Genomic DNA, 111934 nt, shown 5'->3' on the forward strand with positions numbered 1-111934 from the left:
TCGCCAACCACACCGATCATGGTGATGAAGAAGGCGGCGAAGGCGAAGAATTCCTCGCGCTGGTCGACGCAATGCGTCCCGATTTCACCGATGTCCTGCCCGCTGATGGCACCGGCGCGAAGATGATCGAAGGCTCGGACGGTGAGCTTCTCAATATCGCGCGCGCCATGACCGATGTTGGCGGTTACTACGCGCTCAGCCCCGACGGCGCCTACGCAGCCGCAGGTCTCCTCTCCGCCGCTCATCAGGTGCGCCAGAGCCAGCTTGGTCCTGACCATGAGGACACGGTGCAGGCCGCCCTCCTCCTCGCCCCGGTCTATGAGCGGATCGATCGCCTCGGCGATGCGGAGCGCCTCTATGAGCAGGTGTTCCGGGCGCGGGAGCGGGCCAAGGGCTCCAACAATCCTGAGCTCAGCCTCTACATCCGCCTCCTCGTTGGGGTGTACGAGAAGCAGGGCCGCCTGACCGAGGCCGAGGCGCTCAACCGGCATATGCGCGACATCTTCCGCGATGCGTTCGGCAAGCGCCGCTATGCTGCGAACCGCTCACGCGACCTGACCTACGCGATCAACCGTCCGGTTTCTGCCGCGTTCCCTCTTGAGGCTGACTATATCCCGCCGGATCTCGTCAGCGCCGCTGACTATGGCGTGCCGCTTTCCAAGCCCGCCCATGTCGAAGAGATGCAGCTCCGTCTTGCAGGGATCGATGAGACTACGATGCCCGAGGCGCTGGGCCAGCTCCTTGACGCCTGCTCGGCGGACGGAGAGCGTCTGACCCTGCGTTCGGCCTACCGCAGCCACAAGACGCAAGTGCTCCTGCACAGGATCAACAAGGACAAGGGCACCGTCGCCAATCCCGGCACCTCCGAGCACCAGCTTGGCCTCGCTGCGGATATCGACGTCAACCGCCGCTTCATGCGCGCGACGGACCGTGCCTATGCCTGCTTCGAGACCAAGGCATGGCAGTACGGCTTCATCCTCAGCTTCCCGCAGGGTAACACCTACCTTCCGGGTAAGGACAGTTTCGAGCCCTGGCACTGGCGTTTCGTCGGGCCGCGCACGGCGCTTCTCTACCGTGAGATCGGTCCCTGGGGCCGTCCGCAGGAGTTCCTCGCTGAGCTCCCCTGCTATGAAGAGCGCGCCCTCTCCGGCCTATTTGTTGACCGCCAGCGCGGCGATGTCTGCCTTGCGGACCTCGACGAGGAAGGACGCGATACCTGATGGTTAGCCAGCAACAGCGCAGGACGCTCACCGTCCGTCTGCTCGGTCGCCAGACCGATGCGCGCTGGCGGCAGGCGCTGATCGCTGAGGGCTGCATCATCCCCACGTCCGGCACGCGATGTGCTGCGCTCATCGACCTTCAGGGCGCTGACGACATCGACAGCCACTTGCGCTTCGCAGTCCGCGAGATGGGTACCGAGCCAGTAATCGCTGTTCTGGGCATGGACGACGCCCTGCCGCGCGCTGTCCATCCGAGCGTCGTCGTCGTTCGTGCCAACGGCGCAGACCCGCGCCCCGTCCTGCGCGCGATCAGCAACTGTGTTTCTTCAAGGCTCCGTGCGCTGACGGCCTCCATCCGGCTCCGCGCGCTGACGGGCATCGGCAGGCCCTATCCCGCCCCGCGTCTTGAGGGCGCAGACGCTCCGGTCCTGCTCCTGACCGAGCCGGGCCCTGACGTGCTGAGCCTCCTGTCCAAGGTGAGCTCGCGCGACCTCGTGGCGCCGCTTTCGTCGAGCCATACGCTTCGGCTTCTCGAAAGCTTCCAAGCGGGCGCGCTGATCATTCATCTCGGCAAAGGCCGGGAGCACCGCCTCCCCGTCCTCAAGCTGATCCGCAGGCAGAGTGACCTCCAGGATCTGCCCGTCGCCGTGATCAGCGAGAGCTGGGACGCTGAAACCGCCGCCGCATGGCTCGGCGCAGGCGCGGACCTTATCGCCAAGCCCGACGAGCTTGAAGGCGTCCTCCGCTGCCTCGGTGCATCGGCCAACCGCTTCGTGACCGAGCGCTCGATCAGGCTCGCGCTTCTCTCCTCCTCCATGGGCGACGACGGCGTCCCCTGCCCGATCTTCGGAGAGGCGCTCTTCGAGCGGATCGCAGCCGAACACAGCTCCGCTGGCGACCCGATGGTGTTCGGCGCGATTGAGCTGAGGTCGGACGAAGTTGCTACGGAGCAGGATTACAGCGAGGCAGGCGTCTACCTCGCCATGGCCCTCTCACCGCTAGACGTGATCTCGCGGCCAAGGGAAAACCTGTTCCTCATCGCCATGCCGCATGCGGACAAGTTCTACGCTGGCCGCACCATGCGCACCCTCCAGACCCTGATCGAGGACCTCAAGTTCGGGCAGGATCCCAACCCCGTCCTGGTCAGAGCGAGGACCGCCTTTACCGATAAGCCCGGCAGCGTTGCTGAGATTCTCGAGAAGCTCTCGGACGAAGTCGACCGCCGCCACGCAGGCTCGCTCCTCCACGCCTAGGCAGCAGCTTCGGCTATCTCCACGAGAACATTCAGCACACGGCGACACCCTTTGAGGCGCGCTTTCTCATCCGGCCAATTTTGCTTGAAGACCAGCTTTTGATCAGGCCGCAGCTTCATGTCGTAAGGCGTATCGGAGAGATACTGGACGAGGCCCATCGGGTTCGGGAACTTGTCGCGGAAAGTGATGACAGCACCCTTCGGTCCGGCGTCGATCTTTGCGACTTCTGCGCGGCGACAGAGTGTCTTGATACCAACGATGTCGAGGAGGTGCTCGACCTCCCGTGGCATAGGCCCGAACCGGTCGATGAGCTCAGCCGCGAAGGCTTCGATCTCCTGACCTTCCTTGGCATCTGAAAGCCGTCTGTAGAGGGACATTCTGACGTCGAGGTCCATGACGTAGGTCTCGGGGATAAGAACAGCCGTGCCGATATTGATCGACGGCGACCAGGTCTCGGATGCAGCCTCGCCGTCCTTCATCTCCGCCACGGCTTCTTCGAGCATGTGCTGGTACATCTCGACGCCGACTTCCTTGACGGTGCCCGATTGCTCTTCACCCAGAAGGTTGCCCGCCCCGCGAATGTCAAGGTCGTGGCTCGCGAGCGTGAAGCCTGCGCCGAGGGTATCGAGGGACTGGAGCACCTTGAGGCGCTTCTGCGCACCGTCGGTCATTTTCTTCCGTGCGCTCGTCGTCAGGTACGCATAGGCCCGCTGCTTCGAGCGGCCGACACGGCCCCTGATCTGGTAGAGCTGCGCCAGGCCGAACATGTCCGCACGGTGAACAATCAGGGTATTGGCCGTCGGCACGTCGATACCGCTCTCCACGATGGTAGTGGCAAGCAGCACGTCGAACTTACCCTCGTAGAAGGCCGTCATGATGTCTTCGAGCTCGCCAGCCGCCATCTGTCCGTGGGCGGTGCGATACTTGACCTCTGGCACCTGGGTGTCGAGCCAGTCTTCGATGTCCTTGAGGTCCGAGACGCGAGGGCAGACATAGAAACTCTGTCCACCCCGGTAATGCTCACGCAGCAGCGTCTCGCGTGCAACAACGCTATCGAACGGACCGATCGTTGTACGAACGGCCAGCCTGTCGACAGGCGGCGTCGCGATGATCGACAGGTCGCGAATGCCTGACATGGAGAGCTGCAGCGTCCGCGGGATAGGCGTCGCCGTCAGGGTCAGGACGTGAGTATCGCCGCGATACTCCTTCAGGCGCTCCTTATGCTTCACGCCGAAATGCTGCTCCTCGTCGATGATGAGGAGGCCGAGGTCACGGAAGCCCACCTGCTTCGACAGGAGCGCATGGGTGCCGATCACGACGTCTACGGACCCATCTTTCAGCCCCGCCCGCGTCTGGCTTGCTTCTTTCTGGCTGACGAACCGCGAGAGCTGACGCACGTTTAGCGGAAATCCAGCAAAGCGCTCCTTGAACCCCTTCGCATGCTGACGAGCGAGGAGCGTCGTGGGACAGATCAGCGCCACCTGCCGCCCGTTCATCGCCGCTACAAAGGCTGCTCGCATGGCGACTTCGGTCTTGCCAAACCCCACATCACCGCAGACGAGCCGGTCCATCGGGCGGCCTGAGCCAAGATCCGTCAGCACGTCATCGATGGCGTTCATCTGGTCATCGGTTTCAGCGTAAGGGAAGCGCGCCGCGAACTCATCATAGGCACCATCAGGAGGGGTCAAGACCTCGGCCTTCTTCGCAGCCCGCTTCGCCGCAATGGCGATGAGCTGCTCGGCCATCATCTTGATCCGCTCACGCATTTTCGCCTTGCGGAGGGACCAGTTTTGACCGCCCAGCTTATCCAGCGGATGGTTGGGATCATCCGAACCAAAGCGGGAGAGCAGTTCGATATTTTCAACCGGCAGATACATTTTGCCAGCATGGTATTCGAGCTCGAGGCAGTCGTGCGGCGCTCCGCCGACTTCCAGCGTCTGAAGCCCCTGGTACCGCCCGACGCCGTGGCTGACATGGACGATCAGGTCACCGATCGACAGTGAGGAAGCTTCGGTCAGGAAATTGTCCGCACGCTTCGTCCGCGACTTCCTGACAAGACGGTCGCCGAGAATGTCCTGCTCGGCGAGGATCGAGATATCGTCGGTCTCGAAACCATTCTCCAGCCCTAGGATGACGACAGGGATCGTGCTCGACCCCGTCTCGACGTCGCTCCAGCTCTTGAGACTTGCGAGGCCCGAAACGTCGTGGTCACCGATGACGGTCTTCAGGCGATCGGCAGAACCCTCCGTCCACCCCGCAATGATGACCTTCTTGTTCTCGCGCTGCGCAGCGATGTGGTCAGCAAAGGCGTTGAAAACGTTGAGCCCCCCTGCCCGCTCGGCAGCAAAGCTGCGGGCCTTCTTGGCGCCGAAGTCAAAGGCGCGCTTGCCGGGCTCCGGCGAGAAGGGAGACAGCGGGCGGAGCGCCACGTTTTGCAGCGTCTCCTTCCACTCGTCCCGCCCAAGATAGAGTGCCTCGGGCTTGAGCGGTCGATACGGCACGCTATCGAGCTGCGCCTTCTCAGAGGAGCGCATATCCTCCGCACGCGCACCGTAATAGTCCTCGATCTGGCTGAACCGTTCATCGACCGCCTCCGTGCCCAGATGGTCGAAGAAGGTGAGGCCCTCGCCCGTATAATCAAAGAGCGTCCCCAGCCCCTCGTAGAAGAGCGGTAGCCAGTGCTCCATCCCTTGCTGACGGCGGCCCTCGCTCACGGCCTCGTAGACCGGGTCGTCTCCGGGCGTGCCGAAGCGTTCGAGATAGCCCTTGCGGAACCGCCTGATGGTATCGTCTCCGAGAAGCACCTCGGACGCTGCGGTCAGGTTGATTTCCCGCCGCTGGTGTGTGGTCATCTGGCTTGCTGCGTCGAACGCGCGGATCGATTCGAGCGTATCACCGAAGAAATCGAGGCGCAGTGGCTCATCCGTCCCCGGAGGGAAGAGGTCGAGGAGGCCGCCCCGCACGGCGAATTCGCCCGGCTCACGTACGGTGGAGGCCCGGCCGTAGCCGTTGGCTACGAGATAGGCGATGAGTTCATCCATCTCGAGCGTCGCGCCCGGCTTCGCAGTGAAGCTCGCGGTACGGATGGTCTCGCGGCTGAGGGTCCGCTGGGTCGCCGCCGCGACGGTGGTGACGACGACCAGGGGTGTCCCCTCCTCCCGCGCAGCGAGGGTCGCCAGCGCCGACAACCTCTCTGCAACGACATCGGGTCCGGGCGACATGCGGTCATAGGGAAGGCAGTCCCAGGCGGGGAACCTGATCACAGGAATGCCCGGAGCAAAGAACTGGAGCGCTGAGACCATCGCAGCCGAGCGCCCTGCGTCGCGGGTGATGACGGTGGTCACCTCGCCTGAAGCCTTGGCGGCTTCTGAGATGAGCAGCGCATCCGCCCCCTCCGGCGCGCCGTAGCACGTGATGTGCCCTGCCGGCCGGTAGGCCTCGGTCTTGCCGATGATCGGGTTGGCTGAGGTCAGCGCCACGGGCTCTCTCCACGCGAAAATAGCGCGGACCGCCTGATGGCGCCGCGCATGAGAGAGCGGGAGTTAGGGGTGTGGGCGGGGAAGATCAACGTGCCCTTCGGGCGCAGTTCTCTGCTGCTCGCTGACGCTCGCGATGGATCCTGGAACGAGTCCAGGATGACGATAGCTGAGAGTTGGTCTCTCCAACCGTCATCCTGGACTTGATCCAGGATCCATCGAAGAAGAAAGCGCGCGAAGCGCTCAAAGCCGCCGCAGCTCGCCCTCGCCGATCTTCAGCGGGCTCGTCCGCATCACGATCAGCTTAAGCTCCATCTCGCGGCCCTTGGAGACGTTCGTTCCGCGCACCACAGCCAGCTCTCGGACTGGCCGCCCCTGCATCCGCCGGTCGAAGGCTTCCCGCTCGCGCTCCTCAACAAAAGCAGCGCGGCAGCCGCGGCCGTTGATCAGGAACTCCGCCGCACCCTGACCATCGGTGAGGAGGGTCTCGGTGCCAAGGTAGAAGACATTCGAAGGCTCGCGATAGCCTGCGGTGGCGAACTCGAGCTGCGCGTCGGTGCAGCCCTCCAGCTGCGTTGCTACGCGCCACATCCGATTCGATGGCCACAGCTCATCAATCGAAGGCGCCGCCAAGCCTGCCAGCACCGCGAGGGTCAGGGTCGCCGGCACAGCCGTGTAGGCCGCTCCATTCACCGACGGCTTGCGCAGCACCGCCACGCCAATGATCAGCGTCAGGATCAGGCAACCCATCAGCGCCAGCACCTCAGGCGTCAGCGGGTTCGCGCCGAGATCATCGAGGGCGAAGTAGAGCCCCGGCACTAGCGCCACCGTGACCAGCGCAAAGATCGCAAGGCTGAAAAAGTGCAGCCCCTTGGCCCACCCCTTCTCCCTCAGCGTCTTCACGTCATGGAGGCCCGCTGCGCAGAGCAGCGCAAACGCCGGATAGACCGGCATGACATAGTGCGGAAGCTTCGTGCCCACGATCTCGTAGATGATGAAGAACGGCAGGGCCCAGGCGAGGAGGAACACCATCGCGGGTTCCTTGCGCCGCAGCCAAGCCGCCGCTGCGCCGAGCCCGAGAAGCGCTGTCCCCGGCCAGAAAAGCGCGGGCAGAAGGGTCGTGTGGTAGCCCATCCAGCCGCCATGATCGTCATCGCCCTCGGCCACCTTGCCGAGGAAGGCGTGGCCAACGCTCTCGCGCAGGAACTCGCCGTTCGTCTGGATGCTGATCGCTGTGACCCATGTGAATCCGACAACGGCGAAGACCACGAGCCCCGGGAGCGGCCTCAGCCGCTTCAGCGCCCGCCAGTCCCGCGTGATCCCCACATAGAACACCAGCGTCGCCACCGTCATGATAGCGATGATCGGTCCCTTGATGAGGACGGCCAGCCCGCTCGCGAACCAGAAGAGCAGCGGCCAGGTCCTGAATTCCTTCGGCGGCGAGCCCTTCGGCTGGACGAGCAGCTGGAACAGCGCGAGCTGTGACAGCGCGCCCGCAGCCATCAGCATGCTGTCAGTCTTCGCTAGCCGTGCATCAACAGCAACGAGGATCGAGAACGCGAGAATGCCCCCGGCTATCGCCCCATAGGCGCCGCCAAAGATCCTTGCGCCGATCAATGCTGTGACCAACGCGGTAATCACCACGCCCAGATAGCTCGGTATGCGGTAGGCCCCGATCGGCGCGTCGTCCTGCCCGAAGGCTTGCGCAGCGACCACCTGCATCCAGTAGATGCCCGCAGGCTTCACGTAGCGGGGGTCTTTCTGGAACCGGATATCGACATAGTCGCCGGTCTCCATCATCTGCGTCGCGGCCTGGGAGTAGCGGGCCTCGTCGCGGTCCGTGACCGGCAGGGTCCACTGCCCGGGGAAGAGGACGAGAACGACCACCCAGAGCATCAGGAACGCCCGGCCGATGCCAAGCTTTCCCGCCGGCTGGTACGCCGTGCCGAGGGGCGTCATCGCGTGCCCTCAGGGCGGAGGAGGAGGAACGGCGCAGGCACGTGGGTCCTGCGCATCAGCCAGAGAACGCCCATCAGGTCGAAAAAGCCTGCGGCAGCTCTGCCGATGTTCGAATACTTCGAGACACCCGACGCACGCGGACGGTTCGTGACCGGAACGTAGCGGGCTTCGAAGCCGAAATGCTTCGTCCACGCCGGAAAATAGCGGTGCAGCGCGTCGAAGAACGGCATGGCGAGGAACAGGTCGCGGGGCATCATCTTCAACCCGCACGCCGTATCCGGGCAGTCGTCCTTGAGGAGGGACTTGCGCAGGTTGTTGGCCGCTCGCGAAGCCCATTTGCGGCTGCCGCCATCGGTCCGGTTCTGGCGGACGCCGCCGACAAGGCCGACCTCTCCTACCGAACCGAGGTCGATCTCTTTGGACATGCGGACAAGGTCGTCAGGATTGTCCTGCCCGTCGCCGTCCATCGTGCCGATCCAGATCGTGTCTGCTGCAAGGACACCCGTCCTCAGCGCAGCGCTCTTCCCGGCCCGGTTCGGGTGGGTGATGACCGTGAGCCTGTCCGAACTGACGCTGTTCGCAGCCTCTGAGGTGCCATCGTCAGAGCCATCGTCCACGACGATGATCTTCGCGCCGATCGCTTCGCTCTTCTCGAGCACTTCAGAGATCACCGCGCCGATATTCTCGGCCTCGTTGAAGCAAGGGATGATGATGGACAGGGTGGTGGAGGACATGCCGCGCAGCCTACGAAACTCAAGGCTCGCGGCCTAGGCGCTTCGGGGCTCCAGGGCAATCTTTGGGTTGGGTGGCGTACCGTGCTGAACGTCTTTCGGTCCGTTGATCGATCGAGGACGCCCCTCCAAAAGGGAAAGAGCGTGCCGGAGCTACTCCCCACCCTTTCCTGCCGCACCGCATCACGGCAAGCTCCTCGAAGAAACAGGGGTATTCTAATGATCCGTCAGGAACTTGCGCGGTCGATGGACCATGATCCGCACTTCAAATGGCGCGGCACGGACGTCACGCGGCTCGAGAACCTGTCGGATATCGTCTTCGCCATCGCCTTCGGCATGATCGTGATGAGCGGCGATGCCCCGCGGACCTTTGAGGACCTCAACCAGTTCCTGATCGGCCTCGTGCCCGTCATCTTCGCGTTCGTTGTCATGATGTATATCTGGAACGCGCACTTTCTGTTCTTCAGGCGCTATTCGCTGGCCGACGCGACCGTAGTGTTCGCCAACGGTGTCCTGCTGCTGTTCGTCCTCGTGATCGCCTACCCGCTCAGGTTCATCTTTGATTCGCTCTACGGCTATCTGCTGCTGTTGGCAGGATACCCTGACTATGTGATCGACCTCAGGATCGATTTCCGCCGCGCAGGAATCATCATGGGCTACTTCACGGCAGGTTTCCTGATCACCGAACTGATCTTCACCTTCCTGTACGCCTACGCGCTGAAGAAAGCGGACCAGATCGGCCTGAGCGCCGATGAAAGAACGCTCACGCGCCGCACAGTCTGGATCTTCGCCACCGGCGCTGGATGGGCGGCCCTCGCCTGCACCCTTGCCGTACTGACCCCGCTCGGAGGGTTCGCCGGGTTCTTCCTGAACGGCACGGCGATCACCTCGCCGCTCATCAGGCGCAGGATGCGCGCGAAGGGCGAGTAGCCCTAGCGCTGGGGCATCGTCTCCGCGACGTCGAAGGCCTGGAGCATCTCGAGTACCGGGCCCTGGTAGTTCGTGGGCGCTTCTTCCCGACCGATGATCCAGCCGTAGAGCTCCTGATCCGGCACTTCGAGGAGCAGCCGGAATTCCTCGACCTGCGCATCGGTCATGGTCGCAAGGTTGGCCTTGGCGAACCGGCCAATGACGATGTCCGCTTCCTTGAAGCCGCGATAGTTGGCCCGGTAGAGGAGCCGCTTGCGTTCAGGCGATAGATTTTCTGACATGGGCATCTCCATAACCGATTTGACGACAGGCGCGGGAAGGACGAATGAACAGATCGGCCGCCCCTGACAAGTTGCCGGGTTGCCTCAGGGCGGCAACATCATCATATCGCATCGCCGAACCTAGGAGATCGTGCCCGTGACCTACGTCGTCACCGACGCCTGTATTGCCTGCAAGTACACAGACTGCGTGGAAGTCTGCCCAGTTGACTGCTTTTACGAGGGCGAGAACTTCTTGGTGATCAAGCCGGAAGAATGCATCGACTGCGGCGTCTGCGAGCCGGAATGCCCGGTGGATGCGATCGTCGCCGATACCGAGGACCCTGACGGCAAATGGGTCGAGATCAACTCGAAATATGCCGAAAGCTGGCCCAACATCACCGTGGCAAAGCCTGCCTTGCCCGAGGCTGACAAGATGGCGTCGGTCGAGAACAAGCTCGAGACGCATTTCAGCCCGAACCCCGGCACGGGCGATTGATCTAAATTAAGACGAATCCCACCCTGATACGGCGCGCTGGCAATCCTTGGTGGATTGTGCTATGACAGTTCGATGGCGATCGGGTGTGTGGCGAGTGACTGCCTGCCGCGTTTGTGCGGCAGGGTTTACGGTTTCTCTGGTCCCTCGGCTAGGGAGGGCCAGACGCGAAAACCACACGCAGGCTGAGAGGACCACGTGTCCTTAGGCCCGGTCAACAGGTGATCGCACGGAACGCTAACGAGGTTTTCGACAGTAAGCTCTCCCGCTCCCCCGGGCCGCGCTCCTTGTCGTTTCTCTCGCTCTGACGTGAGACCGTGCTTAAAAGAGAAGGCAAACGTGGCTAGTTCAAACACTTCGAACGCACTGAAGGCGATCAAGGTCGCCCCGGCTCAGACCAAGAACAAGAAAACCGACTCCGAGGAGAAGCCGAAGATTGCTCCGGCTCCGCTGCGCCCCGCCCTCAAGGTGGCGAAACGTGCGGAAGCCAACCGTGACAAGAACCAGAAGTTCAAAGTCAAAACCAACATCATCTATCCCGCTCACGGCGTCGGTTACATCACCGAGATCGAGAAGCAGGAAATCGCCGGCATGGAGATCGAGCTCTTCGTGATCGAGTTCGAGCACGAGAAGATGAAGCTCCGCGTGCCGGTCGCGAAAGCTGCCTCTGCAGGCATGCGCAATCTCGCGACCGCCAAGAAGATCGACGAGATGATGACCCTCATTCAGGGCAAGCCGCGTATCAAGCGGACCATGTGGTCCCGCCGTGCCCAGGAGTATGAGGCGAAGATCAACTCGGGTGACCTCCAGGCCGTTTGCGAAGTCGTTCGCGACCTCTTCCGCCCTGCCGACCAGCCTGAGCAGAGCTACTCCGAACGCCAACTCTTCGAGCAAGCCCGTGAGCGCTTCGGTCGCGAAGTCGCTGCTGTCCGGAAGAAGTCCCTGGACGATGCGATCAAAGAGATCATGACCAACCTCGAAAAGCGCGCGAAAGCAGAAGCGTAGGCGATCTAGGTCATACCATTGCTGAAGGGCGCCCTCGTGGCGCCCTTTTCTTTTGCACGACCGATGGGAACTTACGCCCGAGATCCCCGGTTCTTTTGTCGCAGAGATCCGCAGGACGCGGCTCAAGTTTCAAGGACGACTGGCCGGTCATGCTGGATGCGCAAATCTCAGACGAGCAGAGACTTCGGGAGCTCGAGGCGGAGGTACAGCGCCTTTCGAAAGATCTCGAAGCGAAGACGCGCGAGGCTATGGTCGCCAATCAGCGCGTTACGCTGCTTGAAGCAGCACTGGAAATGGTTCCCGTGGGTGTGGTTCTGGCCGACAAGACGGGACACATCTTCTACGGAAACAAGATGGTCGAGCAGATGGTAAAGCACCCTGTGCTGCACTCGCCAGACGTCGACGCCTATCGCGAGTGGAAAGCCTATCACCCCGATGGCAGCCGGGTTGAAGGACACGAATACCCTCTCGGCCGCGCGCTCTTGGGCGAAGAGGAGCCGGAGCTCCTCGTCGATTATGAACGCGGCGACGGATCACGCTTCTGGATGAAGATCATCGGTCACCAGACCAGGGATAGCCTTGGCGAACTTTCCGGCGCCGCTGTCGCCTGTATCGACGTGGACGATGAGACGAAGCTGTTCGAGCAGCACCAGCTCCTCATCAAGGAACTGAACCACCGGGTGAAGAACGCTTTCGCGGTCATGAAGTCGATCGTCAGCCAGTCCCTCCGTGGGCAGAATATCCCAGAAGGCCTGCGTTCGACGATCGACAAGAGGCTCCACGCCTATGCGCAGGCCCATTCCCAGCTCGTCGGTACGGCTTGGCAGTCCGCCTCGATCCAACAAATCGCTGGAGACGTTCTCGACCCGATCGGAGACAACCGGATCTCGATGTCCGGCCCCGAAGTTCAGCTGCCTTCGGAGCAGGCACTGTCGCTCTCGATGGCGCTTTACGAGCTTGCGACGAACGCCACGAAGTACGGCGCCCTCAGCACACCTCACGGCCATGTCAGCTTAACTTGGGCTAAGACGGTGGACCCAACAGGCCAACATCGTGTTCAAATGTCATGGCGGGAGCAAAACGGCCCCGCCGCGAACGAGCCGACCCGGAAGGGCTTTGGTTCCTTCATCATAGACCGTGCCATAGCCGCGCAGACGGAAGGCTCGGTAACGCTGGATTATAATGACACGGGCTTCGCATGGACGTTGGACATGCCAGCCGATCAGGGTGCCGATTAATGATGGTTGCTGCGCAACAGAACCTGGAAGATGCACTGGCGAAGATTTTCATCGTCGAGGATGAGGTGACCATCGCATTCGAGATGTCCGACACGCTCGAGGACCTCGGCTTCGAAGTCGTCGGCCCGAGCGTGCATCTGTCAGATGCCAAGAAGCGCGCCGCCACGCTGGATATCGACGTCGCCTTCCTCGACGTGAACCTCGGCTCCGGGAAGACCTCGAAGCCCGTGGTCGATATCCTCCGTGAACGCAATATCCCCTACGTCTTCATCACCGCCTACGACACCGATCAGATCAACTTCATTCGCGAAGGCGATATCGTCCTCAAGAAGCCAGTGAACGAGGCCAAGCTCCTCAAAGCTGTCCGCCGGATGCTTGACGAGAGCTAGGCGCGACGAGCGTTTGCATCCGCGGCCAACTGGCGGCAGACCCTTCCGATGGAACTGCTGCCGCTTCTTCCTCCGATCCTCGCATTGGCGCTCGCGTTCTGGACGCGCCACGTCCTGCTGTCGCTTCTGACGGGCCTTGCGGTCGCGGAGCTGCTGATCCTGTCTGGACACGTGCCGATGACGTTTCCGGCCACGGTGGACAGGATCGTCAATGTCGTGACGTCGCCTGGCGATGCGCAGATCCTTCTCTTCTGCCTTCTCGTCGGCGGTCTTCTCGCCCTGATGCGCGAGTCAGGCGGCATCTCGGCCACGGTCAGCCGGCTGATCCAGTCAGGCGCCGTCGCCAGCCCCCGCAAGGCATCCTTCGCGACGGCAGGCACGGGCATACTCCTCTTCATCGAGACGAATATCAGCCTTCTCGCGTCGGGCATCCTTGGAAGGCCACTCTTCGACAGGCTGGGCATGAGCCGTGAGCGGCTGGCGTGGGTGATCGACTCCACCTGCGCACCGATCAGTGTGCTGATCCTCATGAATGGCTGGGGAGCCTACGCCCTCGGGCTCGTCGATCCTTACGTCGAAGGTTCAGCCGTCAGCGTCGTTGCGGGCTCGATCCCGCTCAACTTCTACGCCCTCATCACCGTCGGGATTGTCCTCGTCACCGCATGGTCGGGCAAGCTATTCGGCCCAATGAAGCACGCCAGCAGCAGGGCCGAGGGCGCGGAGAATACGATCCCGCCGACCCGCATGAGATACATGCTGGTGCCCGCGACGATCCTGATCTTCGGCACGCTCGCCTTCATGCTCTGGACAGGCGAAGGCTCGATCCTCGCAGGCGATGGCGCCCGATCCGTATTGCTCGCGACGACCCTCGCGTTGACCGTGCTCATCGCCATGCTCGTCATCGGCAAGCGCTTCTCTGCTGACGAAGTCACCGACACCACGTTCAAAGGCATCGGAGAGCTCCTCCCCGCCACCGCCGTGATCCTCCTCGCGCTCGCGCTTGGCGACAGCCTGAGGGCGCTCGGCACAGGCGACCTCATCGCAAGCCTCGCGACGTCCTTCCCGGCCCCCTTCGCCTTCCCGGCGCTGATCTTCCTGGCAGCAGCAGGCACCAGCTTCGCCGTCGGCACGAGTTGGGGCACCTATGGCATCCTCATCCCCGTCGCGATGCCGCTGGCCATCGGCGCGGGCATTCCGCCGAGCCTCATGCTGGCCGCCGTCCTTGGCGGAGGAGTCTTCGGCGACCACGCCTCCCCGATCTCCGATACGACGCTGATCGCGAGCCTCGCGGCGGGCTGTGACCATATCGAGCACGTGAAGACCCAGCTCCCCTACGCCTTGACTGGCGCCGGTCTCGCCACCCTCGGCTATCTGGTCGCAGGCCTCCTCACGGTCTGACCGCCGAACCAACAGGCACCGCAGGGCGTTCTCCTTTCGACAGATTGAAAGGACCCACGCCATGGATCTCGGCATCAAGGGACGCACCGCTCTCATCACCGGAGGCGCAGGCACGATGGGCCGCGCCGTCGCGGAACTCCTCATCGCGGAGGGCTGCCAGGTCATCCTCACAGACATCGACGAGGACGACGTTCAGAAAACAGCTCAGGAACTGGGCAACGGAACCGTCGGCTTCGCGGCTGACCTCTCGACCAAGGAAGGCTCAGACGCCTTCGCGAAGAAGATCGACCAAAGCCCCGACATCCTCGTCCACGCAGCAGGCATCACCGGCGCGAAAGGCGATCCGCTGGAGATCGATGAGGAGGATTACATGCACGCCCTCCAGATCGACTTCCTGTCAGGCGTCCGCCTCGCCAAGGACTTCGTTCCTGGCATGGCCGAGCGGGGCTGGGGCCGCGTCGTGTACGTCACTTCTGAAAATGTCGCCCAGTCGTACCCTGACGAAGTCGTCTACAACTCCGCCAAGTCCGCGCTCCTCAGCTTCGCCAAGGGCCTCTCCATGCCCTACGCGAAGAAGGGCGTCCTCGTGAACGCCGTCGCCCCGGCCTTCATCGAAACCAACATGACCGACGGCATGATGGAGCAGCGCATGGAGAAGCACGACGACATCGACTCCATGGAAGAGGCGGTCGAAACCTTCCTCGAAGAGGAGCGCCCCTACCTCACCCTCGGCCGCCGTGGACGCCCTGAGGAGGTTGCAGCGGCGATCGCCTTCCTTTGCTCGGAGCGCGCAAGCTTCGTGGTCGGATCGAATTACCGCGTTGATGGTGGGGCAGTCGCCTCGCTCGACATCTAGCCGTCAGGCTGAAGGCAGGGCAGCGATATGGCAGACGACGGATGGTGGCGCGGGGCGGTGATCTATCAGATCTACCCCCGCAGCTTTCAGGATACGGACGGTGACGGCATTGGTGACCTGCGCGGGATTTGCCGCAGGCTCGATGCCGTGGCCGATCTCGGCGTCGATGCTATCTGGCTGTCACCCTTCTACCCTTCGCCGATGGAGGACTTCGGCTACGACGTCACCGACCATATGACGGTCGATCCTTCCTACGGCAGCGATAAGGACTTTGACGAGCTTGTCCGCCGGGCTCACGCTTTGGGCCTCAAGGTCATCATCGACGCGGTCCTGAACCACACTTCGGACCAGCACGAATGGTTCGAGGAAAGTCGTCAGTCAAAGGACAATCCGAAGGCCGACTGGTACATCTGGGCCGACCCCAAGCCGGACGGGACACCGCCCAACAACTGGATCAGCCGCTATGGCGAAAGCCAGTGGACGTGGGAGCCGCGGCGCAGGCAATTCTACCGCCACCAATATTTGAAGAGCCAGCCGGCCCTCAACCTCGCCAACGACGAGGTGCTCGAAGCAAGGCTGCGTTTCATGCGCCACTGGCTGGATCGAGGCGTCGACGGGATCCGATTCGATGCCGTCTGCCAATATTTTGCCGACCCTCAGCTCAAGGACAATCCGCCCGCCGATCCGGGCGATGACGAGGTCAGCCCTGTTGGCGGTTTCTCGAACTTCGCATGGCAGAAGCATGAGAACGACTGCAACGACGCCCGCATCGAAGGCTTTCTCGAAAAGCTGATCGAGGAGATTCGCTGCGCAGGGTGTACCTTCACCTACGCCGAGCTTGATATCCGCTACAAAGCCTATGACAGCCTCAGGCGGTACACAGAGGACGGACTCCTCAGCGCCGCCTACACGCCTGACGTGATGGAGGCCGAGCTCAAACCCACCGCCATCGCGGAGGTCCTGCGAAAGGCGGAAGAGGCGCGGTGCACGGAGAACCATGTTTGGTGCGCCAGCAACCATGACAGCGCCCGCCTCGTCACCCGCTGGGCGGACAGGGAGGAGCACCGCGAGGCCATCGCCAAGCTCGCCGCAGCGCTCGTCATGACCATGCCCGGCCCCGTCAGCTTCTTCCAAGGCGAAGAACTGGGCCTGCCCGATGCGGGCTACACCCCCGAGGAGTACAAGGACCCTCAGGGGATCCGCTTCGCGCCAGAAGGCCGAAGCCGCGACAACATCCGCCACCCCTACCCTTGGTCAGACGGCGAAGGCGCAGGCTTCACCGAAGGGCCGTCATGGCTTCCGCTGAAGGAGAGCGTCACCACCCTCCACCGTGAAGGTCAGGAGGCGGATGAAGACAGTGTCCTCGCCACGTGGAAGAGGATGATCAGCCTGCGGCAATCAAAGAACGCTCTCAAGCGGGGCTCCTGCGAGATCATCCGAGCCGACGACGACGAAGGCCTCCTCATCTACCGCCGGGCCGATGAGGACATGACGATCGAAGTCGCCCTCCAGACGAAAGAGGACGCGAGCCGCCTCCCCGATACTGAGGGAAAAACCCTCGCCGAACGCGAAGGTCCCTTCGGCTACCGGATCACGAAGCTCGGTTGACTACATCCCGCCCATGCCGATCAGCGTGCCGCCGTCGATGGTGATGTGCTGGCCGTTCATCCATCCGCCTGCATCCGATGCGAGGAACACGGCCGCACCCGCGATATCGTCGGGCAGGCCAAACCTCCGCATGGGGATCTGTTTCGTGACCATCGCCTCGACCTTGGGATCCTTCCACAAGGCCTCGGCAAAATAGGTCTTCACGATGCCGGGGCAGATGCAGTTGATCCGCACATTCGAAGGGCCGAACTCCACGGCAAGGTTGCGCGCGACCTGCAGGTCCGCCGCCTTGGAGACGCCATAGAACCCGATCCCCTTGTTCCCGACAAAGGCTGAGATCGAGGAGATGATGACAATCGCGCCGCCGCCCTTCTCCTCCATACCGGGGAGAACGAGATGGCTCAGCTTGTGGTTCGCCTTGATGTTGCAGTTGAAGATCTTGTCGATCTCTTCGTCGGTAATGTCCTTGGTCGGACCATAGGCCGGGTTAACCGCGGCGTTGCAGATCAGGATATCCGCCTTGCCGAACCGGTCCTCATGGGCAGAGACCAGCTTCGCAAGTTCCTCCGTATGGGAAATATTGCAGGCAACGGCAAAGGCTGCGTCCCGGCCTTCTGCGTCGTTGATCTCTTTCGCCACCTCTTCGCAGGCATCGAGCTTGCGTGAGGACACTGTGACGTTGGCACCGTGCTGAGCTAGGCGTTTGGCGATGGCTTCGCCAATGCCGCGGCTGGCGCCAGTGACGATCGCAGACTTGCCTGAAAGGTCGAAAAGGGTGCCGGTATGGTCGGCCATGGGCGTGCTCCTCCTTACGTTTGGGAGCACGCTAGAACCAGTTGGCGCCGAACGCTACGCGGCGCGCCAGACGCTGCTACTCGGCAGCAGCGCCTTCGAGTTCAGCAGCAGGCTTTTTCTCTTCAGCCTTGGCTTCGACGTTGCCGCCATCATTGCCCGAAGCTTCGGCATTATCGCCGTCCTCGGAGTTCTTGCGGCGGCGGCGGCGACGACGCGGACGGCTGTCCTCGTCGCTTCCATCGCTGCTCTGCTCGTTCGAGCCGCTCTCGTCAGAGCTGTCGGCCTTGGCATGATCGTCGGAGGAGTTCTGGGCGTCCTTCTGCTGATCGTTCGCTTGCGCGTCAGCGTTCTGGTCGTCCTTCTTCTCTTCCTTTTTCTCAGCAGGCTGCATCGACTTCATCAGTCGGTAGTAGTGCTCGGCATGCTGCATGAGGCTTTCGCCGCGAATCCTGTCGCCGGACGAGAAAGCATCGCGCGCGAGCGCCTGGTATTTGTCGTAGATCTGGGCAGCCGTGCCGCGGATCTTCACTTCCGGTCCCTGGCTATCCATGGATCGGTTGGGGTTGTTATTTCCCCCTTGGCGGCGGCGGTTGGAGTTCCGCCCGCGTTTCGAGTATTGCGCCATGAGCGTTAGGTCTTTGTCCTATTGCTGTTTTTCGGCTTATCCCCCCTCGGGACAAGGGCCGCAGGCTTCCTAGCCTTTCCTATGCCGCCGCAGCGGCAGGTGAGAATGACGATGGGGTTTCCTGATCCCGATAAGCCCGCGTGGAGCCTAGAATAGAACCAAATTCTTGCGAAAACCCGGAGGACCTTGGTCCATCACCGTAAAACACACTTAGCGTCAGTTGGTTTCTCTTCCAACCCCTGTTTTTCAGCGGTCGTTTCGGCGCAGGCGAATGAGCGTGAAGGCATCCGTGCCGCTGGTCCAAGGGGCAAGCCGCAAGGCCTTCTCGTCAGCGAACGGCGCGAGCGTTTCCCGCGCATCGTCCGCCAGCCCATCGAGCGGCCCCGCCATCCCAAACGCCTCGTTCCGCGCAAGGAAGGCCTCGGCGCGCTGGTCATTCTCTTCGCGGAGGAAAGAACAGGTCACGAAGAGCAGCGTCCCGCCCGGTTTCACATACCGCGCCGCCTGATCCAGCACTTCATCCTGCTCGCCCATGCGGGTCTGAAGGTGCTCCTCGCTCAGCCGCCATTTCGTATCGGGATGCCGCCGCCAGGTGCCCGACCCTGAACACGGAGCATCGACGAAGACGAGGTCCATCTTCCCTTCGAGCGCGGCCAGCCTGTCAGGCTCCGAAGGCGCGACGACCTGAACGTTCCGTGCACCCGCACGGCGCAGGCGCTCATGGATCGGCGCGAGCCTCCGCGCATCGACGTCGTAGGCATGGACCTGGCCCGAATTGTTCATCGCCGCCGAGAGCGCGAGGGTCTTCCCCCCTCCCCCCGCGCAGAAGTCGAGCACCTGCGCGCCCTTGAGGTCCCCCGCGGCGAGCACAGTCAGCTGGCTGCCCTCGTCCTGCACCTCGACCCAGCCCTTGCCGAAGGCAGGGATCACGGTGACCCCTGGCCCTTTCTCAGCTGCAGGCGCAGGTGGAATGCGAATGCCGACGGGCGAATGGGGCGCAGCCCCGGCACGCAGGGTCTTCAGTGCACCGAGGGCCTTCTCGCGGGCGGCCTTCAGCGTGTTGGCGCGAAGGTCGACAGGCGCGCGAGTGGCCATGCTCTCGGAAATCACCGCCGCATCCTCGATGCCTTCAAGAAACGCAGGCAGGTCCAGCGCATCCGACGCTTGCGCGCCAAGCTCCTCCTCCGTCAACGGACCATCGCCATGCTCGCCGGAGAAAGCCTCAGCAATCCGCGCCTCATCCCATCTCCAAACGTCCCTCAGCGTCAGGAACGTCGCAATCCTTGTGCTCTCCTCACCGCGAAAGCTCCGCCAGCGCCGCAGCACGTCGAGGCAAAGCCCACGCACGAACGCCCGGTCCTTAGATCCGGCATAGCGCGCACCCCGCTCCCAGTCCTTCATCAGGACCGAGATCGGCATGGGGCGCTCCGCAAAGCGCTTCAGAATGTCTATCGATGCCGCAACGCGGCCGGGGTCACGCAAGGTCAGCCATTCCCGATAAAGCCCGGATAGAGGGACATCCCGCCATCCACGATCAAGGTGGTGCCTGTGACGTAATCGCTCTCGTCCGACAAGAGCCACGCAGCAGCTGCAGCCACGTCTTCGGTCTCTCCGAGCCTACCAAACGGGATGATCTTCAGGAGCTCTTCGAGCTTCTCCTCGTCCGACCAGACATCTTCGTTGATCGGCGTCTTGATCGCTCCGGGCGCAATGCCGTTGGCCCGGATGCCTTTGGAGGCGACCTCCTGGGCGATGCTCTTCATGAGCATTTCCACGCCGCCCTTCGCCGAAGCGTAGTTTACGTGGCAGGCCCAGGGGATGAACTCATGCACCGAGCTGACGAAGACGAGCTTTCCGACCGTCTCAGTCTCATCGCGCTCACGTCGCTGGAAATGCCTGACCGCCGCGCGCGCCACGAGGAAAGCGCCGTCGAGGTCGACGGACATGACCTTACGCCACTGATCGAGGGACATCTCAGCGAGGCTGGCATCGGCCTGAAGCCCCGCGTTGATAACGACGCTGTCGAGACCGCCGAAAGCCTCACCGATCTGGGCGAAGGCGACCTCGACGTCGTTTTCCTCGGAGACGTCAGCCGGTACGGTGATCGCCTCACCGCCCGCCTCACGAATGGTCTCAGCCACTTGTTCGGCCCGCTCATCGCCAGAGTGAAAGCCTACCGCGACACGCGCGTTCTCCCGGCCCAGACGCTCGCAGATACCGCGGCCTATGCCGGAGCTGCCGCCGGTGACGAAGATGCGCTGTCCTTGAAGCGATGGGCTCATGGGTACTTCCCTGCTTGGCAAAGGGAACGAACGGCCTGAGTGCAGCGAAGGTTCACGGGTGGAGGGGCCCAGGCACCTCGCGCCACTCGCCCGGCGCCAGACCCTCCACCGAAATATCCGCAATCGACCAGCGGACAAGCCGCAAGGTCGGCAGGCCCACATGTGCCGTCATCCGCCTGACCTGTCGGTTGCGTCCTTCGGTGATCGAAAGCCGCAGCCAGCTCGTCGGCTTGTTCTTGCGAAAGCGGATGGGCGGCGTCCTCGGCCAGAGATCAGGGTGCTCGATGGCATCACATCGAGCAGGATGGGTGCGCCCATCCTTGAGGTCGACGCCCTGCTCCAGAGCCTTCACCTGCTCAGGCGCAGCCTCGCCTTCGACTTGCACGAGGTAGGTCTTGGGAAGTTTGGACTTAGGCGAAGCAATCCGCGCCTGCTGCTTCCCATCATCAGTAAGCAGAAGAAGCCCCTCAGAATCCCGGTCAAGCCGCCCCGCAGCATAGACCCCCCGCACATCGATCAGCCCGGCAAGCCCCGGCCACTTCCCCTCGTCCGTAAACTGGGAAAGCACGTTCATCGGTTTGTTGAACGCGATTAGCATTTCTCTCCTCTCCCTTCAGGGAGAGGGGCCGGGGGTGAGGGAAGGCCTGCTCGCGAGAGGCTCTCAATCTCAGCCCGGACTAACTCCAAAACATGATCCTTACTGAGGGCCGTCTGTGCGTCGATCCGAAGGAAGCGCCAGCCAAGGCCTTCGATCACTTTTTGCCGCTCCGCATCGCGCTGCTGAACTTCACTGAGCCTATGAATGCCGCCATCAACTTCGATGGCCAGTCGCAGTTTCCTGATCGCGAAATCTACGAGGAACCGCCCGACGGGATGCTGCCTGCGCACGGTCCATCCTTCATTTCTCAGCAGGCGGAGCGCCTGCCAGGCAGTCTGCTCAGGACCGTTGGATCGCTGACGCAGAGCTCGCGCACGCGCTGTTACGGAGGTGTTCATCCGCTCGCCTTGGGCGAACGTTGTGGGAACATCAACCGCTGGGCGCAGTGAAGAGGCCCCTCACCCCCGGCCCCTCTCCCCTAGGGAGAGGGGAGCCTAGCGAGGCGACGGATAGTTCGGCGCTTCCCGCGTAATACTCACGTCGTGCACGTGGCTTTCCCTCAGCCCCGCCCCGGTGATCCGCACGAACTTCGCCTTCTGGTTCATCTCGGTGAGGTTCTTCGCGCCGACATAGCCCATCGACGCGCGGATGCCGCCAACCATCTGGTGCAGGATCGCACCGATCGGGCCTTTGTAGGGCACGCGGCCTTCGATACCTTCGGGCACGAGCTTCATCGAGTCGCCGACATCGCTTTGGAAGTAGCGGTCAGCCGACCCTCGTGCCATCGCCGTGATCGAGCCCATCCCGCGATAGCTTTTATAGCTGCGCCCCTGGAACAGGAACACTTCGCCCGGCGCTTCTTCCGTACCCGCCAGAAGCGAGCCGACCATGCAGACGTTCGCACCAGCGGCCAGTGCCTTAGCCATGTCGCCGGAATATTTGATCCCGCCATCGGCAATGATCGAGACACCCGAACCTTGCGCAGCGCGCGCCGCATCATCAACGGCTGTCAGCTGCGGAACGCCAACGCCAGCCACGATCCGCGTCGTGCAAATCGAGCCCGGACCAATGCCGACCTTCACAGCATCCGCACCCGCATCGATCAGTGCACGTGTCGCGTCATATGTCGCGACGTTGCCAGCCACGATCTGGGCATTCGGCCATTCGCGCTTCACCCGGCGAACCTGTTCTGCAACCTTCGACGAGTGGCCGTGCGCCGTATCGATGACCAGCACATCGACGCCAGCTTCGATCAACGCCGCGGCGCGTTCATAGCCATTGTCACCGACGGTAGACGCGGCAGCGACGCGCAGGCGGCCTTCCGCATCCTTCACGGCATCGGGGTGACGCTCAGCGTTCTCCATGTCCTTGACGGTGACGAGGCCAACGCAGCGATTGTCCTCATCGACCACGATCAGCCGCTCGATCCGCCGCTCATGGATGAGATCGCGCATCTCCTCCATGTCCGCACCGGCTCTAACCGTGGCGAGGTTCTCCGACGTCATCAGTTCGGAGACCTTCTGCGAGGGATCCTTGGCGAACCGCATGTCGCGGTTGGTCAGCACACCGACCAGCTTGCCGACGCCCGCTTCATTAGGGTTCTGGACCACCGGGAAGCCGGAGATCTTGCGCTCCGCCATGATCGCCCTTGCCTGCCCGAGGGTGTCCTCAGGGGTCAGGGTCAGCGGGTTCACGACCATGCCGCTTTCGTAGCGCTTCACCTGCCGGACCTGCTCGGCCTGCTCTTCGACGGTGAGGTTCCTGTGCAGGACCCCGATGCCGCCGAGCTTCGCCATGGCAATCGCCATCGGCGCCTCGGTCACGGTATCCATCGCCGCCGAAAGGATCGGGATGTTCAGGCTGATCGAAGAGGTGAGCTGGGACCGGACGTCCACTTCAGCGGGGAGAACCTCGGAAGGACCCGGCTCGAGAAGCACGTCATCGAAGGTAAAAGCGTCGCGTATTTCCATGGGGGCGCATAGCAGCGAGTCGCTGGCTTGCAAATGCTAACAGCGCGCGCCGGCCATTCTTCAAGGAACTGTCACGCTAGAGGGATGAGAAATACTAAGGTCGCAGCTGTGTGACTTGCTTCAGAATAGCTCCACTGACGTTAAGAAAATATCGGTAAACGGGCCAGTAACGCGACAATCGTCTCCGCCGAACGCGAGTTTGGAAGCAATGAACTTCCGGACAAGGAGACATCAGAGATGAAACTTTTCACGCGAAGCCTATCCGCGCTCACAGCCTCGGCGGCAGTTCTTGCGCTTGCATCCGCCCACGCCATCCCGGTGCAGGTGACCATCACCAATAACCAGTCCGAAGGAGGCTTTGCCTTCACCCCTGTCTATTTCGGCTTCACCGACGGCAGCTTCGACATCTTCGATGAGGGTGAAGCAGCTTCGAGCGGCACGGAGCTCGTTGCCGAAGTGGGCGTCTTCAGTGATCCCACCGACAGCGTAGGCCCAGACACCGTCATGGAAGAGCGTCTCGCCGCCGACCCTGACTCCCGCGGCGGTGTCGCAGCCGCGCCCGAAGGCTTCGCAGGTGCGCCCGTGGTCGAGCCCGGCGAGACGGCGACCTTCATCGTTGACCTCGATCCGACCGACCACCGCTATGCGCAATTCATCTCGATGCTCCTGCCGTCGAATGACACCTTCTTCGGCAATGATGATCCGCTCGCGCTCTTCGATGACCTTGGGAACTTCACGAACCCTGCCGACATCGAGATCAGGGCCGCAGACCTCTACGATGCAGGCACAGAGCTCAACGACTTCACCGATGGCCCGGCCTTCGTCGCAGGCCAGATGGGCGGCGCCGGTACGGCAACGAACGGCGTGATCACGGGAGGCGTCTCCCTTGCGAGCCTCAACCTGACCGGCGACATCGGCCTCGCTTCAGGTGACGTGGTCCAGCTCGCCCTCGCCGAAGCCTTCTTCCGCGACAACGTCCTCCTCGCCACGGTCAGCTTCGCCGCCGTAGACGGAGAAATCCCGATCCCGGCAGCAGCCTTCCTCTTCGCCCCCATCGTCGGAGGCTTCGCCTACAGCCGCCGCCACAAGGCCAGGGCCTAAAAGCCACCTCCGCCGCGCAGACCCACCTGCGCGGCGGGGTTCCAATCAGGGGCATTGGTATGCAACGGTGCCTTCACACCAGGGGAAGATTTGGAAACCGTATGAGAAGTCTAGCGCAATTTGTTGGGGCGCTGACTCTCCTCTCGCTCGCCGGGTGCGGCGGCGGTGGGGGCAGTTCCTCATCCGACGAGCCGACTCCCCAACCACCTGCTCCTCCCCTCATCATCACTTTCGTCACTGCATCTCAGGTGAGTGTCCCTGAAGGGCCGGGACCTAGGTTCACCGTGGAGGTCGACGTTCAGAATGGTACTCTCGATGAATTGACAGTTTCTGGAGGTGCCGACCAAGCGCTTTTCGTTCTCGATTCAACAAATGGTCGAGTAGAGTTCAATACCGCGATCAACTTCGAACAGCCAATCGATGCCAACCGGGACAATGTCTACGAGCTCGAGATCGAAGCTCGTTCGGGCGTCCTGCGAAATACACGTCTCTTCGAAGTTTCGATCACCGACGTGGATGAAACAGGCGGGCTGAGCGGTGCTGTTGCGCTAAACGGTTTCGTCGCGGGTCAGAGGCTCGGCAATACTCTCAGAGTCCTTGGCGACGTCGATGGCGACGGCGGGAACGAAATCCTCATCGGCGCGGAGCGTCCACTGGTGAACGACGGCGATTCGGGCGCGATCGTGGTCATGACCGGTGTCGGCATCGCAGGGCTGGACGGTGATGAAGGCCAGCTGAATGTCTCCAATCCCGGCGTCTTCATGATCACCGGAGAAGGGTCGCCTGACTATGTCGGCTTCTCTTTCTCCGACTTCGGTGATGTGGACGGAGACGGTGTCCCTGAGCTTTACGTTGGCTCGACACCCTTTCAGGATGGCATTCCGAACCGCGCAATGCTTCTCTCGGGCGTGGAACTCGCTGAAGCCCTTGTCTCCGGAGGCCGCGAATCCTTCTCATCACTTCTCGGCCGGCGCGCCGGTATCCTCCTCCAAGACAGTGCCGCTCCAGAGAACGGCATCGGCACACGTGCGGAGCGCATCGGGGACTTCACAGGTGATGGTCTGGACGACTTTTTCTTCTGCTCCGAGTACGATAGCGGCGCGAATGGCGATCGCGAACGCATATTGCTCGTCAGCGGCACAGTGCTGCAAACAGCACTCAATTCGGGCGCCGACGTCCTGATCAACGGAACGGCCTCCGAGCCAGGAATCGTCCGGATCATCAGCAACAACCGGGATGTTTCGGGAACGTGCCTGAGATCGGCATTCGGCGACTTCGACGGTGACGGTCTCGTGGATGTTCTGGTTTCAGACGATGAATTCTCGCCCTCTGACGTCCGCTCGCGAGCAGGTGCAGCCTATCTGATTGACGGTCGCGACCTCTCAGCGGCGGCCGTCGATGGCGATCAGCTTACGGTCGAGACCCTACCGACCGCGGTCCGGTTCGAAGGAGCTTTCAATTCCGACGCAGCGGGAAGAAGTGTTTCCGGCGGCTATGACATTAATGGTGACAATCTCCCGGAACTGGCAATCGCCGCTCCCGGTGCGGCACTGCCCGGCCGACCGGATGTCGGCATCGTCGCCCTCTATCGCGGACAGGCTCCGCTCAGCGCAATCTATGGCTCGTCGTCTTCCGTAAACGATGTAGCGGCGAATAATCTCGGTACTCAGATTGTCGGGAAGAGCAATTCGGTCGATCTTGCGTCACCGTTCCCGGCGGGCAGCTTCTTGCAAGGAAGCACACAGACACTCTCGTTCCTTCTTCCACGGGAGTATGTTGGCGGCTTCTTCGATGGTCAGACTCTAGAGAACGGAACAGTCCGCCTCCTGCCCGAAACGCTTTTTGGAATAGGTGAAACGGTGGACTTCGCTTCATCGTCACTCGAACCGCAGGGCGTTGCTCTCGTCGGTTACGAGAACTTTCGCAAGTTCGCTCGGCCTGCCTTTCCTGGCGATATAAACGGGGACGGCGTTGACGATCTCATCGTCAGCACACCGATGGTCGATATCAACGGCGTTGTTCAGGCCGGAACCGTTTTTTTCGTCTCAGGTTCAGATCTTCAAGACGCGACGCCTGTTGATGGTGAGATATCCCTCGCGACGTTTCTACCCGGATACTCGGGTGCGACCTCTACCCCCTAAACCCCAACCCGACCACGTACATCTCCGCTGAGTCAGACCGGCTCGCGTCGGGCTTGGCGTGGTGGACCTTGGTGAAGTTCTTCTTGAGGCGGTCGAGGAGCTGTTTCTCGCTGCCGCCTTGCAGGACCTTCGCGACGAAGGCACCGCCGGGGGCGAGGACTTCTTCGGCGAAGCCTAGAGCCTCTTCGGCCAGCGCGATGATGCGCATGTGGTCAGTCGCGCGGTGTCCCGTCGTGGGTGCGGCCATGTCCGAGAGCACGACATCTGCCTGCCCGTCGAGGAGCTCCTTCAGAGCCTCCGGTGCACCATCATCGAGGAAGTCCATCTGGAGGAGTTCAGCGCCCTGAACATCCTCCATCTCGAGATAGTCGATGCCGACGACCTTGCCCGTCCCCTCGGTCCGCTGCACCGCCACCTGACACCAGCCGCCGGGAGCCGCGCCGAGATCGACGATCCGACCCTTTGGCTTGAGGAGCGCGAACTTGTCGTCCAACTCGATCAGCTTGTAGGCCGCGCGGCTTTTGTAGCCTTCCTTCTTCGCGCGGGCGACGAAGGGGTCGTTGAGCTGGCGCTCCAGCCAGAGTTTCGAGCCGAGCTTCCGGCCGCGCGCAGTCTTCACCCGGACCGTCAGCTCGCGATCCGCGACGGTCTTGGAATCCTTCTTCATGCGGCGAACTTCCTGTTCCCCGCCGAGCGCGTTCGGCTTGCCGCCGCCTTTTCCGGATTTCTTGGCCATAGAGGGGCAGCTAGCCCGCGTGGGCGCCTGAGGAAACCCTGTGTCGTTCCTTCGCGCGTTCAGCGCGGGTTTCCGCGATGAGATCCGTCACGATCCCTTCCCTCAGGCCCCGGTCAGCCACCCGCACCCGGCCAAAGCCCGTGGCGTCCATAATCCCCTGCATGACGGAGCAACCCGGCATAATGAGGTCGGCACGCCCTTCCCCGATCGAAGGCTGCTTCTTCCGACCCTCAAGCCCCATCGCCTGCAGCTCATCCGCAAGCCGCTCGACATCGTCGGAGGTCAGCCAGGTGCCATCCACCTCCCGCCGCCGGTAGCGCTTCAGGCCCTTGTGCAGCGAAGCAAGGCTTGTTGCGGTGCCCGAGGTCCCGATCACATGGCTCTCGCCATTCGCCGCCTCGAGAAAGCCATCGGGCATCGCCTCGCGGACATTCCGCGCCACCCGCTCCCGGATCAGGCGGTAGTGCTCCCCTGCAAAGCTTCCCTCGGCGAGCCCTTCGGAGAGCCGCACCACGCCAAACGGGAGAGAGGCCACGGCCTCCATTTCCACCTTGCGCCGGTCATTCCCATCGATCCTGAGGTAGCAAAGCTCCGTCGAGCCGCCGCCGATATCAAAGAGCAGCGCCCGCGAGGCATGGACATCGATCAGACTTGCACAGCCCGAAAGCGCCAGCCGCGCCTCCTCCTCCGGACCGATCACGTCGAGCTTCAGCCCCGTCTCGACCCGCACCCGCTCCACGAACGCAGCGCCATTGGCAGCCATCCGGCAAGCCTCGGTCGTCACGCAGCGGACAGCGGCCACATCCCAGCGAGCCACCATCTCCGCACACTCGCGCAGGGCCGAAATCGCCCTCTCCTGAGCAGAATCAGCGATCCGCCCGGTGGTCACGAGGCCCTCTCCGAGGCGAACGATTCGCGAAAAGGTCGCCACGACGGCGAATCCGTTCCGTCTTGGTACCGCAATCATCAGTCGGCAGTTGTTGGTGCCCAGGTCGAGCGCAGCCACCGCCCGACGCTTACGCTGCGGGGCGTTTTCCTGAGGCTGTGAACGCGGCCAACTCATCTGCTCGCAAATGTCCGATCAAAAGGCTTGCGGAGTGGCAGATTATCGCGGCATAGCTCCGGCATGAAGCTCGATCAGATCGACCGTAACATTCTCCACCATCTGCAGCACAATGCGCGCATTACGAACGCAGAGCTAGCGGAAAAGGTTGGCCTCTCGCCCACGCCATGCCTCCGGCGCCTCCGCAGGCTTGAGACGGAAGGCATTGTCAAAGGCTACAGAACCGAGGTGAACCGCGAGGCCGTTGGCCTCCCCGTGACGGTGATCATCCTCGTGAAGCTCGAGAAGGAGGACGAAGAACACCTCCGCATCTTCGAGGAAACGGTTCAGGCCAAGCCAGAGATCATGGAATGTCTGCTCGTGACGGGCAAGTTCGACTATTATCTCAAAGCCGTCCTGCCGACGCTGGGCAGCTACGAAGCGTTCCTGTCGGACAGCCTCCTCCGAACCGACAACATCGCCAGCATCGAATCGAGCTTCATGCTGCGCGAAGTGTCGAAGCGGCCTGCGCTGCCTACGGTCTAGGCCCGCCCGGCTTTTCTTCGTCGTCGAGATCGAGGTTGCCGGGAATAGGTGATGTCTTCTTCGCCGGTGTCATCCGGCGAGAACCTCTGAGAAGGCGTCGTCCGCGCTCCCGCTGCGAAAAGCTTTCCCAACCATCCTTAGCTATACGAGCCTCAGCCGCTGGGGAAAGTATGAGTTCCCGTTCAGGAAGCGACTTGTAGAAGTCTATAATCGCCGCAGAGTTTCCGCTCTGCGCTTCTGCTACGACGTTCGCTGGAAGCCCCGTCATGAATAGGTTGAGTTCCGCGGCGCGGCGTCGCCGGAGTCCCATCCGCACTTTTCCTCCCGCTTTTTCCCACCAAGTCAACGCTTCGCCAGCACCGATGTAGTTACCTCTATTTAACCGCTTCAACGCGGTGCTCCGTCTCAGTCCGTCGGTTCCGATGTTTAGGGTTAGCGAAACTAACGCACCAAGTTGGCGCGTGGTCAGTGGTACTTCGACCAATTCAAGGACGGCAGCTCTTATCGGAAGCAAGTCGTCTATGAGCAACTGCTCGGCTTCGAACTCACTGATTTCATTGCCCTCGAAAGCTCTCTCGCCAGTGTGGCCGTAGCCGATTGTCCAAACTCCGACCACATCTTTATACGCTTCAAGCTCGAGGCCTTCGAAAGATTTGATAAGATCGAGGGCTTCGATCTCGGCGGCCGATGTAAATCTGGCCCCCAGAAATAACATGGCTTCGGCTTGACGACGTCTTAACTGTGCTCCTGAGAACTTCTCCTCTCCGGCAACACCAATCGAGCTTTCTCGCCTGAAAAAGGCGAAAACTTCATTGCTATCTGAAGTGTTGAACTTCTCAGAAGGAACAGGAATGGTTCGCCACCTATCAATCCCAATTGAATGAATAAACGAAAGCAGGGCAGCCTCTTCATCCAAATTGAGATTCCGCCCGAATCTGTTCGTTTCGCCCGCAATTGAGCGCAAATCTTCCTTGAGAAGTGCGACAGCTTCATCCTTCGAGACGGACATATCTCTGTGAAGGTCTAGCACCGAACCATACCCCACGACCCAGCCCTCGCGGCCACCACCTAAAGGTCCGTACACAGGGGTTTTCAGATAAGGCTCGAAGGCGGTCACATAGGCAATCGCTAGCTCGAGAATCTCCTCGCTCGGCCCCTCAACCAACGAGTCCTCAGGTGTATCGATAAGAGTAATCGACTTCGTCGCTGCACCATCGACGCTTGCGACCGCCACGGGAGCGAACGACGGTTTCGGACGCCTCACGAGATTTTCGTCAGCATTCAGATAGAGATCATCAACACCGAACGTGAAGACGTTGCTGACGAGTTGCGTTTCTTTGGTGACGCTCCACACCCGGTCACCCACATAATTGAAGACCTGAGTAATGGTGAGGTTCGGCAAGGCCATGAACTCAAGGAGCGCCGCTGTGTAGATGCTGTTCCCGCCCGGCGGCCCATCAGGAACGGTCCTCCCTGGCTCTGTCGCAAACCCGATGAACATGCCAGGCAGGCCTCCCACCGGGGCAAGCCCGCCTCTCTGGATTTTGCCTTTGGTGACCTCAGCAAACGGATCGTTTCGACAAGCGTCGATGATCAGGACACTCTTTCCAGCCCCCGACGCCCTGATCTTATCAATGACCTCCTGCAGATCCCAGAGGTCCGTATCCGCATCGTCCTCGGACGCAAGCTCTGCATCAATGGGGACGAGATAGTTCTTACCGTCAATCGCGAGCCCGTGCCCCGAGAAATAGAAGAGTGCGATGTCGCCCTCCTCGATCTCATCACGGAACTCTTTCATAGCTGCGCGGAGGTCTGTCCATGATGGGTCCGAGATCACACCGTCGCCAACGAGCTCAAAGCCGATATCTTCGAGCATTTCCGCCATCGCCGCCGCATCTTGGGCAGGCGCGCGAAGATTGTCGGCGAACTCGTAGTCTGACGCACCAATGACAAGGGCGCGCTTCGAAGCTGCCATGCCCGCCGCTTCGCTAAAGCAGGGTAAGGCAGCCGCGAGGGCTAGGCCAACAAGTCTCTGCACGGCTATACTGTCTCTCAGCTCAATATCCCTGTTGATGTTAGTTCCGAGAGAAGGCCGAGGGCAACCGATGAACAGCTTCGAAATCAGTCGCAGACTATTTCTTGCGGGCGCTACGTCTACTTTTGCTTTTCAAGGCCGCTCGTTCGCCGTCGAAGGCGACGAGAAGCTTTCGCCAGACGAGGTTCTTGCCGAACTTCTTGATGCGGCCGACCCGTACTCGAATGAGGTCGATACAAAGGGCGTCACCAAGCGCGATGCTATGAAGACGGTGAAGGCAACGTCGCGCGCCATGGTCGACTGGTACGCGGGACGTGGCGCCGACATGAGCTACCCGACCGCCGCAGCATACGACCGAGCTCCAGACACCGCGCACCTCAATGGCCTCCCAATGCCCAGCGGAAAGCCCTTCAAGCTGACGCATGGTGCTCTTCAGATCCTGGCCGACGGCAATCACTTCGCTCTTTCAGATGAGATGCCAAGAACGCTATTTGGCCTACGCGGTTGCATACCCGCTGCGGGACAGAGCCTTGGGTTCGCGAAGAGCCATCTCCTCAGACCTGCCAAGATCAATCACACCGACCTTCGCTGTACTCTTGGCATTTGGGATCGTGAACGTGAGAAGGTCGCTGTCTTTCTTGGCTCAACTGTTCCGCATGCGGCGAATATGTGGCTTCAGGTGAACCGCGTAAGCGGAGCAAATATGCTTCTCAGTGGGCTCTACCACTACCAAGTCGGCCTGCATGGCGGAAGCGGAAAGTCCCCTCAGCGCGGTGCTTTCAAGCTGCGTGGTTCCCGCTTCGAAAACGCAGACGGCAGCGTGAGCGGCACTGAAAGAGTCGTTGTTCTCAGGACCGTTGACAACATGACGTATGATCCGACGTCCTCTGACGAAATCTGGCACGAATGCACGCCGTGGGACAATATCCACTCCGCGATTTACGACCATGACCTTCCCCGTGGGAAAACCGACGGCACGACCAAATACAACTCGGCGGGCTGTCAGATCGTGAAAGGAGACTACCTGAAGGATTCAGCTGGCGTCTTCACCAACAAACCACGTGGCCCTTGGGCAGACTTTCGGAAAGCTGCTGGCCTGAGTGACCCGCCGACCGAATCCGAGAACGGGCGTGATTTTCAGTATATGCTCCTCTCGGGAGCCGAAGCGGCCCTTGCCACGGAACGTGCTCGGACCATGCGTCGGAAGTATCGCCGGATCCGCTTTGGCAGCAGTGGTGACGCTGTTGCAGAACTTCAAACCAAGCTTGGGATCACACCTGATGGCAAGATGGGCCCGGGGAGCACGATCGCTCTCATATTAGAGCAGATCGCTCGGTCTGAACGAGAGACGGGCATTGCAACCGTATAGCGCCTAACTCGTCCTGTTAGCCTGCCAGGCCAGAAGGTCTTCGAGCACACTCGTATCCCTCTCCACCGACCCGAGCGCCGCGGCGGCCTCAGCATTCACCGCATCGAGCTTCGCGCGGGCGCCGTCGATGCCGAGGAGGCTGACGAAGGTGGCTTTGCCTTGCTCCTCATCCCGGCCCGCGGGCTTGCCGATGTCTTCAGCGCTCTGTGTGACGTCGAGAAGGTCGTCGGCGATCTGGAACGCGAGCCCCAGCGACCGCGCATAGCTGCGCAGCGCTTCCGTCTCCTGATCCAACGCGCCGCCGATCAGACAGCCCATGGTCACCGCGCACTCGATCAGCGCGCCTGTCTTCTTCGCCTGAAGGGAGATGATGTGCTCCTCGGTCTGCCCTTCGGGGTAGAGGTCCATCATCTGGCCGCCGACCATGCCGACCATCCCAGAGGCCAAGGACAACTCCCGCACGAGCCCGCCCGCAAGAGGACTCTCATAGCGGGAAAGCACGGTGAACGCCTCGGTCAAAAGTGCGTCACCAACGAGAACCGCAATCGCCTCGTCATACTGTTTGTGGACGGAGGGTTTTCCGCGTCTTGTGTCTGCGTCATCCATGGCGGGCAAATCGTCATGGACGAGGCTGTAGGCATGGATCATTTCGAGGGCGACAGCAGCGTCCATCGCACCTTCCCCGGCCCCGAAAATCTCGGCAGTTTCAAGCAAAAGGAAGGGCCGCATCCGCTTCCCACCCCCGGTCAGGGCGTACGCCATGCCCTCTTGCAGGCGCGCAATCGCAGGCTCAGGGCTTTGTGGAACTAACGCGTTTGTCAGGGCCTGTTCGACCTCCTCGGCACGCTTCCTCAACCTCTGGGCGATATCAGTACGAATTTGATGCATTGCGGTGACCTTAACTATCGTCTGCCGAGGGAACGAAGGAGGTTTGAGCCGCGTTCTGGCCAGAGTTCCATGACTTTTGTCCGATACCTCCTGCTTGCCTTGGTGGCGGCCCTTTTCCTCCCTGCCTACGCAGCGGCGCAGGGGCTTGAGGTCAAGGTCACGCTTCAGGGTCTAAGCAAGGAGCAGACGAAAGAGCTGCGCCCCGTCTCCTCCCTCGCCCGCAAGCCGCAAAAGTACACCGCTCTTGCCCCCGTCCGCCGCGCCGCAAACAGCGACGCCCAGGCCCTCCTCCAAGCCCTTCAGAGCAAGGGCTTCTACGCCGCCACAGTGCAGCCTGAAGTCGATCGTGACGGGACCACGGTGAATGTCCGCTTCGACATCGAGCCGGGCCAGCTCTTCCAGGTTACCCGGTACGTCATCGACTACCGCGATGAGCAGGCAGAAGGCCGCCCGCAAACCCTCGGCGATGCAGGGATCGCGACCTCCGGCTCTCCGACGGGCGCGAACCTCCATAAGATCGAGGCGAAGCTCCTCGAGCACCTCTGGAACAGTGGCTACCTCTCCGCGGAGATCAGGAAGCGCGAGGTTCGCTCGGACTTCTCCCAAGGCACCGCCACCGCCTACTTCGCCGTCCGCTCAGGCCCCAAGGCGCGCTATGGCGAGGTCAGGGTTGTCGGCGCTGACCGCACCGAACCTGACTATGTCCGCCAGTACCGCCCCTTCGAGGACGGCGAGATCGCGAAACGCGAGGACCTTGATGAGTACCGTGAGCGACTCGTCGAGACCTCTCTCTTCAACGAAGTCGAAGTCACGCCCCAACTCCCCGAAGAAGCCGGCACCACCGACGTCCTCGTCCGGGTCTCCGAGCGTAAGCACAGGACCCTCGGCGGCGGCGTCAGCTTTGCTACGGACATTGGCCCCTCGGTCAACGCCTATTGGGAGAACCGCAACTTCCTGAAGCGCGGCGAGACCCTGCGTGCGTCGATCCTCAGCTCAGCTCCGCTCCAGGAAGGCACCGCCAGTTTCCGCAAGGACAGGCCCCGCCTTCCCGGCTTCTACCTCTTCTCGGCCGTCCTTAGGAACGAGGACACCGAGGCCTTCAATGCTCAGACCGTGCAGATCGGCGGCAGCCTCGCCAAGCAATGGTTCAAGCGGAACCTGACCACACAAGGGGGCATCGCGCTTCAGTACTCGGACATCGCAGAAGACCAGTGCATCCTTCAGTCCGGCGTCATCTTCGACCCTGACGAAGAGACGAGCTGCGAAGACCTGATGGGCACCTTCCGCTCACGGACGGAGACGTTTCAGGCCGTGTCGTTCCCGATGTCTGTGGTCTGGAACAACCAGAAGGAGCCCCTCGACCCCCAAGGCGGCTTCATCGCCCGGGCGCTCGTCACGCCCTACGTGGGCACGGAGGACTTCCAGCGGATCGAGCTTGCCTACGTGGACCGCATCTTCTGGGGCGCGCGCGATGGCGGCACGCTTGCGGGCCGGGTCAGGCTCGGCTCACTTCAGGGCGCTGACCGGGCAGCCATTCCGGCTACGGAGCGTTTCTACGCAGGCGGCGGTGGCTCGCTGAGAGGTTATGGCTTCCAGGAAGCAAGCCCGATCGATCCTTTCACCGGCGACAATCTCGGCGGCGCCTCCATCGCAGAATTCAATGTCGAACTGCGCCAGCACGTCAGCGAGGCGCTTGAGCTTGCGATCTTCAGCGATTTTGGTGGCGCGTTCGAAGACAACCTGCCGAGCTTCGACAACATGCTCTACGCAGCAGGCCTCGGCATCCGCTACCATACGCCCATCGGGCCGATCCGGGTGGATGCAGCCTTCCCCCTCGACCGCCGCGAAGTCTTCATCCCCGACACGATCCGCGACGAGAACCTCGACCCTGATCTTGAGTTCGAGGACTCGCGGTTTGAGATTTACATCGGACTGGGGCAGCCCTTCTGATGCACCGTTTCCTCGCCATATTTTTCGGCACATTGTCCGTGCTCCTCGGACTTGTCGTCCTCACCGTCACGGTGCTTTGGACGACGCCCCTTGGCATTCGTCTCGCTGACGGCATCGCCCGCCCGATCGTCAAAAACGTCGTGGAGCAGCAGCTCGGCTCGGACGTCGAGTTCGCCCAGCTCGAAGGGAGCTTCCCCGGCCGCATCATCATCCGAGACCTTCAGCTGACGGATGAAGATGGCGTCTGGGCCAAGGCCGACCGCTTCGTCCTCGAGTGGAACCCGCTCGATCTCTTCGGCCGGGAGATCCATGTCCGCGAGATCGTCCTCGCTGACGCCGCCTTCTACCGTATGCCTCCCATGCCGGAGCGGGAGCCCAAGGAAGAAGAGGATGGTGACGATGAACCCTCTGATCCCCCAAGCCTCCCGGATATCCGAGTCGACAGCTTCGTCGTGCATGACTTCGTCGTCGGCGAAGCTCTCCTTGGCCAACCCTATACGCTGAGCCTTATCAGCTCAGGCCGCTACACAGATCCCAAGGCCAGGCTCAGCCTCTTCGCGGAAACTAACGAAGGCACTGACACCATCCGCGTCACGGCTGCCTTTGACGGCGAGACGGTCGATCTTGATGCATCGGTCGAGAGCGACCAATCGGGCCTCATCAGCGAGCTAATCAAGGCCGAAGCCCCGACCGGCGTCGCCATCCGCGCCAGTGGCCCGCTCGAAGACCTCACCGCAGACATCGCCGCCCGGGCCGGGGTCTATGGCGACCTCTTCGGCTCGGTCTCAGGCTCCGTCGATGAGCAGGACAGGCTGGCAGCAACCCTCACCTACGAACCCGGTAGCTTCCTGCCTCAAGAAGTCCTCAACGCCCTGGGCCCGCAGGTCCGCCTTGACGGAGAGTTTCAGTACACGGGCGAGAGAGCATCTGCCTCTATCGGCAGCCTCTCAGGCGCGTTCGGTGACATAGAAGGCGACCTCGCAGTCAATCTCGGCGATGACCTCGCGGGTTCCGCTGCACTCACCGGCACGATCTCTCCTGTCGCCCTCACATCCTTCGGCGTCGAAGACGCCGACGCAGTGACAGGTGCCTTCCGCCTCAACGCGGAAGCCGCCACCAGTGACGAGCAGACGGAGTTCAACCTGGACCTCGCATCGGGTTCGCTAAGCCTGACCGTCGAGGACGGACGCACAGGACCCGAGCTCCCGTTCGAAGGCAGCATCAATCTCTCCGCAAGCGGACTGTCACTGGGCATCCCGCAAGTCGATCCGCTCATCGAAAGCGGCATCCGCGCAGGCGCTAACATCCGCCTGACAGGCCAGCAGGTCCTCAATGTCGGCGATCTCACTGCAATCCTCGGCACCCAGCAAGGCAAGCGCGTCACTGCCGAAGGCCGCGCCAGTTATGGCCTCGAGAGCGGACAGGTCTCCGCTGACCTCAACCTCCGCGCAGGCGCTAAGGCCCTCGCAATCCTCGCAGGCACAGGCAGCTATCAGGGCCCTCTCTCCGCAATCGTCCGTGCACGAGGCACCACCGAAGCCCTCCAGCTTGCCGTGGGAGCAGACCTCCCCGCAGGCGAGATCGACACCAACAGCTTCGCAGCAGGCAGGCTGGACGTAGACCTTCGCGGCCTGCCCGCATCCCCCGGGGGCACAGTCCGGCTCTCCTCCACCGACCAAAGCTATCGCGGCGAGGCAGCCTTCTCCACCGCCGGAAAGCAACTGACCGTCAGCACGCTGACCCTCTTCGCGGAAGGCTTGAGCGTCGAAGGATCAGCGCAGGCCAACATCGAAACGCTTGCGGCAACCGCTGACCTGACCGTCGATGCCGGGCGCAGCACCACCCTCATCTCTGGCCAGACGATCGGCGGGGCCCTCGATGCCAATGTCCAGATTGGCCCGGATCTCGACCCCGTCTTCATCACCGCAGAAGGCCGTGGCCTGAGGTTCGAGGACAATGAAGTGGGCAGCCTCAACCTCCGCGCCGATGGTCCCAAGAGCGCCATCGCCTTCGACCTCGCCGCAGTAGACGTCACCGCCGCAACCCTCTTCCTCTCCGAGCTCGACACGAGCGGAGAACTGGACCTGCAAAGCAACGCGGCCCGCATCGACACTTTCCTCGCCCGCCTCCCCGGCGAAGAGGTCGCTGCAGCCGAGCTTGTCGAGCCGACGCGGGTCAGTTGGGGCGAGACGATCAGCGTTGCTCCGACCACGATCAATTACCGTGGCGCGGGTCAGATCTCCCTGTCGGCAGACATAGCTCAGCAACGCTGGCGCGCGAGCATTGATGCCACGGAGGTGCCGATCCCCGGGGCCAATGCCCTCGCCACCCTCGATCTCGACCTCGACACCAGCGATCCGCAGCCCGCGACCTACACGCTGAACGCCCGTGCACTGACGGAAGAGGATGTCAGCTACGCCCTCACCGCTGACGGCCGCTGGGACGGAAGACGCCTCCTCACCGACGCCCGGATCCTGCGCAATGATAGCGAAGAGCTGGGCTCGATCGACGCCGCCGTACCGATGCTCCTCGTCAGGCAACCCGCGATTGGCTTTGAGTTCCCGACCGATGGCCTCGACGTCAGGCTCCAATATGCAGACCGCCTCGCCCCGATCTTCGCCTTCCTCCCAATCGACACCCCGCCCGTCACCGGCGAAATCGAAGCGGACATGCGCATCACAGGTGCCCCCAATGCTCCGAAGACGGATGGCCGGATCAACCTGAACAATGGCCGTTTCGAGGAGCAGGAAGTCGGCATCACCCTCACCAACCTCAATGGCGAGGTCGCCTTCAACGTCGCGTCCGATGGCACGCGCGCCACGGTGGACATCACCGGCGCCGGCGCTTCGGGCCGTGAGCAGTCCGTCAAGCTTGCAGGTCTCGTCAGTACACGTGGCACCGACAGCGAAGTCGATCTCAAGCTCACCCTCGACCGCGCACAACTCGCGGACAACCCAGAGCTGGAACTCCGCGCGACAACGGATCTCTCCCTGACAGGCAGCCTCACGGACATGCTCCTCAAGGGCGATCTGACCCTCGATGAACTCGACCTACAGATGCCGGAGATCGAAGGCGGCGAGAACGTGCCGACCTTCGAGCCCGTCAACATCGTCCGTGTCGACGGCGAGATGGAGGATCGGGCTGGCGAGGTGGAGACCGAAGAAGCGCCGCCCGTCACGATCCGCCTCGACCTCGGTGTCCGCGCGAACAACGGCATCTTCGTCCGTGGACGTGGTGTTGAGTCCGAGTGGAGCGCTGACCTCGACATCGACGGCACCGCCGATGCGCCCATCATCGGCGGCGGCATCGCCCTTGAAGAAGGCACGCTCGAGCTCGCAGGCCGTCGCTTCGACCTGACCCAGGGCGAGATCGACTTCCAACGCCAGGAAGAAATCGACCCACTCCTCAACATCGAAGCCCAGACCGAGGCCGGCCAGGGCGCCGACGAGGTCACGGCTATTGTCGCGGTGTCAGGCCGTGCCAGCGATCCCCAGATCGCCTTCCGCTCGAACCCGGCCCTGCCGGAGGAAGACGTCCTCGCCATCATCCTCTTCGGCCGCCCCGCCAGCCAGCTTGGCGCCGGCGAAGCCCTCCAGCTCGCGCAGGCAGTCGCAACCCTGTCCGGCACCCTCGGCGGAGGCGCGGGCATCGGCGGCTCACTCCGATCAGGGCTTGGCCTCGACCAGCTAAGCTTCGACCCATCGGGCCGTGCACTGACGGTCGGCAAGTATGTATCAGAAGATATCTATATCTCTGCCCGCCAGAGCCTCCTCGAAGCGGGAACGATCATCAGCGTGGTCTACGAGCTCAGCCGTTTCGTGAACCTCGAGACCACGCTGGAACCAGATGGCGCAAGCAGCGTCGGCGCCAACTACAAGCGCGACTACTGAGCCGCTTTCTTCTTCATCCGCATGCCGCCAAAACCTGCAAGACCAGCCGCCATGAAAAAAGCGGCCGCAGGAAGCGGGACAGCTTCCGCCGTCACGAAGCCATCCAGAAAGCCCGTAGCCTGACCTTGACCCGCGAGGCATGGGAAGTTGTTGAACGTGAGGCACATGCCAAGCTGCGATAAGCCTTGCTGGTTGATGTCGATCGAGCCGCCAGCGCTCGTCATGGCGGAAACCAGCTCAATGTCGAGGACTGATGCACCATCGGATACGTCGTCCATGAAGACGAACGACATGAACATCGAATTGCCCGTCGAGGAGGAGTTCACGCTGTCGAACTCGAGGTACGTGGAGCCGTCATAGTCAAGGATCGTCACGTCGATATTCGAGTAGGTACCCGTATCGGCGTCGAAATCGTAGGTACCAACGATCTCCCGCTCATCCTGCAGGTACGTGTCCTCGAAGGTCCAGGTGAGTGGTGCCGCGTGGGCGGCGCCCATGAGCATGGTGGCAGCACCAAGCGCTGCTTGTGCGAAGTATTTCATTGGCTGCCCTCCCAGCTTTATGGAAGGAACTATTAACTATGTTTTTAGTGATCCCTAGCTGTCTGCGTTCACGTTCGCGTCAGCAGATTTCCCGCTGCGCATGAGCCGGAACAAGCCAATCAGCATTCCGATGATCAGCACACCGACCACCCAGAGAAACAGGAACGGCGGCACAAAAAAGACCGAGAGATAGGCAAAGTTCAGCACGTCTCCGAAGTGATCACCGTTGGCGCATTCGAGAAACCCGCCGGGCACCGTCTCGCAGGCGCCAAGGTCTGAAAGCACATAACCGACCATGAAGATCGCGCCGTAGATCAGCACCGGCAAAGCGGCGATGAGAACGGTCTTGATGATGAAACCGAGAGCACGCATCCGCTGATCTTCGACGGAACTCTCCGCGCTCCGCAACCCGCGTCAGCAGTTGCGCGCTTCTACAGGCGCCGAGTATCGAGCCGCTTGCCCGGCTATGCCTCTGCCTCTTCAGGCTTCTTCCCGGTGATCAGCTTCCAAATGCCGACAACGAACGCGATCAGGAACGAGAGGCAGACCCAAATCCCTATCAGGCCCGGGACGAAGAACACCGAGAACCCGAACAGGACCAGCGGCGTGGCATAGCCGTCATCGAGTTCGCAAGTGTATCCGTGGCCCGCATTGCCGCTGCACCCCCCGAAATCGTACATCAGCTGCCCAATAACGTACCAGGCGCCGTAAAGAACAATCGGCGCGGCAGCGATCAGGAGGGTGCGGAAAAGGTAACCGAGAAAACGCATCCGGAGATCATCTCACCCCGAGGTCAGATAGCAACGCTCCTCTGCAGCTTCCATTAGCTCTCGAGTTCGGCATCCCAGTAGAGATAGTCCTGCCAGCTCTCGTGCAGGTAGTTTGGCGGGAACGCACGGCCCTTCTCATTCAGCTCGAACATGTTCGGCTGGCGCGGCGCCTGGGCCGGCCACATGCGCGCGTCCTTCGGCATCTTGCCGCCCTTCCTGAGGTTACAGGGGGAGCAGGCCGCGACGATATTCTGCCACGTCGTCTTGCCCCCGCGGGAGCGCGGGATGACGTGGTCGAAGGTCAGGTCCTCGCGGTCCGCCTTGCCGCAATACTGGCAGGCAAAGCTGTCGCGCAGGAAGACGTTGAAGCGCGTGAACGCAGGCTTCCGCGAATGGTTCACATAGCTCTTGAGGGAAACCACGGATGGCAACCGCATCGACGTTGAGACCGAGTGCACCTCGGTGTCATATTCCGCCACCACGTCGACCCGGTTCAGGAAGACCGCCTTCAATGTGTCCTGCCAGGACCAGAGGGAGAGTGGGAAGTAGCTCAGCGGCCTGAAATCGGCATTGAGGACGAGAGCTGGACACCCATCAGGGGCTTGGCGGACGACGTTCACGGCTTTCTATCTCCTGCGCCTCCGAAGACCCAGGCACCCTATTCGCTCCCGGCCTTCTATTCGGCCGGTAACAAAGGGGATCATATGACAGTCAGCATTGCTGAAGGCGCCTGAACTCCAGATGAAATCGATATGGTCGTTACACCATAATCCCTTAGCCGATTCTATGTGACAAGACGATCACAGCAGGAAATTCGGTCAAAAGGATGGCGGCGGGCACTGACCTCCTAGCCTGACCGGTGAATGCTCACGATCATGACCTGCTCTCCCAAGCATCGATCAGGCACGTCTGAGACATCAATCGTCCAGAAGCGCGCCTCTCGGATGATCTCCTCCGCATACTTGCTGTTTGGGATCTGATCCAGGATCTTAACGCTTGAAACCCGTCCCGTTCGCTCGAGCTCAAAGCCTATCGCAACCGAACCATTATGACCGGGTAGGTAAAAGCCCTCGCCGATCACACCGCTGCGAATGAAGTCGACCCGACTGCAGCCCAGATCTTTGCTTAGCAAAGGACTGAAATTCCTCGTGGACTTATTCGGCATAGTGGCGCCGTCAGCGGATGCGGTCCAATAGGTGTATAGGAATGATCGCCACAAGTGCGCTGTCAGTTTCTCCGGAGGAATCTTCGACAGGCTTTCCGCCGATGGAAAATCTGCGGCGATATCCATGAACCGTCCTGCACTGCGCGCCAGCAAGTCGAGATACTCGTCGTCGAGCATCCTTCGAGACTGACCGTTGGCGAGAGCTATGCCCCTCAGCGTCTCGACCCCAAGCGCCAGAGATGCCGGAGTATTGCCTCGCGCAGCCAGTTCATCGCTGAGCGCACCGGCCAGTCTAGCCATGCGGGCGAACCGCTCCTGCTCTTTCAAGGTCCAAGCGAGCCGTGATCTCTGCTTTATGATCGAGGTAAAAAGACGCTCGCCCTTAGGAATCGTGTCGACTGCGTCGATGGCCTTGAGCGCGAGCCTCTTCTTCTCCGGTGCATTCGCAGACCGCACCTCCGCCAGCATAAACTCGAGAGTCAGCACGGCGAGGTTGCCATTCCCGAAGCCTTCCCGACCAAGCGATAGCGCCTCCTCTAGAGGAGCGACAGCGGCTTCGGGATTGCTGGAAACGGCTAGCTCGGCATAGTTCTGCGCTAGGATAGCCAGCGTCTCCCCTGGAGGCAGCACTTTACGCGCGCCGAGCCAAGCGTCGCGAGCGTAACGCTCCGCCTCACCAAGATCCCCGACAGCTGCCGCGGCCTGATAGCCCCGATAACTATCCTTCCAGTCCGCATGCGCTGCAGAAAAGGACAAAGCCATCAGCGCAGCTAACATCCGTACACTTATCTTCATCATCACCCTACTGATCATCGGAACGTGGCAAACCGGAAGACCTGTACACGGTCCCGGCGGCAGTCTTCGGGCAGGTCTTTCACATCCGCCTTCCAACGCCCGACCTGACGGACCACGGCTTTGTCAAACCTATTGCTGGGCACAGAGCCTAGAACCTCGACATCCATAGTGCTGCCGTCGGACGAGAGCTGATAGCCGAGCACGACCGCGCCGTGATAGCCGATCGAATTGCGCGGGAATTCGAAGGCATCCCATGTCCAGGTCACGCCCTCTCTGCATCGGCCCATAGCCAGAGTCGGGACAGTCGGGGGATGTCGCAGACTGATCGTGTTGTCGCCAGTGAATCGCCCGAGCATGGCGAGCCGCGTCTCCATCACCGCCTGCCATGCCATCGCCTTCCCGAAATTCGGGTCAAAGGCGACAAGCGAACGCTGGGTGCCGATCTGATGGAGAATCGAATTGAAGCGATCGACGCTTCGCTTGGCCTGTTGAACGGGGAGGCCACGATTGCTCCGGCCATTTCGGGTCCCATAGCTCATGATGCCGAACGCCCTGAGGGTCTCAACATCGATGGCGAGATCAGCAGGCACGTCATTCCTGAAGCCCAGCTCATCGCTGAGCTTGCCTCCCACTTCGATCATGCCGTCGAAGTTTTTCTGCTCCTGAAACGTCAGGGCCAGCCGCACCCGTTGGGTGACCATGATGTTGACCGTGCGGTCCTGCAGCGGGATCGCGCCGATCAGCGAGCGGGCCAGCTCAGCCCTCTCCTGGTCCTTCGGTTTGATCGCCGAGACCAGCTCAGCGAGCATGAAATGCAGCGCTTCGAGCGAGTAGTTCCCGGTGCCAAAGCCCTTCTTCGCGAGATCATAAGCCATCCGCAGCGGAGGCTCGGCCTCCTCCAGCGAATTGGGGATCGCAAGCTCCGCATAGTTTTGGCTGAGAAGCGCGAGGACTTCCCCCTCAGGGAGCTTCCCCTTGGCGTCCTGCCAAGCATCACGCGCATGCCGCTGCGCCTCGGCAAGATCGCCGACAGCCAAGGAAGCCTGATAACCTCGGTAGCTATCCTTCCAGTCGGCATAGGCCGGAGTTGTCAGTAGGAGGAAGATCACTGCTAGGCTGATAGCGTTGGCCGGTGTGAGCCACCGACTTGATTGCCAAAGATACGTGAACCTTGCGGTTTCTATCTGTGTACTGTTGGTCATTGCTAGAAGACCGGCGTAGCAAACTGGAGCGGAACGATTAGGTCCCTGAGGCACTGTTCTGAAGCCGCCGGATCTACTTCAGCCACCCAGTTATCGAGATCTCGGAGCACTGAGGGTGAAAACTGCTCTCTCGGAATCTCTGTAATCACGCGAGGCTGAACAACCAGTCCTCTTCGATTCAGATGAAAGCCAACAAGCACCGCACCGTTTGATCCGTACGCTTCCCTCGGGAAATTGACCGGACGTTTTTGCCACCGATAGGCGTTGGCGCAGGATGGATCCCACGCTGTTAAGCGGTGGTACTCTGATCGTCCTTCCCTGGCTGATCGTGCCGCTTCGAAGCTGTACTGAAACGCATTAATGAGCGATCGCCATGCCATCGCCTGAGACGCTACCGTATCGACCTCTTCAATGGTTTCCACTGGCTCGAACATGCCGATGATAGCGTTGAATCGCCTCCAGCTAAGCTCCATTCGATCAACATACGTGACGAAACGCCTGTCATTCAGCGCTCGACTGGCACGGTACTGCCGAAGGCGCGCGATAACAGGCTTATCCCCCAGTATTCCGACCGCCCTGAGAACTTCAGCAGACAACAGGATATCAGGAGGAACACCCTCGAGCGAGAACAGGACATCAGAGACCCGTGAGCCAAGATCGGCAAGGTCAGCATTCCGCTCTTCAATGTTCAGGTTCTGGCCGAGCCGGAAAGCTTGAGCAATGAGAGGTGATGCAACAGCGCCCTCGATAGATACCTCGAGATACGCATCGACGGCGGCGCGGGTCTTCGCGCGGTCCCTTCGGTCGAGCGCTGCCTCGACTTCACTCTTCATGAACCTTAGGGCAGCCAGCTCATGGCCGTGAAGCCCAAAACCCGCCTCTGCGAGTGCCAAAGCGTCGTCGAGTGGTGCCAACGATGCCTCTGGTTCAGCGATCACTGCCAAGCCCGCATAGTTTTGCGCTAGCAGAGCTCTGTTTTCCGAGGGCGGTAGCGCCTCTTTCGCTTCCAGCCACGCCTTCCGAGCAAACGCGAGCGCTGCCGCTTCATCGCCGCTCTCTATGGCGTCCGCATAGCCCCGGTAGCTATCCTTCCAGTCGGCATGGGCCGCAGCTGAAAGGAAAACGGCGAAGATCGCCGCAATCATCTGATATTTCATGGTTCCTGCCCCGTTGCCTCTCAGCCTAGTGCTGTGGCCCGGGAGGTCAACTTTCGCGGGCAGGAAGGCTAGAGCGGCGCGCGTCCCCGCTCGAAGGCGATCTTGCCCCACAAGATATGCGCTGCCGTTCCGCGATGGGGTGCGTAGGCCTCTTCCGCCCAGCTATCGAAAGTCTTGAGGTCGGCGCGGCCAAAGCTGCCGCCCGCCATCTGGTGCGCGGCGAGGAGCGCCACGTCTCCCTTCGGCCAGAGATCCCGCCTCCCCTCGCAGAAGAGGAGATAGACCGCCGCTGTCCACCGCCCGACACCGAGCAGCGCTTCAAGCTTTGCAGACGCCTCATCCTCGGGGAGCGTTCCGAGGTCGGAGAAATCGAAGGTACCGCTCGTCACCTGTTCGGCCAGCGCCCGGATATAGCGGATCTTCGGCCGCGACAGGCCAAGAGCTCTCGGACCCTCCTCGCCTAACACCAGAAACCCTTCAGGGCTCAGATCATCCGTCGCTTCGTTGACCCGCGCGAGGATGGCATTCGCGCTCGCTACCGACAGCTGTTGCTCGACGATGATCCGCGCAAGGCCGGGAAACCCAGAAGGCCGCGCCCGCCATCGCGGTGGGCCTGTCTCTTCGAGGATAGAAGCCATCGTGTCGCAACGCTCCGCCAGCGCCTCACAGGCGGCCAGCGTTTTCTTGTCCCGACCGCGCAGGCTCAAAAGGCGTAGCGCTCGAAGAGGGTCTTCGCGTCCGCGCCCTCTTCGAACTCGCGGAGGAACTGGCAGGCAAAGCTCTGTCCGGTATCAACGATTTCGCGCAAGGGGTTGAGAAAGCCCGTTTCATCCGTACCCGCTGCATCAAGCTCCGCACGGCGCTTGAGGCCAGCCCGGCTGAGCTCCAGCGCTCTTGCCGCGACGTCCTTGATCCGGATGTTCCCGACCTCGCCGGACATGCCGTTCTTCGCAGCTTCAGGGCGAAGCGCCACGCGCTCCTCAGCCGTCCAGTCCTTCACGAGTTCCCACGCTGCATCGAGGCTCTCCTGATCATAGAGCAGCCCAACCCAGAACGCAGGCAGCGCGCAGATGCGGCCCCAGCTGCCTGAATCTGCGCCGCGCATTTCGAGGAACGTCTTCAGACGCACCTCGGGAAACGCCGTGGAGAGATGATCTTTCCAGTCCTCAATATTCGGAAGCTGACCGGGCGCAGCGGGGCACTCACCCTTCAGGAAGTCACGGAAGGAGCAGCCCGTCGCATCGAAATATTCGCCGTCACGCCAGACGAAATACATTGGCACGTCGAGCATATACTCCCTGTACCGCTCAAATCCGAAATCATCATCGAAGACGAAGTTCAGCATACCCGTGCGGTCAGGGTCGGTATCGGTCCAGATATGCGCCCGCCACGAGCGAAAACCGTTGGGCTTTCCTTCCGTCAGCGGAGAATTGGCGAAGAGCGCCGTCGCAATTGGCTGCAGGGCCAGCGAAGTCCTGAACTTCTTGACCATGTCAGCTTCGCTCGAAAAATCGAGGTTCACCTGGACCGTCGCTGTCCTGTGCATCATGTCGAGGCCGAGGTCACCGCGCGTCGGCATGTACTTCCGCATAATCGTGTAGCGGGGCTTCGGCACCTTCGGCATGTCGTCGCGCGTCCAGAACGGCGCAGCGCCAAGGCCGATGAACCCGACATCGAGGGGCCCGGCCACGGCCTCAACCTCGCGAAGGTGCTTGGTCACCTCCGAACAGGTTTCCTGCACGGTCCTGAGCGGCGCGCCGGACAGCTCGAACTGTCCGCCCGGCTCAAGGGTAATCGAGGCACCCTCCTTCTTGAGCGCGACGAGGTTGCCCTCCTCCTCCAATCGCTCCCATCCGAACTTGGCTGAGAGACCTTCCAGCACGGCCTGGATCGACCGGTCGCCAGAGAAAGGCAGCGGCTTCGTCGTGTCGCGGAGGAAGCCGAACTTCTCGTGCTCGGTGCCGATGCGCCACTGGTCCTTCGGCTTGCAGCCTGAGGCGAGATAGTCGCTCAGCTCCGCGACATCCTCGATCGGGCGAAGGTCCTTGCGGGTGCTGGCGTCGAGCTGGGTCACGAGGGTCTGGCTCCGGTCATTCGTCTACGCTTTGCCAAGAGGCGGAGGTGGTTCCTCAAAGCCCTCTGGCAAGCTTCGCCGGCCAAGCGAAGGGAGAATGTCTCTGGCCCGCTTGAGTTCCCTTCGCAAGGCCAGCGGTCAGGCGAGATCCCCGAACCGCGCCTGCCAGAGGGTCAGCGCCACGATAGCCGCCGTCTCGGCCCGCAGGATCCGGGGGCCAAGCGAGATGGCCACGGCACGCTCATCGGCTCTCAGACTTTCGCGCTCTTCAGGCGTGAAGCCGCCCTCAGGGCCGATCAGGATGGCCCCCGGCACCTCGGTCACGTCAGGGATCAGAGATGCCCCGAGCGGCGCCCGGCCTTCATCACCGCCCCACGGCTCGCCTTGCTGATCGCCAGCCTCGTCGCAGAAGAGAAAGCTGCCCACGCCTTCAAGCACGTCCGCCAGAGCTCTCGGCTGTTCGATCTGAGGGATCGTCAGCCGCTCGCACTGCTCCGCAGCCTCCGTCGCTATCAGCTCCAGCCGGTCGATGCGCAGCTGATCACGGTTGGTCCGCGCCGTGACGACCGGCACCAGCTTCCGCACGCCAAGCTCGGTCGCTTTCTGAGCGAGCAGCTCCGTCTGGGTCCGCTTGATCGGCGCGAAGAGCAAGACGGGCCCAGAGGGCTCCTCGCCCTCGCGACGGCGCTCAACGGGCTCAGCCTCGCCGGCCCGCTTCTCCATCGACGCTACGCGATAGACCCACTCGCCATCGCGCGCATTGAACAGGCGCACCTCATCCCCGGCCTTCAACCTGAGGACAGAACCCAGATAACGCGCCTGCTCCTTGTCGAAGGAATAGCTCCCCCGGCCAAGCCGCGCTTCGGTGTGCACCCTCGGCGCGGGCCTCACGGGCGAGCCTCAGAGAGCAACATGACCCCAGCCATCATCAGAACGGGATATCGTCGTCCAAGTCGTAGTCATTGCCGCCGCGCTGGGGCTGGCCAGCACCGCCGCCTTGTCCGCCGCCAAAGTCATTGCCGCCGCCGGAAATCTGCTGGCCGTAGCCGCCACCCATCGAGTCGCCACCGCCAGAGCGGCCGTCGAGCATGGTCAGCTCGGACTTGTAAGGACGCAGCACGACCTCGGTCGAATAGCGGTCCTGACCGTTCTGGTCCTGCCACTTCCGGGTCTCTAGCTGGCCCTCGATGTAAACCTTGGAGCCCTTTTTCAGGTACTGCTGGGCGACCCGGGCCAGCGGCTCCGAGAAGATCGCCACGGAGTGCCATTCGGTCCGCTCCCGGCGCTCACCGGTCTGCTTGTCTTTCCAGTTCTCCGACGTGGCGATGCGCAGGTTCGTCACCTGACCGCCGTTCTGGAACTGCCGGGTCTCGGGATCTGCCCCCAGATTGCCGACGAGAATCACCTTGTTGACGCTACCCGCCATACCAAACCTCCATACCTTGAGCCGACGCTAGGGAGCGCCGCCCCACAGCGCCAAGCGCTGGTTATCCAGAGACGGCGTTCGCACAATGTTCCAAAGGCGTCAAAGCCTTGCAGCAGCGCCCGGGCGTTAAAGGCGCATTCGTGCCACACTTGCGCCTCAATGCCTGCTCACAACCCACGGCAGGCGTCCCATTGCTTTCAGACATGGTTAACGGATGCTAGGCGAAGCCTGTGAACGCAGGTTCGGGCGCAACGACAAAGGGCTTCCAGATGAAACGTCTTCTTCTCCTCGCAGGTGTCGCTACGGCGGCTCTTTCCGGTGCAGCCAACGCAGGCGGCTACCTCCAGCTCCACGGCGGGGTGTTCTCGCAGAACTCCGACAGCGTCGAGTTCGTCGGCGACATGATCATTTCCGGCGACGCAGAAGCCGACACCGGCTTCGCAGCAGGCGGCCTGCTTGGCTTCTACCTCATGCCGTTCATCGCCGCCGAAGGCGAGTTCACCGTCCGCACAGCTGGTGTCGAAGGGGACTTCTCGGTGGACAATGTCGGCCAGAGCTTCGAAGACGATCTCACCACCTACGCTTACATGGGCAACCTCGTGTTCCGCCCCGAAGTGCCGCTCTTCCCGCTCAAGCCCTACATCGGCGCTGGCGCTGGCTTCGTGCAGCCAAACTACGACAATGCCGCTGACCCGGACGGCGAGTTCGCATGGCAGCTCAAGGCAGGCTTCAACTTCGACATGCTCCCGACCCCGGGCATGCTCGGCCTCGAGCTCAACTACATCACGACCGGCGATTTCGACATCCCCACCGACCTCGCGGGTGCCACGGCTGCCTCTGCCGAGTTCGGCGGCGTGACGGGTCTTCTGACCTTCAAAGTCGGCTTTTAGCGCAAGCCAATTCTCCCAAGAAAAAGGGCGCTCAAGCGCCCTTTTTTAATGCGCACTCCGAGAATGGTGCTACGCAACAAGCGCAGGCCAATTTTACCGGAGTCCCCCATGTACCGCGCCCTCGCCGCAGCACTGCTCGCTGCCACGCCTCTCGCCGCCCAGGCTGAGGAGAACCCCTGGTACGTCGAGATCGGGGTTGGGCTGAGCGTTCGGGACTACACGACTTCCGGCGTCCGGCCTGGCGACCGGGTGGGCGCTTTTCTCAGGGACAACACGCACACCGACAGCGGCTCGTCCTCTTTGCTCGGTCGCCGGTGGACCGACTACTTTAGCACGGAGTTCGAACTCGCTTCATTCGGCGCCGCGAACGCTGATACGCTCTCGATCCACGGTTTGTTCAACACCGACATCGCGGGGCCGGTCTATGCTTTCGCTGGCGGTGGCGCCACGGGCGTCTTCGATTTCGATGACGTCGAAGTCTTTGCAAGGCCGATCGTCAAGGCAGGCATAGGATACCGCTTGGCGGGCAAGGGCTCGGTCACGCTGACCTACCGTCGCGTGGCACTTGCCGAAGAGCAGCGTTTCTACCGCACGCCCATCGTGGAAAACGGTCAATACGTCCTGGACCCCAACGGCTTCCCGGAGATGGAGACCGTCGACTTCACATCGCAGGTCACGCTCTCGTCGTTCATCGCAGGCTATCGCTACAACTTCTGACGCCAGCTCCTCCATCGAGGCAGCGACACTCAGGGCCCTGCCACGCCACGTTTCGTCTGGCGGACTATTTCCGCCAAGTGACCACTGTCGAGACTGCGTAGTTCCAGACAGCACCAACCATCACACCTGCGATCGCGGCAACCCACCAGCCATAGTCGTTCTCGAAGACCACGTTGGCGATCCCGACGTTCGACGCGGCGCCAAGCGAACAGACCACGTAGAAGCTCACCAAGCCACGCAGCCATCCCCAGCCTTTCAGCCGCTTGTCACGGAAAGTCAGCACGTTGTTGAGGGAGTAGTTGAACGCGATCGCGACAATCGTCGCTACCGACTGCGCAACGACGAAGCGCTGGTCAGTGGCCATGAACAGGCCGACGACCATCAAGTGAACAATCAGGCCTAGGCCGCCGACGGCTGCGAACATGACGAAACGGGCCGGGATGAAGCGACCGATCGTCTTCTCGATGAGAAGGTTCGCATACCCCAGAAGAACGGCGGTATCGAGTTTGCTCTCACCCGCTTCGCGCGTCCGGAAAGTGTACGGAACTTCTTCAACGCGGACGCTTTTCGGTCCGGACGCGAGAAGGTCGAGAAGGATCTTGAACCCCTCACCGGACGTATTCCGGACACTGTCCATCATCATATCCCGTGAGATGACGAAGAAGCCGCTCATCGGGTCGCTGACTTCGGTCGGTAGGATGAGCGTCGAGAGTTTGGTTGCGAAGCGGCTCATGGCCGACCGGGTCTCATCCCATTCGCCAACGCTTCCGCCCTCGATGTAACGGCTGCCGACGACGACATCGGCACCGTCCTGCGCGCGGCGAAGCATCTTGGGCAAGATCCGTTCGTCATGCTGAAGGTCAGCGTCCATCACCGCGATATGCGGCGCGGCGCTCGCCATCATGCCTTCGATGACGGCCGAGCTAAGACCACGTCTCCCAATCCGTTGGACAATTCGGACCTGCGGATTGCGTTTCGCGATCTCCCTGACCCTTGCGGCCGTGCCGTCTGGGGAGTCGTCATCGACGAAGATCACTTCGTAACGGGTCGAGCCCATCGCCTCTGCGAGGACTTCAACGCAGCGATCAACATTCGCGACCTCGTTGAAGCACGGGAGGACTACGGACAGTTCGAGCGGCTTGAGCGATGCGTCTTGCTGCACGGTGTTCACTTCAGCGGTTTTTTCGGTTGCAGAAATCGTCAATTCCCCGCTTTGGACGTCTTGGTGAGGCAAGCCGATAGGAAGCCAACATGCTGCGCCTTCGCCTCCACCTGGTAGCCGTTTTCGGCGGCCCATGCTTCAGCCTCTTTGAACGAACGTGCACAATCGATGCCAGCGCCGCGACGAGCGCGCGCCAGCTGAGCCATGCCGAGCCGCCTTGGCTCTACGAAGAGGACACGATCGGCGCTTGGTAGCGTAGCATCTGGTCCGTACCCCTCCTGGTGCGAGTAGGTACGACCGGAGCCTTCGCCCTCATAACCCTCGATCATGAAGTAGCGGTGGCTGCTCGGAAGCTCGAGGTTGAACGGATAGTAGGTCCAGCCAAGCTCTTCCTCACCGACAGCGATCAGTGCGTCAGGATCATCTTCCAGCAGCCTCTGAACCTCGGAAGTTGGGCTGTTCAGCAACCAGGTCGGATCAGCCAGGAACGACAGGATGAACAGCAGGCGTCCCGCAGCCATGATCCCGGCGCCTATGAGGCCAACCCTGGCCCATACGCCGGTGAGACCAAGCCCCAGTAGGACGAACACTGCGGGGACCAGCCATAGGTTGTAGGTCCCTGCGAGCGCATTAAAGCTGACCGTCACGGTGAGCATGTGAGCCAGCACGATCGCGCCCATCCCCGAAATCACCGCCAGAGCCAAGCCGAGCGTACCCGCAGCAACACTGTCGGTAGGCCATGAAAGCCTGAGGTTCTCCCGCACCAAATCAAATGCCGATCGAAGAAATGCGGCTCCCAACCCCGTCAGGCCAAGCAGACAGAGTACGACCGCAGGCAAGCTCATGATGGTGCCGCCGCCGATCAGAACGAAGACGAGCAGGTCAACAACCTGAACAATCGTGCCGACAATCAGCTCAAAGAACCCCGGCGCAACGCCCTCGGTTTTACTGACGCCGAACGAGGCAAGCACAAAGAGCAGCACTGGCAGGATCAAAAGCCAGCCGACGGCTAGCTTAACAGCCGTCGCAGTGACCTTTTGGCGGGTCAGCAGAAGCATGGCAGCAAGGCCAACAGTCAGGGCACCGAACAGCACCATTCCGAAGAAGTGCGCGTAGGTCGCGGCCAGGCATGACGCGATCATCCAGACGCAGTCGCGCCCTCGCTCCTCCCCCCTGAAGATCCGCATGGCGAAGTAGATCGCTGCAGCAGAAGCCAGAAGGAAGAGCGGATAGGGCCTGATGATAGTCATGCTCGCGGGCATGGCTGCGCCGGTCATCATCAGGAATGTCACGAGAAGTGCCGGCCTGGTGCCGTAGGTTTCGTCCGCTGCCCTGAAAACAAACCCAGCCGCCGCAGCGCTAAACCCGATGCCAAGAAAACGAAGGCCGGTCTCCCCGAAACCGAGCGCCGCGAAGAGCTGCATCACCAGATAGCTCAGAGGCGGCTGGCGATCGGGAGCAGCCTCGAACGGATTCTCCATCGTACCAAGAAGCCAGGCGAAGAGATCCGGCGGCGAAAGCGTGATCCCGAGCAGCTGGGTCACTTCGTCAATGAAGGTGTTCTGAATGAGCGCGAGACGGAGCGGCATCACCAGGCCAATCAGGACTACCCCGAGAGCCCACAACCTCTTGTCCGCAAAAAGCTTTTGCGTCATCAAACTGTCCCGCTCCCTGACCCTCGCGAGGGCAGGCTCCGTCTGCTCGTGTTAGTGCCCGCCACAGCACGATGTCACGCGCTTTCTCTTTGCAGCGCAGCATCTTGCCCGGACTCTATCGAAAAAGGGTATGCAAAGTGTGGCGTTCCGAGGGCGCGGTGGCCTGTTCCGGGCTTCGTGCACACCTGCGCCCGTTCGCCCCTTGTTCTAGGGGACGCGCGGGCATAGAGGCCTACCTTCCCGGCAGAAGACGGTAAGGCGGCCCCATGTCCCAGAAGCACATCACGGTCACAGGTGCGCGCGAGCACAATCTCAAGGACATCACGGCGCAGATCCCGCGCGATGCCCTGACCGTGGTCACGGGCCTCTCGGGCTCAGGCAAGTCGTCCCTCGCCTTCGACACGATCTACGCCGAGGGCCAGCGCCGCTATGTCGAGAGCCTCTCGGCCTATGCGCGTCAGTTCCTCGAGCTGATGCAGAAGCCTGACGTCGACCAGATCGAGGGCCTCTCCCCCGCCATCTCGATTGAGCAGAAGACGACCTCCAAGAACCCCCGCTCCACCGTCGCGACCGTCACCGAGATCTACGACTATATGCGCCTCCTCTGGGCGCGCATTGGGGTCCCCTATTCTCCTGCCACCGGAGAGCCGATCACCTCACAGACCGTTTCCGAGATGGTGGACCGCCTGATGCTCGAAGGCGAAGGCACCCGCTTCTACCTGCTCGCTCCAATGATCCGTGGGCGGAAGGGCGAGTACCGCAAGGAACTCGCCGACCTGATGAAGCGCGGCTTCCAGCGCGTGCGCATCGACGGCGAGTTCTACGACATCTCCGACGCCCCCACCCTCGACAAGAAGTTCAAGCACGACATCGACGTCGTCGTGGACCGGGTCGTCATCAAGGAAGGCATTGAAAGCCGCCTCGCAGAGAGCTTCGAAACCTGCCTCGAACTCGCGAACGACCTGGCCGTTGCCGAAAGCGCTCCGAAGAGCGGCGAAGAGAAGCGCGTCATCACCTTCTCCGCCAAGTTCGCCTGCCCCGTTTCAGGCTTCACCATCGAAGAGATCGAGCCGCGGCTCTTCTCCTTCAACTCGCCCCAGGGCGCGTGTCCGACATGCGACGGGCTCGGAACATCCGTCTACTTCGACCCTGACCTCGTCGTCCCCGACCATGACGTGAACCTCAGGAAGGGCGCCATCGCCGCCTGGTCCAAGACCCAGAGCCCCTACTACACCCAGACGCTCGAAGCCCTCGGCAAGAAGTACAAATTCAACGTCGAGACCGTCTGGCGCGACCTGACGAAGAAGCAGCAGGACATCATCCTCTACGGCACCAAGAAGGAGAAGGTGACGTTCGTCTACGATGACGGCCTGCGCCGCTACGAGACGACCAAGACCTTCGAAGGCGTCATCCCCAACCTCGAACGCCGGTGGCGCGAGACGGACAGCTCATGGGTCCGCGAGGAGATGGAAAAGTTTCAGTCGATCCACCCCTGCGGCGCCTGTGAAGGTGCACGCCTCAAGCCCGAAGCCCTTGCGGTGAAGGTCGGCGCGCAGGACATCTCCGCTGTCGCGGGCCTCTCGATCCGCGAGGCGGACCTCTGGTTCGGCACCCTCGATACGCAGCTTACGGACAAAGAGAAACAGATCGCCGTCCGTATTCTGAAGGAAATCCGCGACCGGCTTCACTTCCTCAACAATGTGGGCCTCGGCTACCTCACCCTCTCCCGCTCCTCCGGCACCCTGTCCGGCGGCGAGAGCCAGCGCATCCGCCTTGCGAGCCAGATCGGCTCAGGCCTCACCGGCGTCCTCTACGTCCTCGACGAGCCCTCCATCGGCCTGCACCAACGGGACAATGACCGCCTCCTGACCTCCCTCGAAGGCCTCCGCGACCTTGGCAACACCGTCATCGTGGTGGAGCATGACGAAGACGCGATCCGCACCGCCGACTATGTCCTCGACATCGGCCCCGGCGCTGGCGTGCACGGAGGAACCGTCGTCGCCGCAGGCACCCCGGCCCAGATCGAAAAGAACAAGAAGTCCGTCACCGGCGACTATCTCGCAGGCCGCCGTGAGGTCCCGATCCCTGACGAGCGCCGCATCTTCGACCCCGAGCGCATTGTCACCGTCGAGGGCGCCAGCTCTAACAACCTCCAGAACGTCACGGCAGAGTTCCCGATCGGCCTGATGACCTGTGTCACCGGTGTTTCCGGCGGCGGCAAGTCGACCCTGACGATCGAGACCCTCTACAAGGCGGCCAGCCGTAAGCTGATGAATTCGAAGCAGGTGCCTGGCAAGCATGACCGCATCATCGGCCTCGAACATCTCGACAAGGTCATCGACATCGACCAGTCGCCGATTGGCCGTACACCCCGTTCCAACCCCGCGACCTACACCGGCGCCTTCGGCCCGATCCGCGAGTGGTTCTCCGGCCTGCCAGAGTCCAAGGCCCGCGGCTACAAGCCCGGCCGCTTCTCCTTCAACGTCAAGGGCGGCCGCTGCGAAGCGTGCCAGGGCGACGGCGTCATCAAGATCGAGATGCACTTCCTCCCCGACGTCTACGTCACCTGCGACGTCTGTCATGGGAAACGCTACAACCGCGAAACCCTGGAAGTGAAGTACAAGGACAAATCGATCGCCGACGTCCTCGACATGACCGTCGAAGAAGCGTTCGAGTTCTTCAAACCGGTGCCGAGCATCCGCAACAAGATGGAGACCCTGAACCGCGTCGGCCTCGGCTACATCAAGGTCGGCCAGCAGGCGACCACCCTCTCCGGCGGCGAGGCCCAGCGGGTGAAGCTTGCGAAAGAGCTCTCGAAAGTCGCCACCGGCCGCACCCTCTACATCCTCGACGAGCCCACAACCGGCCTCCACTTCGAGGACGTCCGTAAGCTGATGGAAGTGATCCAGGAACTCGCCGACAACGGCAACACCGTCGTCATTATCGAGCACAATCTCGACGTCATAAAACAGGCCGACTGGATCATCGACCTAGGCCCCGAAGGCGGTGACGGCGGCGGTCAGATCGTGGCCGTTGGCACCCCCGAAGATGTGGCCGAGACCAAAGGCAGCTACACCGGCGAATTCCTCTCCGAACTACTCGCCCGGCACGACGAGCGAGCCGCTGCGAAAGAAGCAAAGAAAAAATCGCGTGCACGGAAGAAGAAGGCGGCTTAGAGGCAGCTACTCCGTCATTTTTGGTCTCGACTTTCTTCGGGAAGATCCACGTTTATGCGAACTGCCGCACTGATCGGACCTGAACGGCGATAGATCATGCGGTTAATAATCGAGGTGTCATCCGAGGAGTATTGTCTACCCACACGGCATGTCAGGAGAAAATCGGCCATCCAAGTTTCTAGTCTCCAATACTGAACGTCGGCCTTGTCGCGTAAATCGGCAGCAGTCGGCGGCTTCGCGCAATCAGACACTACCTCGGCATGAACTACTCGGGCACCGACCGCTGGATCATCGACGGTACTATATTCCGTTCTCGGATGTTGCGATTCACTGGGCATTTCGTCGGGGTGGTAGAGAAGGTAGTAGGCGCTCTCGCCAAACTCTGTGTTGAAGCTCAGTATGCGCTCGAGCTGCTCGTCGCTTTTTGTGATGGCCTCGAACTTGCAAGATTCGGTGAATTCAAACTTTCGGTTGAATTTTCCGATGGTGCTTCCGGTAGCCGGCTGCACCAAACCCGACAGACCCATGCTAAACCGAACCAAATCGTCTTCCTCAACGTCATGATTCTTCGGGTAGAGCCGTTTGGACTGCAGCAGGCCAATCTTTTGGCAAAGCGGCGTGCCCGCGATCGAGACGTGAACAAGAAACGCAATATCGGCAATCTCCCACCGATCCCAGTGTCGCAACCCGCCGACGTTATGAGTTTCCAGCATCACAATCGCACCGGACTCTAAACGTCTTGGTGCGGAGAACTCAGCAATCTGGTTTATGAAGGCATCATCTAAGGACGTCTCTCGAACGTTTGGCTGATTTACCATCCGTCCGGTTACATCGTTGTTGACCGCAGAACCGATATGCCGAATCCAATCAATGACGTCCTTTGGAATCGCAGGCCAAGTCATAAATTTCCGATCCATCTTTCTGTGTCGAACACAAAATCTGCCTGGCGGAGAGCTATTAAGGAAGTGATTTTAGCAGCTTAGAAGCTTTATTTCGCGAAGACGCCTAGAGGGTTCCCGAATTGCGGATCGACTCATCTTTCTTTTCGCGCTCCGCGCTTCTTGTCCCCGTCCCCACCAATCGCGCTGCCCTACCCCCTCCCAGCAGGACGGAGGGCCTCCCGGTACCGTCGGCTTGAGGCCTGCTGCTCTTCGGAACTCCGTAGGCGGAGGGGTGCTGCTCCTTCGCCCTGATGGTCCGTATGGGGCGTGAGCTAGGGATTGGCCGTTCCATGCGTGTGAGAGCCGGAGACGCCCTGCGGCGCGGGTGTAGGAACCTTCGCACCGCGGCACAGAACAAAAAGACCCTAACGCTGCGGTGGTAGGGAGGTTCAGCGAAACCCCCGGGGAGTCTTTCGCCCCACGAACCAGGGCGGCCCGTTCCCATGAGCCACGGTCGCGAGCTTCGCGCCGGAAATGGTCCCTGCCCGCAGGGATGAAGCCAGCGTCAGCTCGCCTGCGCTTCAGCTTCGAGGCGGAGCTTCTTCAGCCGCTCGGTCTTGAGCTGCCGTTCGGAGCGCTCGGCTTCGACATCCAAGAGCGCGACCTGCTCGGAGCCGACCCGAGGCGCGCCCTTGGCGAGCGCCACAGGTTTGGAGAATTTCGCGGTATCGGTCTGGTTTTCCTGATCGGACATGATCGATCCCTTCAGTTTCGGCTGGAAAGCGAGGGAGCAGCCGGCTCACATAGGACGTTCACGGATCGGACCATGACGAGCTACAGCCATGCTCACAAGGATAGGGGCGAGACGCGCCGCATCGTTCTGAGCACGGATAGAAAATGCCCGGCCCGCCCAGTGGCAGGCCAGGCAGACAGCGCTTAGGCCATCGAGATCGTGCTGACGGCAGACTTGCCGGAGCGGCGGTCGACTTCGGTTTCGAAGTTCACCTTGTCGCCTTCGTTGAGGGGGCCAAGGCCCGAACGCTCAAGAGCGGTTGCGTGGACAAACACGTCGGTCGATCCGTCTTCAGGCTGGATGAAGCCGAAGCCTTTTTGGGTGTTGAAGAATTTTACAGTACCAGTCGTCATAGTCGTAGTCTTTCAGTCAAATACAACAAATCCTCCGTGCACCACACCGTGTGGAAACACAGGGACTCTCTCGATCATTGGGGTGCGAAGGTCTAAACGTAAGCGGATCAAATATCCGCGGGGCCCAGGTCGTCCGGCCAAAATGTCGGTGAGAGCCACATGGGCCATCACCGACACGAAGTCAAGGAAAACTCAAGAGTTGCAAGCGCAGTAACTTGTCTCGAGAGTTTCTCGGTAGTCAGGGATGGGCTCAGCTCGCTCTCAATTCTCAGGCTATCCAGCGCCTCGATCGTCGACGATAGCGCCCGCTACTGTCTAGCGGGCGTAAGGCTATCGAACACTCGGACGCCTTCCCAATTGTCCTGATACGTCTCGATGAACTCCATGTGCGGCTCGGTTACCTGATAGGCATCTTGCGCCGCCGTATCCTCGAAGACGATCGTCAGCGCCACGTCGAAATCGAGGTCGTTCACGTCTCGCTGATAGTCCTTATGCCGAGGGCCCGCCGCAAAAAAGACAATCCCGTCATGGGGCGCAAGGAACTCATAGCAGCCATCGACCAGCGCCTGCACCGATGCCGGGTCGTCGTTCTTCAGCTCAAAGAACACCGCATGGGTCAGGCGCGGCTCCGCCATCTCATCCTGTGCCTGACTGCAAGCCGCCAGCGTCAGCGCAGCCAGCAAAAGGAATGCTCTCGTCATCTCAAAGTCTCCAACGCTCAGCCATCCACCGACGCTAACTGTGGTTCCGGCGAACGTCACGCAGCGCCTGCAGCGGCGAGAGCTGCTTATTCCTCTACTTTGCAGTTGTATTGCTCCGAAGGATGCGAAAGACTGACCGCGGCCAACCTTGGAGTCGCCGCCATGCAGAAGCTCGCCATCATTGCCGCAACGCTTCTCAGCGCCTGCGCATCAATGCCAGCAGCGACGAACGCTGTTCCGGCTGAAGGCACCACAAATCCCTTCGCCCGCTTCATCGGCGAGTGGACGTTGAAGGACGACCGGTTCCAGCAGGTCTGGGACGGCGAGACGGTCGAGACCTTCACCGTCAAAAATCACTATACGGATTGCCAGCCGGTCAACACGGCGAAGAGTATCCTCTGCGTCGTCGATGCGGGCGCCTTGGAGGGCCACATCTTTTGGGCCTATGACGATGCCCGGCAAGAGCTGCACCACCTCTCCCACTTCGGTGAGACTAGGCTCGGCACAGGCACGGGGAAGATCAGCCCCGAAGGTGACCTCAGGAACCGCATCGCCTTCCGCGACGAACCTCAGGGCACTTACCGGATCTATGAATACAAATGGGTTGGGCCTGATGAATACACCATGCTCTCGACCCAATATTCAGCTGACGGAACGCCCACCGGGAACTGGTACGGCGGGACGTTCGTCAGGCTGGAGGATTGAGCGCCTAAGCGGCGTTCTTGATCTCAACGATCTCGACGTCAAACACGAGGTCGCGCCCTGCGAGCGGATGGTTCGCATCGAGGGTCACGTTTTCCTCGTCAGCAGCGGCGATCATCACTGGCACCGGCTGGCCGTCAGGGCCCTGCATGGCGAGCTGCGTGCCCGGCTCGGTCGGGATATCCTGAGGCAGCTGCGCGCGCGGGACCTGGATCATCCGCGTCTCGTCGCGCTCGCCATAGCCTTGCGCCGGAGCGATGCTCACCTGCTTCTTCTCGCCGACTTCCATGCCGTGCAGCGCCTGGTCGAGACCGGGGATGATCTGACCCGAACCAAGCTGCAACTCCAGCGGCTCACGGCCTTCGGAGCTATCGAAGGTGGTGCCATCAGGGAAGCCGCCCGTGTAGTTGATGCGGATCGTGTCGCCGGATTTCGTCTGGCTCATAGGAATTCTCTGTTTTTGCGTGGCCGGACACTTGGCGATCACGGGCGTAGACGCAAGGGAACCGTCTCCGATCTTTGCGGCGGGCAAAGAAAAAGGCGGCCAAAGCCGCCCTTTTCCTCCCCTCGCCACCGGCCGGTGGGCGGATGTTACAAGCCACGACGAGAGAGAAACCATCGTCTCGCCCGGGCCATCGGGGGGTCCCTAAAACCGCCCGTTCCGACCCCTGACACCCTTAAGAGCGGCGTCCGGCCCGAATTCAGGTCAGCCATGACTGAACAAAGTGCAGACAATTCGACTGGGATCGTCGATTGCCGGAAGCGCTTGGGCTGGCTACGCCTTCGGCCATGCATATCATCGGGCTCGTCATCACAATTTTGGTTGGAATTTCCGTCTGGTGGTGGCGACTCCGCATGTTGAAGCAAGCGGGCGACACGGTGATCGACGCTGCGGACCGATTCAGGGGGCAGCGCCGCCGCAAGAAGATCGCTTCGCAGGTCGGTTTCTCACCGATCACCGCAATCGATGAACCGGTGACTGCCGCGGCGACCTTCATCCACATCACCGTGGGCCTCGAGGTCTGGCCGCGGGTGCATGGTCTCGTGAAGGAGCGCCTTGCCGAGGTCAGCAGCGATGCTCACGCCGCCGAAGCCGTGACCTACGCCGAGTGGGCGGCGCGGCAGCCAATCGAGGACTACAAGGCCCTCGGCATGCTGACGGAGATGCTGCGGGAGAGCCTGACCCTCGATGAGCGGCAGGAACTGGCGACGATCCTCAAGGAGGCGGCGTCCTACGGCGAAGACCGTCTGCAGGCCCGTGCCAGCCGCGAGGCGATTGCTCTCGTCAATTAGGGGATCTGGCGGAGTGCTTCCTTGGCGGCATCACGCAGCGTGACCAGCCGCGGGTCCGTCTGCCCATCGATCAGCACCATGACGGTTTGCAGGAAGCTACGCGTGTTGTGCACCCTCGCGAGCCCTTCTTGAGAGGCGTAGGCGTCGGCCCAGAAGCTCTCGTTATCGACGAGAGGCGAAAACAGGCTTTCGAGATACCCCTCTTCCCATTCTTCCGCGAAGACTGAGTAGAGAAGCGCTCGCGCCAGTCTTCCCGGCTCGCCGTAGCGGTAGAAGACCTCGCCGCCCGGATGCACCTGGCTGAGAAGTGCGGCCTGCAGGGCCACATGCTCCGCCCGCTGAAGGCCGGGGTTCAGAACCAGCTGCAGGGCAAGGTCAGAGGCATGGGCGACATGGTGCCGCCAGCCTTCCTCTTCGTCGAAACCTCGAAAGTCGCGGACACCTTCGATTTCTTCTGCGGCAAGGCGTGCAGCTCGCGCCAGCTCCTCTTCGTTCAGGAAAGAACCGACCCTATCCCGGCGCAGAAACTCCGACGCGTAGAGCGGGAGGAAGGAGGCCCGGAAGCCGCCACGCTTCTTGCCGTAACGGGGATCGACAGCTTCGTTCGGGAGCGCGATCAGGTCGAGGATGGCAAGGGTCTGCGTGCGAACAGCCTTCTCGCTGCCTCCTCCCCGTCTGAGGATCGCAGCGATGCCTTCGTAGCCGATCTTGTCTCTGAAGAATGGGTCGCGATCGCCTGCGCATACAACCGCGTCCTCGAGGAAGCGGTCTTCCTCCGCCGCAGCGGGCAAGGCGAACTCCGCAGCACGCAACTCGTCTAGCTCACCCCGGTCCAAGCCGAGGGGCGAGCATGCTGCGGCCAGCGCCGCGACGATGGCTGGGGTCATTCTCTCTCCGTCTGCAGGATCAGCGCACCCGCAAACCCTGAGAGGAGGCCCATGGAGAACGACTGAAGCACCACGACGAAGACACCGCCCAGCGTCATGGCCGCAAACCTCGGCAGGGCGTTGGCCCAGGCAGGCGTCGCGAAGTCGACGCCCCACGTGTAGAAGACGTTCAGCATCATCTGGAACAGCATGATCGAATCGAAGGCTCGGTCGGCGATCAGCCCCGCTGCAAAATTCGTCAGCACCTGGAGCAGGAAGATGATGACTGCGATGACCAGCATCCGGAATATGTTGAGCCCGCTGGAAATCCTCAGAGCGCGAGCAATCGGTCGGTCCGCACCGCCAGCGATCGCGAACGGCAACAGCAAGATGCGTAGACCAACATAGACCGCGAGCAGCTGTCCGCCCCAGTAGATGTAGGGCTGGGCCTGCCTGATCGGGTGCGGCCCATCGAAAAGATAGTTCTTTGACCCCTCGTGCAGACTGCCTTCCGTGAAGAAAAAGGCCTGCTCAGCCTCGCGTTCGAGAGCGAATGCTTCCGAGAACTGGAGCGCAAACTGAGCCGGCGCGAGCGTTGTCGCGATAAGGAAGACGACGCTCGCTACCGCTGCGAGAACGAACAGCACTTCGCGCACGCCAAAAGCGAAATGGAGACTGCGGTTGTGCGGCGGCGCTCCCCTCACGACCGTCCCAACCAGCGCCACAAAGATCGACGCCTGCATCAGCAGCGTCAGACCGTTGGTCATCAGGAGCCAGATCATGTTCGACCGACCCTGATCGCCTCCCTCATACGCCTCTCCGAGGGGCCCGATCATGAGCGTCAGCACGACAAATACGAACGTCAGCGGGAACCAGCTCAACCGCAGCACGGTGCCGAAATGGCCAGCAGTGAAGCCTAGCGCGTCGTGGACCGCGCGCGGGATATTGATCTTGGCGGACATCTTAACAGTTTGGTCAGACTTCCCGCGCCGTAGCAAGGAGAAAGTCGGCCTATCTGCGAAGGAGCGCGAAGGCGAAATCAGGCCCGTGGCCCTGCTTCATCGCGAGGGAGATCCAGAGCCACGCCATCTCCTCAAGCTCCCGCGCGTGCTCGAGACCGCGCACCACGATCGTATCGAAGCCGAGATCTTCTGACAGCTGACGAACAACGCTCGACGCCGCCTCGTCATTGGACGCCACGAAGCTGACGGGCCTTCCGGCCTCGTAATAGGCATCCGCCATGTTGCCGGCGCCGGTCTGGTTGAAGGCTTTCACGACCCTCGCTCGGGGCAGCAGCGTCTTGATGTAGTGGGCCCCAGAATGGGCGCCCTTCGTGTCGAGCCCGGTGAACTCGGCATTGATGGGGTTGGTGCAGTCGACCAGCACGCCGCCAAAGTCTTCGCCGACCTCGCGGCAAGCATCCTCGACCGCCTCCCAAGGGACCGCCAGCACGGTGAGATCGCTTTTGGTCAGCCCGCGACCGACCGTCTTCAGCTTCTCGCCGGGCAAATCCTGATGCTTCGGATCGTCCGGGTCCCGAAGGTTCCAGACGATCTCATGACCCGCCTTGTGCCACACATTGCCGAGCGCCCGGCCGACACGGCCCGCTCCAATGATCGCGATGCGCAAGAGCTGCTCTCCCTTTCAGGAGAGCGACTTAGCCTGTTCGCAAGGTGCGGCAAACTGTCATGCGCTGTCGGGGGAGAGTGGAGCAAGGCCGGGGTGACGGATTGAGAGACCACCTCTCAACGATCGTCTTCCCGGACTTGATCCGGGACCCATGGACTGGCCGTTCCGGCAATCGAGACGCATGGTCCATGGGTCCCGGACAAGCCTGAGGCTTTCCGGGAAGACGGATAGTCTCCACCCGTCCTTCTGGACCTGATCCGGAACCCATCGAGAAAAAGTGCGCGCGAGGCGCTCCTTACTCCTCGCGCTGGTGCACCACTTCGCCGCCGAGCATGACGGCTTCGACGTGAGAGACGTACTCGAAAGGATCGCCATCAAACAGCACGAGGTCCGCAGACTTGCCCTCCGCGATGCTGCCCGTCTCATCGGAGATACCGAGCATCTCCGCCGGGGCGGTCGTCATCGCAGAGATCGCCGCCTCATCGGGCAAGCCGTTCGCCACGGCGATGGCAGCCTCCCAAAGGAGCACCCGAGTCTTTGGCACGTAACCTTCCTGGTGCGTCGCAAAGACGATATTGACGCCTGCGTCATGGAGGATTGCCGCGTTCTCGAGACTCGCATTCAGGGTCTCGTTCCGGCCTGCAGCCCTGCCAAGAACTGGCGTGACCAATACCGTCACATCCTGCTCTGCCAGCGTGTCGGCAATGAGGTAGGCCTCGGTGCCATAGGCGATCACCGGGGTGAAGCCGAACTCCGCACCGATCCTGAGCGCCGTCATGATGTCGTCGGAGCGGTGCGCGGCGAAGATCGCCTTCTTGTCGCCTGACAGCACATCGGCCAGCGCCTGCTTTTCGAGGTCGACGCCAGCGTCTTCCTTGTCCGCCCAGGCCTTCGCACCATGAAGCTGCGCACGGATCATCGAAGCCGTCGCCATACGGGTCGAAGGGCCGCCCTTTCCTCCGTAGACAGCCTTGGGCGTCTCACCGAGGTTGAACAGCACGCCAACGGATGGCGAAATCAGCGCGTCATCAAGAATGTCCCCGCCTGTCTTCACGACAGCCGACTGCCCCGCGATGGGGTTCACATCGCCAGGGGTGACATGCATCGTCGTCACTCCGTGGCGGCGGACGTAAGGGATCAGCTCCTCATACGGATTGTAGGCGTCGATGACACGAAGCTCGGCCCCGTTGGGGTCCGTGTCTTCGTCAGCGTCCTGATCGGCGTCGATATTGTACTGGCCGTTGATGCCGACCACTGTGCGGCCGTCGATGAAGCCAGGCGTCGCCACTGCGACCTCCATGACTTCTGCATCATCGTCCCACTCCATGTCATCAGCCATGCCGACGCCGGAGATACGGCCATCTTCGATGAGCACCGCAGCATCGTCGATCACGGCATCACCGGTGAAGAGCTTGTCCGCGAGCACGACCATGTCCTGCGCCGAAGCGGCCCCTGCGAGCGCGAGGGCGGAAGCGGCAAGTGTCAGAAAACTTCTCATGGCGCTCACTCCCCGTCACGCATCGGATAGCGGCCCTGGGCGAAGAAACCGCCCGTTGCATAGAGCCGTTGGTCAGGGTCCTGACGGTCATAGACCTTCTCGCCCTCGATATAGGTTTCGAGCACCTTGGTCCTGAGCGCGAAGGGCTCGCCGGACAGCACGACAAAGTCCGCGTCCTTGCCCGATTCGAGGCTGCCGACCCGGCCATCAAGGCGCAGCATCTCCGCACCGTTGATGGTCAGCGCGCGCAAGGCCCCCTCCTCCGTCATACCCTCGCGGATGGCTAGGCCACCGGTCCTCAGGAAGAAACGCGAGCCGATGATCGGGTCATCCGTGTGAAGAGCGACCTTGACGCCCGCCTTCTCCATGATGCCCGCGCCCTTGATGGCGAGCTCGGTCGCCTCATGCTTGCCGCCGGGGGCATCGATGATGATGAAGCTCACTGGGATATCCTTTTCGGCGAGGACATCCGCGACTTTCCAGGCCTCAGAGCCGTGCTGGATCACCACCGGAAAGCCGAACTCCTCGGACAGCCTCACCACCGTCAGGACATCATCCGCGCGGTGCGTGTGGTGGTGGACGACCCGGTCGCCAGCCATCGCCTCAAGAAGGGCTTCGTGGCCGAGATTGACGGGAGGAGCCTTCGCTTCCTTCTTGTCGTCATCGCCGCCGAAGACGCGCTCGATGAAGCTTGGATCCTTCTCCTCTTCACCGCCGCCTTTCTTCTCGCCATAGGCTTGCGCCTCGAGATAAGCCTTCCGCGCAAGCGCCGCGACGGCCATGCGCGTCGTGGGTGCCGAGCCCCTGCGGCCATAGCCCTTGGGGTTCTCGCCATTGGCCATCTTCAGCCCACCTATCGTATCCTCGATCAGCATCTCCTCGACCGTATCGCCGCGCAGCTTCACGTAAGCCGTCTGTCCACCGATCACATTGCCAGAACCTGGCATGATGTTCGCCGTGGTCACGCCGCCGGTCAGCGCCATGCGGATGCCAGGATCGCCAGGGTTGATGGCGTCGATCGCGCGCAAGGCAGGCTGGACAGGGCCAGAGCGCTCATTGCCGTCCGCATCACCGCCACGGGTCATGATCCCAATATGGCTGTGCGTATCGACGAGGCCGGGGATCACCACCTTACCGGAGAGGTCGACCTCCTCGGCGCCCTCGGGCACCTCGGTCTCCGAAGCCGTGCCGACGGCGATGATCTTGTCATCCTCGATGACGAGGACGCCGTTCTCGATGGGATCACCCTCCACCGGGTAGATCTTGGCGCCGGTATAGACCGTCACCTCCTGCGCCTGGGCGATAGCCAGCAACGATGCCGCCCCCGCCAAACCTGCTGCAAAACCTCTCAAGCCCATCGGCGCACTCCCTACGTTATAACGCGAGATAACACTGGCAGAGAGGAAGGCGAAGCGCTGTCGGCAGCGAGCGGTTAAGCCCAGACGAGCCTGAAGTTTTCACGTCTGACCGGAGCTTCGACCAGCTCCGGCGTCACGAAGTCTCCGCCGATCTGCTTGAGAAAGACGTCAGCAGAGGCTCTCTCACTGCCGTCGAGGCTGCCCAGCCAGTCGGTTGCCCGCTGCAGCAGCCACTGGCCGTTCGGGAAGATTAGGCGCTTTCCGGTCGCCTCCTTCACACCGGGCGCGTCGAGGGTGAAGGGCTGCATTCCCAGAGCACGCGGGATATCGGCATCAGGGCTGCCGCCCTTGAACGCCGCCACCGCACCGCACAGCTCCCGCAGGCAAGGCCCCTGCTCCGTCATCATCCGCCTCAGCACCGGAAGAAGCGTCTCCGGCACCTCGTCACCCGCGAGAAAGTCCCCGCTCTCAGGCTGAGGCGGTTCATGCATCCGCTCGACCCACGCAGCCACCGAGGGTGCCAGCCGCTTCATGATCTCACCCGAAGCAGGGTCCCGATAAAGATGCGCATACAGAGGGCCGATCAGCCCGTAGTCGCCAACCGAAGGCCGCCCACCAAGGCAATAGTCGTTGACGGAGAAATGCGCTTCCAGCTCTCCTAGCAGCGCCTCATACGAAGCCTCGATCGCAGGCGCCATCTCAGGCGTCGCGCCCAGCATCGGCACCACGCCCTCGAACCGCGTCGCAGCCTTCTTCCCGATCTCCACCTGCTCCTCAGGCGAAGCATCAGGCGCCGCCGTGCTGCCGAACTCGCGATAGGCAAAGTCCCGATTGTGCCGCCAGCGATAGTGCATGGCAGGCAGCAGCAACCACTCATCCCCGTAGAGCTCCAGAAGATGCGCAGCCAAACGCTGCCTCGGCCCCTCCGGAAACACGGACGGCCCCGCCGCCAGCGCTTCGAAGTGGTCGATGATCTCCGTCGTGTCCTGAATCGTCTCACCCTCAGGCGTCTCGATCACCGGGATCATCGCATAGCCAAGCCGCGGAACGATGATCTCCTTGTAGACCTCCTTCGTCGCCAACCGCTCCTCAAAAGCCACCCCCCGCCAGCGCAGATAGGCACGGGCTTTCCCAGAGAAGAGCGACAGCGGAGCGGCGTAGAGGATGGTAGGGCGGTTAGGGTCAAAGCTCATAGTGGAAATTCACCACGCGCTGCCCCGCCGCGCCAGACGTGAAGATTTCTCGTAAGCAGGTGGCGATTTGCTCACCGCCTCTCCGCTTTCACCCTGACGGCCTTTCGGCTATCCCCCGGCCATGACCAAGATCCATATCATTGGCGCCGGGCTTGCGGGCTCTGAGGCTGCCTGGCAGGCGGCTGAGGCTGGCTGCTCCGTGACGCTCCACGAGATGCGCGGTGTGCGCGAGACCGAGGCGCACAAGACCGACCATTGCGCAGAGCTTGTCTGCTCCAACTCGTTCCGCTCCGACGACCATGAGCATAACGCCGTGGGCCTCCTCCACGAGGAGATGCGCCGCTGCGGCTCGCTGATCCTGCGCGAGGCGGATACGCACAAGCTGCCCGCCGGCGGTGCGCTGGCCGTGGACCGGGACGGCTTCTCTGCCGCCGTGACCCAGGCGCTCGAGAGCCACCCCAACATCACAATCGTCCGTGAGGAGATCGACGGCCTGCCGCCAGAAGACTGGGGCCCGACGATCATCGCCACCGGCCCCCTCACCTCCGAAAGCCTCGCGGCGGAGATCCTGAAGCTGACAGGCGAAGACGAGCTCGCGTTTTTCGATGCCATCGCGCCGATCGTCTACAAGGACTCGATCGACTTCTCGAAGGCGTGGTTCCAGTCCCGCTACGACAAGGTCGGGCCCGGCGGTGACGGCAAGGACTACATCAACCTTCCGCTTGATGAAGATCAGTACAACGCCCTTCTCGATGCGATCATCGAAGGCGAGAAGACCGACTTCAAGGAGTGGGAGCAAAACACCCAGTACTTCGACGGCTGCCTCCCCATCGAGGAAATGGCCCGCCGTGGTCGCCAGACCCTGCGCTTCGGCCCGATGAAGCCAGTGGGCCTCACCAACCCGCATAATCCGACGGTGAAGCCCCACGCCATCGTCCAGCTTAGGCAGGATAATGCTCTGGGTACGCTTTATAATATGGTCGGCTTCCAAACGAAGCTGAAGTACGGCGCGCAAGGCGACGTCCTCCGCATGATCCCGGGGCTGGAGAAGGCGAAATTCGCAAGGCTAGGCGGCATCCACCGCAACACCTTCATCAACTCGCCAAAGCTCCTCGATGCCGAGATGCGTTTGAAGGCACGCCCGCAATTCCGCTTCGCAGGCCAGATCACCGGCGTCGAAGGCTATCTCGAGTCAGCAGCCATCGGAATGCTGACAGGCCGCCTCGCCGCCGCCGAAGCTCTGGGCACGGAAGGCAAGCTTCCCCCGCGCACCACGGCGCTCGGGGCCCTCCACCACCACATCACCGAAGGCCATGTGGACGGTGGCAAGGGCAGCTTCCAGCCGATGAACGTCAATTTCGGCCTCTTCCCGGCAATCGAACAGCCCACGAAGGACGCCGAAGGCAACCGCATCAAGGGCAAGGAAAAGGGCCGTGCAAGGAAGAAAGCCATGACAACCCGCGCCCTCGCGGACCTCGGCCAATGGCTTAGCAGCGAACGGGAAGCGGCCTAGCTTGGCCTCCTCCCTCTTCGAAGAGCTCGACTATTCCGCCTCCCCGATAGGCCCCATCAGCCTGCGCAGGCGTTTCGACCCTGTACTCAAAAAGGACGTGTACGAAGTCAAGCTTGGCGAAGAGTTCCTGATGTCGAGCGCCTACACGGCGTCGGAGGTCGCGCTGGCGGAGCTCGGCATGGCGGCGGTGGAAGGCGAGAACCTGACGGTTTGCGTCGCTGGCCTCGGCCTCGGCTACACGGCGAAGGCCGTCCTCGATGACCCCAAGACCGGGCGGCTCCTGATGGCGGAGTATCTGGAGCCGGTGGTCGACTGGCACCGCCGTGGCCTCCTGCCGATGGGCAGCGCAATCCCTGATGATCCGAGGACGGAGTTCGTCATGGGCGACTTCTTCGCGCTGGCCGCAGCCCAGAGCCTCGGCTCGGCGCAGGGCGAGGCGAGCCTCGACGCCATGCTCGTCGACATCGACCACTCCCCCGAAGCGCTCCTTTCGGACCATAGTCGTCCCTTCTACAGCGAGGAGAGCCTTGCGCGGCTCGCCACCATGCTGAAGCCCGGAGGCATCTTCGGTCTGTGGTCAGACGATCCTCCGGATGAGGCTTTTACAACCCTCCTGAAAAGCGCCTTCGGAGAAGCGTGGGCGGAACCGGTCACCATCGAGCGCCCCCTAGCCGGAACGCCGATCATCCAGACCGTCTACCTCGCGCGGCGCGTCCGATAAGAAAGTTCCGCATGTAACCTTGCGGTGACATGTCACCTATGCTACTCATTCCCTCGCGACAGCGGGAGAACGAGCATGTCCAGCGCAAACGCCACCGGCACCTTACGGAAATTCGTCCTGATGATCGGCGCCAGCGCCTTTCTCACGGTCCAGTTCTGGCTCCAGGACACGGACTGGTCAGGGGGCGGAGAGATCACGACCCTCGCCGCGATCGGCATGGCGCTCTGGGCAGCGCTCCTTCTCTTCATGATGGGTCCCTGGCTTTGGAGCCGGGCGACAGAGGATGAGCGGACGGAGCTTACTCGTCACAGGGCCTTCTTCTTCGGCTACTTCGCAATGGTCCTCACAGGACTCGCCATGTTCGGCCTAGCCATTGCTGGCCGGGTGGAGGCAGCAGAGGCCATCCACCTGACCCTCGCGCTCGGCATTGCCGTGCCAATCTACGGGTTCGCGTTCCTTGAATAAGAAGCACAGCGAACTGATCGTCCGCCTACGGGATTACCGGACGGAGGCAGGCCTGACCCAGTCAGGCCTCGCCGAAGCTATCGGCGTCACCCGCAAGACGATCAACACCATCGAGAATGGCGTCTTCACCCCCTCGACCGCCCTGGCGCTCAAGCTGGCGAGGCATTTCGATTGCCGGGTGGAGGACCTCTTCGCCCTGACGGACTAGGCGTTGCCGCGGAACGCCTGCCACTCCCGGCTGTTCGTACCACGGAACGCAGCAATCGAAGGCGCCCCCTTATGGCCAAGAAAGTCCTCATCGTCCTGACCTCCCACGACAAACTCGGCGACACCGGTGAGAAGACCGGCTTCTGGCTCGAGGAGTTCGCGGCCCCCTACTACGTCCTCAAGGACGCAGGCCTCGACCTGACTCTCGCCTCACCTGCAGGCGGGCAGCCGCCCCTCGATCCGAAAAGCGACAGCGAGGACGCCCAGACCGACGCCACCCGCCGCTTCAAGGACGACGAGGCCGCGCAGAAGGATCTCGCCACCACGAAGAAGCTCTCGGATGTTTCTGCCGCGGACTTCGACGCCATCTTCTACCCCGGCGGCCACGGCCCCCTCTGGGACCTGCATAGTGACGAGAAGTCGATCGCGTTGATCGAAGCCTTCTGGGCAGACGGCAAACCTGTCGGCGCCGTGTGCCATGCGCCGACCGTCCTTCTCAATGCGAAGGATACGGACGGAAACCCGCTGGTCCATGACCGCAAGGTGACGGGCTTCACCAATGGCGAAGAAGAGGCTGTGGGCTTGACCGATGTCGTCCCGCATCTCGTCGAGGACAGCCTCAAGGAGAAGGGCGGACGCTATGCCAAGGCAGACGACTTCGCACCGTTCGTGCTGGTCGACGGCCACCTGATCACTGGGCAGAACCCTGCCTCGTCAGAACCAGCCGCCGAGGCGCTTCTCAAACAGCTCCGAGGCTAGACCCTCAGGCGAACACGCCTTCAATGTTGGCGATCAGCCGCTCCATCTGTGGATCGTCGTGCCCCTCATCCCGGCGGACGATCCACATCTCAAAGGCGAGCCCTTCGACCGGGCCGTAGACCTCCACCAGATGGCTCTCGTTGAGCCCGATGAACCGTGGCAGCAGCGCCACCGCCTCGTTGCCGTGGGTCGCATCGAGGACCAGGGCCGTTGAGTTCATCCGGAAGCGGATCTTCTCTTCAGGCACGTGCGCAGCGATCCACTTGGTGCTCGGCACATGGCTCATGCTCCGCGCCAGCGCGATCCAGTTGAGCTTCGCCACGTCCGTGGCGCTCTTGAACTGACCCTTGGCGAAGCAGTCCTTCGCCCCGAAGACAGAAAACGCTCCGTACTGCTCTGACTTCAGCTTCCGCGCCTTGAGCTGCCCCTTCTCAGGCCGTACATTGCGCAGGGCGAGGTCCGCCTCTCCCTTGGCAAGATCGACGAAGGCGTTGGTCGGACGCAGCTCGATCTCCACCCCTTCGAGGCCATCGTGCAGCGCACCGAGATGCTTGGACAGGAACCCGCCGATCAGCTCGCCGCAGGTCAGCACTATGGTCCGCCGCTCCCGCTGCTGGTCGCCCAGCGCCCGCTCAAAGCTTGCCCCTGCCTTGGCCATCGCAGCAGCAGGCCCGCTGAGCGCTTCACCGAGCGGTGTCAGCGTCACGCCTTCAAGCCCCCTGACGAACAGCGCCCCGCCAACTTCAGCTTCCAGCGCCTTGATCCGTCTGCTGACCGTCGCCTGCGTCGTGCCGAGAACCCGCGCTGCGGAGGAGAAGCTCCCCTCCCGCAGGACGGCTTCAAAAAGCTGGATGTCCGACCAATCGACCATGACACCCCATACGCCAGCGTATGGCTCAATGCAAAGCTGGGGAATTTAGAACACCCGCCTCATCCCGCATCTTCCAGTCATCGGAACAAACCAAAGGAGACGTTCCATGACTGATCTCAAAGGAAAAATCGCCCTCGTCACCGGTGGCAGCCGCAGCCTCGGCCAGAACGCAGCCCAGCACCTCGCCGACGCAGGCGCTGACATCATCATCACCTATGTCCGCAACGAAGAAGCCGCCCGCAACAGCGTCCGCGACCTCGAGGAAAGGGGCGTCCGCGCCACTGCGATCCAGGTCGACCTCACCGGCTCGGCCAGCATCCCGGCCTTCACCCGCAGCTTCAAGGAGCAGCTCTCCGAATGGGGCGCAGACCGCTTCGACATCCTCGTCAACAATGCCGGCATCACCTCGGAGAAACCCTTCGGTCAGATCACGGAGGAAGAGCTCGATCGCCTCTATGACACCAACTACAAGAGCCTCGTTCTCCTGACCCAGAACCTCGAACCGATGCTCAATGATGGCGGTAGAATCATCACGATGGGCACGGGCCTGACGCGCGTCACCTTCTCGCCGATGGTCGTCTATGCGGGCATGAAAGCGGCGGTCGAGACCTTCACCCGCTATCTCGCCCAGGATCTCGGCAAGCGCGGGATCACGGTGAATGCCGTCGCGCCAGGCGGCATCGACAATGACTTCAACGCCGACCGCTTCGAAGCCATGCCGCAAATGCGCGAATACCTCGCCAGCCAAACGGCGCTCGGCCGCATGGGGCAAACCGAAGACATTGGCCCCATCACAGCCTTCCTCGCCTCCGACGCAGCCCGCTGGATCACAGGCCAAAGGATCGAAGCCAGCGGCGGGTTCAAGCTCTGACGAGAATTCTCCCCACAGCGATCCGCGCAAGGAACAATCCCGCAAGGATCGCTGCGAGTTGGCAAAGGCGGAAGCCGATCCCGTCTACCGGGGTCGGCATCGCCATGCAGATGAAGGGTGGCAGCAGGATGGCTGTCGTCGCGAGCCCCCTGCCCCAGCCGGTAAGCCTCCCCGCGCGGTGGGCGAAGGTGATCGCTCCTCCTGCGACTGCGCCAAATGCTCCGTACAGCAGCACGAAACAGCCCATGCAGGTGACCGTGGCTGTGCCGGGGCTCAGCTCCATCACGAGTTGCGCGAGGGGCCATGAGGACTGCCGAGCGACCATTTCCCAGCTGAAGACAACGAGAGCTGCGGCAAGAAGTGCTAAGCTATCAGCAGGCGCCAGTTTCTTCACCGCGCCTTCTGCCCGCCTCAGGAAAAGCGGCACCGCGCCAAAGGCGACCTCGCGCCAGAGGTTGCCGCACCGCTCTTCGACATCGCCGAGCACAGGCTCGCGAAGCTCCTCAGGGCAGGCAAAGCGCAGCACCGCCAGCGCTGCGCCGCGGGAAACACGCGCCGGGATCATGCCAGCGCCTCCCCGCCCACCTCAGGCAGGCCGCGCAGCATGTCCTGCAGCGCCCGCACGGACTGGTGGAACAGCCGAAAGCCGTCAGTGGTGAGCTCGAAATATTTCTTCGCCCGTCCACCCCGCGCAGCCGTAGCCTCGCCCATCCGTGAGCTGACGATACCCTTCTCCTCAAGGCGCGAAAGCGTCGTATAGAGAGCACCTACCGTCACCTTGCGGCCTGCGCGGCTTTCGATCTCTTCCGAAATGGCCACGCCGTAGGCCTCCTCGCCGAGGTGCAGGATCGCGGCGAGGACGGTGATCTCGAACTCGCCGAGGTTTTTATGCTTGCCCATCTCAGAATTCCATGTTTCTACTATTTTGTAGATCATTTCCCAGAGGCATGCAAGCTCTCTGGAGGAGGAGCCACCTATGCCCAGATTGCAAGCGTTTCTCGCAGTTCTCGCCGCCCTTCCCCTGCTCCTGTCGACCGCATCCGCAGACGGACGGATCGAGAGCTTTACTCTCACGTCGATGAGCTTCGAGGGCAACCTGATCGGCGTCAACCCAGAGCGGAGTGTCAGGGTCTACCTGCCTGAGGGCCACGGCCGGGGGCGCCAACGTTTCCCTGTCATCTACACGCTGCACGACTTCTTCGAGCGCGAGGGGACCATCTTCGACGATCACCGCTTCGGCGACCTTTTGGACGATGCCATCGAAGAAGGCCGGATGCCCAAGGCGATCGTGGTCTCGGCCGACTTCTCCACCCCTGTAGCGAATTCTCTCTACACGAACTCTCCCGTGACAGGCGATTGGCGCACCTTCATGGTGGAGGAGCTCGTCCCGGCGATCGACCGTCGGTACCGGACGCTAGCGAAGCGGGAGGCTCGCGGGCTCCTGGGCTATCACATCGGGGGGTACGGAGCGATCAGGTTCGCAGCGCGTCATCCTGACGTCTTCGGCTCGGTCTATGCGCTTCATCCCGTGGCGACCGGAATCGGATACGTCGTCCGCGTGGACCGGCCGAACTGGCAGCGGCTTCAGGAAACGCCTTCGCTCGAAGACCTCAAGGGCGATTTCATGGCCGAGATCTTCACGTCGATCTTCCAAGCTCACACCCCCAACCCGGACAAGCCACCGCTCTTCATTGATCAGTATGCACGCATGGAAGACGGCGAGTTGATCTTCGATACCGTCACCTCGCGCAGGTTCTACGACAGCTTCTTCCTTGAAGCCGAAATCCCGCAGTTCGCCGAAGCCCTCAATTCGCTCGTAGCCTTCAAGTTCGATTGGGGCCGGCACGATCCAAATCAGGACCATGTGGTCGCCAACGAATACTACTCAAAGAAGCTCCGCCAATTCGGCGTTCGTCACGAGGCGGAGGAGTACCAGGGCGGCTGGGGCGACAAGACCTGGGACGAAGGCGGCAGGGTCGAAACCGATGTCTTCCCGTTCTTCAAGCAACACCTGGCTACGGAATGAGCCAGCAGAGCATACGGTCCAAGGATCAGCGAACCGCTTCGATCCGCGCCGCAACCATTTCAGCTGTCCTCATCGTGCGGTCCCTGACGACAGGGTAGTTCTGGATCGCCAGGATGTTCTGGCTGAGCCAAAAGCGCAGCATGCTCGCGAGTTGCGGGTCGTCTTGAAGAGCCTTCAAAATCCCAGCCGTATCGACGCTCTTCAGTTCATCCTTACACCCCCGGATCAGATGTTCAGTGACCGTATCGACATCGAGCCTCCAACACCCCTGCCACAGGATCCGGGCAGCATCCGGCTCCAGGTACTCGCGGATCGTCTCGCGAACAGCTGGAGGGTCCTGATTGATCACCCCAAAGCTTGTGGTCAGGTCGTAGGTCACGAAGAGCTGCTCACGCAGCTCTTGATCGGAGGGAAATCCAAGAGCGACCGCCTCACGGAATGCCGTCTGGTCGAAGGTGACTGTCCAAAGTTGCGACGCATGGAAGAAGTCAATCAGCAGGTCCTCGCAATCGGTCCCGCAATTCTGCCCGCTCTTGGTGAAAGCGAGCGCACGCTCGGCCGCCTCCGTGACGGTGGTGTAGTAGGTCAACAGGCGCGCCGACCTCGATGCGTTTTCCACGAGTTCCTCATGGAGCACCGCAAGATAGGACTGCTCCTGCGCGCGAAGGGCCCGCGCCTCGTTCCAGTTGCCAAGCTGGATACCCAAGAAAACACCAACCACGACAATGAAAAAGTCGAGCCCGACCGCAAACCAGTTCTGTGTGCGGACATGTTCAGTCAGACGGCGGAGGATCATTCGCTTCTCCCCAAGGCTCTGCGCAGGTCCACTGCGAGCGCATCGGCGTTATTGTGCAGGCTGTTCAGCGTCTGCCAATGCAGAACGCCGTACTCGAGCACAGTGCGGACAGCGCCTTCAAGCTCTGGATCAGATTGCAGGAGCGCGACCAATTGCTCCTCCCCCACACCTTTGAACGGGCTGAGGCCGTGTTTCTGGCCTACGAAGATAAGCCGGTCTCTGAACGGCCGGTACGTGTTGGTGTGGCTAATTTCCAAGGGCTCCCAGAGCGCCTTGTATCGCTGCAGTGCACGGACAAGGTCGGGATCCGAAATCAATGACAGGTTGCCCGCAGAAACAAGGCCGTCAAACGCGGAATCGCTTTGCGCGGGGTACAAGCGAACCGCTATCGCTTTCCAGAGCTGTCCGCGTATGGCCTCGAGCGACGTGCCTTCAAGGGACGGCATTCCGTCGGTGTAGAGGTACGAATTGTAGACCGGCAGTTTGATCTCAGTCAGCGGCTTGAGGTCTGCCGCCTCGAGCAGATGGTTCGACGCCGCCGTTGCCAGCGCTGCGCTCTCCATTGCGCTTGTGAGCTGATCGAGGTCTGCCTCGACTTCATCGAGGATCGCCCCCAGCACAACCTGCTCCGTGGCCGCATTGGTCCGTGCGTCATTCCAGTTGCCAAGCTGGATACCGATGAAAACACCGATCACGACAATGACGAAGTCAATGCCGACCGCAAACCAGTTCTGTGCACGGACATGTTGGGTGATGCGGCGTAGGATCATGGGGCTTCGAACGCCTCGGGTTCTTGAAAGGGCGCCTGCGCATCACGTCCCGTTAGAACGCCTTCGAGTTCCTCAAGGCGCTGCAGGTGTCCTTGCAGGAAATGGACATAGGATGCGTTGATGCGCGTTGCGTGAGCCACCCTGCTCAAGAAATGTGGGTCACGCGGTTGGTCGAGAAAATGACATTCGGCGCCCATTCTGTATCCGCCTTGACCCGGGTTGGTTCCGCGCACCCTAGTGATCGCATCGGGAAACTCGAGGTCGAGCCGGGGCGCCTCGGCGCGCATGCCTTCTATCGCGCTCCGCAAGCGATCCTCGCTCTGGCCCACGGAAATCAAGGCTCTGACGAGTTCGGGCTCGTCGATCAGCTCGATGAGGCCCCCGGCGAAAGCTTCCGTAAGGCTGGGCACTCTCATCGGCGGTATACTGATGATTCGCGAATCGGCAGAGTCTTCGCATTCGGTTGCGCTGAGGGGCATCACTCCCGAGTCGCCAAAATACATCTCCTCGACCTTCAAGATTGATTGGAGGCGTCGCTCGCGCCGTTCGAGGAAATCAGAAAGCTGCGAACGCGCGATCATGACATCGCCGAGCAATCGCTCGCTGAACGCGTCAGCTTTAGCGTGATCCGAGCGCGCCTCGTTCCAATTGTTGATCTGCAAACCGATCAGCAAACCGACGACGACGATGCAGGTCTCGATGAAGACTGTGAACCAGTCCTGATTTCTGGCGGCCGTGGCGATGCGGTGCAAGATCATCGGGCTTCACCCAATTCTTCAGCGAGAAGCGCGTTCAGCTTCCGCACCTGTTCCAGCACCTGCAATTCAACCTGAAGCATGTTGAGATGAGCGCCGTAGAAGTTCTCGACCGCCGCTTCGAGTGCCGGGTCAGCTCGCATCGCAGCAATGTCCTCCGGTGTCGGCGGCATGATAGGAGAGGTCGTCAGGCTCTCCAGCTCCAGGCTCGGAAGATCTGTTCGATAATCGGTATGGAAATAAACCACCCTTTCCGGTTCGTGCAGGCCACGCCGTATGAGATCGAATATCCGTGTTATCGTTTCGGCCTGGGCATGCGCCGTGAGCAACTGGGTCCTGAGCGCGTGATTGTCGATCAAGTCCACTTTGCCTGAGGAGATGAGCTCCTGAAGCGTCGGCGGTGGCCCGGGAGGGATGCGGCCGCTGTCCAGCTTCTTCAGATCGGCCCACATAGCATCCGGATCGACAGGCCCCTCTCCGCGCACCACCTCCAGCACCCGTCCCGACGAGGCGACGAAGGCGCGATAGTCCGTGACTTGATTGTCCAGATTGGCTTCGATGGCTTGGTACTCGGCCGAAAGCTGCTGAAGATAGCGATCCTGCTCGGCGTCGAGCGCGTTCTGTTCGTTCCAGTTCGAAACTTGGATGCCGATAAAAACGCCCACGATGACAATCGCAAGATCGACGCCGACCGCGAACCAATTCTGGTTCCGCACATGCTCGGAAATCCGCCTTAGCAGCATCGCTCTCTCCCCTTGAGGCAGGAGCCTGTCCCGTTTCCCCGTCCGCGCCAAGCCCGCCTGTATCTCTGCCCTTGACTCGTTTCGACGTTTATCTAATTATCAAATTATGAGCACGGTCTTCAAAGCCCTCTCTGACCCCACGCGGCGCAAGGTGCTGGAGCTCCTGCGCAAGGGGCCTCACTCCGCAGGAGAGCTGGCGGAGCATTTCGCCGTCTCGAAGGCGACCATGTCCTCGCACTTCGCGGTGCTGCGCGAGGCCGGACTCGTCGTGTCGGAGAAGGACGGCAAGCAGGTGATCTACCACCTCCGCCTGTCGGTGCTGGAAGATGCCCTCCTCGATTTCACCCGCCTCTTCGGCTGGAGCCTCGCTCCGTCTGCGGAAGATAGCCCTAAAGGAGAGACCCATGACGAAACCCGGTAAGGCGTCGATCAGCGTCGGCATCATAGCCCTCGGCCTCCTCCTCGCAGGCGTCGCCGTGAAGCTGGCTGTCGGAACGAGCGAAGGCGCGCCAAGGCTCCTGACGATGGGCAGCTTCGGCCTCCTCCTCGCCGTCCTCGGCAATCTCGTGCCCAAGCTTGCTCCGCTCAGGGACGGTACCTCAGACTTTGGCTACCGCAATGCAGGCCGCGTCCTCTTCCTGACAGGGCTCGCGGTCCTCGGCACGGCCCTCCTCGCACCAGCGGAAGTGATGCTCTCCGCCGCTTCCCTCATCGGCCTGGTAGGGCTCGCGCTCGCAGGCTTTTCCGCCCTTCCCAGCAGCAGAAACAAGGACACCCAATCCATGCCCACACGCAGCGATCAGATGAAAACCGCGATCCTCCTGCTCTTCGTAGGTCTGGCAGGCGCCTTCGGCCTCATCCTCCTCGACCGCCTCTTCGGCGATCAGGTGGCCCAGTGGAGTGCAATTGTCTGGGTGCTGATCCTAGGCGTCGTGGCGACCACGAGGCTGTCGGACTTCAAGCGCAGGAACTAGCCGCCAATCCGCTGGCACACGGGGGTCTCCGCCTCAGCCTTGCAGAAGGTCGGCGGCCCCGCCTCCCGCCAGTAGCGGATAAAGCCCTGGCTCTCGATGATGTCTGCGAAACGCTCCGTCTGCCGAGCGTCCGGCCTGAAGGGGTCAAAGAAGATGACCGAGGTCTCGAAGACACCGCCGTCAGTCTCCGCTTCGGCAACATCCAATGCGGCTTCCCACTCTCCCAGCCGGTCAAGCATGAAGTACGCAATCCACGCCGGCATTCCCTCGTCATAGGCTTCTCGCATGACCGGGACGGCTTGCGCGCTCGCTTCCTCCGTACCCACACGTTCGGCGTCGACGAAGACCATCATCGCTTCCTCCGAATTCGGGAACGGCGTCCGCGCCACCCACGCCTTGGCAGCTTCCCAGTCCCCCCGCTCAATCAGCGCAAAGAATTTCCCCATCCACGCGATAGGCGTCTCGAGCCCCAGATCCTCGAGGATGTAGTCGATCAGCCGCTCGCCTTCCTCGATGTCGCCAGCCTGGAGCGTGTTCATGGCGATCTCAGTCAAGACCGGCGGCGCGTTGGGATCGAGCCGCCGCGCCTCCTCCGACAATCGGAACGCCTCCTTGAACATGCCAAGCTCGCGATAATGCCCGGCGAACCAGATCAGGATCGTCGCATTCTCAGGGTCAGCCTCCAGCGCCTCGCGAAAGATCTCCTCTGAGCGAATCCAGTCGCCCTGCCGCTGGGCAATGTTGACCATCAGCGTCCGCGGCTCGGCCAGCGTCGGGTCGAGCGAAAGCGCCCGCTCAGCAGCCATCATCGCACGGTCCATACCTTCTGAAGGTGACACATCGGTCGAGTAGGTCGGATAGGTCGCCCACGCCGATGCCAGCGCCGACCAGCCCTCAGCGAACTGAGGGTCACGCTCCACCACCTCGGTCAGCATCCTGACGGCACGGGCATTGGGCTCAGCCCCCCGCTGACGCCAAAGAGCCACACCGCGCTCATAAAGATCGAGCGCGATCCGGTCCTCGGTCAGCGGAGCTTCCTTCACCGGAGCGCCGGGAGTCCTGAGCACGAAGAATGCTAGCGCGAGAGCAACCGCAAACACCGCAAGCGCCGGGGCAGCAGGCCGCTGCCATCCCGAAGCCGTAACCGTCTCCGCCTTCTCACCACCACCCGGAGCCCGAGAGGCGATCCATCCGTCCAGCTCTTCCGGCAAGGCAAAGACAGTGCTCTTCGCCTCATGCATTTGGCGATGGACCGGCAGCGCCTCCTCCGCCTCCCAGCGGCGAGCCGTCCGCTCGCTGCAGCCAAGATAGGCAGCGATCCGCTTCCAGCCGATCAGCCGTCCTTCCGTCCGCAGCGCCGCAGCTTCGCTCATCGGGTCCCTCCTCGCCCGCCTATCGGTCGCCATTCGCCCCGGAACGTCAACTCCGGGATGCGGTCAGACGCGGACATCCAAGGCCAGACAAGGGTTTGCCGCCCATGCCGCCTTGCTGATGAGGAGGACCGAAGAGAGCCTCGACGGACACCGGATCACCAAAGGAGAGCCCGATGCTGCCCTTCCCGAGAGCCCATTATTACGTCCTCGCCTTTCTCGTCCTCACATTTATCGCCTTCTCCCCAAGCTATTTCCTGAGGCTCGGAGAAGCATCCTTCGCGCACCATCTCCACGGCATCACGGCGACCCTGTGGATCGTCCTCCTCGCAAGCCAGAGCTGGTCGATCCACAATGGGCGCTGGAAGGTGCACGCATGGTCAGGACGGATGGTCTTCATCCTCCTCCCCCTCTTCCTCGCCGGGGGCCTCCTCGCGACGAAGGCGACGCTCGTGAGGACAAGTGCCTTCAACGAGATGTTCGGAACCGCCCTCGCCTTCGCCGACGTCTTCTCAACCGCAGGCTTCGCGCTCCTCGTCTGGCTGGCTCTCAGGCACCGCAAGACGCCCGACCTCCATGCGCGGTTCATGCTTGGCACGATCACGCCGCTGATCGGTCCGTCGCTGGCTAGGCTCTTTGCGAACTTCATCCCGCCCTTCGCCATCAGAGGTCCGGACCAGCTCTATAAGTTTGGCTGGGCCGTCGATGCCGCCTTCTTGGTCGCGCTCCTGTTCTTCGCGGTGCTGATCATCGGCGACCTGCGGAAGGGGAAGCCTGCGTGGCCCTTCGTCTTCGCCCTCGTCATCAATCTCATCATGTGGATGGGCTACAAATGGATCGGCTACACCGACGCCTGGATCAGCGCGACGGAAGCCATGGCCCGCGTCCCCGGATGGCTCTGGATCGCCAGCGGCCTCGTCATGGGCATCGCCGCCGTCTACGACGGCTGGACCCGGCCCGCGTCGCCTAAGGCCCCGAGGGGCGCAGCAGCCCCCGCTTAGGCCGGAACGCGAAGCGATCCTCCAACTTATCCCCCACCCCCCCAACTGCGCTACTCTCCAGATGCGCGGCAGTCAGAAGGGCCTCCCGGTACCGTCGGCTTGAGGGGCTGCCGCACTTCCGGACTCCGTAGGCGGAGGGGTGCTGCCCTTTCGGCCCGATGGTCCATGGCAGGCGTGAGCTGGGGATCGGCCGTCTGTCATGCGCGAGCGCCGGAAGACGCCGCGCGGTGAGGCTTTGGGAAGCCTTCACGCGACTGCAACAGATCAATTCAGCCCTCAGCGGTCGCGAGCCGCGCGGCGGCCCCTTCTCTTCTCCCCAGTCCGCGCCCAGCGGATAAGAGCCATGCCTGCGGAACGGAACGCCAATCGATCCCTTGCTTCCCACAGCTCCGACGGAACTTTTTTGCAAGAACACTGCGAGAACATCTTGAAGTTCTCTTCTTGTTCTCATAGTCTGTTCACCATGCAAGCGCCACTGACCTTCGCCGTCGACAACCGTCTTCCGGACATCCTCGAAAGGGTGACCCAGCTTCTGCCTAGGCTGCGTCCCCAAACGGCCACGAACCCGTTGGACCAGCTCCTCTACGGCGTCATCGCCCAGGGGCTTTCGTCTGCCGGGGCCACTGCCTGCTACCGCCGGGTGAAGGAGCGCTTCCCGAGCTTCTCCGCCCTGCGCGATGCCGAGCCCGGTCTGATCGAAGGTCTCATGGTGGGGGCGCCCTCCGCGGCACTCAAGGCTCAGGCGATCCCGGAAATCCTCCGGCTGATCGACGAGGCCTTCGGCAGCCTCTCGCTCGAGCCTCTGTCCAGGCTCGACCAGGAGCTGGCCTTGCGTTTCCTCACCCGACTGCCACGGGTGACTGAAGAGATCGCCGCGTCGGTGCTCCGTTTTACGGGCACCGACCGGCTGGTCCTTCACATCGACAAGGACGTCGCCCGCCCGCTGCGCAGGCTCGGGCTGGCAGAACAGGGCGCACCGCTTTCCGCCCTTCCCCGGCAGCTGATCGAGCGTTCACCGGTCGCGTGGAGGTCGGAAGATTTCGCAGGCCTCAGCCGTGGCCTGACGCGCGTGGCGGACCGCTTCTGCCACCAGGGCCGCCCCGACTGCGCAAGCTGCCCCCTCGCCAACCTTTGTCCGGCTGCGGAGAAAGCCGAAGCGAAGGTCGTGACCTTCCCCTTCGGCAAAGCGCGAAAGACCGCCGCGTGATGCTCCGTGGTTGAAGCATTCGCCCACCTCTCCCTCCGGGAGAGGTCGAAGCCTTACAAAGGCAGGCTTCGGGTGAGGGCTTCGCAGCACGGGGCGCGCATGTCCTCTCGATGGATCCTGGATCAAGTCCAGGATGACGGGGTGGAGAAGCCACCGCTCAATGATCGTCATCCTGGACTTGATCCAGGATCCATTGAGAGCGTCAGCGACCAAAACGAAAAGCGCGCGCAAGCGCACCAAAACCCGCCTCTCCCCTAAACCCGCCCCATCAGCACACCGCGGAAAACCGCCAACTTCTGCGCCAGAGGATTCTTCACCCGAGAAACCTTCCCGCCCTTGGCCTTCGCCAACACAAGCGGCAGAGCAGGAAGCGCCAGCACCTTATCCCCGCGCTCCTTCCGGTAGCCTACAATCCTCTCAGCAAGAGCTGGCTCGAGGGAATGATCCTGCCCCAAGGCCCGCGAAAACCGCCGTGCCGGGGGCTCCGTCCCGTCCTCGCCGGGAATGGCATCGGCATCAGGAGCTGAGCGGGCTAGCGCATAAAGCGTCAGCCCCTCACCGCCTGAGGGACAACCAGCCAGCGCACCCAGCGCTTCAGCCAGCCCTCCGTAAACGGACTGACGAGCCGCCACAGCTGTATCGATGGAGTTGTCAGCGCCATTGGAGAGAAACCCCTCCATCCCATCGGCCATAGCTTCGAGGGATTGGCGCACGTCTGAGGACTGGCGAAGCGTCACCGCCATCGCCCGCACCACGGGATGCTCCCGCACCGAACCGTCGCCGAAGACTTCGTCCAGCGCCTCGCGCCACCACTGAAGCCTGATCCGCCCAAGCATCCCGTTCGACACCCGCGCAGGGGCACCGATCACCTCAGCCGCGTAGCCGAGAACGGCCAGCCAGCCGCCGCGCGCTTCATCGGGAACGTAAGGAAGAACGAGCCCCCAATCGGGCTCGAAGGCCTCCACCTGCGTGAGCAGATAGGAGGCATCCTGAGCATCGAGCGGAGAAAACCGCTCAGGCCTCACGGGCGAGCGTCTGCCTCGGCATTCGCCGCAGAGCCACCCGGCGTCCAGTCACGCTTCACGCCAGTCATGAGGAGAAGCGGCGATGCGATGTAGACGGTCGAATAGGTCCCGACGATGACACCCCAGATCAGCGCGAAGCTGAATCCGCGGAGCACTTCGCCGCCGAACAGGAACAGCGAGACAACGGCAAGAAGCGTCGTCAACGAGGTCATGATCGTCCGGCCAAGGGTCTGGTTCACCGACAAGTTGACCACGTCCTTGAGGTCCATCGCCTTGAACTTGCGAAGGTTCTCACGGATCCGGTCATAGATGACGACCGTGTCGTTCATCGAGTAACCGATGATCGTCAAAAGCGCCGCGATGATCGCGAGGCTGAACTCGAACTGCGTGATGCAGAAGACGCCAATCGTCAGGATGACGTCGTGGGTCAGCGCGAGGATCGCGCCGATCGAGAACTGCCACTCGAACCGGAACCAGATGTAGACGAGCATCAGGCCGATCGCGACAACCAGCGCCGTGACGCCTGCCTGCACGAGCTCTCCGGAAACGGTCGGGGTCACCGAGTCGACCCGGCGCATCTCAATCTCCGCGCCGAGGGCTTGGCGCAGGACTTCCTGCACCTCGCCAGCAACAGCGGCCTGGCGTTCCTGGCCGCCATCTTCTTCGCTGATCGCTTCGACGGAGACGACAATGCCGTCCTCCGCGCCCGCAGTGCCGCCGATCGTCTGGACCTGCACGTCGCCGAGGCCAAGTTGGCCGGTCGCTTCACGCGCGTCGGTGAGGCTTTGCTCCGTGAACACCTGACCCGGCGCAGGACCAACCTCGACGGTCACGCCGCCACGGAAGTCGATGCCGAAGTTGAGGCCAAGCGTGAAGAACGCCGCGATGGAGCCGACGATCGCCAGCGTACTGAAGATCTGGGCGATGCCGCGGAACTGGACGAAGTCGATCTTCGTGTTCGATGGGACGAGCTGAAATGCCATGTCAGCCTCCTCAGATCGCCAGCGTCTTCGGGCGGGCTTTGAGAACATAGCCGCCGGCGAAGACCCGGGTGATGACGAATGCGGTGAAAACGGAGGTGATGACGCCGATGCCGAGCGTCACGGCAAAGCCGCGAACCGGGCCCGAGCCGAGCGTGAACATGATGAAGGCCGCGATGAGCGTTGTCAGGTTTGCGTCGATGATGGCTGAGAGGGCGTTCTTGTAGCCGGACTCAACCGCAGCCACGGACGCCTTGCCGCTGTTCATCTCCTCACGGATCCGCTCGAAGATCAGGACGTTCGCGTCGACCGCCATACCGATCGTCAAAACGATCCCCGCGATGCCTGGAAGGGTTAGAGTCGCTCCCAGGAGCGACAGGGCACCTGAAATGAGGAGCACGTTCGCAAGGAGCGCAATGTCCGCGTAGAGACCAAACCGGCCATAGGTGAAGGCCATGTAGACGATCACGAGACCGAAGCCGATCAGGAGGGCAATCGTGCCCGCACGGACCGAGTCCGCGCCGAGGCTCGCACCCACCGTCCGCTGATCGAGGACCGTCAGAGGCGCAGGCAGCGCGCCCGACTTGATGAGGATGGCAAGCTCTGTCGCCTCCTCAGGGGCAAATCGGCCCGTGATCCGGCCCGAGCCGCCAAGGATCGGGGTCTGGATCGTCGGTGCAGAGATGATCTGCTCGTCGAGGACGATAGCAAACCGCCGGCCGAGATTTTCGCGGGTCACGTCAGCGAAGCGGCGCTGGCCGCGGCCGTCGAAGGCGAAGTTCACCTGCCAGCCGCCACCGTCGGAGTTCGGCGAGGCCGAGGCGTCGGTGATCATGTCGCCGGTGATGTCGGGGCTTTCGAAAAGTGCGAGCTGTCCGCCGAAATCGACGTTCGGCAGGACGATCCTGCGTGGAGGCACGCGGCCTTCAGCGATGTCGGTCGGCGTGACGGTGTCATCGACCATGTGGAAGCTGAGCTGGCCGGTCCGTCCGATCACGGATTTGAGGCGCTCGGAGTCACCGTCGCCGGGAACTTGGAGGACCAGGCGGTCCTCGCCCTGACGCTGGATCGTCGGCTCGGTCGTACCGAGGGCGTCGATCCGGTTCCTGACGGCGGTGATCGAAGAGGTCACAGCATCCGAAGCGTAGAACTCGCGCGCTTCGGGGGTGAGCTCGAGGGAGATTTGCCTTGCCCCTTCATCCGACGTCACACGCAGGTCACGACCCGCGGCACCCGTCAGGGGACGCGAAAGGCGGCGCAGCCGGTCAACGGCCACGGAGAAGTCCTGGCCTTCAGGGATACCGACCACGATCGCATCGCCCTGCCGCTGCGGAGGGATGAACCGGACCCGCGGGTCCTTCCGCATCTCGCGAGGGATGTCGCCGCGGATATTGTTGATCCGCGCGTCGATGACCTCCTCGGTGCCGACGCCCAGCAGGAGGTAGGAACCCCCTTGCAGGTCGAGGCCGAGGGTCACGCCCGTGTCCGGCAGGCCGGGCACAGGGTTCTCATCGGAGATGAAATTCGGGATCGTGACGTAGGCGGCGAGAACCATCAGCAAGGCAAGGCCGATGGTCTGCCAGCGGTTGAAGCGAAGCAAGGCGCTCTTCCCTTAGGCTTTGGCTTTGGCGTCGTCGTTGGCCGGCTCGCCCTTGGCGCGGACGTCGGTCAGCGTCGACTTGATGACCTGGACTTCCACATTGTCAGCCAGGCGGACGGAGATCTCGGGACCTTCGGACACTTTCGTGACTTTTCCGACAAGACCGCCAGCGGTGACGACGGTGTCGCCGCGCTTCACGGCCTCGACCATGGCCTGGTGCTTCTTCCGCGCGTTCTGCTGCGGGCGGATGATCAGGAAGTAGAAGACGACGAAGATCAGGACGAAGGGGATCAGCGAGGTCAGCGGGTTCGGCGCCGGGCCTGCGGCCCCTGCGGGCGCTGCGGCGGCTGCGGTGCTGACGAGAAGCATAAGCGAAGTCATCGGTTGGGCGTTTCTTTCGTTACCGGAAGGGTCTTTTCAGGATCGCGGCAGGCTATAGGGCCCCTTTGGGCCGGACCGCAACCATGCGCGGGTGTCCTGCAGCATCCAAATGCGTCCGGACATCTTTGCCGAAGAGCGCATCGCGGTAGATCGCCTCCGCCGTTTCGCCCTGATCGTGGCCGATCTCGATGAACGCGGAGCCCGATGGCGCGAGGAGATGGGCGATGGCGTTGGCCACTTCCCTGTGAGCCTCGAGCCCGTCTTGGCCACTCGTAAGCGCTGAGGCGGGCTCGAAACCCTTCACGCTGACGGGCAGGTCAGCGCCCTCGGGGATGTATGGCGGATTGGCGAGGATCAAGTCGAAGAGCTGCCCCCGGAGCATCATCGGCGTGTCGGCGAAGCGCATCTTCTGAAGCTCGGACCTGTCTGCAACGCGGAGAACCTGACGGTTGCGCTCGGCGATCTGGAGCGCCTCGCCGCTGACATCAATGCCGATGCCCGTGGCCTGCGGATGCTCAAGGAGCGCAGTGATAAGCAGGCAGCCCGAGCCCGTTCCGAGATCGAGGATCGTCTCGACATGCAGCTTCTCCGATGCCTCGATTAGCATTTCGGTTTCGGGGCGCGGGATCAGGACGCCGGGGCCTACGGAGAAATCGCGGCTCCAGAATTCCTGCCGTCCGGTGATGTAGGCGATGGGCTCTCCTGCCCTGCGGCGGGTGAGCAGCGCGGCGTAGCGTTCAAGCACCTCTTCGGGGACCTCTTCGCGGTCGTTGGCGATGAGGCTCGCATGATCATGGCCCGAGGCCAGCGACAGGAGGATGCGCGCATCAAGCTCAGGCGTAGGCGAATCCTTCAGCCTGCGCCGCCCGCGCGCCAGAGCGTCCGCGAAAGTTTCCTTACGGAAGATCATGCGCCCTCTTCCATCGCCGCCAGCTGCTCGGTCTGGGCCTCAAGGACCAAAGCGTCGATCAGCTCGTCGAGCGCCTCGCCCGCGATGATCTTGTCGAGCTTATGGAGCGTCAGGCCGATCCGGTGATCGGTCACCCGGCTCTGAGGGAAGTTGTAGGTGCGGATCCGCTCCGAGCGGTCGCCGGAGCCCACCTGGCTCTTCCGGTCAGCGGAGCGCTCTGCCTCGATCCTCGCCCGCTCAGCATCGTAGAGACGTGCACGGAGGACCTTCATCGCCTTGGCTCGGTTCTTGTGCTGGGACTTCTCGTCCTGCTGGCTGACCGTGATGCCGGTGGGCAGGTGGATGATGCGAACGGCGCTATCCGTCGTGTTCACCGACTGACCACCGGGGCCGGAGGCGCGGAAGACATCGACGCGGATGTCAGCATCGTTGATCTCAATGTCCACGTCTTCGGGCTCAGGCAGCACGGCCACCGTGGCGGCAGAAGTGTGGATGCGCCCTTGCGTCTCCGTCTCCGGCACGCGCTGGACCCTGTGGACGCCGCTTTCGAATTTCATCCGGCCAAAGACGTTATCGCCCGTAATCGAGGCCTGGATTTCCTTGTAGCCCCCCACGCCGCTTTCGGAGCTTTCGAGCACCTCGACCTTCCAGCCATGATCGGCGGCATAGCGCTGGTACATGCGGAAGAGATCGCCCGCGAAGAGCGCCGCTTCGTCGCCGCCAGTACCGGCGCGGACCTCGAGGATGACCGGCGCGTTGTCGGCCTTGTCCTTGGGCAGGAGCATGATCTGGAGCTGCTCTTCGAGCTCCGGGATCCGCTTCTTGAGGGTCTCGACCTCGTCCTTGGCCATCTCAGCCATGTCCGGATCGTCGCCCGCAGCCATCTCCTCGGCCTCGGTCAGCTCAGACCGCGCGGAGGTCAGCTCGGAGGCTGCCTCGGCAATGGGTTTCAGCTCCGCATGCTCCTTGGACAGACGAACAATGTCGTCCGGGCTGGAGGCGGTCTGCATCTCTGTCTCAACGGCCTCGAAACGAGAGACCACGGCGTCGAGCTTGTCCTGGGGAATCATGGAGTGCGCTTAGCGGAGGTTGCAGGGGACGTCAGCAAGCTTCTGAGACCGAACGCCAACCCACTTTATCCACCTTGGGCCGAGAGAAGACGGATCCGGAGTTCTCCAGCGACACCTACAAAGGCCACCTGTGGAACCACAGTCTCTTCGAACGAAAGGAGAAAGGCATCGCGGTAGCCTCGATCATTTCGAGCGCTCCAAGTCCAACCGAGCTTCTGCCCGACGAAAGTCATGAGGCCGCGACAGGGATCGGATGCGAGTTGGCAGGGGTTCAGCCAGCGGACTTCGACTTCATCGGTGTCGGGATTGACCGCAATCGTAAGCCCGGCGTTGCCGAAGCTGAGCACGACTTTGGTCACGCAGCCATGCTGAGCCTCAGAACTCGCCGATACGAGAATCTTCCCCTGCAGCGCTTGGAGCTGGCCTTGATCGAGGGTGAAGCTCACTCCGCCGCTGCAGCAGCCGCTTCGATTTCAGCCGCCTTCGCCTCACAGAGCTGCACCAGCTTATCGATCATGTCGTCGTTCTTGAGTTTCTCGGCCGGGACACCGCCGAGATAGAGCATCCCTGCATCCTTGCCCGTGCCGCCTCCGGTGAAGCCGATGTCGGTTTCGCGGGCTTCGCCGGGGCCGTTCACGACGCAGCCGATGACCGAAAGACTCATGGGCGTGGAGATATGGGCGAGGCGTTTCTCGAGCTTCTCCACGGTGCGGATGACGTCAAAACCCTGCCGTGCGCAGCTTGGGCAGGAGATGACGTTCACGCCCCGGTGGCGGAGGCCGAGCGATTTGAGGATGTCGAAGCCGACCTTGATCTCTTCTTCGGGCTCCGCCGACAGCGAGACGCGGATCGTGTCGCCAATGCCTGCCCAGAGGAGGTTGCCGAGGCCGATCGAACTTTTGATCGTGCCGGACATGAGGCCGCCTGCTTCAGTGATGCCGAGGTGCAGGGGCGCTTCGGTGGCTTCCGCGAGGCCATGATAGGCCGCGACCGTCAGGAAGACGTCCGACGCCTTCACCGAGATCTTGTATTCCTGGAAATCATGCTCCTCGAGGATGTTCGCATGGAAAAGCGCGCTCTCCACCATCGCTTCGGGGCAAGGCTCGCCATACTGCTCGAGAAGGTGTTTCTCCAAAGAGCCGCCATTCACGCCGATGCGCATGGAACAGCCATGGTCCTTGGCGGCCTGGACCACTTCCTTCACCCGGTCGGCCTTGCCGATATTGCCCGGATTGATGCGCAGGCAGGCCGCGCCGTTCATCGCAGCCTCAATGCCGCGCTTATAGTGGAAGTGGATGTCCGCCACGATCGGCACCGGGGAGAACTTGGTGATCTCCTTCATCGCTGCCGTGGAGTCTTCCGTCGGGCACGAGACCCGGACAATGTCGGCGCCAGCCTCGGCGATCCGTTCGATCTGCTCCAGCGTCGCCTTCGCATCGGCCGTGTCGGTGTTGGTCATGGACTGGACCGCGATCGGCGCGTCGCCGCCTACGGGGACGTTGCCAACCATGATCTGCCGCGACTTGCGCCGCTCAATGTCTCGCCAGGGACGAACGCTCATTGGGAAGTTTCCTGCTCTCGCTCACCCACAGTTAGGCCGCGCCGGATCATTCCTCAACGATAGAAACCGTGATGGCGTCAGTAAGGCCGCTCGAAGCTGAACCGCGTGGTCTGGCGCGCATTTTCGCGGGTCACTGTACTGGGGTCGAAACGCCAGCGGCTCAGGGCCGCGAGAGCCGCGCCGTTGAAGCACGGATTGGACGAGCCCGTGACCTGCGGAGCAGCGGTATTGCCGCGCGTGGTCACGGTGAAGGCGACCGTTACGGTCTCGGTCTCCGCAGCAGATCCCTCGCAGAGCGGCGGATAAACCGGCTCAGTGGCGATCAGTCGGCGCAGCGCAATAACCGGCTCGGCCGGCTCATCCACGACGGCAGGCTCAGCAGCGGCCGTCTCTGCCTCGGATTGTTCCGGTTCGGCGGTAGAGGCTTCCGTTTCCGCCGCTGCAGCGTTCTCTTCCTGCGCACCAGCAACCTCGTCGCCGTCGGTGCCGTTGGCTTCCTGCGCAGTGCGGGCTTCGGGCCGCGCCTCAACTTCGACAGGCGGCTGGATCGGAGGGGCGCTCACGGCTTCGGCGCGGTCGTTGGTGGAGAATCGGTAGCGGCTCGCATCGTCGGCGGTTTCGGGTGCTGCGGAAAAGATGAGCTTCCACGCGCAGAACAGGATGAAGGCGATGATCGCGAGGACAGCGAGGACGCTGATCTCACGTCCGCCATCGGCATTGCCGGCACGGCTGACCTTCTGGACCTTCGGCGCGGTGTCCCGCTTGGCCCAGCCGACCTGCTGGCGGAAACGGTCGAGGAGCGCGTCCTCGGGCAGCTCGACCTCCCGGGCGTAGGCGCGGACGAACCCCATCGTATAGGGCTGCGAAGGCAGCCTCGACGTGTCCATCTCCTCGATCGCGAGGATATGCTCTTCCTTGATATTCGTCCGGCGAGCGAGTTCAGACGAGCTGAGGTTCATCGCCTCACGCGCCGCGCGAAGCATCCCTCCTGCTGTACTCAGTGCTCCATCGGCATCCTGGGCGCGCTTTTGGCGCTCCGTGTCCAGGGCGACGACGTCGGCGACAGACTGCATGTCCGCTTTGCCCATCAATACGTTCCTTCAGGCTAACCCGAACTCCCCCAGTGGGGAACCCGTTTCGGGAACTGCGTTCGTTGTGAGACACTTCGTGCGAGCATCGTGCCGGGTTTCTCGCCAAACCGTCATGAATGATGGCAACGCCCAGAGATCATGAGAGTTCCTGCGGGTGAGCGGGCTTGAAGAGCTTGTGAGCGGAGGGCAAGCGTCGCTTTTCGACAGGAGCTTTGTCCCGATTGTGTCCCAGCGTCTCGACCTGCGCGGCCTTAGGTGCCCCATCCCGGTGATTCGCCTGGAGGCCGCGATGCGGGCGCTGCCTCAAGGGACCACTATAGAAGTGCTGGCCGATGACCCCATCGCCAGGGTCGACCTGCCCCACGCCGCAAGATCAGCTGGATTCTGTTGTGAGACGCTGCATAGCGAAGACCCGACGAGCTTCGGCTTTCGCGTGTTTTCCGAAGGAAAGTGAAAAGATGCGCCTTGGGGGATGGGCGGAGCGCTGAAGAACTGTTAATACGTTTAACGAGCCGTTACCGCGCTCCCGCGGTCGGCTGGGGTAAACTAAACTAGGGCCAAGGCATGGGGAGCATGAAAATGACGGCGTGGCGCAAGGTTCGAGGTCTCGGTTTCGCAGCCCTCACAGCGACAATGGCGCTCAGCGCCGGTCAGGCTTTTGCCGACTACGAAAATGCTCTGGCGACCTATTTGGGCGCCAAGGACTCTGATGTCCGTTCCAATGCCGTGATCGGCGCGATGGACCTGTGGCAGAAGTCGGCGCTTGCCGGCGATGTCCGGTCGGCGCGCATCCTCGGCGACCTCTACAGCCATCAGGACCTCGTTCCCGGTAGCGCAGACATGCTACCCGAGGACACCGGCGTCGTTCCGAACGACCGGGTCAAGGCGCTGGCATGGTACATCATTGCGGCAACGCATGAGTTCCAGGACTACCAGCAGGTGAACCCCACTCCTGATGCAATCGAGGCCCGGGTTTCCGCGCAGCGCCGCATCCCAGAGGTGAAGATCGGCATGACCGACGCTTCGGTTCGCGCCGCTGAGACCCGTGTCGAGCAGCTGCTCGGCGGTGGCTCGGCCTTCGATCTCCTCCGCCTTGGACGCATGCGCGCTGAAGGCGATGGCCTCACCAAGAACAATGTCGAGGCGCTCAAGTACCTCTACCTCGCCCGAGGCCGTGGCCGTGGCGCGAACATGGAAGCCGCCCGCCTCATCGAGAATCTCGAAGAGCTGATGGTGCGCTCTGACGTGGAAGCAGCTGCAACCGCCGCCGACGCGTGGCAGCCGCCGCTGCCGGAGACCTATGCGCTCCTCACCCGCGGCGACCGCGATGACCGCCAGCGCCTGACGGCTCTCCAGTACCAAGAGCTGCGTGCGAACCTCGAGGAGCTGAACCGTCAGTTCGATGGCAACGACGTGGTCGTCGACAAGGCCCTTCAGGCCCTCGGCTTCTACTATGACGACGACAATGACGGAAAACTCGAGAAGAGCGAGCGGCTCCAGGCCGTGAAGCGCTTCCAGACGTCGCTCTTCATCGACCGCCGTCCTTCGGACCGCGCTGGCGAGCCCCTCTCCGATGACGAGAAGGCTCTCGCCAAGGACCTTGCCACCGGCACGCTGACCGATCTTCAGACGGTCGAGCTGATGGCGCGCGCTTCGGCACGGGGCCACGCACCCTCGCAGCACATCTACGGTGTGATGCTCGGACGCGGCATTGGCGTTCGCAAGAACGGACAGGAAGCGATCGAGGTTCTGAAAGCTGCCGCCGACCAGAATTACGCGCTCGCGCACTACTCGGCAGGCATCTTCTACGTTGAGGGCATCACCGCAGAGCAGCCGCTCCGCCAGAGTGTCCGTGAAGCCTGCTACCACCTGCGCTCCGCTGCAGTGCTCGGCTACAAGAAGGCCGAGAGCGCTCAAAAAACCTACTGCAAGTTCGACTGAAGGGACGGTTGATCATGGCACGCAAGACCACCGCATACGCACCGCGCCTCCTCCTGGCAGCGACGGCTCTCGCCTTCGCCGTCCCGACCGCCGCTTCGGCGCAGATCGGCGGCTTTGAGACCGAAATCTCAAAAGCCAAGAAGAAGAAGGCCAAGGTCAAAAAACAGCCGATCGTCGATGTCCGCCTCGACCCGAACTGGGAAGGTCCGAAGTCGATTTCGGAAGCCCTGAAGCTCGTCGAAGCCGACGGCCAGATCGTCGTTCACCCGGGTGTCTACCAGCCCGAAGCGGTCAATATCCGGAAGAACGTCTCGATCCGCGGCATCCGTGACGACTACGGCAAAGCGCCGACGCTGACGGCGAAGGGCTCCTGCCTGAACGTCAACAGCGCCTCCGTTTCGGCTCGTGTTTCGGACCTGACGTTCCGCGCCTCCGACCGGAGCTGCATCAACGTCTCCATGGGTTCTCTCGAACTCACGGATAGCAATGTCCTCGGCAAGCGCGCCGGTGCAGGCTACGCCTATTCGGATCCGTCAGGTCACCTGACGCCGTTCACGCCGGAAAGCGCGATGAATGCCAAATCGGCACTCGTCTCGATCAAGGGTGGCCGGGTTCGCATTTCGAACTCGACGATCACCGGCGGCGACACAGGTGTCCTGATCGCCCCGAACAATTCGAACGCGTTCGACCATGTCGATCTGCAGAACAACACGATCTCCCAAATGTCGGGTGTTGGTGTCGTGATGCGCGGCGATGTGGATGCGACCCTCGCATCCAACACGATCGTTTCGAACCAGATGTCTGGCGTGGTCTACGCTGCCACGGGCCATGCGCGCCTCGTCGGCAACATCATCTCGAACAACACCCACAACGGCCTGTTCGTGCAGGGCATGGGCGAAGCGGTGTCGATCGAGGGTAACAAGATCCACGACAACTCCGAGGACGGCATTGAAGTCCGCTCGGGCATTGCGATCCTCGTCAACAACGACATTGGCGAGCATAAGGGCTGCAAGGTGAACCCGAACGCTCCGGCCGAGGGAACCAGCGATCACCTCGCCATGCCGCCGATCCGGCTCCTCGCCGACAGCCGCGGCGTGAACACCTATGACACGTCCCAGGCGTGCACGAAGAAAACCGCCAAGAAGAAAAAGCGCGGCCTTCGCAGGGGCTAAGTTCCTGCCTCATAGAATACCGGATAAGCCCGCCTCTCAGGCGGGCTTTTTCGTTCGGGACCGATGCTGATGCTGAAGATCAACGACCAGATCACGATCGAGGACACCGAACTCAAGGAGAGCTTCGTGCGGGCCTCAGGTCCAGGCGGACAGAACGTCAACAAGGTGGCGACCGCCGTTCAGCTGCGGTTTGACCTTGCTGCCAACCGCTCCTTACGCGCCGACCAGAAAGAGCGGCTGCGAGGGATCGCCGGATCCAAGATGACCCGCGACGACGTCCTATTGCTGCAGGTCGATGCCAACCGGACCCAAGGCGCTAACCGTGATGAAGCGCGCCGTCGCCTCGCCCAGATGATCCGCGAAGCCCTTCCCCGCCCTGCTCCTCGCATCAAGACGCGGCCAACGCGCGGCTCGATCGAACGCCGCCTCGAAGCCAAGCGCCAGCAGGGCCAGCGCAAGGCTAACCGCGCCAAGCCCCGCGGCGAGGATTAGGTTCGGCGGCGCAGGGCTCCAGGCACCCCGGACGCTGAAAGCAGGGCAACAAAAAACCCGCGCCGGAGCGCGGGTTCTTCGCTGGCCTAGAGGCCCGAAGCTTAGGCGGTGCCGAGGGCGTCCGCCGGGTCGATCTTGACGCCAGGACCCATGGTCGAGCTGACGGCGATCTTCTTGATGTAGGTGCCTTTCGCGCCGGAAGGACGAGCCTTCTGGATCGCGTCGATCATGGCTTTGACGTTCTCAGCGATTTTCGCTGCGTCGAAGCTGGCTTTGCCGACACCGGCGTGGACGATGCCGTTCTTCTCGACACGGAACTGGACCGCACCGCCTTTGGCATCTTCGATGGCCTTGGCGACGTTCGGGGTGACGGTGCCAACCTTCGGGTTCGGCATCAGGCCGCGCGGGCCGAGCTGTTTACCGAGACGGCCGACGAGAGGCATCATGTCCGGGGTCGCGATCAGACGGTCAAAGTCCATCTTGCCGCCCTGGATCTCTTCCATGAGGTCCTCAGCACCAACGATGTCCGCACCGGCAGCCTTGGCTTCGTCAGCCTTGGCGTCGCGTGCGAAGACAGCGACGCGGACGTTCTTGCCCGTACCGTTCGGCAGGGTGGCAACGCCTCTAACCATCTGGTCAGCGTAGCGGGGATCGACGCCGAGATTGATGGCGAGCTCGATCGTTTCGTCGAACTTGGCGGTGGCGCGCTCCTTCACGGCAGCGGCAGCCTCGTCGATGGTGTGAAGCTTCTCGCGGTCGAGACCTTCGAGGTTCTTTTCAATACGCTTGGCGAGTTTGACCATCAGATTAGCCCTCCACCTTCAGGCCCATGGCCCGTGCCGAACCGGCGATGATCTTCGCGGCCTGCTCGATCGAGTTGGCGTTGAGATCAGCCATCTTGGCTTCAGCGATCTCTTCGAGTTGCTTCTGGGTCACCGTGCCAGCGACTTCGCGACCCGGGGTCTGACCACCTTTTTGGAGCTTCGCAGCCTTCTTGAGGAAGTAGGAAGCCGGCGGAGACTTGGTCTCGAACGTGAAGGACTTGTCGGTGAAGATCGTGATGATCGTGGGGATCGGCATCCCCTTGTCCTTGTCCTGCGTGGCCGCGTTGAAGGCCTTACAGAATTCCATGATGTTCAGGCCGCGCTGACCGAGAGCGGGACCGATGGGCGGCGACGGGTTAGCCGCGCCTGCGGGCACCTGAAGTTTCAGGTAGCCGGCAATCTTCTTTGCCATGTGACACCTCTAGGGTTGAAGTGAGCGTGGTCTGGGTGGCGCCCTCCCACGCGTGGAAGCGCGGCGGATAGGCCAGAAACGCGCAGGTTTCAAGGCCTGTATCGCCCGTGAGCGCTGCAAATGCGGAGGGAGTTTGACCCCCTGCCCCGCGCCGCTTATCGCTCGCCGTTTCTCTTTTACAAGGCAGCCCTGCGCGATGCTCTCCCTCGATCAGCTTGGCGACAGGATCATGGTCCTTGGGCCCTCCAATGCCGGGAAGTCGACCCTGGCGCTCGCCCTCTCAGAGAGGCTTGGCCTGCCGCCGGTTCATCTCGATCAGCTTCAGCACCTTCCCAACACGAACTGGGAGATGAGACCCGAGGCTGAGTTCAAGGCGCTCCACGACGAGGCAATCCTTGAAGTGTGCTGGGTGATGGACGGCAATTACTCGCGCCTGATGCCCCAGCGGATTGAACGCGCGACGAGCATCATCCTGCTGCTCTCAAACCACTGGCTGCGCCTCGGGCGATATCTCAAGCGATCCATGCCGGGCTCTCATCGGGCGGGGACGCTCAAGGGTGGGCAGGATCCCCTGAAGTGGGAGATGATCGACTGGATCCTCTTCAAGACGTCGGGCAATTCCGCCCGGTACAGGCGGATTGTTAAGCAGTCGGGACTGCCATTTGTCCTTTGTGAGGGCATTGGGGAGCTCAAAACGCTCTACCGCGAATGGGGTCTTTCCCAGCCCAAGTGACCGATTTTTCGTGAGGTTTGGTCATCAGCGCAGCCTTGCTGCGGCGCACAAATCCTTAATTTCGTGATGTTTTTTCACTGCTGGTGGAACTAGCGAAGTGTTTCCGCGTTTGTAACGAAACAGGTTCGAACCTTCTTCGGATGGTTTGAGTCGAGTTTTAGAGAAATGATACTTTTTCACACCACCCTGACGAGAAACCGGAAAACCGGCTCGCCTTGGGAGAAAAGAAGATGACACATCTGACGGAGGAAATGCTCGCGGACTTCAGCGGAGTTCATGCGCAGGCCCAGACCCACAGAAGAGAACCGCAGTTCGAGATTGCGCATTCGCTGCGCTCCTTCGCTGCCGCCGGGAGGACGCCGATCGTCGATGCTCCGGCCTGGGATCCCGACGAAGAGATCGCGTAAGTCCCTGCTCTTGTGGGAAAAACCAGCGCTTGTGCGGGGGAACCTGGCCCTTAGGCTCGTGACCCGAGACATCACTCAGGATCACGCCCCATGCTCAAGCGCGCCCTCGCCGCTCTTTCCCTGACCGCTGCCCTCGCAGCCTGCACGACCATCGATCCTGTTCTGGTCATGCCTCAGGACATCACTTCGGCTGAGACCAGCACCGAGACCCTGCCGCGCCTCAGGGATACGCGGAACAACCGCTACGAGGCACTTGGCTATTCCGGTGTCACCGAGTGGCGGGCCAGCCAGACCACCACGAACAGCCTCAGTCGCATCGATACCCGCCTCTTTGCGACCGTCGAAGCCGAAGGGCTTCCCGTCCTCGCAGCGCGCTGCACTGCTTCGCGTTCGGACATCCTCATCGAGATCGGCTCCTTCCCGCTGGGCTTCCCGATCGATGAGCCGAGCCTCTTCTGCCGGTTTCAGGAGCGCGGCAACGACATCAACGCTGCGCTGGGCCTCGAAGAGGGCGAAGGCCGGACGTTTGGGACCAGTCGCGAGGGCATCGTGCGGTTCGGCGCGCGGACCTGGGACATCACCTCCCTCCACAAGATCGAGCAGACGAAGGTCGGCGTGCCGATGCCCATCGGCTTCCGCATCAGCCGCGGTGACGAGACACTGGCTGTCGTGGACCTCACCGATATCAGGGCCGACGTGACCCTGCGTGATGATCTGACTGCGGAGGAACGGCAGCGCGCCATGCTGACGGCAGTGATCCTGTCGGCCTATATCGACCCTGACGACTATTGATCGTCAGGCTTCAAGGCGTTTGAGGTCGAGCACCGTCAGGTCGCTCTTGGCGTCGCCCGTGTTGAGGGTGCTGGCTTTTTCGAACATCAGGACGATCGGACGCTCGGTGAGAGACCTCGGCCGGTGTTCGACGCCCTTGGGCACGTTCAGGAACTCACCGGGGCCGAGCTCCACCGAGCCGTCGCGCAGGTCGATGGCGATCCGGCCCTCCAGCACCAGGAACGCTTCGTCCTCATCCGGGTGGCTGTGCCAGTCGAAGAGCTCCCCGAACTTCGCGACCTTGACCTGAGCGTCGTTGACGTCAGCGACGATGTGCGGGTCGAAGGGCTTGGAGATCTGGTCCCTGGCGGCGCTGGCGATGGCGATCTTCTTGAGCATGGCTTGGGCGCCTCTTCTTCGTTCCGGGCGAGTTGGCTGACTGGCGACAGGCCTAGCAAATGTAGAGGCGTCGCGCTTGTCGGACTGCAGCGGTGGTGCTTCGGATCGGAAAAACAGCGGTTTCGCTGCAGGAGCGGGGTTCCATCGCGAACGTCGCTCACCACCTGTGTTGGGGAGGAAGTTCCATGTCCATACTCGCTGCCCTCGCGCTGACGATCGCGCCTGTCCCTGATCTCGAGACCACGACCGCGCGGATCGCCGAGCGTGATGCGCTGCTGTTCGAGACGTTCTTCGAGCGCTGTGATCCGCAGACGGCCCTTCGCCTGCTCGATGATGACTTCCGTATGCTGCATGATCTAGGCGGCATGGTCGCCGACAGTGCGGAGGCCTTCGTGGCCGACTACGAGAAGACCTGCTCGGAGCGTGACCCTGCCACCTATCGGAGCAAGCGCGAAATCGTGCCGGGCTCCCGCAGCGTTCAGATGCTCGGAGACTGGGGTGCTCTCGAAGAGGGCGAGCACACTTTCCATGAGAGCAATGGCGGCGCGCCGTTCAAGCCGACAGGCAAGGCGCGCTACATCCACACCTGGCGATGGACCGGGACGGACTTCATCCTCGTGGAGAGCCTCTCCGTGGATCATGGGCCCTACCAAGACGAGTAAGCTTAGGCCTTCACGAAGGGGTCGCCTGACATATCATCCGTGCCCATCGCCTTGTCCCAGAAGCGGAAGTAGAGGCCGTAGTTTCGCTTGAAGCGGGTGTGATGCAGATTGTGGTGCCGCGCGGTGATGAGCCAGCGGCCTACCGGTCCGTCGAGGAAACTCCGTGGCCAGATTTCCCAGCCTGCGTGGTTCATCACGGCACTGACGGTCGCGATCATGATGAAGAGGCCGAACGCTGCGACATGCATCGGCACAACGAACGCAATCGCAGGGATGAGCCATGAGGCGATCAAAGCTTCCCAAGGGCTGAAGGCGAAGCTCGCATAGGCCGTCGGTTGCTTGGAGATATGGTGGGTCCGGTGGGTCGCCTCGTAGAGCCGCGGGTGATGCATCAACCGGTGGGTCCAGTAGAAATAAGCATCGTGGAGGACCATCAGCATCAGGATGGCTCCCGGGATCCACAGCCACTCGAGCGGCCCCTCTGGCCAGCGCCAGTAGAGCCCTGTCCCGCCTGCTTCGAACGCATCGACAAGGATAGCCGCCGGGAATGCGTAGATCAGCGAGGCCGCTAGCGCGGTCTTCGCTTCTCGCCAGACATGCTCACGCTTGGGCCGTTGGGCGGCGAGCTGCTTCGCAAACGAAAAAGGCCTGGGCCGTTCCCAGAATAGTCCGTGAACGGCCCAGGCCAGAATGAGATAGCGGAGCATCATAGGGCCAAGGAGCCAGAGATAGGTTTCAAGAAAACCCAAGGCGTCCACGGATGAGATGCTCCTTTGAGCTTAGCTCTTGTTGAGCGGCTCGAGTACGTTGGCCGAAGTCAGGCTGTGACGGCGGGCGCGCTTGTCGAGAAGCGTACGCCAGTTGGTCATCGACATCAGCTGGGCGTAGAGAACCGGAATGATGTTCTGCTTACGGAGCTCGAGGTACTTGTCGTCAGCGAGGTCGCGCAGGCGCTGCTCTTCGACACCGATGTAACGGGCGAAGGCCATCGAGTCTTTGTTGTCCGGCGTGTACTGAGCCATCTGCTGGGTCAGCAGGTCGAAGCCCTTGAGGACGTCGGCAAAGCGCTGGGTCTGGATCCGGTCACGCTCGTAGCTCTGGCAGAACTCCATGGCCTGCTGCATTTGCTCCGACGGCTCGCTGCCGTTGAAGAACGGGATCTCAGGGCTGTCGTTGATGCCTTCGTACTCGCCGTCGACGATGATCGCCATGCGCGGATTCTCAGGGTCCTGGCTGTCCTTGTCGGTGGCCAGGGCGAACGGATAGCGGCGGATGTAGCCAGGGACGTAGACGTCCTTCTCCCACTCGCCGTTCTCGTCGATGAACAGGTTCTCGTCATCGACGAGGCCCGTCACGGCGAGCGGAACCGGGTTGTCGGCTGCCGAGAAGATGATCGGGAAGTGACGCATCGCGGTGGTCATCTCACCGAGGGTGAGCGGCACGGCGCGGGCCTTCTCAACGAAAGCGAGCGGGCGCTCCGGGCGGGAAATGCCCATGTTGCCGTGCTTCTCGCGGGTGATGAGCTCCGCCTTGCGGAAGAGGTACATTTGGCCTTCGACGGAAGGGCCGCTGGCGGGAGGTGTCTGGCTCATGGTGTTCCCAAGTGGTCGGAATTGAAAAAAACTCTAGCGCAGCGGTTAGCAAACAGAGGCGCTGCGTCAAACCCTAGTGAGCTTATCCTTTCCGCGGATTTCATTCTCCAGCCATTGGACCGTCTCTTCAGGCTGCTCCAGGGGCAGCATATGGCCGCCTTCGAACTCCGTGACGCGTGCGCCCATCTTGGCGGCGCGGGGGCGACGCTTGAGCGGAAACGTCGTCTGGTCCTGCGCTGCGAGGATCGAAACTCCTTTTGTCGTGCGGATGCTCTCGGCGAGGTGGGGCCAGAAGCCGTGGGCCTGGGCCTTGAACATGGCGCTCTCGAACTGAGGCGTGCAGGAGAGCCTGACGCCCCCATCCATCTCTTCGAGCCCCTCTGCGACGTAGCCAGCGAAGGCCGCCTCCTCCCAGTTCCTGAAGAACTTCTTCGGGCGCCAGAACTCCCACGCCTTCTCCCGCGAAGCAAAGCTGTCTCTGCGCGCTGCGGCTTGTTGGGCGATGGGGATCCGGTTCATCACCGTCTTCCGGAACGGTGAGTTGGCGAGCCAGACAACAGGACGGGGAAGCACCACAGGCTCAATCATGAGGACACGCTCGGTCGGCACCTTGGTCGAAACGAGCAGCGAAGTGATCGCCCCTGAGGAGTGGCCTCCGAGGGTCAGGGGCCCTGCCAGCTCCTCCCGGCTGATCCAGTCGAGGATGTCGGCGGCCAGCGGGTGCCAGCTCAAGAGCGTCTGGGGATTGGCGGGCAGGCTCGTCCGGCCATGCCCGCGCATGGACGGCAGGATAATCTCTCCGTCGAAGTCCAACCGCTCAAGAAGCGGCCGGTAGCACGAGCCGTTGAGACCCGTGGCGTGGAGGAAGAGGAGCGTTCCGTCAGGGCCCGGATTACCAAAGCGCTGAACGAAGAGAGAGGGCTCGGACATCTAGCCCGTTTGGGCGACCTGAGCGGCGTCACGCAAGCGCGAAACGCCTTCTTCCGCGCGCTGAATGTCGCCTAGCTCCGCCTCGGGAAGCGGATGAAGCCTGAAGTTCGGCTCGACCTGCGCTGCTCGGTAGAGCTTGAAGAGCCAGAGCGCGTCGGTCTCCGGCGCGCCGGCGAAGACATCACTCTGCCCCAGCGCCGCATTGAGAACGAGGCAGGCGTCGAGAGGCGCCTTGCCCTCCTTAAGGAGCATTTCGAGACCCAGCTTGTGCTTTGCCTCGCAGCCCTTGTCCCATGCCTCGAGCGACCAGCTTCCCGCTGGCTTGAGGAGCATGGAGCGCACCTCGCCCCCTGCGAATCCCCAGGCCACTTCTATCGGCCACGCCTCGGGCGAGCGGCCGCAACTGATAACGGAGAGAAATGCTGAAGGTCGCTGGGAGGGTTGGAGCATCGGTGCGAGTTCGGTCCCTTTTCTTGAGACGTCAAACGCCTTCGCCAGTGCAATACCGGGCGCGCTTAACCGCGCTTGCGAAGGCCGTAGACGCCTGTTTCTTTGTCTTTTTCCAGGTCGATATGTGAAGTCCCGCTCTTCTTGCGACGGTTAGGGTTCCGCTGGCCTTGATCCTGCTCAGAGAGTTTCCGCCTGAGCGTCTTCACCAGCCGGACGGACCCGGCGGCGACGGCAGCTGTCGCAAGAATGGCGGCAAGTGCGTTCATCGGCTGAGGTCTAGCACCCGCTTCCCGAGAAGTCATGCGGCGGTGCACGCGCCTGAACGGCGGGGCTCCCCTGCCCCGTTGATTTTTGTTCCCAAGCGATTCCAAAGGCCTCTTCCTCGCTGAGCGCTCATTCTCGCTTAGACATGTTTACAATATAAACCTGTCTATCCATATCGGGATGGAACGTCATCCACGGAGGAAGGGGGAGACATGACCACCGAATTCGAAGGGCGCATCCATGCGCTCGATAGTGTCAGGGCAGGGGCGCTCCTTTTAGGGCTCGCTTTCCATGCCGGACTTTCATTCTATCCCGGCGAGCAGGTGTGGATCGTCATGGACGATGCGCGCAGCGCCGAGATCATGTGGGGCGGCTTCACCATGCATATCTTCCGCATGGCGACCTTCTTCATCATGGCCGGCTATTTCGGCCGCATGGCTTTCCATCGCAAAGGCGCTGGCACCTTCATCGCCAGCCGCGCCAAGCGCATCGGCCTGCCCTTGGTGATCTTCTGGCCCGTGATGATGGTTCTTTTCACCGTCGTGATGGTCTGGGGTCTGACGAAGCAGTGGAACATCACGCCCGAACAGCTTCCCGAGCCTCCGCCCATGACGCTCGAGACCTTCCCCCTCACCCACCTCTGGTTCCTCTACGTGCTCCTTGGCTTCTACGCCGTGATGCTTGTCTCCCGCCTGCCGGTCGCCCTCATCGACCGTTCAGGTGGCATCCGCGGCGCAGTAGACGGGGCCCTGCGTTTCGGCCTTTCAAGTCAGATCCTCCCAATTCTGATGGCCTTCGCCGTCGCAGGGTCCCTGCTATCTCACGGAGGCTGGACAGAGTGGTCAGGCGTGCCGACGCCAGACACAGGAGTGGTGCCGAACCGAGCCGCGCTCGTGACCTACGGAATGGCCTTCACCCTCGGTTGGCTGCTGCAGCGGCAGGGCGAAGTGCTTGGCATCATGCGCCGCCTCTGGCCTCTGTCGCTGGTCTCGGCGATCGGCGCGACGGCGATCTGTCTCTACCTTCTGGGCTTCGAGAGCGGTACCGCACCTGCGCTTGAGGGCCGTATGCGGATGATCTTCGCTGCGTCTTACGGGCTCGCACTCTGGTACTGGAGCTTCGGCCTCATCGGTATGGCGCTCAGCCTGTTCAACGGAGAAAGCCGGGTCATGCGCTACCTCGCGGACGCTTCCTACTGGCTCTACATCATGCACCTGCCGCTGGTGATGGCGCTTCAGGTCTGGGTCATGCGCTGGGACTGGCCCGCACTTGCGAAGTATGGCTTCATCCTTGCCGTCACGCTGGCTGTGCTGCTGGCGAGCTACCAGCTGCTGGTCCGCCACAGCTTCATCGGCAACCTGCTCAACGGCCCGAGGAGGGCACGCTCATGACCACCGAACAGGCCCACGCCGATGCGGCGCTCCAGGCCAGGGAAGATCTCGCGTTCATGCGCGGGATCGTTTCCGACGGAAGACCCTTCGCGCGCAACACAGGCGGCGTCTATTTCTGGTCAGGGATCATCTACGGCACCCAGTGCCTGATCAACCTCGTGGACCTGATGGCGGGACAGGTGCTTCCGCCGATCGTCCTCCTCCTGAACGGGATCGTGCCAACGGTCCTGTTCGTCGGGGTGCTGGTGTACGCCCTTTCCAAGCGGAAGCCTGAGACGGGGCCAAAGGGTCCGGTGGCGCGGGCTATCGAGATGGCTTTCCAAGGGACGGGGCTCGCCAACCTTGCACTGGTTGTCGTGTTCGGCGTTGCGGCCTTCCAGCGGCAGGACATGTCGATCTGGTTCTTCTATCCGGTGACGGTGCTCGCCCTGCAAGGAGCGGTTTGGTACGGCGCGGGTCGCCTCAGGCGGCGAAGCTGGATGCTAGTCGTCGCAGCGGGTTGGCTTCTCGCCAGCATCGTCTGTGGGCTGAATGTCGAGAACCTCACCGCCTACCTCGGCGCCCTCTGCGTGACCCTCTACGGGCTGATGGCGGTGCCGGGCTATGTCCTTATGCAGATCAGCAAGGATGGCGTGACGGACTGACGTGGCAGGCTTCGGGAAGATCGACGACGTTATCCACGGAAGGTTGAGGATGGGCATCATGGCCTACCTTGCCAACGCGGACAGTGCGTCCTTCACCGAGCTCGTGGAGGCGCTGGACGCGACACGCGGCAACCTCTCGGTCCAGATCAGGAAGCTCGAGGATGCCGGCTATATCTCCGTGGACAAGCGCATCGTCGACAGGAAGCCGCTGACCACCTGCCGAATCACGAGACCCGGCAGGAAAGCTTTCAACGATTATCTCGAAGCGATCAGCGGCGTCCTCGGCCTCAAGCCCGACTAGCGCCCAAGGCGGCTCCTGAGGTCGTCGCTTGCGAGGCGCATGGCGATGGCATCGACCAGACCGCTGGAGATAGCTGCGCCGAGTTTGCCGAGGAGACCGGCGCGCTGGGCGCTGATCTGCTTGATCTTCACGTCGTTGCCGTAGCGGCTCTTCAGGATCTGGCGAAGGTCGCCCACCTCGTCGATGAGGCCAAGCTCCTTGCCCTTCTGCGCGAGGAAGAAGTCACCGCTGAAGACTTCCTCTTCCGGCCCGGTGATCCGGTCGCCGCGGCGCTCCTTTACGAGGTCGATGAAGATCTCGTGGGTCTCCTCGAGGATCCCTTCGAGCTTCTGGCGGTCTTCTTCCTTCTCCGCGCGGAATGGGTCGAGGCGGACCTTGTTGGTGCCCGAAGTGTAGACCCGGCGCTCGACGCCGATCTTGTCGATGGCGTCCTGGAAGCCGAACCCTGCGGAGACGACCCCGATCGAGCCGACGATGGCGAAGGGGTCGGCGATGATTTCTTCGCCTGCGAGGGCGATCAAATATCCGCCAGATGCGCCGACATCCTCGATGAAGCTGATGACCGGCAACTGGGTCTCAATCGCGAGGCCCCTCGCGCGGGCCATGATCATCCGCGCCTGGGTCGGCGCACCGCCCGGTGAGTTGATCGCGAGGACGACGGCCTTGGAATTCTTGCGTTTGAAGGCCTTTTTCAGGCTCGATTCCACCGAATAGGCGGAGAGGCCCCTGCCCGGCCGGGCGTCAGCGCCGATGGGGCCCTGAAGCTCCACAACGGTGACGATGGGGCGGTTTGAGCCGAAGATACGGAAGGGTGCGGTCAAAAAAGATCGAACAGACATGGCTGCGGCTCCTATGCGAAGACGGATTTCTGGTTCAACAGCGAAGCTTGCAAGGCTAGGAACCGAGTTCCGTCGCGGTGACAATCGTGATTTCGGGCCCTAAGCGCGGGTTTGCCGCGTGCGGTGGACCTAAGTGAGGTCCATATGGAACGTATGGCAGCGAGGAGTGGTTCGATGGCGCTTGCCGCGACGAAAGAGGCGAAGACCGAAGGACAGGCCTTTCCCGAAGTGGCGGCCGAGTTGAAGGCTGCCTTGCGTTCTGAGCTCGATGCCACGAACGCGGTGATCCTGGACCACCTTGGAAGCCGGGTGCCGCTGATCCCTGAGGTCGCCAAGCACCTGATCGGCGCGGGCGGTAAGAGGCTGCGGCCTCTCATCACGCTGGCAGCGGCTGAGATCGCTGGCGCGGGCGGTGAGAATGCGCGCTACCTCGCGGCGGCTGTTGAGCTGATCCACGCGGCAACGCTTCTCCATGATGATGTGGTGGATGATTCGGACCTCCGTCGAGGGTTCAAGACGGCCAATGTCGTCTTCGGGAACAAGGAGTCGGTGCTGGTCGGTGACTTCCTCTTCGCCCGGGCTTTCGAGCTGATGGTGAAGACGGGCCAGCTTCCGGTGCTGGATCTCCTGTCCCGTGCGAGCTGCACGATCTCCGAGGGTGAAGTCCTCCAGCTTGAAACCCAAGGCAACATCGACGCGACCGAGGAGATGCACCTCGACGTCATCCGCGCGAAGACGGCCATGCTGTTCGAAGCGGCGGCGCGTGCCGGTGCCGGTTCGCTGGGTGCATCGCCCCATGCGGAGAAGCTCGGTCAGTTCGCTGAGAATTTCGGCATTGCCTACCAGCTGGTGGATGACGCTCTCGACTATGGCCACGGGGCGCAGGACCTTGGCAAGACCATTGGCGATGACTTCCGTGAGCGGAAGATGACCATGCCGGTGATCCTCGCCTACCGCGCAGCGCGGGACGATAGCGAGCGGGCCTACTGGCGCGATGCGTTTGCCAATGGCTCGGACGATTTCGACCGGGCCAAGGCCCTGATCGACCGTGACGACATTGGCGCGAAGGCTCTCGACCATGCGCGGGGCTATGCGGCCCAGTCAGCGGAAGCGCTCGACGGCCTGCCGGATCATCCGCTCAAGGACATCCTGCGCGAGCTTGCCCTCGCCTCAGCGGAACGTCCCTTCTAACTCTTGAGAGCTGCGCTTGATCATCAGCATGCCGCCGATGATCACGGCCCACAGAAGCGCGATGAACAGCGCCGACAGCCAGTAGACCGACGGCATCTCCACGCAGACCTGCCAAATGAGCCGCGCCACGAGCGCCGCGACGAGCCCCGCTGCAACCACCGCCAGCGCCGTCGCCTGATGCGACCAGCCCGACGCCTTGAGGTGCTGGTAGAAATGCTCCCGGTGCGCCTCGGACAGACGCTCGCCCCGCGCCGCGCGACGGACGAGGGTGACCGCAACATCCATGATGAGCGGCAGCGCAACGAGGGGCACAATCCAGAAGCCGCGCGTCCCTTCCCCTGCGAGAAGCGGCGCTGCACCGATCAGCGTACCGATGGCGAGGCTGCCTGCGTCGCCGAGGAAGATCCGGCCTGCGAAGACATTGCAGAAGAGGAAACCAAGGAGGGCCACCTGGACGGTCAGCAGCGGCCATGACGCCGCCGACCACATGAGCGACGCACCTGCGAGAATGACGATCGCCGTTGTGCCCACAAGGCCGTTGAGGCCGTCCATGAAGTTGACTGTGTTGATGATCGACAGGAGCCAGAAGGCCGCCAGCAGGATGCCGAGCGGCATCGGCAAGTCGACCCATCCGATGAGAGGAACAGGGAACTCCGTGATCGGACCGACGAAGACTGCTCCCGCGAAGGCTACAGCTGCGAGCAGCAGCATCTTGAGCTGGGCCGACATGCCGAAGAAATCGTCGAGGAGGCCGATGCCTCCGGCCGCCATCGCGAGGAGGATAAGCGCCGCACCCTGAGGGCTCAGCGTTCCCGCGAAAAAGAGGACAGCGCCGCCCGCGAGGATCCCTGCGACGACCGCCATTCCCCCGAGCCGCGGCACCGGGGTCTTGTGGTTGGACCGGTCGCTGACCGGATCGAGCGCAAGCTGGCTCCTGATCGCCGTGAGACACAGCGCATTGGCGATCAGCCCCGCCATGACGGCGGCGGCGAAGCCGAAGATGATTTCGTCTGTCAGCGGCACGAGCGTTGCGCGCGCTCCTTTAAGGTCAGGCGTTACCTGGGAGAATGAACGACGATTCGGCCCAGAACCCTTGGGCCCTGAGGTCCCGCGCTGCCCGTTCGGCGGAGGTGGCGCTCGCGTGGATCGCGAAGCAGGTCGCACCGGAGCCGGACATGGACGCAGCGCGCGCGCCGGGCTGGGCCGACATGGTGGCGATCAGCGGTTCAATCGCGGGCTCGATCTCTTCTGCCGGAGCGAGTAGGTCGTTGCGGTTCCGGTGGACCATGCCCGCCGCGCCGCCAGTCCTTTCGTAAGCCGCCGGGGTCAGCGGGCTGGGATCGCCTGCATCGAAGCGGCGGAAAACCTCTCCGGTAGAGACAGCGTAGCCGGGATTGGCGAGGACGATGGCTTCGGGCTCGCAGCGCTCTGTCAGCGTGATGCGCTCGCCGATGCCGGAGGCGCGGATGACGCCGCCGCCATTGATCTGGCCAGCCATGCACACAGGGCCGTCAGCGCCGAGACCCAGCGAGCGGCGGCGCAGCTGGTCGGCATCGAAGCCCAGCTCATGGACATCGTTGAGAAGCAGCATCGCGGCCACACCGTCTGCTGTCCCCGCCCCGATACCGGAGGCGATGGGCGTCTCCTTCTGGAGGAGGAAGCGGCCCTGAGGCTCGAGATCGAGAAGCAGGAATGCACGCCAGATCAGATTGTCCGCATGCCCCTCGCCTGCCAGCTCTTCACCGAAGGTCCCGGTGAAATCGATGCCCGGCGGGCCTTCGGGGTCATAGGCGAGGACATCGCCCAGCATGGGAAAAACGCAGAGCGTATCGACGGGATGGTATCCATCAGCCCGCGGAGGACCAACATGGAGCGCAAGGTTGATCTTGACCGGCGCGAAGATGACGGCCTCGGTCACGACCCGCTCCTCGCGGCGAGAACCGGGGCTTCGGAGAAGTCGCCGTCGAGCTTGAGGGTGACAGCGGCTTTCAGCTCGTCATCGGCATCCTCGAGATCGAGGACCCTGCGCCACTCATAGACTGCCTCGCGGTCGCGGTAGGTCATGTAGTAGGCATCGCCCAGATGATCCGTAATCACCGCATCGGCAGGCTCAAGACCCACGGCGCGTTCGAGCAGCTCAACCGCTTCTTCGTAGTTGCCACGCTGGAAGTGGGCCCAGCCGAGGCTGTCCACGATGGCACCGTTCTGCGGGTCGATCTCGAGAGCCCGCTCGATCATGCCAAAGGCCCGCTCGAGGTTCTCTCCGCGTTCAACGTAAGAGTATCCGAGATGATTGAGGATGAGCGGCTCGTCAGGTGCGAGGGCGAGAGCCTTTTCGAGGTCTGCGATGCCGTCTTCCCAGCGGTCTGCTTCAATGCGCATGGCCCCACGGGAGAAATAGTAGCGCCAGAGTGAGGTCTCGCTGACACCCAGACGCTCAGCCGACTCAATCGCGCGGGTCGCAGCGCGGTCGCTCTCATCGTAGCGCCCTTCGGCCGCGAGGTGCAGGTGCAGCTGGAGCGCCCATTGCGGGACGCCGTCGTCGATGCGCAGCGCCTTCCTCAGGGTGCTGATCGCGCCGTCTGTATCGCCCATGTCGATCTGGGCATTGGCGACTTCGAGGATGGCGTAGTCATAGATCCAGCTCTCCGGCGGGATCATGGCGGCAATCTGCGAGGAGACTTCCGGCGTCTCATAAATCCCGAAGATCATCGCAGCGATGTAGTGCGCGCCGTCTCGGCCTGGATCGACGGCCCTGGCGAGGTTCGCGAGGCCCAGGGGAATGACGAGGGAGGAGCGGCGAAGCTGCTCTGCACCCGGCTGGTTCTGCTGAATGCCAATCGCCTGCTCGAAGCCGAGCCATGCAAAGCTTTCGAGCGCCAGTGCGTAGAGCTCACGCCCGTTGGTCACGAGGCGGGAATTCTTGTCAGCAAGGCGGTCAAAGCTCCGTGTGCTGCCTTCGAGGGCATCAAGGCGCGCGAGGCCGAAGCGTCCGGCACGGCTGTAGAGGCCAGCGTCTTCCATGATTGCGCGGTAGAGCGTGGCGGCATCGGCGCTCTGGCCCTTGTCCTCAAGGACCCGGGCGTAGGCCATGCCTGCGATCTGGCTGCGCGGCGCGTTGATCGACTGGCGGAAGGCGTTCTCCGCTGCCGAAAGGTCTCCGGTCAGGCGGTAGAGGAACGACGCATGCAGAGGAACGAGCCCGCGGAAGGTGCCCTCAGCCTGCTGATTAAGCGCCTCAGCGGCGGCGTCGAAACCGCCGACTTCGTACATCGCAGCGCTTCTGAGCAGCGCTGACAAAGAGCGGCCTAGCGAGGACCGCAGCGGCTGCTCCAGCAGCGCTGCGGCTTCCTCGGCATCGCCATCGCTCATGGCGGCGGAGGCGAGGGTCAGAATGGGGAGGTCGGACTGGATGCCCTCACCTTCGGGATTGTCGCCCGAAGGCTCCTGCCCTTCCGCGACGATCAGGCGGGCCTGGCGGACGGCTTCGTCGAAATCACCTGCTGCGAGGGCGTAGCCGAAGGCGGTCTGGTTGCTCTCCTGCCCGCCGAACTTGCGCGAGACTTCTTCGAAGGCGGCGCCTGCACGGGGAATGTCGAAGGACTGGGCAGCGAAGCGGCCCTGAAGGTAAGCGCCGGAAACCGAGGCTTCGTCGCTACTGGCGGAGATCGTCGGGCCACTGCGGAACGTGACGCAGCCTGCGACGAGGAAGAGAAGCCCTGCGAGGGCAAGACGTTGGAAGACTGCCATGGACGCCCCCTTACACGCTCCCAGCCCAGTCACAATCGGTGCTGGCCCCTAGAAGCCGCTGTCGGCGGAACCGCCGGCGAGCCTGTCTTCGACACCGGCCTGGTTGAAGTAATCCTCAACGCCGTTTGCGATCGAAGCAGCCGAAGTCCTGCGCCATGCTGCGCTCTTGAGATTCGCTTCGTCCGAAGTGTTCGACATGAAGGCGAGCTCCACGAGGACAGCCGGGACGTCAGGCGAGAGAAGCACGAGCAGGGCACCCCTGCGCTTGGGGTTCTTCAGAAGCGGCATGGTCGGCCGCATGTGATCGATCAATGACGTCGCGAGACGGTCTGAATTGTGCCGGGTCGCGGTCTGGGCGAGGTCGAGGAGGATGTCGCCGACGCCGTCATCATTGCTCACCTCGACATCGAAGAGCTGGAATTGACCGTGGCTGCGGATCTCGTCTTCGAGCTTCTCCGAGCGGCGGGCCGAAAGGGTGTAGACGGAAGCACCGCGAAGCGAGCGGTCTTCGTTGCTGTCCGCGTGGATCGACATGAAGAGGTCAGCCTGACGCTCGCGGGCGAGGCCGATGCGGTCTTCGTGCTTCACGTAGGTATCGTCTTCGCGGGTGAGGAGCACATCATAGCCCCGGCGGAGCAGCGCCCGCTTCAGGTCCTTGGAGAAAGCGAGGACCACGTCTTCTTCGCGTGTGCCGCCCTGCCCGATCGAGCCAGGCTCGTAGCCGCCGTGGCCCGGGTCGAGGACGATCAGCGGACGTTCCTTCACGCGCGGCTGGGTCGGCTCGGGCGGCAGCTCCGGCATGTCGTAGGCGAGGACTTCGGGCTCGCCCTGGCCACGTTTGGATGGCTTGAGCGACGGTGGAGCGACAAGCTTACTGCGCGAAGGCGGTGTCCAGCCTGAGGCGACGCGGGGATCGTCCTTCTTGGGCTCCTTCGCAGGGGCAGGCTCCGGCTCGGGCGGCTTGCGGAAGGATGCAGCCTCTTTCGCGAAGGCTTTTTGGTCGACCTTGTCGAGGTCGATCACCAGACGAAAATGCTCGATGTCACCGCTCGGCGGCAGGATGAACTGGCGCGACGGCAGCGCAGGCTCTTCAAGAGCGAGCCTCAGCAGGCGCGGCTGGTAGGAGAGATTGTCGACGACGCCCTTGCCCGGCTGCATCCCTGCGCCCCCTGCCCCCATGGCGAAGGTCGCGTTCTCGAGATGCACCATGATCTCAGGCCCAGCCTCCACGGACGGGCCGACGAGGAAATCAGGGCGGCGGTCGAGGTCGAGCACGATCCGCGTCTGCCCTTTGCCGTCCACGCCCAGGCGGACAGCCTGCACCTCGACGGGCGTACCGCGTTCCTCACTCACAGCGAGGAAACCGCAGAGCACGACGACGAGTAGCGGAGGAAGGACGAGAAGGCGGCGCATCGTTACTCCCATAAACCTTGATTCTGCGCTGACATGGCGGGACTTAATGCGGCGTTAAGCATGGGGTTAGACAACGTTTCGTCATAGCCCGCGTTCCCCTTCTTGAAACTGATCGGGAATGGGAGCAAAGACTGGTTGTCAAGAATGGCGCCCGGCCCGCGAGATATCTCCGCGAGACCCGGCCCTCCTGCCTCAAGGGGAGCTTCGACCCTGGGGCCCGGCCTCTCGCCGGTGGCACCTGAGAAGCGACACCGGGGCCTCTCAAGAGGGCTCCAACACTAAGAAGCGCCCCGCCGATCAGGCCCCCGGGCGCACCCGAAAGATACGCGATGGCCACGACGAGACCTCATACCGCGCTCCGCCCCAGCGGCGATGCGCGCGTCTCCGTCCCGCCAGGCGCACCCACCGAACACCTGAACTTGGCTGGTCCGGCGCATCGCCGCAGCCACGGAGTCATCAATGCCCAAAACCATGCTTATCGACGCTTACCACCGGGAGGAGACGCGCGTCGCGGTCCTTCAGGGTGGGAAGGTCGAAGATTTCGATTTCGAGTACGCCTCCCGTAAGCCTCTCCGCGGGAACATCTATCTCGCCCGGGTCACCCGGGTCGAACCGAGCCTCCAGGCAGCCTTCATCGAGTATGGCGGCAACCGCCATGGCTTCCTCGCGTTCGGCGAAATCCATCCTGACTATTACCAGATCCCGGTCGCGGACCGTGAGATCCTGCGCAAGGCCGAGGCCCTCGAGGTCGAGCTGGCGCAAAAGCTCGCTGAGCTGAACCAGAACGACGATGACGACGCGATCGACCCCGATGACGAGGACGAGCTGCGCGGCCGCTCGGACCGTGACGAAGACAACCAGCCCGAAGAAGCTTCCGCTGATGCCTCCGACGACAAGGCTGAGGAAG

The 111934-nt window shown here is 62.2% G+C and carries 114 protein-coding genes (2 of these 114 cut by a window edge); 45 read left to right on the top strand and 69 right to left on the bottom strand.

What is annotated here, in order from left to right:
• Nucleotides 1-1220: the 3' portion of a D-alanyl-D-alanine carboxypeptidase family protein gene (locus HK107_RS15915; RefSeq protein WP_173195966.1), read on the top strand. Its footprint begins 613 nt before the window's first position; 1220 of the gene's 1833 nt are visible here — the last part of the coding sequence; the start codon falls outside the window, past its left edge; it ends in the stop codon at nt 1218-1220.
• Entirely contained in the window at nt 1220-2473 is a 1254-nt protein-coding gene (locus HK107_RS01100) for a hypothetical protein (protein WP_173195968.1), read from the top strand. The genes HK107_RS15915 and HK107_RS01100 overlap by 1 nt, the downstream gene beginning before the upstream one ends.
• Here HK107_RS01100 and mfd read toward each other — a convergent pair.
• The 3 genes from mfd to HK107_RS01115 all read right to left on the bottom strand — a co-directional run bounded on the left by mfd (nt 2470) and on the right by HK107_RS01115 (nt 8642).
• Nucleotides 2470-5952, bottom strand: a complete 3483-nt coding sequence (mfd, locus tag HK107_RS01105; RefSeq protein WP_332871456.1) for a transcription-repair coupling factor — start codon at nt 5950-5952, stop codon at nt 2470-2472. The genes HK107_RS01100 and mfd overlap by 4 nt on opposite strands.
• Before the next feature lie 240 nt (nt 5953-6192).
• Nucleotides 6193-7908, bottom strand: coding sequence for an ArnT family glycosyltransferase (locus HK107_RS01110; RefSeq protein ID WP_173195970.1), 1716 nt, complete (start codon nt 7906-7908; stop codon nt 6193-6195).
• Entirely contained in the window at nt 7905-8642 is a 738-nt protein-coding gene (locus HK107_RS01115) for a glycosyltransferase family 2 protein (RefSeq protein WP_173195972.1), read from the bottom strand. The genes HK107_RS01110 and HK107_RS01115 overlap by 4 nt, the downstream gene beginning before the upstream one ends.
• Nucleotides 8643-8858: 216 nt before the next feature.
• On the opposite strand from HK107_RS01115, the gene HK107_RS01120 reads away from it, so the two are divergent.
• Entirely contained in the window at nt 8859-9569 is a 711-nt protein-coding gene (locus tag HK107_RS01120; RefSeq protein ID WP_173195974.1) for a TMEM175 family protein, read from the top strand.
• Between the two features lie 2 nt (nt 9570-9571).
• Here the strand turns inward: HK107_RS01120 and HK107_RS01125 are convergent, their stop codons facing one another.
• Complete coding sequence (locus HK107_RS01125; RefSeq protein WP_173195976.1) at nt 9572-9850, bottom strand: FAD assembly factor SdhE; 279 nt, start codon at nt 9848-9850, stop codon at nt 9572-9574.
• Between the two features lie 136 nt (nt 9851-9986).
• Between HK107_RS01125 and fdxA the strand changes: the two genes are divergently transcribed.
• From fdxA to HK107_RS01160, 7 genes are all read left to right on the top strand, one after another.
• On the top strand, nt 9987-10325 hold the full coding sequence (fdxA, locus tag HK107_RS01130; protein ID WP_173195978.1) for a ferredoxin FdxA: 339 nt from the start codon (nt 9987-9989) through the stop codon (nt 10323-10325).
• A gap of 465 nt (nt 10326-10790) precedes the next feature.
• The gene (locus HK107_RS01135) at nt 10791-11327 is read left to right on the top strand and encodes a CarD family transcriptional regulator (protein ID WP_173198673.1); all 537 of its coding nucleotides are present in this window, start codon (nt 10791-10793) and stop codon (nt 11325-11327) included.
• Between the two features lie 149 nt (nt 11328-11476).
• Nucleotides 11477-12565, top strand: coding sequence for a sensor histidine kinase (locus HK107_RS01140; protein ID WP_173195980.1), 1089 nt, complete (start codon nt 11477-11479; stop codon nt 12563-12565).
• Nucleotides 12565-12954: a response regulator gene (locus tag HK107_RS01145; RefSeq protein WP_198912255.1), complete on the top strand. Its 390-nt coding sequence runs from the start codon at nt 12565-12567 to the stop codon at nt 12952-12954. The genes HK107_RS01140 and HK107_RS01145 overlap by 1 nt, the downstream gene beginning before the upstream one ends.
• Before the next feature lie 48 nt (nt 12955-13002).
• Nucleotides 13003-14352 carry a Na+/H+ antiporter NhaC family protein gene (locus tag HK107_RS01150; protein ID WP_173195982.1) on the top strand — a complete coding sequence of 450 codons (1350 nt, stop codon included), beginning with the start codon at nt 13003-13005 and terminating at the stop codon, nt 14350-14352.
• 61 nt (nt 14353-14413) lie between these two features.
• Complete coding sequence (locus tag HK107_RS01155; protein WP_173195984.1) at nt 14414-15208, top strand: SDR family NAD(P)-dependent oxidoreductase; 795 nt, start codon at nt 14414-14416, stop codon at nt 15206-15208.
• Nucleotides 15209-15235: 27 nt separating this feature from the next.
• On the top strand, nt 15236-16816 hold the full coding sequence (locus HK107_RS01160) for an alpha-amylase family glycosyl hydrolase (protein WP_173195986.1): 1581 nt from the start codon (nt 15236-15238) through the stop codon (nt 16814-16816).
• Here the strand turns inward: HK107_RS01160 and HK107_RS01165 are convergent, their stop codons facing one another.
• The 7 genes from HK107_RS01165 to guaB all read right to left on the bottom strand — a co-directional run bounded on the left by HK107_RS01165 (nt 16817) and on the right by guaB (nt 23086).
• Nucleotides 16817-17611: an SDR family oxidoreductase gene (locus tag HK107_RS01165; RefSeq protein WP_173195988.1), complete on the bottom strand. Its 795-nt coding sequence runs from the start codon at nt 17609-17611 to the stop codon at nt 16817-16819. It abuts the gene before it with no gap.
• Between the two features lie 76 nt (nt 17612-17687).
• Nucleotides 17688-18236: a DUF4167 domain-containing protein gene (locus tag HK107_RS01170; protein ID WP_173195990.1), complete on the bottom strand. Its 549-nt coding sequence runs from the start codon at nt 18234-18236 to the stop codon at nt 17688-17690.
• A 246-nt stretch (nt 18237-18482) separates the two neighbouring features.
• On the bottom strand, nt 18483-19655 hold the full coding sequence (locus tag HK107_RS01175; protein WP_198912256.1) for an RsmB/NOP family class I SAM-dependent RNA methyltransferase: 1173 nt from the start codon (nt 19653-19655) through the stop codon (nt 18483-18485).
• A 65-nt stretch (nt 19656-19720) separates the two neighbouring features.
• Nucleotides 19721-20518, bottom strand: coding sequence for an SDR family oxidoreductase (locus HK107_RS01180; protein ID WP_173195994.1), 798 nt, complete (start codon nt 20516-20518; stop codon nt 19721-19723).
• A 52-nt stretch (nt 20519-20570) separates the two neighbouring features.
• Nucleotides 20571-21116 carry a pseudouridine synthase gene (locus HK107_RS01185; RefSeq protein ID WP_173195996.1) on the bottom strand — a complete coding sequence of 182 codons (546 nt, stop codon included), beginning with the start codon at nt 21114-21116 and terminating at the stop codon, nt 20571-20573.
• Nucleotides 21110-21514 (bottom strand): endonuclease domain-containing protein, encoded by a 405-nt coding sequence (locus tag HK107_RS16040; protein WP_173195998.1) that lies wholly within the window; start codon nt 21512-21514, stop codon nt 21110-21112. The genes HK107_RS01185 and HK107_RS16040 overlap by 7 nt, the downstream gene beginning before the upstream one ends.
• 96 nt (nt 21515-21610) lie before the next feature.
• The gene (guaB, locus tag HK107_RS01195; protein ID WP_173196000.1) at nt 21611-23086 is read right to left on the bottom strand and encodes an IMP dehydrogenase; all 1476 of its coding nucleotides are present in this window, start codon (nt 23084-23086) and stop codon (nt 21611-21613) included.
• Between the two features lie 237 nt (nt 23087-23323).
• Between guaB and HK107_RS01200 the strand changes: the two genes are divergently transcribed.
• Both HK107_RS01200 and HK107_RS01205 read left to right on the top strand, forming a co-directional pair.
• The gene (locus HK107_RS01200; protein WP_173196002.1) at nt 23324-24187 is read left to right on the top strand and encodes a spondin domain-containing protein; all 864 of its coding nucleotides are present in this window, start codon (nt 23324-23326) and stop codon (nt 24185-24187) included.
• Nucleotides 24188-24507: 320 nt separating this feature from the next.
• Complete coding sequence (locus tag HK107_RS01205) at nt 24508-26328, top strand: FG-GAP-like repeat-containing protein (protein ID WP_173196004.1); 1821 nt, start codon at nt 24508-24510, stop codon at nt 26326-26328.
• On the opposite strand, the gene HK107_RS01210 is transcribed toward HK107_RS01205, so the two are convergent.
• Nucleotides 26318-26995 carry an RlmE family RNA methyltransferase gene (locus tag HK107_RS01210; protein WP_408636655.1) on the bottom strand — a complete coding sequence of 226 codons (678 nt, stop codon included), beginning with the start codon at nt 26993-26995 and terminating at the stop codon, nt 26318-26320. The two genes, HK107_RS01205 and HK107_RS01210, sit on opposite strands and share 11 nt — an antisense overlap.
• 79 nt (nt 26996-27074) lie before the next feature.
• Complete coding sequence (locus HK107_RS01215; protein ID WP_198912257.1) at nt 27075-28070, bottom strand: Ppx/GppA phosphatase family protein; 996 nt, start codon at nt 28068-28070, stop codon at nt 27075-27077.
• Between the two features lie 120 nt (nt 28071-28190).
• Between HK107_RS01215 and HK107_RS01220 the strand changes: the two genes are divergently transcribed.
• Nucleotides 28191-28652, top strand: coding sequence for an Lrp/AsnC family transcriptional regulator (locus tag HK107_RS01220; protein WP_173196010.1), 462 nt, complete (start codon nt 28191-28193; stop codon nt 28650-28652).
• On the opposite strand, the gene HK107_RS01225 is transcribed toward HK107_RS01220, so the two are convergent.
• Nucleotides 28642-30627, bottom strand: coding sequence for a glycoside hydrolase family protein (locus HK107_RS01225; protein WP_173196012.1), 1986 nt, complete (start codon nt 30625-30627; stop codon nt 28642-28644). The genes HK107_RS01220 and HK107_RS01225 overlap by 11 nt on opposite strands.
• Nucleotides 30628-30757: 130 nt before the next feature.
• Between HK107_RS01225 and HK107_RS01230 the strand changes: the two genes are divergently transcribed.
• Nucleotides 30758-32056 (top strand): peptidoglycan-binding domain-containing protein, encoded by a 1299-nt coding sequence (locus HK107_RS01230; protein ID WP_173196014.1) that lies wholly within the window; start codon nt 30758-30760, stop codon nt 32054-32056.
• A 3-nt stretch (nt 32057-32059) separates the two neighbouring features.
• Here the strand turns inward: HK107_RS01230 and HK107_RS01235 are convergent, their stop codons facing one another.
• On the bottom strand, nt 32060-32944 hold the full coding sequence (locus HK107_RS01235) for a polyprenyl synthetase family protein (protein ID WP_173196016.1): 885 nt from the start codon (nt 32942-32944) through the stop codon (nt 32060-32062).
• 69 nt (nt 32945-33013) lie between these two features.
• Here HK107_RS01235 and HK107_RS01240 point away from each other — a divergent pair, with 69 nt between their 5' ends.
• Both HK107_RS01240 and HK107_RS01245 read left to right on the top strand, forming a co-directional pair.
• Complete coding sequence (locus HK107_RS01240; RefSeq protein ID WP_173196018.1) at nt 33014-34894, top strand: autotransporter assembly complex protein TamA; 1881 nt, start codon at nt 33014-33016, stop codon at nt 34892-34894.
• On the top strand, nt 34894-38784 hold the full coding sequence (locus tag HK107_RS01245) for a translocation/assembly module TamB domain-containing protein (protein ID WP_173196020.1): 3891 nt from the start codon (nt 34894-34896) through the stop codon (nt 38782-38784). Before HK107_RS01240 ends, HK107_RS01245 begins: the two co-directional genes overlap by 1 nt.
• Here the strand turns inward: HK107_RS01245 and HK107_RS01250 are convergent.
• From HK107_RS01250 to ssb, 11 genes are all read right to left on the bottom strand, one after another.
• A complete protein-coding gene (locus HK107_RS01250) occupies nt 38778-39326 on the bottom strand; it encodes a VPLPA-CTERM sorting domain-containing protein (protein ID WP_173196022.1) in 549 nt (182 codons plus the stop codon). The two genes, HK107_RS01245 and HK107_RS01250, sit on opposite strands and share 7 nt — an antisense overlap.
• Nucleotides 39327-39380: 54 nt before the next feature.
• Entirely contained in the window at nt 39381-39698 is a 318-nt protein-coding gene (locus tag HK107_RS01255; RefSeq protein WP_173196024.1) for a hypothetical protein, read from the bottom strand.
• A gap of 92 nt (nt 39699-39790) precedes the next feature.
• Nucleotides 39791-40096: a hypothetical protein gene (locus tag HK107_RS01260; protein ID WP_173196026.1), complete on the bottom strand. Its 306-nt coding sequence runs from the start codon at nt 40094-40096 to the stop codon at nt 39791-39793.
• Nucleotides 40097-40149: 53 nt separating this feature from the next.
• Entirely contained in the window at nt 40150-40716 is a 567-nt protein-coding gene (locus HK107_RS01265; RefSeq protein WP_173196028.1) for an HNH endonuclease, read from the bottom strand.
• 227 nt (nt 40717-40943) lie between these two features.
• Nucleotides 40944-42038, bottom strand: coding sequence for a hypothetical protein (locus tag HK107_RS01270; RefSeq protein WP_173196030.1), 1095 nt, complete (start codon nt 42036-42038; stop codon nt 40944-40946).
• 32 nt (nt 42039-42070) lie between these two features.
• A complete protein-coding gene (locus HK107_RS15920; protein WP_173196032.1) occupies nt 42071-43165 on the bottom strand; it encodes an energy transducer TonB in 1095 nt (364 codons plus the stop codon).
• A gap of 95 nt (nt 43166-43260) precedes the next feature.
• Nucleotides 43261-44415, bottom strand: coding sequence for a hypothetical protein (locus tag HK107_RS01280; RefSeq protein ID WP_173196034.1), 1155 nt, complete (start codon nt 44413-44415; stop codon nt 43261-43263).
• 68 nt (nt 44416-44483) lie between these two features.
• Nucleotides 44484-45053 (bottom strand): DNA-3-methyladenine glycosylase family protein, encoded by a 570-nt coding sequence (locus HK107_RS01285; RefSeq protein ID WP_173196036.1) that lies wholly within the window; start codon nt 45051-45053, stop codon nt 44484-44486.
• A 65-nt stretch (nt 45054-45118) separates the two neighbouring features.
• Nucleotides 45119-46489 (bottom strand): glutamate--cysteine ligase, encoded by a 1371-nt coding sequence (locus HK107_RS01290; RefSeq protein ID WP_173196038.1) that lies wholly within the window; start codon nt 46487-46489, stop codon nt 45119-45121.
• 138 nt (nt 46490-46627) lie between these two features.
• Entirely contained in the window at nt 46628-47380 is a 753-nt protein-coding gene (locus tag HK107_RS01295; RefSeq protein ID WP_198912259.1) for a 16S rRNA (uracil(1498)-N(3))-methyltransferase, read from the bottom strand.
• A 37-nt stretch (nt 47381-47417) separates the two neighbouring features.
• On the bottom strand, nt 47418-47915 hold the full coding sequence (gene ssb, locus HK107_RS01300) for a single-stranded DNA-binding protein (protein ID WP_173196040.1): 498 nt from the start codon (nt 47913-47915) through the stop codon (nt 47418-47420).
• Between the two features lie 269 nt (nt 47916-48184).
• Here ssb and HK107_RS01305 point away from each other — a divergent pair, with 269 nt between their 5' ends.
• On the top strand, nt 48185-48805 hold the full coding sequence (locus HK107_RS01305) for an outer membrane beta-barrel protein (protein ID WP_173196042.1): 621 nt from the start codon (nt 48185-48187) through the stop codon (nt 48803-48805).
• 108 nt (nt 48806-48913) lie between these two features.
• On the top strand, nt 48914-49522 hold the full coding sequence (locus HK107_RS01310) for an outer membrane beta-barrel protein (RefSeq protein WP_173196044.1): 609 nt from the start codon (nt 48914-48916) through the stop codon (nt 49520-49522).
• 64 nt (nt 49523-49586) lie between these two features.
• Here HK107_RS01310 and HK107_RS01315 read toward each other — a convergent pair whose 3' ends face one another.
• Complete coding sequence (locus tag HK107_RS01315) at nt 49587-50726, bottom strand: glycosyltransferase (protein WP_198912260.1); 1140 nt, start codon at nt 50724-50726, stop codon at nt 49587-49589.
• The gene (locus tag HK107_RS01320; protein ID WP_173196048.1) at nt 50723-52339 is read right to left on the bottom strand and encodes an ArnT family glycosyltransferase; all 1617 of its coding nucleotides are present in this window, start codon (nt 52337-52339) and stop codon (nt 50723-50725) included. The genes HK107_RS01315 and HK107_RS01320 overlap by 4 nt, the downstream gene beginning before the upstream one ends.
• A 266-nt stretch (nt 52340-52605) precedes the next feature.
• On the opposite strand from HK107_RS01320, the gene uvrA reads away from it, so the two are divergent.
• Nucleotides 52606-55515, top strand: coding sequence for an excinuclease ABC subunit UvrA (uvrA, locus tag HK107_RS01325; RefSeq protein WP_173196050.1), 2910 nt, complete (start codon nt 52606-52608; stop codon nt 55513-55515).
• 14 nt (nt 55516-55529) lie between these two features.
• Here the strand turns inward: uvrA and HK107_RS01330 are convergent, their stop codons facing one another.
• From HK107_RS01330 to HK107_RS01345, 4 genes are all read right to left on the bottom strand, one after another.
• Nucleotides 55530-56417, bottom strand: coding sequence for an acetate and sugar kinases/Hsc70/actin family protein (locus HK107_RS01330; RefSeq protein WP_173196052.1), 888 nt, complete (start codon nt 56415-56417; stop codon nt 55530-55532).
• A gap of 544 nt (nt 56418-56961) precedes the next feature.
• A complete protein-coding gene (locus tag HK107_RS01335) occupies nt 56962-57150 on the bottom strand; it encodes a hypothetical protein (RefSeq protein WP_173196054.1) in 189 nt (62 codons plus the stop codon).
• 182 nt (nt 57151-57332) lie between these two features.
• Nucleotides 57333-57542 (bottom strand): cold-shock protein, encoded by a 210-nt coding sequence (locus tag HK107_RS01340; RefSeq protein WP_173196056.1) that lies wholly within the window; start codon nt 57540-57542, stop codon nt 57333-57335.
• A 308-nt stretch (nt 57543-57850) separates the two neighbouring features.
• On the bottom strand, nt 57851-58243 hold the full coding sequence (locus tag HK107_RS01345; RefSeq protein WP_198912261.1) for a Dabb family protein: 393 nt from the start codon (nt 58241-58243) through the stop codon (nt 57851-57853).
• A 162-nt stretch (nt 58244-58405) separates the two neighbouring features.
• Here HK107_RS01345 and HK107_RS01350 point away from each other — a divergent pair, with 162 nt between their 5' ends.
• The gene (locus tag HK107_RS01350) at nt 58406-58948 is read left to right on the top strand and encodes a hypothetical protein (RefSeq protein ID WP_173196057.1); all 543 of its coding nucleotides are present in this window, start codon (nt 58406-58408) and stop codon (nt 58946-58948) included.
• A 4-nt stretch (nt 58949-58952) separates the two neighbouring features.
• On the opposite strand, the gene HK107_RS01355 is transcribed toward HK107_RS01350, so the two are convergent.
• A complete protein-coding gene (locus HK107_RS01355) occupies nt 58953-59390 on the bottom strand; it encodes an FKBP-type peptidyl-prolyl cis-trans isomerase (RefSeq protein ID WP_173196059.1) in 438 nt (145 codons plus the stop codon).
• A gap of 410 nt (nt 59391-59800) precedes the next feature.
• Between HK107_RS01355 and HK107_RS01360 the strand changes: the two genes are divergently transcribed.
• Nucleotides 59801-60238 carry a hypothetical protein gene (locus tag HK107_RS01360; protein ID WP_173196061.1) on the top strand — a complete coding sequence of 146 codons (438 nt, stop codon included), beginning with the start codon at nt 59801-59803 and terminating at the stop codon, nt 60236-60238.
• On the opposite strand, the gene HK107_RS01365 is transcribed toward HK107_RS01360, so the two are convergent.
• The 6 genes from HK107_RS01365 to HK107_RS01390 all read right to left on the bottom strand — a co-directional run bounded on the left by HK107_RS01365 (nt 60235) and on the right by HK107_RS01390 (nt 66782).
• Nucleotides 60235-61125 carry a DUF2785 domain-containing protein gene (locus HK107_RS01365; protein ID WP_173196064.1) on the bottom strand — a complete coding sequence of 297 codons (891 nt, stop codon included), beginning with the start codon at nt 61123-61125 and terminating at the stop codon, nt 60235-60237. The genes HK107_RS01360 and HK107_RS01365 overlap by 4 nt on opposite strands.
• Nucleotides 61122-62066 (bottom strand): hypothetical protein, encoded by a 945-nt coding sequence (locus HK107_RS01370; RefSeq protein WP_173196065.1) that lies wholly within the window; start codon nt 62064-62066, stop codon nt 61122-61124. The genes HK107_RS01365 and HK107_RS01370 overlap by 4 nt, the downstream gene beginning before the upstream one ends.
• 49 nt (nt 62067-62115) lie before the next feature.
• Nucleotides 62116-62733 carry an NADPH-dependent F420 reductase gene (locus HK107_RS01375; protein WP_173196067.1) on the bottom strand — a complete coding sequence of 206 codons (618 nt, stop codon included), beginning with the start codon at nt 62731-62733 and terminating at the stop codon, nt 62116-62118.
• 295 nt (nt 62734-63028) lie between these two features.
• The gene (locus HK107_RS01380) at nt 63029-64231 is read right to left on the bottom strand and encodes an amidohydrolase family protein (RefSeq protein ID WP_173196069.1); all 1203 of its coding nucleotides are present in this window, start codon (nt 64229-64231) and stop codon (nt 63029-63031) included.
• A 5-nt stretch (nt 64232-64236) separates the two neighbouring features.
• Nucleotides 64237-65589 carry an amidohydrolase family protein gene (locus HK107_RS01385; RefSeq protein ID WP_173196071.1) on the bottom strand — a complete coding sequence of 451 codons (1353 nt, stop codon included), beginning with the start codon at nt 65587-65589 and terminating at the stop codon, nt 64237-64239.
• 74 nt (nt 65590-65663) lie between these two features.
• On the bottom strand, nt 65664-66782 hold the full coding sequence (locus tag HK107_RS01390; RefSeq protein ID WP_173196073.1) for a glutathione S-transferase family protein: 1119 nt from the start codon (nt 66780-66782) through the stop codon (nt 65664-65666).
• Between the two features lie 121 nt (nt 66783-66903).
• On the opposite strand from HK107_RS01390, the gene trmFO reads away from it, so the two are divergent.
• From trmFO to HK107_RS01415, 5 genes are all read left to right on the top strand, one after another.
• Nucleotides 66904-68295: a methylenetetrahydrofolate--tRNA-(uracil(54)-C(5))-methyltransferase (FADH(2)-oxidizing) TrmFO gene (gene trmFO / locus HK107_RS01395; protein WP_173196075.1), complete on the top strand. Its 1392-nt coding sequence runs from the start codon at nt 66904-66906 to the stop codon at nt 68293-68295.
• A 1-nt stretch (nt 68296) separates the two neighbouring features.
• A complete protein-coding gene (locus tag HK107_RS01400; RefSeq protein WP_173196077.1) occupies nt 68297-69016 on the top strand; it encodes a polyamine aminopropyltransferase in 720 nt (239 codons plus the stop codon).
• A gap of 75 nt (nt 69017-69091) precedes the next feature.
• Nucleotides 69092-69481 carry a hypothetical protein gene (locus HK107_RS01405; protein WP_173196079.1) on the top strand — a complete coding sequence of 130 codons (390 nt, stop codon included), beginning with the start codon at nt 69092-69094 and terminating at the stop codon, nt 69479-69481.
• The gene (locus HK107_RS01410) at nt 69474-69689 is read left to right on the top strand and encodes a helix-turn-helix transcriptional regulator (protein WP_173196081.1); all 216 of its coding nucleotides are present in this window, start codon (nt 69474-69476) and stop codon (nt 69687-69689) included. The genes HK107_RS01405 and HK107_RS01410 overlap by 8 nt, the downstream gene beginning before the upstream one ends.
• Nucleotides 69690-69760: 71 nt before the next feature.
• Complete coding sequence (locus tag HK107_RS01415) at nt 69761-70447, top strand: type 1 glutamine amidotransferase domain-containing protein (RefSeq protein ID WP_173196083.1); 687 nt, start codon at nt 69761-69763, stop codon at nt 70445-70447.
• A gap of 4 nt (nt 70448-70451) precedes the next feature.
• Here HK107_RS01415 and HK107_RS01420 read toward each other — a convergent pair whose 3' ends face one another.
• Nucleotides 70452-71318, bottom strand: a complete 867-nt coding sequence (locus HK107_RS01420) for a LysR family transcriptional regulator (RefSeq protein WP_173196085.1) — start codon at nt 71316-71318, stop codon at nt 70452-70454.
• A gap of 106 nt (nt 71319-71424) precedes the next feature.
• Between HK107_RS01420 and HK107_RS01425 the strand changes: the two genes are divergently transcribed.
• On the top strand, nt 71425-72189 hold the full coding sequence (locus HK107_RS01425; protein ID WP_173196087.1) for an SDR family NAD(P)-dependent oxidoreductase: 765 nt from the start codon (nt 71425-71427) through the stop codon (nt 72187-72189).
• Here the strand turns inward: HK107_RS01425 and HK107_RS01430 are convergent.
• The gene (locus HK107_RS01430; RefSeq protein ID WP_173196089.1) at nt 72179-72754 is read right to left on the bottom strand and encodes a hypothetical protein; all 576 of its coding nucleotides are present in this window, start codon (nt 72752-72754) and stop codon (nt 72179-72181) included. The two genes, HK107_RS01425 and HK107_RS01430, sit on opposite strands and share 11 nt — an antisense overlap.
• Nucleotides 72751-73089, bottom strand: coding sequence for a PadR family transcriptional regulator (locus HK107_RS01435; protein ID WP_173196091.1), 339 nt, complete (start codon nt 73087-73089; stop codon nt 72751-72753). The genes HK107_RS01430 and HK107_RS01435 overlap by 4 nt, the downstream gene beginning before the upstream one ends.
• Before the next feature lie 76 nt (nt 73090-73165).
• Here HK107_RS01435 and HK107_RS01440 point away from each other — a divergent pair, with 76 nt between their 5' ends.
• Nucleotides 73166-74215, top strand: coding sequence for an alpha/beta hydrolase-fold protein (locus HK107_RS01440; protein WP_173196093.1), 1050 nt, complete (start codon nt 73166-73168; stop codon nt 74213-74215).
• Nucleotides 74216-74240: 25 nt separating this feature from the next.
• Here the strand turns inward: HK107_RS01440 and HK107_RS01445 are convergent, their stop codons facing one another.
• The 4 genes from HK107_RS01445 to HK107_RS01460 are packed head-to-tail and all read right to left on the bottom strand — an operon-like array spanning nt 74241 to nt 77279.
• Nucleotides 74241-75011 (bottom strand): hypothetical protein, encoded by a 771-nt coding sequence (locus tag HK107_RS01445; protein ID WP_173196095.1) that lies wholly within the window; start codon nt 75009-75011, stop codon nt 74241-74243.
• Nucleotides 75008-75781 (bottom strand): hypothetical protein, encoded by a 774-nt coding sequence (locus HK107_RS01450; protein WP_173196097.1) that lies wholly within the window; start codon nt 75779-75781, stop codon nt 75008-75010. The genes HK107_RS01445 and HK107_RS01450 overlap by 4 nt, the downstream gene beginning before the upstream one ends.
• The gene (locus HK107_RS01455; protein WP_173196099.1) at nt 75778-76533 is read right to left on the bottom strand and encodes a hypothetical protein; all 756 of its coding nucleotides are present in this window, start codon (nt 76531-76533) and stop codon (nt 75778-75780) included. Before HK107_RS01455 ends, HK107_RS01450 begins: the two co-directional genes overlap by 4 nt.
• A 2-nt stretch (nt 76534-76535) precedes the next feature.
• Nucleotides 76536-77279 (bottom strand): hypothetical protein, encoded by a 744-nt coding sequence (locus tag HK107_RS01460; protein ID WP_173196101.1) that lies wholly within the window; start codon nt 77277-77279, stop codon nt 76536-76538.
• Between the two features lie 106 nt (nt 77280-77385).
• Here HK107_RS01460 and HK107_RS01465 point away from each other — a divergent pair, with 106 nt between their 5' ends.
• Together HK107_RS01465 and HK107_RS01470 are read left to right on the top strand one after the other, a co-directional pair.
• Nucleotides 77386-77700: an autorepressor SdpR family transcription factor gene (locus tag HK107_RS01465; RefSeq protein ID WP_173196102.1), complete on the top strand. Its 315-nt coding sequence runs from the start codon at nt 77386-77388 to the stop codon at nt 77698-77700.
• Complete coding sequence (locus HK107_RS01470) at nt 77684-78253, top strand: hypothetical protein (protein WP_173196104.1); 570 nt, start codon at nt 77684-77686, stop codon at nt 78251-78253. Before HK107_RS01465 ends, HK107_RS01470 begins: the two co-directional genes overlap by 17 nt.
• Here HK107_RS01470 and HK107_RS01475 read toward each other — a convergent pair.
• Nucleotides 78250-79626 carry a tetratricopeptide repeat protein gene (locus tag HK107_RS01475; RefSeq protein ID WP_173196106.1) on the bottom strand — a complete coding sequence of 459 codons (1377 nt, stop codon included), beginning with the start codon at nt 79624-79626 and terminating at the stop codon, nt 78250-78252. The genes HK107_RS01470 and HK107_RS01475 overlap by 4 nt on opposite strands.
• A 173-nt stretch (nt 79627-79799) precedes the next feature.
• Here HK107_RS01475 and HK107_RS01480 point away from each other — a divergent pair, with 173 nt between their 5' ends.
• Together HK107_RS01480 and HK107_RS01485 are read left to right on the top strand one after the other, a co-directional pair.
• A complete protein-coding gene (locus tag HK107_RS01480) occupies nt 79800-80624 on the top strand; it encodes a hypothetical protein (protein WP_173196108.1) in 825 nt (274 codons plus the stop codon).
• 463 nt (nt 80625-81087) lie between these two features.
• On the top strand, nt 81088-81831 hold the full coding sequence (locus HK107_RS01485) for a hypothetical protein (protein WP_173196110.1): 744 nt from the start codon (nt 81088-81090) through the stop codon (nt 81829-81831).
• Between the two features lie 254 nt (nt 81832-82085).
• On the opposite strand, the gene HK107_RS01490 is transcribed toward HK107_RS01485, so the two are convergent.
• The 9 genes from HK107_RS01490 to HK107_RS01530 all read right to left on the bottom strand — a co-directional run bounded on the left by HK107_RS01490 (nt 82086) and on the right by HK107_RS01530 (nt 90446).
• Nucleotides 82086-82856 (bottom strand): squalene/phytoene synthase family protein, encoded by a 771-nt coding sequence (locus HK107_RS01490; RefSeq protein WP_173196112.1) that lies wholly within the window; start codon nt 82854-82856, stop codon nt 82086-82088.
• The gene (gene secF, locus HK107_RS01495) at nt 82853-83839 is read right to left on the bottom strand and encodes a protein translocase subunit SecF (protein WP_173196114.1); all 987 of its coding nucleotides are present in this window, start codon (nt 83837-83839) and stop codon (nt 82853-82855) included. The genes HK107_RS01490 and secF overlap by 4 nt, the downstream gene beginning before the upstream one ends.
• 10 nt (nt 83840-83849) lie before the next feature.
• Nucleotides 83850-85436, bottom strand: a complete 1587-nt coding sequence (gene secD / locus HK107_RS01500; RefSeq protein ID WP_173196116.1) for a protein translocase subunit SecD — start codon at nt 85434-85436, stop codon at nt 83850-83852.
• Between the two features lie 12 nt (nt 85437-85448).
• The gene (gene yajC / locus HK107_RS01505; RefSeq protein WP_233061108.1) at nt 85449-85817 is read right to left on the bottom strand and encodes a preprotein translocase subunit YajC; all 369 of its coding nucleotides are present in this window, start codon (nt 85815-85817) and stop codon (nt 85449-85451) included.
• A 52-nt stretch (nt 85818-85869) separates the two neighbouring features.
• Nucleotides 85870-86727, bottom strand: a complete 858-nt coding sequence (prmC, locus tag HK107_RS01510) for a peptide chain release factor N(5)-glutamine methyltransferase (protein ID WP_173196118.1) — start codon at nt 86725-86727, stop codon at nt 85870-85872.
• Complete coding sequence (gene prfA, locus HK107_RS01515) at nt 86724-87797, bottom strand: peptide chain release factor 1 (protein ID WP_173196120.1); 1074 nt, start codon at nt 87795-87797, stop codon at nt 86724-86726. Before prfA ends, prmC begins: the two co-directional genes overlap by 4 nt.
• A gap of 65 nt (nt 87798-87862) precedes the next feature.
• Complete coding sequence (locus tag HK107_RS01520; protein ID WP_332871463.1) at nt 87863-88243, bottom strand: DUF6334 family protein; 381 nt, start codon at nt 88241-88243, stop codon at nt 87863-87865.
• Nucleotides 88240-89358, bottom strand: coding sequence for a flavodoxin-dependent (E)-4-hydroxy-3-methylbut-2-enyl-diphosphate synthase (gene ispG / locus HK107_RS01525; RefSeq protein ID WP_173196124.1), 1119 nt, complete (start codon nt 89356-89358; stop codon nt 88240-88242). The genes HK107_RS01520 and ispG overlap by 4 nt, the downstream gene beginning before the upstream one ends.
• 77 nt (nt 89359-89435) lie before the next feature.
• A complete protein-coding gene (locus HK107_RS01530; protein ID WP_173196126.1) occupies nt 89436-90446 on the bottom strand; it encodes a helix-turn-helix domain-containing protein in 1011 nt (336 codons plus the stop codon).
• A gap of 226 nt (nt 90447-90672) precedes the next feature.
• Here HK107_RS01530 and HK107_RS16045 point away from each other — a divergent pair, with 226 nt between their 5' ends.
• The 4 genes from HK107_RS16045 to arfB all read left to right on the top strand — a co-directional run bounded on the left by HK107_RS16045 (nt 90673) and on the right by arfB (nt 94054).
• A complete protein-coding gene (locus tag HK107_RS16045; protein ID WP_198912262.1) occupies nt 90673-90903 on the top strand; it encodes a sulfurtransferase TusA family protein in 231 nt (76 codons plus the stop codon).
• 119 nt (nt 90904-91022) lie between these two features.
• Nucleotides 91023-92390 (top strand): tetratricopeptide repeat protein, encoded by a 1368-nt coding sequence (locus HK107_RS01540; RefSeq protein ID WP_173196128.1) that lies wholly within the window; start codon nt 91023-91025, stop codon nt 92388-92390.
• A gap of 14 nt (nt 92391-92404) precedes the next feature.
• Nucleotides 92405-93562 (top strand): right-handed parallel beta-helix repeat-containing protein, encoded by a 1158-nt coding sequence (locus HK107_RS01545; RefSeq protein WP_173196130.1) that lies wholly within the window; start codon nt 92405-92407, stop codon nt 93560-93562.
• A gap of 69 nt (nt 93563-93631) precedes the next feature.
• Nucleotides 93632-94054, top strand: coding sequence for an alternative ribosome rescue aminoacyl-tRNA hydrolase ArfB (gene arfB, locus HK107_RS01550; protein ID WP_173196132.1), 423 nt, complete (start codon nt 93632-93634; stop codon nt 94052-94054).
• A 101-nt stretch (nt 94055-94155) separates the two neighbouring features.
• Here arfB and rplA read toward each other — a convergent pair whose 3' ends face one another.
• Both rplA and rplK read right to left on the bottom strand, forming a co-directional pair.
• A complete protein-coding gene (rplA, locus tag HK107_RS01555) occupies nt 94156-94857 on the bottom strand; it encodes a 50S ribosomal protein L1 (RefSeq protein ID WP_173196134.1) in 702 nt (233 codons plus the stop codon).
• Between the two features lie 4 nt (nt 94858-94861).
• Nucleotides 94862-95290 (bottom strand): 50S ribosomal protein L11, encoded by a 429-nt coding sequence (gene rplK / locus HK107_RS01560; RefSeq protein WP_173196136.1) that lies wholly within the window; start codon nt 95288-95290, stop codon nt 94862-94864.
• Between the two features lie 196 nt (nt 95291-95486).
• Between rplK and HK107_RS01565 the strand changes: the two genes are divergently transcribed.
• From HK107_RS01565 to HK107_RS01575, 3 genes are all read left to right on the top strand, one after another.
• The gene (locus HK107_RS01565; RefSeq protein ID WP_173196138.1) at nt 95487-96023 is read left to right on the top strand and encodes a P-loop NTPase family protein; all 537 of its coding nucleotides are present in this window, start codon (nt 95487-95489) and stop codon (nt 96021-96023) included.
• A 230-nt stretch (nt 96024-96253) separates the two neighbouring features.
• On the top strand, nt 96254-96430 hold the full coding sequence (locus HK107_RS01570; protein WP_173196140.1) for a hypothetical protein: 177 nt from the start codon (nt 96254-96256) through the stop codon (nt 96428-96430).
• Between the two features lie 90 nt (nt 96431-96520).
• Complete coding sequence (locus HK107_RS01575; protein WP_173196142.1) at nt 96521-97222, top strand: hypothetical protein; 702 nt, start codon at nt 96521-96523, stop codon at nt 97220-97222.
• A 3-nt stretch (nt 97223-97225) separates the two neighbouring features.
• On the opposite strand, the gene HK107_RS01580 is transcribed toward HK107_RS01575, so the two are convergent.
• Nucleotides 97226-97600, bottom strand: coding sequence for a cupin domain-containing protein (locus tag HK107_RS01580; RefSeq protein WP_173196144.1), 375 nt, complete (start codon nt 97598-97600; stop codon nt 97226-97228).
• A 185-nt stretch (nt 97601-97785) separates the two neighbouring features.
• Here HK107_RS01580 and HK107_RS01585 point away from each other — a divergent pair, with 185 nt between their 5' ends.
• Nucleotides 97786-98262 (top strand): nuclear transport factor 2 family protein, encoded by a 477-nt coding sequence (locus tag HK107_RS01585; RefSeq protein WP_173196146.1) that lies wholly within the window; start codon nt 97786-97788, stop codon nt 98260-98262.
• A gap of 2 nt (nt 98263-98264) precedes the next feature.
• Here the strand turns inward: HK107_RS01585 and HK107_RS01590 are convergent, their stop codons facing one another.
• From HK107_RS01590 to HK107_RS01610, 5 genes are all read right to left on the bottom strand, one after another.
• Nucleotides 98265-99020, bottom strand: coding sequence for a sterol desaturase family protein (locus tag HK107_RS01590; protein WP_173196148.1), 756 nt, complete (start codon nt 99018-99020; stop codon nt 98265-98267).
• Nucleotides 99021-99041: 21 nt separating this feature from the next.
• Entirely contained in the window at nt 99042-99854 is an 813-nt protein-coding gene (locus tag HK107_RS01595; protein WP_173196150.1) for a SapC family protein, read from the bottom strand.
• 66 nt (nt 99855-99920) lie between these two features.
• A complete protein-coding gene (locus tag HK107_RS01600; protein WP_173196151.1) occupies nt 99921-100784 on the bottom strand; it encodes an alpha/beta fold hydrolase in 864 nt (287 codons plus the stop codon).
• Nucleotides 100785-101117, bottom strand: coding sequence for a hypothetical protein (locus tag HK107_RS01605; protein ID WP_173196153.1), 333 nt, complete (start codon nt 101115-101117; stop codon nt 100785-100787).
• A gap of 182 nt (nt 101118-101299) precedes the next feature.
• A complete protein-coding gene (locus HK107_RS01610) occupies nt 101300-101500 on the bottom strand; it encodes a hypothetical protein (protein WP_173196155.1) in 201 nt (66 codons plus the stop codon).
• A 210-nt stretch (nt 101501-101710) separates the two neighbouring features.
• Between HK107_RS01610 and HK107_RS01615 the strand changes: the two genes are divergently transcribed.
• The 3 genes from HK107_RS01615 to HK107_RS01625 are packed head-to-tail and all read left to right on the top strand — an operon-like array spanning nt 101711 to nt 103834.
• Nucleotides 101711-102889, top strand: a complete 1179-nt coding sequence (locus HK107_RS01615) for an acyltransferase family protein (RefSeq protein ID WP_173196157.1) — start codon at nt 101711-101713, stop codon at nt 102887-102889.
• Nucleotides 102886-103533, top strand: coding sequence for a hypothetical protein (locus HK107_RS01620; RefSeq protein WP_173196159.1), 648 nt, complete (start codon nt 102886-102888; stop codon nt 103531-103533). Before HK107_RS01615 ends, HK107_RS01620 begins: the two co-directional genes overlap by 4 nt.
• Nucleotides 103534-103582: 49 nt before the next feature.
• Entirely contained in the window at nt 103583-103834 is a 252-nt protein-coding gene (locus HK107_RS01625) for a winged helix-turn-helix domain-containing protein (RefSeq protein ID WP_173198684.1), read from the top strand.
• On the opposite strand, the gene HK107_RS01630 is transcribed toward HK107_RS01625, so the two are convergent.
• Nucleotides 103831-104673 carry a S49 family peptidase gene (locus HK107_RS01630; protein ID WP_173196161.1) on the bottom strand — a complete coding sequence of 281 codons (843 nt, stop codon included), beginning with the start codon at nt 104671-104673 and terminating at the stop codon, nt 103831-103833. The genes HK107_RS01625 and HK107_RS01630 overlap by 4 nt on opposite strands.
• Nucleotides 104674-104847: 174 nt before the next feature.
• Here HK107_RS01630 and HK107_RS01635 point away from each other — a divergent pair, with 174 nt between their 5' ends.
• The gene (locus HK107_RS01635; protein ID WP_173196163.1) at nt 104848-105864 is read left to right on the top strand and encodes a polyprenyl synthetase family protein; all 1017 of its coding nucleotides are present in this window, start codon (nt 104848-104850) and stop codon (nt 105862-105864) included.
• Here the strand turns inward: HK107_RS01635 and HK107_RS01640 are convergent.
• Genes HK107_RS01640 through HK107_RS01655 form a run of 4 tightly spaced genes read right to left on the bottom strand, consistent with a single transcriptional unit; the run spans nt 105844 to nt 111027 of the window.
• On the bottom strand, nt 105844-106887 hold the full coding sequence (locus HK107_RS01640) for a glycosyltransferase family 4 protein (protein WP_173196165.1): 1044 nt from the start codon (nt 106885-106887) through the stop codon (nt 105844-105846). The genes HK107_RS01635 and HK107_RS01640 overlap by 21 nt on opposite strands.
• Nucleotides 106888-106912: 25 nt before the next feature.
• Entirely contained in the window at nt 106913-107782 is an 870-nt protein-coding gene (locus HK107_RS01645; protein ID WP_173196167.1) for a 4-(cytidine 5'-diphospho)-2-C-methyl-D-erythritol kinase, read from the bottom strand.
• Nucleotides 107779-109614 (bottom strand): tetratricopeptide repeat protein, encoded by a 1836-nt coding sequence (locus tag HK107_RS01650; RefSeq protein ID WP_173196169.1) that lies wholly within the window; start codon nt 109612-109614, stop codon nt 107779-107781. Before HK107_RS01650 ends, HK107_RS01645 begins: the two co-directional genes overlap by 4 nt.
• 48 nt (nt 109615-109662) lie before the next feature.
• A complete protein-coding gene (locus HK107_RS01655; RefSeq protein WP_173196171.1) occupies nt 109663-111027 on the bottom strand; it encodes an N-acetylmuramoyl-L-alanine amidase family protein in 1365 nt (454 codons plus the stop codon).
• Nucleotides 111028-111486: 459 nt separating this feature from the next.
• Here HK107_RS01655 and HK107_RS01660 point away from each other — a divergent pair, with 459 nt between their 5' ends.
• Nucleotides 111487-111934, top strand: partial view of an Rne/Rng family ribonuclease gene (locus tag HK107_RS01660; RefSeq protein WP_173196173.1) — the start only. 2549 nt of this gene lie beyond the right edge of the window; only the first 448 of its 2997 coding nucleotides appear in the window; the start codon lies at nt 111487-111489; its stop codon lies beyond the right edge, outside the window.

It is taken from the genome of Parvularcula mediterranea (genome assembly GCF_013085255.1).
GTDB lineage: Bacteria > Pseudomonadota > Alphaproteobacteria > Caulobacterales > Parvularculaceae > Parvularcula > Parvularcula mediterranea.

Coding starts and splice junctions, on each gene's coding strand:
- HK107_RS01330 (WP_173196052.1), bottom strand. CDS start 56,417: ATGACTTGGCCTGCGATTCCAAAGGACGTCATTGATTGGATTCGGCAT.
- uvrA (WP_173196050.1), top strand. CDS start 52,606: ATGTCCCAGAAGCACATCACGGTCACAGGTGCGCGCGAGCACAATCTC.
- HK107_RS01340 (WP_173196056.1), bottom strand. CDS start 57,542: ATGACGACTGGTACTGTAAAATTCTTCAACACCCAAAAAGGCTTCGGC.
- HK107_RS01585 (WP_173196146.1), top strand. CDS start 97,786: ATGTCCATACTCGCTGCCCTCGCGCTGACGATCGCGCCTGTCCCTGAT.
- HK107_RS01170 (WP_173195990.1), bottom strand. CDS start 18,236: ATGGCGCAATACTCGAAACGCGGGCGGAACTCCAACCGCCGCCGCCAA.
- HK107_RS01255 (WP_173196024.1), bottom strand. CDS start 39,698: ATGCGTGCTCTCGGTTTCATCATCAAGACCGTTCTCATCGCCGCTTTG.
- HK107_RS01350 (WP_173196057.1), top strand. CDS start 58,406: ATGCAGAAGCTCGCCATCATTGCCGCAACGCTTCTCAGCGCCTGCGCA.
- HK107_RS01115 (WP_173195972.1), bottom strand. CDS start 8,642: ATGTCCTCCACCACCCTGTCCATCATCATCCCTTGCTTCAACGAGGCC.
- HK107_RS01465 (WP_173196102.1), top strand. CDS start 77,386: ATGAGCACGGTCTTCAAAGCCCTCTCTGACCCCACGCGGCGCAAGGTG.
- secF (WP_173196114.1), bottom strand. CDS start 83,839: ATGGCATTTCAGCTCGTCCCATCGAACACGAAGATCGACTTCGTCCAG.
- HK107_RS01480 (WP_173196108.1), top strand. CDS start 79,800: ATGCTGCCCTTCCCGAGAGCCCATTATTACGTCCTCGCCTTTCTCGTC.
- HK107_RS01530 (WP_173196126.1), bottom strand. CDS start 90,446: ATGGGCAAAGCGGACATGCAGTCTGTCGCCGACGTCGTCGCCCTGGAC.
- HK107_RS16040 (WP_173195998.1), bottom strand. CDS start 21,514: ATGAACACCTCCGTAACAGCGCGTGCGCGAGCTCTGCGTCAGCGATCC.
- prfA (WP_173196120.1), bottom strand. CDS start 87,797: ATGATTCCCCAGGACAAGCTCGACGCCGTGGTCTCTCGTTTCGAGGCC.
- HK107_RS01160 (WP_173195986.1), top strand. CDS start 15,236: ATGGCAGACGACGGATGGTGGCGCGGGGCGGTGATCTATCAGATCTAC.
- HK107_RS01280 (WP_173196034.1), bottom strand. CDS start 44,415: ATGAAATATCAGATGATTGCGGCGATCTTCGCCGTTTTCCTTTCAGCT.
- HK107_RS01635 (WP_173196163.1), top strand. CDS start 104,848: ATGGCGCTTGCCGCGACGAAAGAGGCGAAGACCGAAGGACAGGCCTTT.
- HK107_RS01305 (WP_173196042.1), top strand. CDS start 48,185: ATGAAACGTCTTCTTCTCCTCGCAGGTGTCGCTACGGCGGCTCTTTCC.
- prmC (WP_173196118.1), bottom strand. CDS start 86,727: ATGATCTTCCGTAAGGAAACTTTCGCGGACGCTCTGGCGCGCGGGCGG.
- HK107_RS01430 (WP_173196089.1), bottom strand. CDS start 72,754: ATGATCCCGGCGCGTGTTTCCCGCGGCGCAGCGCTGGCGGTGCTGCGC.
- HK107_RS01270 (WP_173196030.1), bottom strand. CDS start 42,038: ATGTTAGCTGCGCTGATGGCTTTGTCCTTTTCTGCAGCGCATGCGGAC.
- HK107_RS01165 (WP_173195988.1), bottom strand. CDS start 17,611: ATGGCCGACCATACCGGCACCCTTTTCGACCTTTCAGGCAAGTCTGCG.
- HK107_RS01110 (WP_173195970.1), bottom strand. CDS start 7,908: ATGACGCCCCTCGGCACGGCGTACCAGCCGGCGGGAAAGCTTGGCATC.
- HK107_RS01470 (WP_173196104.1), top strand. CDS start 77,684: ATGACGAAACCCGGTAAGGCGTCGATCAGCGTCGGCATCATAGCCCTC.
- HK107_RS01435 (WP_173196091.1), bottom strand. CDS start 73,089: ATGGGCAAGCATAAAAACCTCGGCGAGTTCGAGATCACCGTCCTCGCC.
- HK107_RS01425 (WP_173196087.1), top strand. CDS start 71,425: ATGACTGATCTCAAAGGAAAAATCGCCCTCGTCACCGGTGGCAGCCGC.
- guaB (WP_173196000.1), bottom strand. CDS start 23,086: ATGGAAATACGCGACGCTTTTACCTTCGATGACGTGCTTCTCGAGCCG.
- HK107_RS01245 (WP_173196020.1), top strand. CDS start 34,894: ATGCACCGTTTCCTCGCCATATTTTTCGGCACATTGTCCGTGCTCCTC.
- HK107_RS01220 (WP_173196010.1), top strand. CDS start 28,191: ATGAAGCTCGATCAGATCGACCGTAACATTCTCCACCATCTGCAGCAC.
- rplA (WP_173196134.1), bottom strand. CDS start 94,857: ATGGTCAAACTCGCCAAGCGTATTGAAAAGAACCTCGAAGGTCTCGAC.
- HK107_RS01600 (WP_173196151.1), bottom strand. CDS start 100,784: ATGTCCGAGCCCTCTCTCTTCGTTCAGCGCTTTGGTAATCCGGGCCCT.
- HK107_RS01185 (WP_173195996.1), bottom strand. CDS start 21,116: ATGCTAATCGCGTTCAACAAACCGATGAACGTGCTTTCCCAGTTTACG.
- HK107_RS01210 (WP_408636655.1), bottom strand. CDS start 26,995: ATGAAGAAGGATTCCAAGACCGTCGCGGATCGCGAGCTGACGGTCCGG.
- HK107_RS01310 (WP_173196044.1), top strand. CDS start 48,914: ATGTACCGCGCCCTCGCCGCAGCACTGCTCGCTGCCACGCCTCTCGCC.
- HK107_RS01260 (WP_173196026.1), bottom strand. CDS start 40,096: ATGCGTTTTCTCGGTTACCTTTTCCGCACCCTCCTGATCGCTGCCGCG.
- ispG (WP_173196124.1), bottom strand. CDS start 89,358: ATGAGCGTTCGTCCCTGGCGAGACATTGAGCGGCGCAAGTCGCGGCAG.
- HK107_RS01655 (WP_173196171.1), bottom strand. CDS start 111,027: ATGCGCCGCCTTCTCGTCCTTCCTCCGCTACTCGTCGTCGTGCTCTGC.
- HK107_RS01175 (WP_198912256.1), bottom strand. CDS start 19,655: ATGCCGATCTCGGTCCTGATGAAGGACTGGGAGCGGGGTGCGCGCTAT.
- HK107_RS01615 (WP_173196157.1), top strand. CDS start 101,711: ATGACCACCGAATTCGAAGGGCGCATCCATGCGCTCGATAGTGTCAGG.
- HK107_RS01450 (WP_173196097.1), bottom strand. CDS start 75,781: ATGATCCTACGCCGCATCACCCAACATGTCCGTGCACAGAACTGGTTT.
- HK107_RS01610 (WP_173196155.1), bottom strand. CDS start 101,500: ATGAACGCACTTGCCGCCATTCTTGCGACAGCTGCCGTCGCCGCCGGG.
- HK107_RS01125 (WP_173195976.1), bottom strand. CDS start 9,850: ATGTCAGAAAATCTATCGCCTGAACGCAAGCGGCTCCTCTACCGGGCC.
- HK107_RS01180 (WP_173195994.1), bottom strand. CDS start 20,518: ATGAGCCCATCGCTTCAAGGACAGCGCATCTTCGTCACCGGCGGCAGC.
- HK107_RS01570 (WP_173196140.1), top strand. CDS start 96,254: ATGACACATCTGACGGAGGAAATGCTCGCGGACTTCAGCGGAGTTCAT.
- HK107_RS01620 (WP_173196159.1), top strand. CDS start 102,886: ATGACCACCGAACAGGCCCACGCCGATGCGGCGCTCCAGGCCAGGGAA.
- rplK (WP_173196136.1), bottom strand. CDS start 95,290: ATGGCAAAGAAGATTGCCGGCTACCTGAAACTTCAGGTGCCCGCAGGC.
- HK107_RS01475 (WP_173196106.1), bottom strand. CDS start 79,626: ATGAGCGAAGCTGCGGCGCTGCGGACGGAAGGACGGCTGATCGGCTGG.
- HK107_RS01485 (WP_173196110.1), top strand. CDS start 81,088: ATGCAAGCGCCACTGACCTTCGCCGTCGACAACCGTCTTCCGGACATC.
- HK107_RS01235 (WP_173196016.1), bottom strand. CDS start 32,944: ATGCATCAAATTCGTACTGATATCGCCCAGAGGTTGAGGAAGCGTGCC.
- HK107_RS01405 (WP_173196079.1), top strand. CDS start 69,092: ATGTCCAGCGCAAACGCCACCGGCACCTTACGGAAATTCGTCCTGATG.
- HK107_RS01345 (WP_198912261.1), bottom strand. CDS start 58,243: ATGACGAGAGCATTCCTTTTGCTGGCTGCGCTGACGCTGGCGGCTTGC.
- HK107_RS01580 (WP_173196144.1), bottom strand. CDS start 97,600: ATGCTCAAGAAGATCGCCATCGCCAGCGCCGCCAGGGACCAGATCTCC.
- HK107_RS01630 (WP_173196161.1), bottom strand. CDS start 104,673: ATGTCTGTTCGATCTTTTTTGACCGCACCCTTCCGTATCTTCGGCTCA.
- ssb (WP_173196040.1), bottom strand. CDS start 47,915: ATGGCGGGTAGCGTCAACAAGGTGATTCTCGTCGGCAATCTGGGGGCA.
- HK107_RS01545 (WP_173196130.1), top strand. CDS start 92,405: ATGGCACGCAAGACCACCGCATACGCACCGCGCCTCCTCCTGGCAGCG.
- HK107_RS01335 (WP_173196054.1), bottom strand. CDS start 57,150: ATGTCCGATCAGGAAAACCAGACCGATACCGCGAAATTCTCCAAACCT.
- HK107_RS01380 (WP_173196069.1), bottom strand. CDS start 64,231: ATGAGAAGTTTTCTGACACTTGCCGCTTCCGCCCTCGCGCTCGCAGGG.
- HK107_RS01595 (WP_173196150.1), bottom strand. CDS start 99,854: ATGAGCCAGACACCTCCCGCCAGCGGCCCTTCCGTCGAAGGCCAAATG.
- HK107_RS01605 (WP_173196153.1), bottom strand. CDS start 101,117: ATGCTCCTCAAGCCAGCGGGAAGCTGGTCGCTCGAGGCATGGGACAAG.
- yajC (WP_233061108.1), bottom strand. CDS start 85,817: ATGACTTCGCTTATGCTTCTCGTCAGCACCGCAGCCGCCGCAGCGCCC.
- HK107_RS01320 (WP_173196048.1), bottom strand. CDS start 52,339: ATGACGCAAAAGCTTTTTGCGGACAAGAGGTTGTGGGCTCTCGGGGTA.
- HK107_RS01420 (WP_173196085.1), bottom strand. CDS start 71,318: ATGGTCGATTGGTCGGACATCCAGCTTTTTGAAGCCGTCCTGCGGGAG.
- arfB (WP_173196132.1), top strand. CDS start 93,632: ATGCTGAAGATCAACGACCAGATCACGATCGAGGACACCGAACTCAAG.
- HK107_RS01370 (WP_173196065.1), bottom strand. CDS start 62,066: ATGTCCGCCAAGATCAATATCCCGCGCGCGGTCCACGACGCGCTAGGC.
- HK107_RS01240 (WP_173196018.1), top strand. CDS start 33,014: ATGACTTTTGTCCGATACCTCCTGCTTGCCTTGGTGGCGGCCCTTTTC.
- HK107_RS01250 (WP_173196022.1), bottom strand. CDS start 39,326: ATGAAATACTTCGCACAAGCAGCGCTTGGTGCTGCCACCATGCTCATG.
- HK107_RS01440 (WP_173196093.1), top strand. CDS start 73,166: ATGCCCAGATTGCAAGCGTTTCTCGCAGTTCTCGCCGCCCTTCCCCTG.
- HK107_RS01355 (WP_173196059.1), bottom strand. CDS start 59,390: ATGAGCCAGACGAAATCCGGCGACACGATCCGCATCAACTACACGGGC.
- HK107_RS01145 (WP_198912255.1), top strand. CDS start 12,565: ATGATGGTTGCTGCGCAACAGAACCTGGAAGATGCACTGGCGAAGATT.
- HK107_RS01385 (WP_173196071.1), bottom strand. CDS start 65,589: ATGGGCTTGAGAGGTTTTGCAGCAGGTTTGGCGGGGGCGGCATCGTTG.
- HK107_RS01565 (WP_173196138.1), top strand. CDS start 95,487: ATGCTCTCCCTCGATCAGCTTGGCGACAGGATCATGGTCCTTGGGCCC.
- HK107_RS01575 (WP_173196142.1), top strand. CDS start 96,521: ATGCTCAAGCGCGCCCTCGCCGCTCTTTCCCTGACCGCTGCCCTCGCA.
- HK107_RS01415 (WP_173196083.1), top strand. CDS start 69,761: ATGGCCAAGAAAGTCCTCATCGTCCTGACCTCCCACGACAAACTCGGC.
- HK107_RS01140 (WP_173195980.1), top strand. CDS start 11,477: ATGCTGGATGCGCAAATCTCAGACGAGCAGAGACTTCGGGAGCTCGAG.
- HK107_RS01390 (WP_173196073.1), bottom strand. CDS start 66,782: ATGAGCTTTGACCCTAACCGCCCTACCATCCTCTACGCCGCTCCGCTG.
- HK107_RS01230 (WP_173196014.1), top strand. CDS start 30,758: ATGAACAGCTTCGAAATCAGTCGCAGACTATTTCTTGCGGGCGCTACG.
- HK107_RS01285 (WP_173196036.1), bottom strand. CDS start 45,053: ATGGCTTCTATCCTCGAAGAGACAGGCCCACCGCGATGGCGGGCGCGG.
- HK107_RS01540 (WP_173196128.1), top strand. CDS start 91,023: ATGAAAATGACGGCGTGGCGCAAGGTTCGAGGTCTCGGTTTCGCAGCC.
- HK107_RS01225 (WP_173196012.1), bottom strand. CDS start 30,627: ATGGCAGCTTCGAAGCGCGCCCTTGTCATTGGTGCGTCAGACTACGAG.
- HK107_RS01360 (WP_173196061.1), top strand. CDS start 59,801: ATGTTGAAGCAAGCGGGCGACACGGTGATCGACGCTGCGGACCGATTC.
- HK107_RS01100 (WP_173195968.1), top strand. CDS start 1,220: ATGGTTAGCCAGCAACAGCGCAGGACGCTCACCGTCCGTCTGCTCGGT.
- HK107_RS01445 (WP_173196095.1), bottom strand. CDS start 75,011: ATGATCCTCCGCCGTCTGACTGAACATGTCCGCACACAGAACTGGTTT.
- trmFO (WP_173196075.1), top strand. CDS start 66,904: ATGACCAAGATCCATATCATTGGCGCCGGGCTTGCGGGCTCTGAGGCT.
- HK107_RS01155 (WP_173195984.1), top strand. CDS start 14,414: ATGGATCTCGGCATCAAGGGACGCACCGCTCTCATCACCGGAGGCGCA.
- HK107_RS01365 (WP_173196064.1), bottom strand. CDS start 61,125: ATGACCCCAGCCATCGTCGCGGCGCTGGCCGCAGCATGCTCGCCCCTC.
- HK107_RS01200 (WP_173196002.1), top strand. CDS start 23,324: ATGAAACTTTTCACGCGAAGCCTATCCGCGCTCACAGCCTCGGCGGCA.
- HK107_RS01460 (WP_173196101.1), bottom strand. CDS start 77,279: ATGCTGCTAAGGCGGATTTCCGAGCATGTGCGGAACCAGAATTGGTTC.
- HK107_RS01625 (WP_173198684.1), top strand. CDS start 103,583: ATGGGCATCATGGCCTACCTTGCCAACGCGGACAGTGCGTCCTTCACC.
- HK107_RS01650 (WP_173196169.1), bottom strand. CDS start 109,614: ATGGCAGTCTTCCAACGTCTTGCCCTCGCAGGGCTTCTCTTCCTCGTC.
- HK107_RS01150 (WP_173195982.1), top strand. CDS start 13,003: ATGGAACTGCTGCCGCTTCTTCCTCCGATCCTCGCATTGGCGCTCGCG.
- HK107_RS01120 (WP_173195974.1), top strand. CDS start 8,859: ATGATCCGTCAGGAACTTGCGCGGTCGATGGACCATGATCCGCACTTC.